The 115343-nt window shown below is 58.0% G+C and carries 88 protein-coding genes and 2 tRNA genes (1 of these 90 cut by a window edge); 54 read left to right on the forward strand and 36 right to left on the reverse strand.

Annotation, left to right across the window (positions count from 1 at the left end):
* On the forward strand, window positions 1-5020 hold the 3' portion of the coding sequence (locus tag G3M56_RS08150) for a cadherin domain-containing protein (RefSeq protein ID WP_164361907.1). The gene continues 3875 nt to the left of window position 1, outside the view; 5020 of the gene's 8895 nt are visible here — the last part of the coding sequence; its start codon lies beyond the left edge, outside the window; it ends in the stop codon at window positions 5018-5020.
* Between the two features lie 468 nt (window positions 5021-5488).
* Window positions 5489-5674, forward strand: a complete 186-nt coding sequence (locus tag G3M56_RS08155; RefSeq protein ID WP_235203323.1) for a hypothetical protein — start codon at window positions 5489-5491, stop codon at window positions 5672-5674.
* A gap of 282 nt (window positions 5675-5956) precedes the next feature.
* On the opposite strand, the gene G3M56_RS14295 is transcribed toward G3M56_RS08155, so the two are convergent.
* The gene (locus G3M56_RS14295) at window positions 5957-6784 is read right to left on the reverse strand and encodes an HNH endonuclease (RefSeq protein ID WP_425508193.1); all 828 of its coding nucleotides are present in this window, start codon (window positions 6782-6784) and stop codon (window positions 5957-5959) included.
* A 176-nt stretch (window positions 6785-6960) separates the two neighbouring features.
* Entirely contained in the window at window positions 6961-7494 is a 534-nt protein-coding gene (locus G3M56_RS08160) for a hypothetical protein (RefSeq protein WP_164361911.1), read from the reverse strand.
* A 598-nt stretch (window positions 7495-8092) separates the two neighbouring features.
* Here G3M56_RS08160 and proB point away from each other — a divergent pair.
* Together proB and G3M56_RS08170 are read left to right on the forward strand one after the other, a co-directional pair.
* A complete protein-coding gene (proB, locus tag G3M56_RS08165; protein ID WP_268840027.1) occupies window positions 8093-8893 on the forward strand; it encodes a glutamate 5-kinase in 801 nt (266 codons plus the stop codon).
* Window positions 8894-8923: 30 nt separating this feature from the next.
* Window positions 8924-10186: a glutamate-5-semialdehyde dehydrogenase gene (locus tag G3M56_RS08170; RefSeq protein WP_164361916.1), complete on the forward strand. Its 1263-nt coding sequence runs from the start codon at window positions 8924-8926 to the stop codon at window positions 10184-10186.
* Between the two features lie 91 nt (window positions 10187-10277).
* Here G3M56_RS08170 and G3M56_RS08175 read toward each other — a convergent pair whose 3' ends face one another.
* Entirely contained in the window at window positions 10278-11612 is a 1335-nt protein-coding gene (locus G3M56_RS08175; protein ID WP_164361919.1) for a dicarboxylate/amino acid:cation symporter, read from the reverse strand.
* Window positions 11613-11980: 368 nt separating this feature from the next.
* On the opposite strand from G3M56_RS08175, the gene atpB reads away from it, so the two are divergent.
* From atpB to atpC, 8 genes are all read left to right on the forward strand, one after another.
* Window positions 11981-12850, forward strand: coding sequence for a F0F1 ATP synthase subunit A (atpB, locus tag G3M56_RS08180; RefSeq protein ID WP_164361921.1), 870 nt, complete (start codon window positions 11981-11983; stop codon window positions 12848-12850).
* Between the two features lie 106 nt (window positions 12851-12956).
* Window positions 12957-13226, forward strand: coding sequence for an ATP synthase F0 subunit C (locus G3M56_RS08185; RefSeq protein ID WP_235203325.1), 270 nt, complete (start codon window positions 12957-12959; stop codon window positions 13224-13226).
* 178 nt (window positions 13227-13404) lie between these two features.
* Window positions 13405-13950 (forward strand): F0F1 ATP synthase subunit B, encoded by a 546-nt coding sequence (atpF, locus tag G3M56_RS08190; RefSeq protein ID WP_164361924.1) that lies wholly within the window; start codon window positions 13405-13407, stop codon window positions 13948-13950.
* A gap of 48 nt (window positions 13951-13998) precedes the next feature.
* Entirely contained in the window at window positions 13999-14397 is a 399-nt protein-coding gene (gene atpH, locus G3M56_RS08195; RefSeq protein WP_164361926.1) for an ATP synthase F1 subunit delta, read from the forward strand.
* Window positions 14398-14460: 63 nt separating this feature from the next.
* Window positions 14461-15996, forward strand: a complete 1536-nt coding sequence (gene atpA / locus G3M56_RS08200) for a F0F1 ATP synthase subunit alpha (RefSeq protein WP_164361929.1) — start codon at window positions 14461-14463, stop codon at window positions 15994-15996.
* 92 nt (window positions 15997-16088) lie between these two features.
* Window positions 16089-16955 (forward strand): ATP synthase F1 subunit gamma, encoded by an 867-nt coding sequence (gene atpG, locus G3M56_RS08205; RefSeq protein WP_164361931.1) that lies wholly within the window; start codon window positions 16089-16091, stop codon window positions 16953-16955.
* 90 nt (window positions 16956-17045) lie between these two features.
* A complete protein-coding gene (gene atpD / locus G3M56_RS08210; RefSeq protein ID WP_164361933.1) occupies window positions 17046-18515 on the forward strand; it encodes a F0F1 ATP synthase subunit beta in 1470 nt (489 codons plus the stop codon).
* A 40-nt stretch (window positions 18516-18555) separates the two neighbouring features.
* Window positions 18556-18969, forward strand: a complete 414-nt coding sequence (gene atpC, locus G3M56_RS08215) for an ATP synthase F1 subunit epsilon (RefSeq protein ID WP_164361935.1) — start codon at window positions 18556-18558, stop codon at window positions 18967-18969.
* A 176-nt stretch (window positions 18970-19145) separates the two neighbouring features.
* Here atpC and dapF read toward each other — a convergent pair whose 3' ends face one another.
* Together dapF and trpA are read right to left on the reverse strand one after the other, a co-directional pair.
* The gene (gene dapF, locus G3M56_RS08220; RefSeq protein ID WP_235203326.1) at window positions 19146-20015 is read right to left on the reverse strand and encodes a diaminopimelate epimerase; all 870 of its coding nucleotides are present in this window, start codon (window positions 20013-20015) and stop codon (window positions 19146-19148) included.
* Window positions 20016-20213: 198 nt separating this feature from the next.
* Window positions 20214-21047 (reverse strand): tryptophan synthase subunit alpha, encoded by an 834-nt coding sequence (gene trpA, locus G3M56_RS08225; RefSeq protein WP_164361937.1) that lies wholly within the window; start codon window positions 21045-21047, stop codon window positions 20214-20216.
* Window positions 21048-21246: 199 nt separating this feature from the next.
* On the opposite strand from trpA, the gene G3M56_RS08230 reads away from it, so the two are divergent.
* Window positions 21247-21672: a GxxExxY protein gene (locus G3M56_RS08230; RefSeq protein ID WP_164361939.1), complete on the forward strand. Its 426-nt coding sequence runs from the start codon at window positions 21247-21249 to the stop codon at window positions 21670-21672.
* Between the two features lie 545 nt (window positions 21673-22217).
* Here G3M56_RS08230 and G3M56_RS08235 read toward each other — a convergent pair.
* Window positions 22218-24794: a DNA translocase FtsK gene (locus G3M56_RS08235; RefSeq protein ID WP_164361941.1), complete on the reverse strand. Its 2577-nt coding sequence runs from the start codon at window positions 24792-24794 to the stop codon at window positions 22218-22220.
* Window positions 24795-25023: 229 nt separating this feature from the next.
* Between G3M56_RS08235 and G3M56_RS08240 the strand changes: the two genes are divergently transcribed.
* The 5 genes from G3M56_RS08240 to G3M56_RS08260 all read left to right on the forward strand — a co-directional run bounded on the left by G3M56_RS08240 (window position 25024) and on the right by G3M56_RS08260 (window position 30398).
* A complete protein-coding gene (locus G3M56_RS08240) occupies window positions 25024-25752 on the forward strand; it encodes an RNA polymerase sigma factor (protein ID WP_164361943.1) in 729 nt (242 codons plus the stop codon).
* 63 nt (window positions 25753-25815) lie between these two features.
* Window positions 25816-26481, forward strand: coding sequence for an anti-sigma factor family protein (locus G3M56_RS08245; RefSeq protein WP_164361945.1), 666 nt, complete (start codon window positions 25816-25818; stop codon window positions 26479-26481).
* A 26-nt stretch (window positions 26482-26507) separates the two neighbouring features.
* A complete protein-coding gene (locus G3M56_RS08250) occupies window positions 26508-27050 on the forward strand; it encodes a hypothetical protein (RefSeq protein ID WP_164361947.1) in 543 nt (180 codons plus the stop codon).
* 94 nt (window positions 27051-27144) lie between these two features.
* Window positions 27145-28428, forward strand: coding sequence for an argininosuccinate synthase (locus tag G3M56_RS08255; RefSeq protein WP_164361949.1), 1284 nt, complete (start codon window positions 27145-27147; stop codon window positions 28426-28428).
* 284 nt (window positions 28429-28712) lie between these two features.
* Entirely contained in the window at window positions 28713-30398 is a 1686-nt protein-coding gene (locus tag G3M56_RS08260) for a sialidase family protein (RefSeq protein ID WP_164361951.1), read from the forward strand.
* Window positions 30399-30893: 495 nt separating this feature from the next.
* Here G3M56_RS08260 and G3M56_RS08265 read toward each other — a convergent pair whose 3' ends face one another.
* Window positions 30894-32273 carry a sigma-54-dependent transcriptional regulator gene (locus G3M56_RS08265; RefSeq protein WP_164361953.1) on the reverse strand — a complete coding sequence of 460 codons (1380 nt, stop codon included), beginning with the start codon at window positions 32271-32273 and terminating at the stop codon, window positions 30894-30896.
* A 55-nt stretch (window positions 32274-32328) separates the two neighbouring features.
* Window positions 32329-33141: a pyrroline-5-carboxylate reductase gene (gene proC / locus G3M56_RS08270; protein ID WP_164361956.1), complete on the reverse strand. Its 813-nt coding sequence runs from the start codon at window positions 33139-33141 to the stop codon at window positions 32329-32331.
* A 495-nt stretch (window positions 33142-33636) separates the two neighbouring features.
* Here proC and G3M56_RS08275 point away from each other — a divergent pair, with 495 nt between their 5' ends.
* Window positions 33637-33945: a hypothetical protein gene (locus G3M56_RS08275; protein ID WP_164361958.1), complete on the forward strand. Its 309-nt coding sequence runs from the start codon at window positions 33637-33639 to the stop codon at window positions 33943-33945.
* A gap of 210 nt (window positions 33946-34155) precedes the next feature.
* On the opposite strand, the gene G3M56_RS08280 is transcribed toward G3M56_RS08275, so the two are convergent.
* From G3M56_RS08280 to G3M56_RS08290, 3 genes are all read right to left on the reverse strand, one after another.
* A complete protein-coding gene (locus tag G3M56_RS08280) occupies window positions 34156-36117 on the reverse strand; it encodes a hypothetical protein (protein ID WP_164361960.1) in 1962 nt (653 codons plus the stop codon).
* 19 nt (window positions 36118-36136) lie between these two features.
* Window positions 36137-36556, reverse strand: a complete 420-nt coding sequence (locus G3M56_RS08285; RefSeq protein WP_164361962.1) for a hypothetical protein — start codon at window positions 36554-36556, stop codon at window positions 36137-36139.
* A 69-nt stretch (window positions 36557-36625) separates the two neighbouring features.
* Window positions 36626-38578, reverse strand: coding sequence for an ATP-binding cassette domain-containing protein (locus G3M56_RS08290; RefSeq protein ID WP_164361963.1), 1953 nt, complete (start codon window positions 38576-38578; stop codon window positions 36626-36628).
* A 355-nt stretch (window positions 38579-38933) separates the two neighbouring features.
* Between G3M56_RS08290 and G3M56_RS08295 the strand changes: the two genes are divergently transcribed.
* The 4 genes from G3M56_RS08295 (at window position 38934) to G3M56_RS08310 (ending at window position 42102) form a co-directional block, all read left to right on the forward strand.
* Entirely contained in the window at window positions 38934-40634 is a 1701-nt protein-coding gene (locus G3M56_RS08295) for a hypothetical protein (protein ID WP_164361965.1), read from the forward strand.
* A gap of 408 nt (window positions 40635-41042) precedes the next feature.
* Window positions 41043-41411, forward strand: coding sequence for a hypothetical protein (locus G3M56_RS08300; protein WP_164361967.1), 369 nt, complete (start codon window positions 41043-41045; stop codon window positions 41409-41411).
* Between the two features lie 22 nt (window positions 41412-41433).
* Window positions 41434-41823 (forward strand): zinc-ribbon domain containing protein, encoded by a 390-nt coding sequence (locus G3M56_RS08305; protein ID WP_164361969.1) that lies wholly within the window; start codon window positions 41434-41436, stop codon window positions 41821-41823.
* 102 nt (window positions 41824-41925) lie between these two features.
* Window positions 41926-42102, forward strand: coding sequence for a hypothetical protein (locus G3M56_RS08310; RefSeq protein WP_164361971.1), 177 nt, complete (start codon window positions 41926-41928; stop codon window positions 42100-42102).
* A gap of 524 nt (window positions 42103-42626) precedes the next feature.
* Here G3M56_RS08310 and G3M56_RS08315 read toward each other — a convergent pair.
* Both G3M56_RS08315 and G3M56_RS08320 read right to left on the reverse strand, forming a co-directional pair.
* Window positions 42627-43034 carry a PPC domain-containing DNA-binding protein gene (locus G3M56_RS08315; RefSeq protein ID WP_164361973.1) on the reverse strand — a complete coding sequence of 136 codons (408 nt, stop codon included), beginning with the start codon at window positions 43032-43034 and terminating at the stop codon, window positions 42627-42629.
* A gap of 11 nt (window positions 43035-43045) precedes the next feature.
* Window positions 43046-44608 carry a S10 family peptidase gene (locus G3M56_RS08320; RefSeq protein WP_164361975.1) on the reverse strand — a complete coding sequence of 521 codons (1563 nt, stop codon included), beginning with the start codon at window positions 44606-44608 and terminating at the stop codon, window positions 43046-43048.
* A 57-nt stretch (window positions 44609-44665) separates the two neighbouring features.
* Between G3M56_RS08320 and G3M56_RS08325 the strand changes: the two genes are divergently transcribed.
* The 5 genes from G3M56_RS08325 to G3M56_RS08345 all read left to right on the forward strand — a co-directional run bounded on the left by G3M56_RS08325 (window position 44666) and on the right by G3M56_RS08345 (window position 51998).
* Entirely contained in the window at window positions 44666-45100 is a 435-nt protein-coding gene (locus G3M56_RS08325; RefSeq protein ID WP_164361976.1) for a YlbF/YmcA family competence regulator, read from the forward strand.
* A gap of 226 nt (window positions 45101-45326) precedes the next feature.
* Window positions 45327-45998: a TetR/AcrR family transcriptional regulator gene (locus G3M56_RS08330; RefSeq protein WP_164361978.1), complete on the forward strand. Its 672-nt coding sequence runs from the start codon at window positions 45327-45329 to the stop codon at window positions 45996-45998.
* Between the two features lie 54 nt (window positions 45999-46052).
* The gene (locus G3M56_RS08335; protein ID WP_164361980.1) at window positions 46053-47489 is read left to right on the forward strand and encodes an efflux transporter outer membrane subunit; all 1437 of its coding nucleotides are present in this window, start codon (window positions 46053-46055) and stop codon (window positions 47487-47489) included.
* 46 nt (window positions 47490-47535) lie between these two features.
* Entirely contained in the window at window positions 47536-48699 is a 1164-nt protein-coding gene (locus G3M56_RS08340; protein ID WP_164361982.1) for an efflux RND transporter periplasmic adaptor subunit, read from the forward strand.
* Between the two features lie 56 nt (window positions 48700-48755).
* Complete coding sequence (locus tag G3M56_RS08345) at window positions 48756-51998, forward strand: efflux RND transporter permease subunit (protein WP_164361984.1); 3243 nt, start codon at window positions 48756-48758, stop codon at window positions 51996-51998.
* Window positions 51999-52773: 775 nt separating this feature from the next.
* Here G3M56_RS08345 and G3M56_RS08350 read toward each other — a convergent pair.
* From G3M56_RS08350 to G3M56_RS08370, 5 genes are all read right to left on the reverse strand, one after another.
* Window positions 52774-53616: a hypothetical protein gene (locus tag G3M56_RS08350; RefSeq protein ID WP_164361986.1), complete on the reverse strand. Its 843-nt coding sequence runs from the start codon at window positions 53614-53616 to the stop codon at window positions 52774-52776.
* Between the two features lie 338 nt (window positions 53617-53954).
* Entirely contained in the window at window positions 53955-55319 is a 1365-nt protein-coding gene (locus tag G3M56_RS08355; protein WP_164361988.1) for an FAD-binding oxidoreductase, read from the reverse strand.
* 30 nt (window positions 55320-55349) lie between these two features.
* A complete protein-coding gene (locus tag G3M56_RS08360) occupies window positions 55350-56333 on the reverse strand; it encodes an AAA family ATPase (protein ID WP_164361990.1) in 984 nt (327 codons plus the stop codon).
* Window positions 56334-56384: 51 nt separating this feature from the next.
* Window positions 56385-58709, reverse strand: a complete 2325-nt coding sequence (locus G3M56_RS08365; RefSeq protein ID WP_164361991.1) for a hypothetical protein — start codon at window positions 58707-58709, stop codon at window positions 56385-56387.
* Window positions 58710-58785: 76 nt separating this feature from the next.
* Window positions 58786-59163, reverse strand: a complete 378-nt coding sequence (locus G3M56_RS08370) for a YkgJ family cysteine cluster protein (RefSeq protein ID WP_164361993.1) — start codon at window positions 59161-59163, stop codon at window positions 58786-58788.
* A gap of 179 nt (window positions 59164-59342) precedes the next feature.
* Between G3M56_RS08370 and G3M56_RS08375 the strand changes: the two genes are divergently transcribed.
* A complete protein-coding gene (locus tag G3M56_RS08375) occupies window positions 59343-60329 on the forward strand; it encodes a malate dehydrogenase (RefSeq protein WP_164361995.1) in 987 nt (328 codons plus the stop codon).
* A gap of 567 nt (window positions 60330-60896) precedes the next feature.
* Here G3M56_RS08375 and G3M56_RS08380 read toward each other — a convergent pair.
* Window positions 60897-62105 carry an IS256 family transposase gene (locus tag G3M56_RS08380; protein WP_235203327.1) on the reverse strand — a complete coding sequence of 403 codons (1209 nt, stop codon included), beginning with the start codon at window positions 62103-62105 and terminating at the stop codon, window positions 60897-60899.
* A gap of 204 nt (window positions 62106-62309) precedes the next feature.
* Here G3M56_RS08380 and G3M56_RS08385 point away from each other — a divergent pair, with 204 nt between their 5' ends.
* The 8 genes from G3M56_RS08385 (at window position 62310) to G3M56_RS08420 (ending at window position 74059) form a co-directional block, all read left to right on the forward strand.
* Complete coding sequence (locus G3M56_RS08385) at window positions 62310-63839, forward strand: sulfatase family protein (RefSeq protein ID WP_164363592.1); 1530 nt, start codon at window positions 62310-62312, stop codon at window positions 63837-63839.
* A 105-nt stretch (window positions 63840-63944) separates the two neighbouring features.
* The gene (locus tag G3M56_RS08390) at window positions 63945-64265 is read left to right on the forward strand and encodes an ArsR/SmtB family transcription factor (protein WP_164363590.1); all 321 of its coding nucleotides are present in this window, start codon (window positions 63945-63947) and stop codon (window positions 64263-64265) included.
* Window positions 64266-64300: 35 nt separating this feature from the next.
* On the forward strand, window positions 64301-65296 hold the full coding sequence (locus tag G3M56_RS08395; RefSeq protein ID WP_235203328.1) for an ArsJ-associated glyceraldehyde-3-phosphate dehydrogenase: 996 nt from the start codon (window positions 64301-64303) through the stop codon (window positions 65294-65296).
* A gap of 143 nt (window positions 65297-65439) precedes the next feature.
* Window positions 65440-66621: an organoarsenical effux MFS transporter ArsJ gene (arsJ, locus tag G3M56_RS08400; RefSeq protein WP_164363587.1), complete on the forward strand. Its 1182-nt coding sequence runs from the start codon at window positions 65440-65442 to the stop codon at window positions 66619-66621.
* A 298-nt stretch (window positions 66622-66919) separates the two neighbouring features.
* Window positions 66920-68176 (forward strand): phosphoribosylamine--glycine ligase, encoded by a 1257-nt coding sequence (gene purD, locus G3M56_RS08405; protein WP_164363585.1) that lies wholly within the window; start codon window positions 66920-66922, stop codon window positions 68174-68176.
* Window positions 68177-68357: 181 nt separating this feature from the next.
* On the forward strand, window positions 68358-69377 hold the full coding sequence (locus G3M56_RS08410; RefSeq protein ID WP_235203329.1) for a dihydroneopterin aldolase: 1020 nt from the start codon (window positions 68358-68360) through the stop codon (window positions 69375-69377).
* A 620-nt stretch (window positions 69378-69997) separates the two neighbouring features.
* Window positions 69998-73573, forward strand: a complete 3576-nt coding sequence (locus tag G3M56_RS08415) for a DEAD/DEAH box helicase (RefSeq protein ID WP_164363581.1) — start codon at window positions 69998-70000, stop codon at window positions 73571-73573.
* 87 nt (window positions 73574-73660) lie between these two features.
* Entirely contained in the window at window positions 73661-74059 is a 399-nt protein-coding gene (locus G3M56_RS08420) for a Minf_1886 family protein (RefSeq protein ID WP_164363579.1), read from the forward strand.
* A gap of 158 nt (window positions 74060-74217) precedes the next feature.
* On the opposite strand, the gene pheA is transcribed toward G3M56_RS08420, so the two are convergent.
* From pheA to G3M56_RS08435, 3 genes are read right to left on the reverse strand one after another with little or no spacing between them, the layout of a single operon-like run.
* A complete protein-coding gene (gene pheA / locus G3M56_RS08425) occupies window positions 74218-75297 on the reverse strand; it encodes a prephenate dehydratase (protein ID WP_164363577.1) in 1080 nt (359 codons plus the stop codon).
* 60 nt (window positions 75298-75357) lie between these two features.
* Window positions 75358-76086 carry an SMC-Scp complex subunit ScpB gene (scpB, locus tag G3M56_RS08430; RefSeq protein WP_164363575.1) on the reverse strand — a complete coding sequence of 243 codons (729 nt, stop codon included), beginning with the start codon at window positions 76084-76086 and terminating at the stop codon, window positions 75358-75360.
* 54 nt (window positions 76087-76140) lie between these two features.
* Window positions 76141-76881, reverse strand: a complete 741-nt coding sequence (locus tag G3M56_RS08435) for a segregation and condensation protein A (RefSeq protein WP_164363573.1) — start codon at window positions 76879-76881, stop codon at window positions 76141-76143.
* Between the two features lie 105 nt (window positions 76882-76986).
* On the opposite strand from G3M56_RS08435, the gene G3M56_RS08440 reads away from it, so the two are divergent.
* The 3 genes from G3M56_RS08440 (at window position 76987) to obgE (ending at window position 80848) form a co-directional block, all read left to right on the forward strand.
* Entirely contained in the window at window positions 76987-77916 is a 930-nt protein-coding gene (locus G3M56_RS08440; protein ID WP_164363571.1) for a phosphoinositide-specific phospholipase C-related protein, read from the forward strand.
* A 64-nt stretch (window positions 77917-77980) separates the two neighbouring features.
* Window positions 77981-78871 carry a bifunctional methylenetetrahydrofolate dehydrogenase/methenyltetrahydrofolate cyclohydrolase FolD gene (gene folD, locus G3M56_RS08445; RefSeq protein ID WP_164363569.1) on the forward strand — a complete coding sequence of 297 codons (891 nt, stop codon included), beginning with the start codon at window positions 77981-77983 and terminating at the stop codon, window positions 78869-78871.
* A 924-nt stretch (window positions 78872-79795) separates the two neighbouring features.
* The gene (obgE, locus tag G3M56_RS08450) at window positions 79796-80848 is read left to right on the forward strand and encodes a GTPase ObgE (RefSeq protein ID WP_164363567.1); all 1053 of its coding nucleotides are present in this window, start codon (window positions 79796-79798) and stop codon (window positions 80846-80848) included.
* Window positions 80849-81369: 521 nt separating this feature from the next.
* On the opposite strand, the gene G3M56_RS08455 is transcribed toward obgE, so the two are convergent.
* The 14 genes from G3M56_RS08455 to floA form a co-directional block, all read right to left on the reverse strand.
* On the reverse strand, window positions 81370-82074 hold the full coding sequence (locus tag G3M56_RS08455) for an endonuclease/exonuclease/phosphatase family protein (RefSeq protein WP_164363566.1): 705 nt from the start codon (window positions 82072-82074) through the stop codon (window positions 81370-81372).
* A gap of 25 nt (window positions 82075-82099) precedes the next feature.
* Entirely contained in the window at window positions 82100-85060 is a 2961-nt protein-coding gene (locus G3M56_RS08460) for a type I restriction endonuclease subunit R (protein ID WP_164363563.1), read from the reverse strand.
* A 13-nt stretch (window positions 85061-85073) separates the two neighbouring features.
* On the reverse strand, window positions 85074-87725 hold the full coding sequence (locus tag G3M56_RS08465; protein WP_164363561.1) for a P-loop NTPase fold protein: 2652 nt from the start codon (window positions 87723-87725) through the stop codon (window positions 85074-85076).
* Window positions 87722-88960 (reverse strand): restriction endonuclease subunit S, encoded by a 1239-nt coding sequence (locus tag G3M56_RS08470; protein WP_164363558.1) that lies wholly within the window; start codon window positions 88958-88960, stop codon window positions 87722-87724. Before G3M56_RS08470 ends, G3M56_RS08465 begins: the two co-directional genes overlap by 4 nt.
* Before the next feature lies 1 nt (window position 88961).
* The gene (locus G3M56_RS08475) at window positions 88962-90527 is read right to left on the reverse strand and encodes a type I restriction-modification system subunit M (protein ID WP_164363557.1); all 1566 of its coding nucleotides are present in this window, start codon (window positions 90525-90527) and stop codon (window positions 88962-88964) included.
* Window positions 90528-90651: 124 nt separating this feature from the next.
* Window positions 90652-91998: a phospholipase D-like domain-containing protein gene (locus G3M56_RS08480; protein ID WP_164363555.1), complete on the reverse strand. Its 1347-nt coding sequence runs from the start codon at window positions 91996-91998 to the stop codon at window positions 90652-90654.
* 594 nt (window positions 91999-92592) lie between these two features.
* Window positions 92593-93669: a hypothetical protein gene (locus G3M56_RS08485; protein WP_164363553.1), complete on the reverse strand. Its 1077-nt coding sequence runs from the start codon at window positions 93667-93669 to the stop codon at window positions 92593-92595.
* A 1291-nt stretch (window positions 93670-94960) separates the two neighbouring features.
* Window positions 94961-95045 (reverse strand) — tRNA-Tyr (locus G3M56_RS08490).
* A 198-nt stretch (window positions 95046-95243) separates the two neighbouring features.
* Window positions 95244-96125, reverse strand: coding sequence for a peptidylprolyl isomerase (locus G3M56_RS08495; protein WP_235203330.1), 882 nt, complete (start codon window positions 96123-96125; stop codon window positions 95244-95246).
* Window positions 96126-96254: 129 nt separating this feature from the next.
* Entirely contained in the window at window positions 96255-97133 is an 879-nt protein-coding gene (gene ygfZ, locus G3M56_RS08500; RefSeq protein ID WP_164363551.1) for a CAF17-like 4Fe-4S cluster assembly/insertion protein YgfZ, read from the reverse strand.
* 5 nt (window positions 97134-97138) lie between these two features.
* On the reverse strand, window positions 97139-97810 hold the full coding sequence (gene lipB / locus G3M56_RS08505) for a lipoyl(octanoyl) transferase LipB (protein ID WP_164363549.1): 672 nt from the start codon (window positions 97808-97810) through the stop codon (window positions 97139-97141).
* Window positions 97811-97883: 73 nt separating this feature from the next.
* A tRNA-Leu gene (locus G3M56_RS08510) sits at window positions 97884-97966 on the reverse strand.
* A gap of 131 nt (window positions 97967-98097) precedes the next feature.
* Window positions 98098-98613: a hypothetical protein gene (locus G3M56_RS08515; RefSeq protein ID WP_164363548.1), complete on the reverse strand. Its 516-nt coding sequence runs from the start codon at window positions 98611-98613 to the stop codon at window positions 98098-98100.
* 61 nt (window positions 98614-98674) lie between these two features.
* Window positions 98675-99724: a flotillin-like protein FloA gene (floA, locus tag G3M56_RS08520; protein WP_164363546.1), complete on the reverse strand. Its 1050-nt coding sequence runs from the start codon at window positions 99722-99724 to the stop codon at window positions 98675-98677.
* Window positions 99725-100248: 524 nt separating this feature from the next.
* Here floA and G3M56_RS08525 point away from each other — a divergent pair.
* The 14 genes from G3M56_RS08525 (at window position 100249) to glgA (ending at window position 114866) form a co-directional block, all read left to right on the forward strand.
* Window positions 100249-101052 (forward strand): MotA/TolQ/ExbB proton channel family protein, encoded by an 804-nt coding sequence (locus tag G3M56_RS08525; protein ID WP_164363544.1) that lies wholly within the window; start codon window positions 100249-100251, stop codon window positions 101050-101052.
* Window positions 101053-101194: 142 nt separating this feature from the next.
* The gene (locus G3M56_RS08530; protein WP_164363541.1) at window positions 101195-101674 is read left to right on the forward strand and encodes an ExbD/TolR family protein; all 480 of its coding nucleotides are present in this window, start codon (window positions 101195-101197) and stop codon (window positions 101672-101674) included.
* A gap of 50 nt (window positions 101675-101724) precedes the next feature.
* Complete coding sequence (locus tag G3M56_RS08535) at window positions 101725-102192, forward strand: ExbD/TolR family protein (RefSeq protein WP_164363539.1); 468 nt, start codon at window positions 101725-101727, stop codon at window positions 102190-102192.
* Window positions 102193-102372: 180 nt separating this feature from the next.
* Window positions 102373-102693: a biopolymer transporter ExbD gene (locus G3M56_RS14300; RefSeq protein ID WP_425508194.1), complete on the forward strand. Its 321-nt coding sequence runs from the start codon at window positions 102373-102375 to the stop codon at window positions 102691-102693.
* Window positions 102576-102836 carry a hypothetical protein gene (locus tag G3M56_RS08540; protein WP_235203331.1) on the forward strand — a complete coding sequence of 87 codons (261 nt, stop codon included), beginning with the start codon at window positions 102576-102578 and terminating at the stop codon, window positions 102834-102836. The genes G3M56_RS14300 and G3M56_RS08540 overlap by 118 nt, the downstream gene beginning before the upstream one ends.
* Window positions 102837-102984: 148 nt before the next feature.
* On the forward strand, window positions 102985-104496 hold the full coding sequence (locus G3M56_RS08545; protein WP_235203332.1) for a sulfatase-like hydrolase/transferase: 1512 nt from the start codon (window positions 102985-102987) through the stop codon (window positions 104494-104496).
* Window positions 104497-104657: 161 nt separating this feature from the next.
* Window positions 104658-104912, forward strand: coding sequence for a hypothetical protein (locus G3M56_RS08550; protein ID WP_164363340.1), 255 nt, complete (start codon window positions 104658-104660; stop codon window positions 104910-104912).
* 66 nt (window positions 104913-104978) lie between these two features.
* The gene (locus G3M56_RS08555; protein WP_164363530.1) at window positions 104979-105458 is read left to right on the forward strand and encodes an NYN domain-containing protein; all 480 of its coding nucleotides are present in this window, start codon (window positions 104979-104981) and stop codon (window positions 105456-105458) included.
* A gap of 174 nt (window positions 105459-105632) precedes the next feature.
* On the forward strand, window positions 105633-107549 hold the full coding sequence (locus G3M56_RS08560; protein WP_164363528.1) for a glycosyltransferase family 39 protein: 1917 nt from the start codon (window positions 105633-105635) through the stop codon (window positions 107547-107549).
* Between the two features lie 116 nt (window positions 107550-107665).
* Window positions 107666-110125 carry an Amuc_1098 family type IV pilus outer membrane protein gene (locus G3M56_RS08565; protein WP_164363527.1) on the forward strand — a complete coding sequence of 820 codons (2460 nt, stop codon included), beginning with the start codon at window positions 107666-107668 and terminating at the stop codon, window positions 110123-110125.
* A gap of 29 nt (window positions 110126-110154) precedes the next feature.
* Window positions 110155-111711, forward strand: coding sequence for a hypothetical protein (locus tag G3M56_RS08570; protein WP_164363525.1), 1557 nt, complete (start codon window positions 110155-110157; stop codon window positions 111709-111711).
* A gap of 14 nt (window positions 111712-111725) precedes the next feature.
* Window positions 111726-112064 carry a heavy-metal-associated domain-containing protein gene (locus G3M56_RS08575; protein WP_164363523.1) on the forward strand — a complete coding sequence of 113 codons (339 nt, stop codon included), beginning with the start codon at window positions 111726-111728 and terminating at the stop codon, window positions 112062-112064.
* A gap of 80 nt (window positions 112065-112144) precedes the next feature.
* The gene (locus tag G3M56_RS08580; protein ID WP_164363521.1) at window positions 112145-113563 is read left to right on the forward strand and encodes an MBL fold metallo-hydrolase; all 1419 of its coding nucleotides are present in this window, start codon (window positions 112145-112147) and stop codon (window positions 113561-113563) included.
* 97 nt (window positions 113564-113660) lie between these two features.
* Window positions 113661-114866, forward strand: a complete 1206-nt coding sequence (glgA, locus tag G3M56_RS08585; RefSeq protein ID WP_164363519.1) for a glycogen synthase — start codon at window positions 113661-113663, stop codon at window positions 114864-114866.
* Window positions 114867-115343: the final 477 nt, after the last annotated feature.

Here is a 115343-nt window from a genome sequence, read left to right on the forward strand (position 1 = left end):
AACGCTGGGTGATACGGGCATGCGCAACGACGCGGAGCCGGGGATTCTCGGATTTGCCGCTTATAACAGCGCACTCGATGCTACAGAAATTCAAGCCCACTATGATGATTGGCGCGGCGATGTGCCTAATGCGGCTCCGGTTGCTGACGACGCGACCTTCGCGCTCGATGAACAGCAAGTCGCCGGAACCGTGGTCGGCACAGTGACCGCCAGCGATACCAACGCGGGCGATGCGTTGACCTTTGCCATCACCTCGGGCGACCCTGCTGGTGACTTCGTGATCGATGCCGTTACCGGTGAGATCACGACTGCCGCGGAGTTGAACTACGACCTGGCAACCCAGTACGTGCTGGGTGTGACGGTGACTGATATCAACGGGCTCAGCGATATCGCGACCGTGACGGTGAACGTCAACAACCTGCCTGGCGGGGTTTCCGACTGGGAACTTGCGGTGGATGCCGGAGCAACAGTGCTGCACAAGCGCACGGCTTCGGTTCCTGGCAACTCGACAGTGAATGTGGACCTCTCCGCAATCTCCGGTGACGCGACCTATGAGTTTGTCGTGGATTCGGTGAACTATGGTCAGGTCTGGGGTAATTTGTTGGCCGCCAATGGTTGGCAGTTGCGCAACGAACAGTGGAATAACACCAACGAGCTCGGTGCTACCTTGAGTGGCAACGCCGACTGGAGGCTGACGGCCGAGACCGGTCAGTCTGTGGCAACCCCATACGGACGCGTTGCACACATCACCTATGTGGTGGACACCACGGCCGGCGAGTTGCGCGCATACGTCGATGGTGTGTTGGTTGGTCGATTGAGCCAGCAGCCTAACTTGAGCAATGCAGCTGCAGTGCTTGGATCCGCCAATGTGCGTAACGATAGCGAGCCGGGTATCCTGGTCTTTGCTGCTTACAACAGTGCCTTGGATGCTGCGGAAATCGCCGCTCACTCCGACGCTTGGTTTGGTAATGAGCCTGCCAACGCGGCTCCAACTGCGAATGATGGCTCGTTCTCGGTTGCTGAAAACCAGCCTGCTGGTACTGCGGTGGGAACGGTGAGTGCCACCGACCCGAATGCGGGCGATGTGCTTAGCTATGCGATCACCGCAGGTAACGCGGGGGGCGAATTCGCCATCGATGCCGCCACCGGAGCGATCACGACTACCGCAGCATTGGATTACGAGGCTGCGAGTGTCTACGCATTGACCGTGACTGTGACCGATAGCGGTGCGCTTAGCGACACGGCTGCGATCACCGTGACCGTGACCGATGAGAACGAAGCGCCGGTGGCAACTGGTGGATCGAGCTCGTTGCCGGAGAACGTGATTGCTGGATCGGCTGTCGCGACCGTCGCCGTGAGCGACGTGGATGCTGGCGACAGCGCGAGCTTCGCCATCACCAGTGGCAACACCGGTGGTGCGTTCGCAGTCGATGCAGCTGGTAACATCACCACAGCGACAGCTCTCGATTACGAAACCACCAGCAGCTACGCATTGGTCGTGACCGTCACCGATAACGGTGGCCTGACCGATACGGCAGCGCTGAACGTCAATGTGACCAACGTGAACGAGGCACCGGTTGCGACCGATGGCTCGGGTAGCCTGGCGGAAGACGCAACCGTGGGATCGGCCGTGGCGACCGTCGCGGTGAGCGATCCGGATGCCGGCGACAGCGCAAGCTTCGCCATCACCAGTGGTAACACCGGCGGTGCATTTGCCATCGATACGGCTGGTAATATCACCACCGCAACAGCGCTCGATTACGAAACCACCAGCAGCTACGCGTTGGTAGTGACCGTCACCGACGGTGGTGGCCTGACCGACACGGCGGCTGTGAACGTCAGCGTGACCAACGTCAACGAAGCGCCAGTGGCCAGCGATGGCTCGGGCAGCGTGGCGGAAGACGCGACTGTGGGAACCGCAGTGGCTACCGTCGCGGTGAGTGATCCGGATGCGGGCGACAGCGCAAGCTTCGCCATCACCAGCGGTAACACCGGCGGTGCATTCGCAATCGATGCTGTAACCGGTGCCATCACCACGGCTGCTGCATTGGACTACGAAACCACCAACAGCTACACGCTCGGTGTGAGCGTGACCGATGGCGGTGGATTGACCGACACAGCAACAGTCAATGTGTCAGTGACCAACGCCAATGAGTCGCCGGTCTTCGCCAGTGATCCAATCGTGGCGGCGGACGGAACAGCGTTGGTTGCTTATACCGGCACCCTGGCTGGCAGCGCGAGCGACCCGGATGCCGGCGACACGCTGAGCTTCAGCAAGGTCTCGGGGCCAGCCTGGCTCTCGGTTGCTACTGATGGTGCGCTCTCGGGAACACCGGCTGTCAGTGATGCATGGCTCAACTCGTTCACCGTCGAGGTGAGCGATGGCAACGGCGGCACGGCTCAGGCAACCCTTCAGATCACCGTGGCGGCTACCAGCGTGGTGCTCTTCGACGACTTCGAAGGATATGACGTGGAGAACCCATCGGACTTCTCGGTTGGCGGCACGCCGACAGGAAACTGGACGGCAAGCAACACGGCGTCGAACGCGACCCGTATCTTCGACACCCCGAACTACGGCGGCACCCGCTTGTGGATCAGCAACGTCGATGGCAGCAGCATCACCAGCTCTGGTGCGACGGTTGCGGAAAACACACACTACAGCTTGTCTGCGGTGCTGTTGACCGAGACGGCAACAGCCGGGCGCACGCTGAATGCAACCTACGACGTGCTCGTCGGTCAGGATGCGGCATCGGCCACCAGTATCATTGGCGGACCACAGGCTGTGGTGACCAATGGAGATGACTGGCAGACGCCGGATTCGAAAGATGACCATGTGTTCACCCAGAGCTTCCAGACCGGAGCGCTCAACCCGGGAGACCAGTTGTTCGTGCGCTTCACTCGCGTGGGCACTGCGGTGACTGGTGGTTGGTTTGGTGTGGACGACGTGATGGTCGACACCGTGGGCGCCAACAGCGCACCAGTAGCAAATGACGCCACCTTCGCTGTGGCTGAAAACGAAGCGGCTGGCGCGGCTGTGGGAACCGTGACCGCAACTGATGCGGATACGGCCGATACGCTCAGCTATGCCATCACCGCGGGTAACGACGGTGGTGAATTCGCCATCGACAGTGCGACCGGTGAGATCACCACGACCGCTGTGTTCGATTACGAAACCGCTGCCAGTTATGCACTGACCGTGACGGTCACCGATGGCAGTGCCGCAACCGACACCGCGGCTGTGACCGTCAACGTGACCGACGTCAATGAAGCGCCGGTTGCTGAAGATAACAGCGGCAGCCTGGCGGAAGATGCGACAGTTGGTGCTGCGGTGGCAACCGTGGCGGCCAGCGACGTCGATGCCGGATCCGTGCTCAGCTACGCGATCACCGCGGGTAACGAGTCGGGTGCATTTGCAATCGATGCCGGAACTGGTGCGATCACCACGGCTGCGGCTCTCGATTTCGAGACCACTCCAAGCTACGCGTTGACCGTCACCGTGACGGATAACGGAACACCAGCACTCAGCGACACCGCTGCGGTGGCTGTGACCGTGACCAACGTCAACGAGGCACCGGTTGCCAACGATGGCAGCGGCAGCGTTGATGAAAACGTCAGCGTCGGCACCGTGGTGGCAACCGCTACCTCATCGGATGTCGATGCCGGTGACACGCTCAGCTATGCGATTACCGCTGGTAACACCGGTGGTGCGTTCGCAATCGACAGCAACAGCGGTGTGATTACCACGGCCGGAGCGATCGATTACGAAGCGGTGAGCAGTTATGCGCTGACCGTGACGGTGACAGATGCCGGTGGCTTGAGCGACACCGCTGTGGTGAACGTGAGCGTGAACGACATCAACGAAGTGACCGCGCCAGTGGTTGCGACGGGAGTTGCCAGCGCGGTGACCCAGACATCGGCCGATGTGGCCTACACCATCAGTGATGATGGAGGCGACGCACCGGCAGTGACTGTCTACTACGGTGAGACCGACGGCGGCCAAGTGGCTGGCAACTGGAGCAACAGCATCGCCCAGGGCAACCAGGCGGCAGGAAGCTACAACGCCGCGCTTACTGGGTTGACCGCAGGCACCACCTACTACTTCACCGTCCAGGCCAGCAACAGTGCCGGCACCGTGTGGGGCAGCAGTGGATCATTCACTACTGAAGCAGATACCTCGCCGAAGTTGGTGCGCACCACCGTCAGTGCGGTGAGCAGCAGCACGTGGACGACCGTGGATCTCGGTCAGAGCTACAACTCGGCAGTGATCGTGGCGACTCCGATCTATCCAAACATTAGCACGCCACCAGTGGTGACCCGCATCCGCAATGTTAGCGGCAGCAGCTTCGATCTCAAGATCGACCGCGCCGACGGGCTGACCGGTGAGGTGACCATTGATGTGTCGGTGATCGCTGTGGAGGAAGGGGTCTACACCCAGGCCACCGACGGCGTGACCATGGAAGCGGTGAAGTACACCTCGACCGTGACTGCGGAGAACAACAGCTGGGTGGCGGAAGCCCGCGCGTACCAGAACAGCTACACCAATCCGGTGGTCGTTGGTCAGGTGATGAGCGCGAACGACGCCAACTGGTCCGTGTTCTGGAGCATGGGGAGCTCGCGTCAGAACCCAGTGGATGCCTCGAACTTGAACGTAGGCAAGCACGTGGGTGAAGATCCGAATGCGACCCGCGCTGATGAGACCATTGGTTACATCGTGATCGAGTCCGGCAACGGAACGATCAACGGAGTGGCCTACGAGGCCGGGTTGGGTGCGGATAACGTGCGCGGCTTCGATAACAGTTCGGCTCCATACACCTATGACCTGAGCGGAACGCTGGGCAGCGCGAGTGCCGCCGCCCTGAGTATCTCGGGTATGGACGGTGGTGACGGTGCATGGGCGGTGCTCTCGGGTGCGAATCCGATCACGCCGACAGTGCTTGGCCTGCACGCCCTCGAAGATCAGATGGGCGACAGCGATCAGAGGCACACCACTACGCAAGTAGGATACCTCGTGTTCGAGTAATCCATTACGCTAGCAGCGAAACCTTAATCACCCGTCACTGGAGCGATCCAGTGGCGGGTGATTGTTTATGAGCGGGGCGACTGGTGGTGGCTTTTTGGGAACCGCAGATGGCGCTGATTTGCGCGGAAGGGGGATGACGGTGTTTCGAGTGGAGTGACGGTGTCCTCAACGTCGGGTGAAGTGCGCGGTTAGCGATAGGGGGGGGAGAGGTCGCTGCGCTCCGGCCTGGATGTCGACGAGGACGTCGAGCCTCCAAAAATGTGACGGACTGCGACTGGCGTGACGGTGTCCCCACCGTCGGCAGTGGGTGGCGAGCGTCGAGCGCTTTGGCGGGACGTGGCATTTGGTTGCCGCGAAGTTGAGTCTGCTGGCCAAAGCGGCTGGAAAGGTTGGGCGCAAATGGTTCTGCGGCCACCGTCCTTCGGTGTTGATGTGCTTCAGCGATGGTTAGAAATCGCTGAGCCGTGAGTGAAACGACGAGCCCGCGTGGTCGCTGAAGCCGTGCGGGATTTGTTGTGCCCAGAAGGTGTGGTGATCCGGGCGAAACCGCGTGGAATCGGTCCATTTGAGGGAGAATCTGCGGGAATTGGCGGAGGCGGAGTGAAATGGCTTGCCGATGAGCTGCCGGGTGCGCAGAGTATCGCGGATGGTTAGAAATGATGCGTGTCCCGGTTTTACAAGCAGATGAGCTGTCGGGTGTGCAGGGTGTCGCAGATGGTTAGAAATGATGCATGTCCCGGTTTTACAAGCAGATGAGCTGTCGGGTGTGCAGGGTGTTGCAGATGGTTAGAAATTATGCGTGTCTCGGTTTTAAACGTGCTGCATAAAGCCTGCGGGATGCCCGATCTTCATTATCTCTGGCTCAAAATGCGTCAGATCTCACTGCAGAGATGACGGAGATCCAAAACATTTTGGTTGAAAACGCGGCTCCCCGGACTACTCAACTATTTTCACTCGTTCCATCCTCTTGATTGCAAATACTCGATCAGCCCGCCTGAGGTAGCAATACCCTTCCACACACAGAGAGTACCCCACCTGCTTTAGGCCAGTCGGCTTAATCGAGCGCTTACTCCTCGTCCCATCGCGTTTGGAGTAACTAAAAGCAATTACTAAGCTCTCAGATACAGCGTATGTAATGAGCTCCAACCGATCAGAAAAAGCCGGCCTATTTACAGGGGGAATGTATTTACCACCAGTTGACACATCTCTCCCACCGTGTGCCTGACTATGGCACCTCACACATAAATATTCTAGGTTGTCGAGTCGATGACTCCCCCCACGAGACACGGGAACAGTGTGATGAACATGTTTCTCAACGTTCACCTTCATGCACTTTTGGCAAAAATTTCCTAACTGATCGACCAATAAACGTTTCCTATCCTCCCAATCAGGAGGAGTCTCAGGCCAATAATCATATAAATACTCTATAAGGTCCCGGAAAGACTGAGCTTCACGGTTAAGGACCTTTATCTGCCAAGGTATATCATTTAATCTGCCTCTATAGAAACTCTCATCTAGCCCCCCCCAACCCCAAAGAACCTTCAGCTTATATTTAAAGGTGCTTATCTCTGCAATCTTTGCTTCTGCTTCACGCTTCTCCGCACTTAGTGCTGCAATCTGCCTCGACGCTTCAGATAGAGACCACAACAAACGATTGAAGCATTCAATATGATATTGGACTCCATTTGTCAGGACTTTGCTACCACAACTGGAGCACCCGTCCCTACAAATTACACATATTTGATCACCCAACAGGTCAGTCATATTTTACTTAGATGTGAAGTGCCCCCGCTGAGGGGGGGGAGGGGGGGATGCGCGAAGTTCGGAGAGATCATTACTCTCACCTTCGTGATCTCCCGGGTTGCTGCGGGGGCGTTAACCGTGCTCGAAAGTGTTGAAGCCTCCACCGAAGCCAGCGGAGGTGCATTACGCTTAAAGATTTACCGTGGGAGTTTGATTTCCGAGGAAATCTTTTGAGCAAAATGTGGCTGACGGAATCTTGGGCACACCACAGTAACCTCTATGCAGATTCCCTCAAGGGCGCGCATGGCAACAGTGACGTACCGCCCCGGCTTGGTTTTTGGTAAGTAGAAGCTCTTGATGGTGTTGAAGCCCGACATTTGGACGGTTCTCTTATGTGTCTTTATCGAGCCCTTCGTGTACCCTCCCCTGCCGAGCTTGTGCTCAAGCATCAAGTCGTGCAGCTTACTAGCGTCCTCCGGCTTCTCGTTGATTGCAGGTCCGTTGAACACCTTGATAGCCACGAACTTGTCCCATTTCCCGTCACCGGTCCAGTATGTTGCAGTCTCAAGTACCGCGCCGCCTTTAGTTTCAGTGCTTACCCTAGTCGGGGTGGGCGATTGAAGCTCAATGCCTGACACGGGGAATTTGATGGTATGCTCACCGGCAAAGGCTGAGACGATGCCCCCAAGAGTGAGAACGATAGCGATGGCGACGGGGAGTACTATTTTCATGGGCTGCCAGACTACGCCGAAGGACCACACAAGGCAAGGTTAACGATACCACGTGTGGGATGCATGGTAAATATGGCTGAGCAAGAGCCAAACTCCGTTTAATCTAATAGCAATCGCAACATTACTGTACATAGCCCTACCCACAGCACCTACCCAGCGTTTTGCACTTTTTCGCCAGCAAACACACCAATCCCTTTACCTCGACGGGTGTAGAAGCCACGTAAACCGCCCCTACGGCTAGACAAACGAAGAAACCGATACAGGCATTTTCGGGGATCAGTAGCGTGGGTTGTGCTTGTTTGTTAGCATCGGTGTGCCAGTGGGTTGTGAACGTTTTGCAGGGGTGCTGTTGGCCGTCTGGAATCGGGATTTTGGTGTTTGTTTTGTGTTAGGTTGATTTTGGGGGGGCGTGAGTTGCATTCTTTTTGTCTGGCATAAACTAACATCTGATAAATTCTGGACAGGATTCCGATCCTCCTCATAATCAAAGGCCTCGAAACCCAAAAAAAGAGTTATCGATAATCTAAATACTGAATCGAATCAGGCGAGCCAACAAGATTGGCCGATCGAAAAAACCGTTCACGCCGACCGGATTGTCATCAAGATTGGCACCGGCGTGCTTACAGGTGATGATAGCGTGGTTCTGGATGAGCCCGCGTTTCTTGAAATCGCCCGGGCGGTTGCTCAACTTAAGAGCTTTGGCTTCAAGGTCATTCTGGTTTCCAGTGGTGCGGTTGGAGCGGGGGTCACTGAGTTTGGTTTGAAGAAGCGGCCGGACACGGTGGCCGAGACCCAGGCATTTGCTGCAATTGGTCAGTCCAATCTGTTGTCTCTCTACCGTCAGCACCTCAGTACGTGGGATCTTCACGTGGGGCAGATGTTGCTAACTTACTCGGATTTGAAGTCCGAGAAACGCAGGGCCCGTGTGATGCGCACGTTGGAAGCGTTGCTTGAGATGGACTCTGTGATTCCTATCATCAACGAGAACGACACGGTGGCTCCTGAGCATGAGAAGTTTGATGGTAATGACATTGTGGCTGCAAACATGGCGGCGCTTTGTGGTGCCAGCCGCTTGCTAATGCTGACGACTGTCGACGGATTGCTTGCGCGTAACGACGATGGCAGTCAGAAGCTGGTACGTGAGGTACACGACGTGGAGGAGGCCCTGGCATTGGTGGAGGAGTCCAAGGGGACGCTCTCGGTGGGGGGGATGGCGAGTAAGCTGGACGCGGTACAATTTGCGCTCAATCACGGGGTTGAGACGTTTATTGCCAATGGCAAGCATGCGAGCCAGATCCCGGCTTTGATCGCGGGGGACTATACCAAGCGGACGCGTTTCCAGCCGGACTTCGAGCCGGAAATGACCTCCGAAGAGCCGGCTATCACTGCATTGCCATAACAAGGACAATCGAACCAGCGAAAGAATACGATGAGTATCGAAACACAAATCACGGAAATGGCGCAGGCGGGGAAGCGTGCGTCGCGCCGGGTGGCCGCATTGGACACCGCGGAGAAGAACCAGATCCTCGAAGCGATTGCCGATGGGCTAGAGCGCTCCACGGCTGAGATTATTGAAGCGAATGCCAAGGATTTGGCGGCTGCCGAAGAGAATGGTCTGAGCTCGGCGATGATCGACCGGTTGACGCTCGATGACGGGCGGGTCAAAGCGATTGCCGACGCCGTGCGGCAGATTGTGAAGCTGGATGATCCGGTGGGTGCAGTGATCGACGAGTTTACTGGTGCGCAAGGGATTGAGATCCGCAAAGTGCGCTCACCAATTGGCGTGATCGGGATCATCTTTGAGAGTCGACCTAACGTGACGGTGGATGCTGCCGTGTTGTGCTTGAAGTCGGGCAATGCGACCATTCTTCGTGGTGGTCGGGAGGCGATTCATTCCAACACGGCACTGGCCAAGGTGATCAACGAGAGTGGATGCGCGGCAGGGTTGCCGGAGAATGCGATCCAGCTCATTCCTTTCACCGACCGTGCGGCGGTGCCTGCGTTGTGTCAGGCGGATGAGTCGGTTGATCTGATCATCCCCCGGGGAGGCCGCGGTTTGATCGAAGCGGTTATTTCCTGCTCGCGGGTGCCGGTGATCAAGCATTTGGACGGCATCTGTCACGTTTATGTGGCGGCGAGCGCGGATCCTGAGATGGCGAAGTCGATCGCATTGAATGCGAAAGTCCAGCGCCCAGGTGTATGCAACGCAATGGAGACTTTGTTGGTGGACCGCGGATCCGCTGATCAATTGCCGGGGATCGCGGCGGCATTGCACGCCGCGGGTGTGGAGTTGCGTGTGGATCCTGAGGCAGCTGATGCCATTGGTGATGCGGCTCCAACGGTTGCCGCGACTGAGGATGACTGGCACACCGAGTACCTGGATCTGGTGCTGAGTGTGAAGGTGGTCGACGGTGTGGATGCGGCGATTGACCACATCAACCACTACGGATCTGGTCACAGCGATGGTATCGTCAGCGGGGATGCAGGCGAGGTGAAGCTCTTCCTTGCTGGAGTGGATTCATCGACTGTTTATCACAATGCGTCGACCCGTTTCACGGATGGGGAGATGTTTGGCTTCGGGGCGGAGATCGGGATTTCCACCGATAAGCTGCACGCCCGTGGTCCGATGGCGCTGCCTGAACTGACGACATATAAATACGAGGTGCACGGCACCGGCCAGGTGCGCGGCTAGCTGCCATCCACTTGAGCTAAAAGCGAAGCAGCCGCATTCCCGATCTGGGAGTGCGGCTGCTCTTCTTTAATGGGGGGACAAAGGGGAGGAATTAAAGAGCGGACTCGTCTTTGAGGATCTGAGATTCGCCCTCGCTTTTACCAATGATCACTGCGGCGCAGGAGTCGCCGAAGACGTTGACGGCAGTGCGTGACATGTCGAGCAATCGGTCGACAGAGAACAGCACGGCAATGGCGGCTTCCGCGCCTTTGATATCCACGCTTTGCATGATTACCACGATGGCGACCAGTGATGCGGATGGTACACCCGCCACGCCGATCGAGGTGAGCAGGGCGAGCAGTACAATGCTGAACTGAGTGGCCAACGTGAAGTCGTAGCCGAGCACTTGGGCGATGAACATTACCGCCACACACTCATAAAGCGCGGTGCCGTCCATGTTGACGGTGGCACCGAGGGGGAGGGTAAAGGACGAGACGCGCTGGGAGACTTTGGCGTTTTCCTGGACGCATTCCATGGTGACGGGCAGCGTGGCGGATGACGATGCTGTGGAGAATGCGGTCAGCAAGGCGTCGCGCATCGCGCGGAAGTGGCGAACCGGGTCGACGCGTGCAAGCAGGAGGAGTAAAAGCGGCATGGCAACCAGGAAGTGGGTGGCGAGAGCCGCCAAAACGGTCACAAAGTAGCGGCCAAGCGCGTAGAAGATCTCACCGCCTGCAGCGGCAATGGTTGGTGTCACCAATCCGAACACACCGATCGGGGCGGCGAGCATCACCCAGTGGGTGAGGGTGATCATGATATCGTTGACCCCTTGGATCACGTGCTGCATCGTTTGCCCCATCGATCCGTCGAGGCGGGTCATCGCGATGCCGAAGAGGATGGAGAACACGATCAGTCCGAGCATCTGCCCCTGGCTGGCGGCGAGGATGATGTTCGGTGGGAACATGCGTTTGAAGATATCAGCAATCGGTGCGAACCCGTCCTTCTTGGCCTGCTCCACCCGCTCCAGTTTCTCCTTCGAGGCTCCTGCGTCCTCCAGATTGGCGGCTTCCTGTTCAATAGCTGCCTTGATCGTGGTGTTTGGCTTTCCGTCCTCCAGACCTGGCTTGAGGGTGTTCACCGCAGTGAGGCCGATGCAGACCGCGATGAGCGAGCTGAGTGTGTAGAGGAGCAGGGTCTTGCCGCCAAGTCGGGCGAATCCTTCTACTTTGCCCACGCCGCCGATCCCACTGATGATGGACGACACCACCAGGGGGACGATGATCATCTTGAGGGCGTTCATGAAGATGTCGCCGACAAACTTGGATCCGGTGATGAAACCTTGGTGGACTGCGGATTCGGTTGGCACTGTGCGTAGCCATGCCCCGGCGATGACTGCGGCAATGAGTGCGATGAGGATCTGCCAGTGAGGTTTCTTAAGGTGTTTCATTACAGGAAGATATGCGCGGATCTGCGCCGAAATCGGCTATGTCTGCGAGAGGTTGGTTGATTGAGTGTCCATGAAACCGCCTCCGGATCAAGCGTTCAGCAGGCGGTTGTGCTTGAAATTTCAGAAAAGTTTTTCCGTGTATCGGAGGCGTCACTTTCGGGGGAGTTGATTAAGTTTTGTTAATCGGTGTAACTGCTTGGTGGTGAGTGTTTCCGGTTAGCTTGTGAAAAATTTCACAAATACTTCTTGCGGATGCGTGGCGATGCTGAAAAAGTGCGCGGTCTTCGGGTGGAGAGAGTTCCGGTTGTGCCGGATTTTTTCCACCCGCCCAAATTTCGATCAACGCCAGATTCGACCCGTTATCCACCATGCTCACAGGCATCGCGAACTCCATCAGCTTGCTCCCACTTGCGGCCGTAGACCGTAAGGCAGTTTCCGCATTCCCTCACATCGACGGCTTGTCGTGGATCACCAACTCGATGGTGGTCAGCGTGCTGGTGATGGTCTTTATTTTGGTTCTTGCTCGATTGGTGAGCAAAGATCTGAAGAAGGTTCCAACCGGTGCCCAGAACCTGGCCGAGGCGTTCATTGAGACGCTCTACAATTTCATCGAGAGTATCGTGGGTAAGAGCATCGCTCCGCGTGCGTTCCCTCTGCTTGCGACTTTCTTCTTCTTCTTCCTTTTCGCTAACTGGTTCGGTTTGCTTCCAGGTGTCGGCACCGTGGGCGTTTACCACGCGAACGAGGCTGGTGTGATGGAATTCAACCCATTGCTCCGTCCGACCGCTGCTGACTTGAACGCGGGCATCGGTATTGCTCTGGTTTTCTTCGTGCTGTGGCTTGTGATCTCCATCCAGGAGACTGGCGTGAAGGGGTTCTTCGCTCACTTGTTCGCTCCAAAGGGTAAGTCCGCGAACAAGTTCATGATGGGCTTCCTTGCTTTGATCTTCCTTTTCGTTGGCTGCTTGGAAGTGATCTCGATCTCGATCCGCCAGGTGTCCCTCCCACTGCGAATTTACGGTAACGTGTTCGCCGGTGAGAACCTGCTGCACGAGATGAGTGCTCTCGGTTACAAGATGGGCCTCAATGATATGGTGGCCTGGGCGATGGCCGCAGTCGTTCCGATTCCATTCTTCTTCCTTGAGATCCTCGTCGGCTTCCTGCAGGCGGTCGTGTTCACCCTCCTTTGCGCGGTGTACATCCAGCTCTCGACCACCCACGACGAAGAACATCATTGATCCTTTTCGTAAAACGAAACCAATTTCCTTGTCGGGACCATGTGTAATAAAAGTGTGGGCGGCAGGGAATACACCTGAAACACAACCAACTAACTGATTAATTATTATGATCGAAATGCTCCCTATCCTCGCTGAGGCAGGTGCTGAGGCTGCAGACGCAGCTGCTAAGGCTACCGACCCTGCAATCGCTAAGTACGCAATGGCTGCTGCAGGTTCCGCTGCTGCACTTGCGATTGGTTTCATCGGCGGCAAGGCTGCTGAAGCTACCGGCCGCAACCCAGGTGCTGCTGGTCCTGTTCTTACCATCGCGGTTCTCGGCATGGCACTTGCTGAGGCTATTGCGATTTACGCTCTCGTGCTTGCTTTCGTTAAGTAGTAACGAGCGTTGCGCGACGAGGCTCCGCCTCTGAGCGCGATCCCAATTTTCCGGGTGCCGGTGCATCGGTGCCGGTACCCGGATCCTCCTTCTCTTAAACATCTAACCACAACGGACCGCGCGACTTTGATAGGTGTCCGTTCGACGACTTTCCCAGAATCACCGCAAATCCACTGATATGACTCTTTTCACCACCAGCATTCTCGCAGCCGCGCCGGCAGCCAACGAAGGTATCGCCGAGGGCTTTGGAATTAATGGGCCGGCCATTCTGGCTCAGGTGATTCTTTTCCTCATCGTTTACCTGATCCTCAAGAAGTTCGCATTCGGTCCAATCGGGGCGATGCTCGAGGAGCGCCGCAAGACCATTGAGGCAGCTCAGTTGAACGCAGAGAAGATCCGTAAGGACCTCCAGGCTACCGAGAGCAAGATCGAGGAAATGCTCCAGAGCGCCAACTCGGACTCCGAGCGCCTGATCAACGAGGCCAAGGAAAGCGCCGAGAAGCTTGGCGACCAGCGCAAGCAGCAGGCTGTGGCAGAAGCACAGGCAATCATCGAGAAGGCCAACAAGGCATCGGAAGCCGAGCGCGCCGCGATGATGAACGAGCTCAAGGCCGACTTCGGTAAGCTCGTCGTTGCAGCCACCTCCAAGGTTGCAGGCAAAGAGCTTAGCGCCGCCGACCAGGAGCGCATCTCCCGCGAAACCGCTGCCGACCTCGCTCAGTAACCGACTCGCGATCATCGCAACCCATTCTCAACCGACCCACCGCCTGATATGAAAGTTTCCAAGGAAGCACGCCGCACCGCCCGCCAGCTCTACACACTGGCATTCGAGAACGGCCGTTTGAGCGACGACCGCGTGCGCACGATTCTCGGCAAGCTTCGCTCGAACCCACCACGCAACTATGCAGGCGTGTTGATGGCCTTCGAGCGTCTTGTGCGCTTGGAGAAAGAGCGTCATCACGCGGTGGTCGAGAGCTCGACCGATTTGAGTGATTCCCTTCGCGCGGAGATCACCGAAAGCTTGGTCAAGAAGTACGGTGACCAGGTCACCTTCGAATACAAAGTGAACCCGGATCTGATCGGCGGCGTCCGCGTCAAGCTGGGTAGCAACGTTTGGGACGGCAGTGTCAAAGCTCGTCTCGACTCCCTCGCAAAGTCCTTCGGTGTCTAATTGGTGCCGACCAGATTCTCAGATCACTTACTCCAAATTTTTACTCTCTAACGAACAAAAGCCATGAGCAATATCCTTCAGGAACTCGAAGCGGAAATCAATGGACTCAAGTCCAATGTGACCCAAAGCAATGTCGGTATCGTCCGCGAAATCGGTGACGGTGTCGCCAAGGTGGAAGGTCTCAGCGACGTTCAGTTGAACGAGATGATCGAATTCCCAGGTGGAATCACCGGTCTTGCGATGAACCTCGAGGAAAGCGAAGTGGGTGTCATTCTTTTGGGTGACTACAAGACACTTGCTGAAGGCGACGAGTGTAAGACCACCGGCAAGCTTCTTTCGGCTCCTGTGGGTGAGGCTCTCCTCGGTCGCGTGGTCGACGGTCTCGGCGCTCCGATCGACGGCAAGGGCGCGATTGAGGCCTCCGCTTACTACCCGGTTGAGAAGATTGCTCCTGGTATCATTAAGCGTAAGTCGGTTTCGGTTCCTGTGCAGACCGGTATCATGTCGATCGACGCGATGATCCCAGTGGGTCGTGGTCAGCGTGAGTTGATCATTGGTGACCGTTCGACCGGTAAGACCACCATCGCGGTGGACACCATCATTTCCCAGGCAAACCAGAACCGCGCAGCGGAAGAAGGTCGCCTCAAGGACCACAAGCCAATGTACTGCATCTACGTGGCAGTTGGTCAGAAGCTCGCCAACGTGGCACGTACCGTGAAGACCCTCGAAGACGCGGGCGCCATGGAGTACACCACCGTGGTTTCGGCATCGGCTTCGGACCCTGCAACCATGCAGTACCTCGCTCCATACACCGGTTGCGCAATCGCCGAGTACCTGATGGATCAGGGCAAGGACTGCTTGATCGTGTTCGATGACCTTTCCAAGCACGCTGTGGCTTACCGCCAGGTTTCCCTCATTCTTGGCCGTCCATCCGGTCGTGAGGCATACCCAGGTGACGTGTTCTACCTTCACTCACGCCTTCTCGAGCGTTCCGCACGTCTTTCGGAAGCTGCAGGTGGTGGCTCGCTTACCGCACTTCCTATCATTGAGACCCAGGCTGGTGACGTTTCCGCTTACATTCCAACCAACGTGATTTCGATCACCGACGGTCAGATCTACCTTGAGTCGGACCTCTTCAACCAGGGTATCCGTCCGGCGATCTCGGTTGGTCTTTCGGTTTCCCGTGTGGGATCCGCTGCTCAGACCAAAGCGATCAAAAAAGTGGCTGGTACCACCAAGCTCGACCTCGCTCAGTTCCGCGAACTCCAGGCCTTCGCTCAGTTCGGATCGGACCTCGACGCAGGCACCAAGGCCAAGCTCGACCGCGGTCAGCGCATCGTGGAACTCTTCAAGCAGGACCAGTACTCGCCAAAGAGCATGGAGATGGAAGTTGCAGTGCTCTTCGCCATGCAGAACGGCTACTTCGACGATGTCGCCGTGGACAAAGTGCGCGACTGCCAGGCCAAGATGGAAGAATTCCTCACCAACCGTAAGAGCGACCTTCTTGAGCTCATCGGTAACGAGAAAGCTCTCACCGACGACGTGAAGAGCGGACTCGAGGCAGCGCTCAAAGACTTCAAGAGCGGCTACAAGGCCTAATTCCTTATCGAGCGGGGAGGGTGGTAACGAAAGCCACCCTCCCTGGTCAATTCCACCCCTTTCAGAAACCACTGCAATCAATTAGCTGATCCATGGCAAACATGCGAGACATCCGCCGACGCATCAAGTCGGTGAAAAACACCGCGCAGATCACCCGCGCAATGGAGCTGGTGGCCGCTTCGAAAATGAAGAAGGCCCAGGACCAAGCGGTTGCGGGCCGATCCTATGCCGGGATGCTCAACAACGTACTGGCAAGTCTCACCGAGCAATCCGAGGAGATCACCAGCCCGTTGATGGAAAAGCGCGAGGGGGGCAAGACGCTCGTCGTGCTCGTCAGCACCGACAAGGGACTCTGCGGTGGCCTCAACACCAACCTCTTCAAGAAGGTCCTCGACGAGGCCAACGTGCCTGCCGACGCTCAGTTCGTGAGCGTGGGTAAAAAGGGCCGCCGCTTGATCGCCAAGCTGCAGAAGGAGCTCGTGGCTGACTTCGAAGTGAAGGACCCGGTTCCTTTCGGTGAGACCAAGTTGCTCGCCCGCTTCCTTACCAAGCAGTTCCTCGAAGGGAAAGTGGACCGCGTGCTCGTGGCCTACAACCACTTCGTCAACACACTGAGCCAGAAGCCGACCATCGTGCCTCTGCTTCCGCTGTGCCCGGAGAACCTGCAGGAAGTCACCTCCGAGGGGGCGACTGCTACCGATCAGGAATACATCTTCGAGCCAAGCCAGGACGACGTGTTCGAGCACTTGCTGCCTCTGTTCGTGAACTTCACCACCTACCAGTTGGTGGTCGAGGCTCGCGCATCGGAACACTCCGCACGGATGGTTGCGATGAAGTCGGCTACCGACAACGCCAAGGGAATGATCAAGGATCTGACCCTGGAGTACAACAAGCTGCGCCAAGCTGCCATTACCGCGGAGCTCCTCGAAATCTCCGCCGCAGCCAAGGCAATGGAATAATCCAAGAGAGAATCCTCGCCGCTATCAGATCATCTGAAAACCATCCAATCATTCTTCAACTTTTACGCTTCAACTTCTACTAACAAATCTATGAGCCAGGGAACCATCGTCCAAGTCATCGGCGCGGTTGTCGACGCCGACTTCTCGAAGGCGGACAAACTGCCGGCAATTTACAGCGCACTTGAGGTCAGCTACGACTTCAACGGCCAGCCAACCACACTCGTTCTCGAAGTGCAGCAGCACCTCGGTGACGGCTGGGTGCGCGCCGTGGCCATGAGCACCTCCGACGGTCTCAAGCGCGGCATGACCGTGACTGACACCGGTGCTCCGATCGCGGTGCCAGTGGGTAGCCAGGTTCTCGGTCGTATCTTCAACGTGACCGGTGAGCCAGTGGACGGCCAAGGTCCTGTTGCCGACACCACCAAGACCAACCCAATTCACCGTGCCGCTCCTACCTTCACCGAGCAGTCTGCTTCGGCTGAGGTGCTTGTGACCGGTATCAAGGTGATCGACCTTGTCTGCCCGTTCATCAAGGGTGGTAAGGTGGGTGCCTTCGGTGGTGCTGGTGTGGGTAAGACCGTGGTGATCATGGAGCTCATCAACAACATCGCCAAGAACCACGGTGGTTACTCCGTGTTCGCCGGTGTGGGTGAGCGTACCCGTGAAGGTAACGACCTTTACTGGGAGATGATCGAGTCCAACGTTATCGCGACTGAGAAGGACGAAAACGGTCACGTGAAGCTCGACGAGAATGGCAACCCTGTCCTCACCGACGGATCGAAGGTGGCTCTGGTTTACGGTCAGATGAACGAGCCTCCGGGTGCACGTCTCCGCGTGGCACTTTCCGCTCTCGCCATGGCAGAGTACTTCCGTGACGAAGAGAACCAGGACGTGCTTTTGTTCGTCGACAACATCTTCCGATTCTCGCAGGCAGGTTCCGAGGTGTCCGCACTTCTTGGGCGTACGCCATCGGCAGTGGGTTACCAGCCAACGCTCTCCGAAGAGATGGCCGGTCTTCAGGAGCGAATCACATCGACCAACAAGGGATCGATCACCTCGCTTCAGGCGGTTTACGTCCCAGCGGACGACTTGACCGACCCAGCTCCAGCCAACACCTTCGCCCACCTCGACGCAAACGTGGTGCTTGAGCGTGCTCTTGCTGAGCAGGCTCTCTTCCCAGCAGTGGACCCACTCGCATCGAACTCGAAGGCACTTGCTCCTGAGATCGTCGGTGAAGAGCACTACCGCGTGGCCCGTGGTGTCCAGATGGTGCTTCAGCGCTACAAGGACCTGCAGGACATCATCGCGATTCTCGGTATGGACGAACTGTCTGACGAAGACAAGTTGACCGTTGCCCGTGCTCGTAAGATCCAGCGTTTCCTCACCCAGCCATTCCACGTGGCAGAGGTGTTCACCAACGTTCCAGGTGAGCTGGTGCAGGTGGAAGACACCGTCAAGGGCTTCGCAGAGATCCTCGAAGGTAAGTACGACAACGTGCCTGAGCAGAACTTCTACATGAAGGGAAGCATCGACACCGTCGACACCTCCGCTGCCAAGTAATCCAGCGGGTTGAATTCAACGACCAACGTAGTCTGAAGAAATGAGCATGCTTCTTAAGATCGTCACCCCGGAGAGCACATTCTTCTCCGGTGAAGTGGAGGGCGCGGTTGTCCCCGGTATCGTTGGGCAGCTCGGTCTTCTTCCAAACCACGCTCCGATGGTGACCACCATGGAGCCTGGTGAGTTGACCTACACCCAAAACGGCGAGAGCAAGACGATCGCCGTGGGTGAGGGCTTCATCGAAGTCACTCAGGACCATGTGTCGATCCTCACTGACCTTGCGGTCACCCATGCGGACATCGACCTGGCTGCTGAGGAAGACGCGATCGCTCGCGCCAAGCGTGCGCTGGAGAACGCAGATCACACCCCAGAGGAAGTGGCTGCAGTCCGTGCATCGCTTGCCAAGTCGCTGGTGAAGGTTGGCCTCAAGCGCCGCCAGAACCGCAGCATCTAGCGCCGGTTGTAACTCAAACAAAACGCCCGCCTTCGGATCTTCCGGAGGCGGGCGTTTTTCGTATGAGTTGCGCTACGCGCGGGAACAAGTTTTGCCAAGGCCATGCTTGGCGATCCAGATGCACGCCTTTGCTTATTTGCGAAGACGCGCTCTGGTGCCTGGCGGATCGGCAGCGATTAAATGGAGATCGTGCCGTCGAAGACGAAGTCGGCCGGGCCGATCAGCTTCACGTTGCGGTAGTTGCCATCGGCGTCTTTCTCGAACTCCACCTTGAGGGTGTCTCCGCCTTGGACGTCTACGGCGATTGGAGAGGCGGCTCCGGTGAGTTGGTGGTGTACCAATGCGTTGGCTACGACACCGGTTCCGCAGGCGAGGGTTTCACCTTCTACTCCGCGCTCGTACGTGCGGAGGCGGATGTGGCCGTTTTCGATCACGTGGTGGATGTTCGCGTTGGTGCCGGCAGGAGCGAAGTGCTCATGGAATCGGAGTTCGCGTCCGACAGCTACGATGTCGACTGCAGTCACGTCAGCGACCGGCAGTACGACGTGAGGCACTCCTGTGTTCATGAAGTGAACGGTTTGCGGTGTGCCGGAGAGAGAGAGTTCGATATCGGATTCGATGTCGAATGGGTCAGACATGTCGATACAGACATCCTCGCCGGGGAAGGTGGCAACCAACGGTCCTGCGATGGTGTCGAAGCTGATTTCATCTTCGAACTCGGTGGTGAGGTTGCGGGCGAAGCGTGCGAAACAGCGTGCACCGTTACCGCACATTTCCGCTTCACCACCGTCCGCGTTGTAATAGCGGAAGCGGTATTGGCTGGACGAACCTTCGACCGGCTGTTCGATGGCGAGCATGCCGTCGGCGCCAACGCCGCGGTGGCGGTCACAAAGGCGTTCGATTTGCTCCTTGGTGAGGTCGTCGTAGATGCCCGATCGGTTGTCGATGACGACGAAGTCGTTGCCGGCTCCGTTCATCTTGGTGAAATGGATCTCCATGGCGTTGTCGGATGGGTTGGGGGATTTAGCGTTCGAAAAGTGGGTCATTGTCTCAACTGTTGCGTTTGGATGCAATGATTTGCGTCAAATCTCGGAAGGATTGGGTTTGGGACAGAGCCGAGGATGGCGCACAGGCAATTCACCTCATTGATGTGGGTTTCCTGTAGGGCCTGCCACGGTGGATGCTTGATTGATCGCGAAGCGGTCCAATCATGTGCATCTTGTTAACCCTGTCTAAAAAGCAGATTACGCTCGCGCGGACTTGGCAGCGTCGATGAGTGGTTTGGCGAAGTCGTGGACAATCTGAGCCAGGTTGTCGGCGTCGGCGTTGTCGATGACGGTGCGCACGATTGCGGATCCTACGACCACGCCATCGGCGGACTTGGCGACCTGGGCCGCTTGTTCTGGTTTGGAGATACCAAAGCCGACGCAAACAGGGACGTCGGTGTGCTTTTTCAACACGGCGACCTGTTCGTCGAGCCCTTCGGCAAGAGACTCCTGCACCCCGGTGACGCCCTCGCGTGAGACGTAATAGATGAAGCCGTCTGCGGTGGCGCAGACCTCTTCGAAGCGTTCTTCAGGCGTGGTTGGAGCGATCAAGCGGATAGGCGACAAGCCTTTGCTCTGCGCGAGTTCCACGTTTTTCGCCGCTTCGTCTGGTGGCAGGTCGAGACAAAGGATCCCGTCCGCTCCTGCCGCTGCGGCATCGCGATGGAAGTCTTCAAAGCCGTAGGTGTAGACCGGGTTGAGGTAGGTGAAAAGCACCAGTGGGATCTCGGACTTCTCGCGGATGGCGCGGATCATGTCGAGTACGCCGCGGGTCGTGGTGCCAGCTGCCAGTGCTTTCTCGGCCGCGATCTGGTTGACCACGCCGTCGGCGAGAGGGTCGGAGAAAGGAATGCCCAGCTCGATCACGTCGGCACCGGCTTCTTCCAGCGCGAGCACGATCTCGACGGTCTTTTCGGCATTCGGGTGACCTGCCGCCAGGTAGGCTACAAACGCCGCTTCGTTGGCGTCAGACAACTTGGTGAATGTATCGCGCAGACGCGATGAGGTGATGGAATCTGGTGCGGATGGCATGGCGCAAATCTAGCAGTGTTGCCGCCAGCATCAACCGCAGATCACCACGTGCAGCGAGGGTATTTTTTCTGCGGTCGATGCGATATTTGTGTGTCCGCAGATGGACAGAATGAGGGGGATGATGAGGGAGCTTCCGCAGATGTGTGGGATTGGGGAGATTTTTCTGTTTTTGTGTAATGTGGTTTGTTAGTTGGTTTTTATGACTGGAGTTTTGAAGGGGAGTCGGTCGGCGGGTGGCGATCCTGAAACGTATGCGATTATTGGTGCGGCAATGGCGGTGCACAGTGAGCTGGGGAGGGGCTTTCTGGAACAGGTGTACCAGCAGGCATTGGAGCAAGAGTTCTTGGCTCGTGGGATTCCGTTTTTAAGGGAGGTTGAGATTCCCATTAACTACCGAGGAAGGCCTCTTGGGGTGAGTTACAGAGCGGACTTCTTGTGCTACGAATCCGTGATCGTTGAGACCAAGGCTCTGGTAGAGCTTCAGGGGGTGCATGATTCGCAGGTGATCAATTACCTCAAAGCGACCGGACTGAACCGGGGACTGCTGCTGAACTTCGGGACACCGGCACTGCAGTACCGAAGGCTAGTCTATGAACTGAAGGAGCCACCTGCGCCACAAAAATGATTTGCGAACCGGGTACTTGGGTTGGTCCGCAGACGGGCGAGACGGATCAGGATGCAGAGTAGAGTCCGCAGATGAGTAGGATGGGAAAGATATAGGATGTCAGTCCTTGATGTTAGGAAGGGGGGGTATTGAATCCAAATCCCTACCATCTTGGCTATCTGCGGACAGTAACTAAAATCTTGCATATCGGGAACATCTGCGGACCCGACAGTTGGGTTGGTCCGCAGATGAGCAGAATGTGAAAGATGTGGGATGTTGGCCCTTGATGTTTGGGGGGGGGGCATTGAATCCAAATCCCTAGCATCTTGCTTATCTGCGGATAGTAACGAAAATCTTGCTCATCGTGAACATCTGCGGACCCGACACTTGGGTTGGTCCGCAGATGAGCAGGATGGAGAAGATAGGGGAAGTCCTTTTCAGGTCTGTGGGGAGCAAGCCCTTGGGACCATAATCCTCATCATCCTGTCTATCTGCGGAGAGTTATGGAAATCCTTGCTCATCCTGAGCATCTGCGGACTCCTCTTCTCGGGCATGCGCTGATCGCGCTACGCGTAGCGGCTGAGGTCTACGAGGATTTCGCGGGGTTTGGCGCCTTCGCTTGGGCCTAGGACTCCGCGTTGTTCGAGGATATCCATCATGCGTGCGGCGCGGTTGTAGCCGATGCCGAGGCGGCGCTGGATGTGCGAGGTGGAGGCCCGCTTGTCCGAGGCGATGATCTGTAATGTGCGTTCGATCAACTCCTCGTCTTCGTCACTGACGCTTTCCTCGCTCGCATCCGGGTTGTCGATGGCTTCCTGAATGGTCTCCTCGAACTTTTGCTCACCCTGTGATGCGCAGTGGGCCACGAGTGCGCGTACTTCCTCGTCGTCGAGGAATGCGCCCTGGGAACGAACGAGTTTCGCCGAGCCCGGTGGCAGGAAGAGCATGTCCCCTTTGCCCACGAGTTTGTCGGCGCCAGAGGTATCGAGAATCACCCGCGAGTCGATCTTGGACGACACTTGGAATGCGATACGGGTTGGAATGTTAGCCTTGATGATGCCGGTCACGACGTCGGCGCGCGGGGTCTGGGTGGCGACGATGAGGTGGATGCCTGCGGCACGGGCTTTCTGCGCGATACGGGCGATCGCCTGTTCGACCTCTGCGGGTGCGGTCTGCATCAGGTCGGCAAGCTCGTCGATGATGACAACGATGTAAGGGATCCGATCTGGGATCGGGGCGTCTTCGTTGAAGAGGTCGTCTTCTTCCGGATCGGGTGGGGTGATATCACCTTCTTCCAGTGCGCGGGCGAGATCTTCGATGGCGTCCTCGTCGACTTCTTCGCTTTCTGGTTCTTCGATTTCGAATTCGTTGGCGGGAACGTCCTTTTTGACCGGCTCGCGTTTGTTGAACGTCTCAAAGTTACGCACCCCGACCTTGGCGAACATTTGGTAGCGGCGCTCCATTTCGTTCACCACCCAGCGCAGCGCGAGCAGTGTCTTCTTCGGGTCGTTGACCACAGGCACCACGAGGTGGGGGAGGACATTGTAGTCCGCCATTTCCACGACCTTGGGGTCGATCATGATGAAGCGCAGGTCGTCCGGTGAGAACTTGTAGAGGATCGATGTGATGATCGAGTTGATACAGACCGACTTACCTGCACCGGTGGCACCAGCCACCAGCAAGTGAGGCATGGCGGCCAAGTCGCCGATCACGGCATTGCCGTAGACGTCTTTGCCAAGGGCCAATGGGATCCGCTTCTTCGGGTCGGAGAACTTTTCGTCCTCGAGCAGCTCGCGCAACTGGACCAGAGTCTTGTCGTCGTTGGCGATCTCGATGCCAACGGTGTCCTTGCCCGGGATTGGGGCGATGATGTTGATGCGCTCGGCGCGGGTGGCGCGGGCCAGGTCCGCTTCGAGTGCGGTGATTCGGTTCACGCGCAAGCCACGGCCTGGGTAGATTTCGTAGCGGGTAATGGTCGGGCCGCGGGTGATGTCGCCAGGCGTGACTTCGATACCGAAGGTCGAGAGTGTGTCGACGATGATGTCCTGAGTTTCGGTCAGTTGGCTGGTGTCGGCAGGAGATGCTGCGGCGTCTTCGTCGTAACTCAGCAACGAGAGCGGTGGCAGTTCGTAGTTGGGGAACTCTGCGCTCTCGAGTCCTGCGGCAGGGCGGTTGGTGAACTCAAGTTTTCCTGTTTGGGAGACGCCGTTGTTCGACCGGCGGGTCGAGGCGTCGATGATCTTGCGTTTCGGTGCGTACTTGAGAGGCAGCTCTTCGGTTGGTGCGTCGTCGTCCTCGTCGTCGGCGAATGAATCGTCTTCGGGGATCGGCTCGGGTTCAGGCTGCTTCTTTTTGCGCGGGGCGCGCTTTCGCTTAGGTTTTGGAGGCTCTACGATATCGGCATCTTCCTCTTCTTCTTGCAACGCTTGGCGGATGCGCTCGCGGCGGTCTGCACGACGTTCCGAGCGCTCGGCAAGGGTTGTGTTAATCCACGCCAGTCCGCTGCGGATCGCGCCGCCAAGTTGGTGCATGAAGGTCAACGGATGAAATCCGGTGAGCAAGATCAGGCACACCATGTAAAGCATGGCGAGTACTAATGATGCGCCAATTGTGCCCAAAAGCGCTTGCAGGATGGTGCCGCCAATGAGCTCGCCAAACATCCCTCCCGGAGTGGCGGTGAGCTTGTGGAAGACTGTGTTCTTCTCCTGTAGGAAGTAGGGTTGCAGGTGCAATAGAGCGCAGCTGCACAGGATGAGTCCCGCCGCCCCGGTCAACATGCGCGGTCCGATGCGGATGTGAGCGATCAGTTTGGCAGCGCCAAACCAGACCATCACCGCGGGAATCAAAAATGCCGACGCTCCAAAGAGCAGGTAAAGCGCGAGTCCCGCCAAGGCCCCGACCGGGCCAACGAAGTTCTCCGCAGGGGAGACGGGTTCCGAGTACTTGTTGAGCTTGGTCCATGCCGGAAGGTCTCCGGTGTCGAAGGACACGAGTCCGAGGAAAAGCAGAAGCGCGACTCCGATCATCAGAACCGCCACCGCATCGTTCTTGGCTGCGGAGGAACCATGCTCTTCGGTGCTCTTGGGAGGGCGCCCGGGGCTGGTTTTTCGCGTCGTGCGTTTTTTGCTGGTTCTTGCCGCCATGGAGGATTGGTGTTGGAGCCGGATGGGGAATGAGTGCGTATCATTGTCCGATCCGCGGCCCATTTCTAGTCAAGGATCGGATTATTTGGAAAGGTAAAGTTTTCGCGGGGTATGGTGGGCTGTTGAGGTGCGGAGGGATTTCAGCGCCGGTGAGATGAGGAATTTCCGACCCGGGCTAGACAGTTGGAGCGATGTCTGATTATAAGAGCCGGACTCCCGTCGCCTCGTCATGACCTCTTTGATTTCATTTGCCCGCCACCTTGTGCTTCAATCTCCGATGGATGCGCAATCCAATGGTGGGGGCACTGTGGGCGATGATGGGTTTGACGAAGCCGAGCGCTGGCTGGACGCCGCGCGGTCCGGGGATCGCCAGGCATTTCACCACTTGGTCGAGCATTCCAGGGCGCGGGTGTACGGGGTGATCGTGAACATGGTGCGCAACGAGGCGGATGCGTTGGATCTTACCCAGGAGACGTTCGTCAAGGTTTGGCGAGGGTTGCCCGGGTTCGAGGGGCGTTCGCGTTACTCGACGTGGCTCTACCGCATCGCTCACAATGTGACCTACGATTTCCTGCGTGCGCGCAAGAGCCGGGGTGGCCCCGGGGGGGGGGATGAGTTGGACGAATCTTTGTTGAGGCCGGACCGAATGGAAGCTTCCGCACCGACCGCTCCAAGGGCATCCGATTCTCCGGATGAATTGGCCGATCGTGGGGATTTGCGTGCGTTGATCGCATCATTGATGCAGCAGTTGAGCGATGACCACCGCCAGGCCTTGCTTTTGCGCGAGGTGCAGGGATTGAAGTACGAAGAAATCGCCGGTGTCATGGACTGCACCACCGGTACAGTGATGTCGCGGTTGTTCTACGCACGAAAGAAAATGCGTCAACTGCTCGAACCTTACCGTGACCTGCTAGCCGATAGCGGACTCTCGATGCCCACAGGCACGCCAGAAAAGTGAACTCCTTTTGAATAATTCCGGAATCCGATCCGACATACCTTCGCATCCCACCTCACCTGATCAATGAAGCCTACCGAACAACAGCTAGCCGAATGGATTGACGGCACCTTGCCGCCCGATGAACTGCGTCAGCTGGAAGCCTGGTTGGATGAGAACCCGGCGGAGCGCGATGAACTTGAGGCGATGCGGGCTGCCGGGCGCGCGGTGGGCGCGACACAGGGTGTGCCAGACGAGATTCCGGCGGCCGAGTTCTTTATGCATCAGTTGGAACGACGGATCGATGCAGAATCAAGCGGCCAGCCGATTGGTCCTGCTGATTCGCAGGCTCCGGCGGCAACGGTTACCAAACTGCCTTGGATGCGGTTGGTGATTCCTCCGATTGCTGCGGCAGCGGTTGCTGTGACTGCGGCGGTACTTACGATCCGCTATCAGAACGACCAACAGCAGAGCAGAGAGGGGCAGGCCGTGGCGCCGGTCATGGCAAGTGTGGATGAGAAGCCCCGGGTCTACGCGCCACGGGACGAAGTGGTGGTAAATTCCTATTATGAGTCCGGTGCGGACGCGCAGGTGGTTGTTCTCGAAGGGCTGCCGGAGGTGGATGCTTCGATGCAGATTTCCGGCTTTGGCCGTGATTCGCTCGACCGCGGCATGTGGGCCGAGTTGAGGAAGTCTGGCGAGACGGAGGTCACAGGAACGGATGAACCAGAGGAGGGCGGGAAACCGAACTAAGCATGGCGCGACTTTTTGCGAAAACGATGAGTACGGGACGAAAGCTTGTTTTCACAGCATTGGCCGCGGTGTCGATGTGGAGCCCTGCAGCTCTGGCGGACCCAGTGGCGGATGATGGCGCGGGTGCCCAGCCGCTGGCCGAAGCCCGGATGGAGACCGACGCGGTGGTTTGGTCGGGGTTGTTTTTTGCCGGTAGCGCGGCCGACGCTCAGCAGAAGGGGGAAGTGCCGACAGAACTGGCAGCGGAGTTGGTCGCTACCATGAAGCAAGTCGAGGCTCTGCACGCGGAAGATTATCGATTGCTCGGAGCTGCCACTCAGGATGTGCTGCGTGAGTACGATTCGTGGGTGCTGCCCTCGGATGTCTTCTTCATCAAGCTCGACTCTCTCGGCCGTGCCGAGGATGGTGCGCTCAAGGCAATGCTACAGGTTTGGCAGCAAAAGGACGTGCTGATGAAAGCGTCCGTATCGCTGCGTCCGGGCCGTCCGTTCTTTGTTCGTGGTCCAAAGTGGGGAGATGGGCATATTGTACTCGCTCTTCTGTTGCAGGATGACAGGGATGCGCAATGATAGGCAGTGGACTGACGGGTTGAGGCCCGGCGGTTGAATCACAGGCGCCCGTTGCCGGGCGCGCAGGAATCCATTCCCAACCCACTACCATCACATGAAAATTGTTGTCGCTTATTCGGGTGGTCTCGACACATCGGTGCTCGTGACCTGGCTCAAGGAACATTACAACGCTGAGATCTACGCTTACTGCGCCAACGTGGGCCAGGAAGAAGAGCTCGAAGGCCTCGAAGAAAAGGCGATCAAAACCGGCGCGACCGAGTGCTTGATCGACGACCTTTGCGAGGAGTTCGCAGCGGATTACATTTACCCAATGTTCCAGGCAGGTGCGATCTACGAAGGCCGCTACCTTCTTGGAACCAGCATCGCCCGTCCATGCATCGCCAAGGGCATGGTCGAATACGCACGCAAAGTGGGTGCCACCGCGATCGCTCACGGTGCAACCGGCAAAGGCAACGACCAGGTGCGTTTCGAGCTTTCCGTCGCCGCGCTCGCTCCGGACATCGAAATCATCGCCCCATGGCGCATGCAGGTCTTCCGCGACAAGTTCCCAGGCCGTGCGCAGATGATCGCATACGCAGCCGAGCACAACATTCCAGTGCAGGCCACCGCGAAGAAGTCCTACTCGATGGACCGCAACCTGCTTCACATTTCCTACGAGAGCGGCGTGCTTGAAGATCCATGGTACGACGGTTCGACTCCTGCCGACCGCGACATGTACCTGCTCACCACCTCTCCAGAGGAAGCTCCGGATCAGGCCGAGTACCTTCAGTTGCTCTTTGAAAAAGGCAACATCGTCGGCCTTCAGGTGGATGGTATTGCTGACTACGCAGCCAAGGTCGGCGTGAGCTCGACCGGTGAAAAGGACGGCTACACGCTCTTCACTCCATACGGTGTGATGAAGATTTTGAACTTCCTCGCCGGTAAGCACGGTGTGGGTCGTGTCGACATCGTCGAGAACCGCTTCGTCGGCATGAAGAGCCGCGGTATCTACGAGACCCCAGCGGGTACCATCATGTTCGAAGCTCACCGTGATCTCGAGACCCTCGTGGTCGACCGTGAAGCGATGCTCGTTCGCGATGAGTTGATTCCTCGTTACTCGCAGATGGTGTACAACGGTTTCTGGTTCGCTCCTGAGCGCGAAGCCCTGCAGGCTCTCGTCACCGAGACTCAGAAGTCCGTCACCGGTGAAGTGCGCGTGAAGCTCTACAAGGGCAACGTGATCTGCGCTGGTCGTCGCTCGCCTAACAGCCTCTACAGCGAAGATATCGCAACCATGGAGGAAGATCCAACACAGGCATACAACCAGGACGACGCTACCGGCTTCATCCACTTGAACGCTCTCCGTCTCAAGCTCCAGGGCTTGTCGAAGAACGTCTAAGTCAGGCGCTCGCTAGACCTGACTAGTTTATCACCCGCCCATCGGTCGCATGTCGACCGGTGGGCGTTTTTTTTGTAGAGAAATCCAACGTGCCACAGCTGATCGGACGGGTGGTAGTTTTCTGGTCTGAAGATAAGACCAGGTGAGGTGGCTGGATCAGTGGAGAGAATCTCTGGTTTCCAACGTAGCTGGGCCGTTATAACTCGGGCGGGTGCGTGTGATTGCAGCTTTGGCAACGGTGCCATTGGCGCTGTCGCGCTACTTGCTGGATTGATTGATAAGTTATGAAAGATCGTTCGTTTATTACCAAGTGCCTAACGGGCTGTGCGACCTTGGGTGTGGTTTCGTTGATGGCATTGAGTGCGTCGCCGTTGCAGGCGGAGATTGAAGAAATCGATGTGCGGGAGGTGACCATTCCTGTGATGATCCGCAAAGACTTCAACCCAGTGCTCGGGATGAATGTGAAGCTGGATCAGGCGGAGACGGAGATTTCCTTCGCGATGAAGGTGGGGGGAGTGAATCCCCAGTTCATCGAAGAGATTGCCGTTTACAAAGCGGTGATCGATGACAAGAGCGGCGCGGTGCGGGACAATGTGGATCCGAAGCCGGAAGCGCTTCTTGGGGCAATCGCTGGCAGTGACGTGCGCAAAGGACGCGCCATGATCAAGTGTGAGGAGGTTGATCTTCAGGAAGGAGACAACCATTTGTGGGTGAGCGTAAAGCTGAAGCCAGAGGCTCCGATCGAGCGATTTGTCGAGTTAGAGGTGACCGATGCAAAGACTCCAACAACGAAGCGCTTCCGCCTGGACGATGCGGCGAGCAAGCAGCGGATTGGTGTGGCAATTACCTATCCGAGTTTCCCTGTGAAGGTGCAGAAGACGGAATCTCGAAAAGTGCTCGAGGAGCGCGTCTCCAAGTTCTCGCGGATTCCAGGGATGGTGGTGACGAAAAAGGGGACGATCGTCGCGACCTTTGACAACCGCTACCACCACAATGGCGATCTCCCGGCGGACATCGATGTGGCGGTGAGTACGTCGCGCGATGGCGGTCAGACGTGGTCGGACGTGATCACCTGCATTAATGCACGCGATCTACCTGGCATCGGTCATGGCGTGGGGGATCCTGCGATTCTGCTCGATGAATCCAACAACCGCATCTGGATTGCGGGACTCGCGGCTCCGAAGACCGGTCACCCGATTTGGAAGAGCGAGCTGGGTTCGGCTGATCCGTCGAACTGTGGACAGTTCGTTCTTACCTACAGCGACGACGAAGGTGTGACGTGGTCGGATCCGATCAACATTACCGCAGATGTGAAGCGTCTCGATGACCCGGACACCAAGGAGTGGGGATGTTTGTTCCAAGGCCCTGGCAACGGGATCTGCATGCGTGACGGCACCTTGGTGTTTCCTGGCCAGATCTGGGGTGCCAAGCACATGGGCGTGCTGGTTTACTCGAAAGACAACGGCAAGACCTGGACGAGCTCCAAAGCGATGGAGTTCGGTGGCTCGGAGTCCACGGTGGCTGAGTTGTCCAATGGCGATCTGATGCTCAACACGCGTGAAGGCGCTGGGGGACTGCGTCAGGTGGGCGTGACCGACGACCTTGGCGAAACGTGGGAGAAGCACGACAGCGTGAAGTCGAAGAAGGGGCAGCTGCGTCAGCCGGTGTGTCAGGCGATTATGGTGTCGTTGTTCAACGAAGCTGGAAAGTACAACCTGGGCACGAGTGCCCGTCACGTGATGTTCTTCTCCAACCCGAATGCGGGCAACCGGAGCAAGATGACGCTCAAGTACTCGCGCGATAATGGCGACTCTTGGTCGGACGGGCTGCTTTATGACCAGAGGGGCTGCATGGGGTATTCGGCGATCTACCCGATCGATAAAAACTACCTCGGCGTTTTCTACGAAGGGCAGCACGGGTACCTGTACTTTATCAAAGTACCGTACCGCGAGATCATCGAGGCCAGGTAGGCCGTTGGTTGATGCTCGTATGATTTCAAGGGAGCCATTGCGTGATGCGGTGGCTCCCTTTTTGTGGAGCTCGTGAAATGTCTCGTCGGGACAGGGGGGAGGGCACTGATTTAGAGTGCATCGTCGTGTCGGGATCGGCCGGCGGGTGGGTGATGCGCTTCGGCGGTGTCTCAGGCTTGGCCTCGACTGCGTGGGCGCGGGATATCCCAGGGTGTGGTCGCCGGAGGCTCCCGTCGCCCTGGGCTGGTTTGCGTCTCCCTTGCAGGGAGAAGTTGACGACGATGAGGCTTAAGTTAGTGCCCTTTAGGGCCGGGGCGAGTGGCACTAATACCATATGACCGTTCAAAAGGTATGAGAGGTGCGTTCCGCACCATGGAGTGTTGCAGAGTGCGCCAAATCTATTGGAGCGCTCACTGCCTCCCGCAGCGATGGGGCTGGAGTATGTTCCGTATCGAGTGCGGCGGCTCGCTCGCTGGAGGTGGAGCGTGCGTCGGGCTATTCGCCCAGATGTTTGGCTGCGGATTCCGCGTCCGGCGTGAGGTCGGCTACGGCCGGGGTGATGAGCTTGCGCAGGGTTTCGATCAGCGGGGTATCCGGGTTGCTGCTGAGTTGCTCCTCAATGAGCTGGCGCAATGGGGTGTCGAGCGAGGCGGCGGGAGCTGCGGCTGGTGTGGCGTCGCCGTCTTTGATCGGCAAGTCACGGGGCATGATGATATTGCCCGTGGCGAGCACGGCGGCGCGCTGCACGACGTTTTCGAGTTCGCGCACGTTGCCTGGCCAGTTGTAGTTCTGCAGCATGTGCATGGCGCCGAGCGAGAAGCGCAATGTGGGACCTTTGCGGGTGGCTGAGATCCGATGGAGGAAGTGCTCGGCCAAGGGCTTGATGTCGTCAGTCCGCTCACGCAGTGGCGGGATGTGGATGCGCACCACGTTGAGTCGGTAGTAGAGGTCCTCGCGGAATGTACCGGCGGCGATTGCGCCTTCTGGATCCCTGTTGGTGGCGGCCACCACGCGGACATTCGCCTTCAGGGTCTGATTGCCGCCAACGCGGGAGAACTCGGCTTCCTGGAGGACACGCAGTAGTTTGCTTTGGACGAGGATGGGCATTTCGCCGATCTCGTCGAGGAAGAGCGTGCCGCCATTGCCTTGTTCGAAGCGGCCGATGCGTTGCTGCATTGCGCCGGTAAAGGCACCTTTCTCGTGGCCGAAGAGCTCGCTCTCCAGGAGGGTCTCCGGGATGGCCGCGCAGTTGATGGCAACGAATGGCTTGGCCGCGCGGGTGGAAAACTGATGTACCGCTTTGGCGACGACTTCCTTGCCGCAGCCGGATTCCCCGGTGATGAGGACGGGGGCGTCGGATCGCGACACGCGACCGATCATCTTGAGCACGTTTTGGATCGCCGGAGACTCGCCGATGATCACATTGCCGAGTGCTTCCTGGGGGTCGACGGCTTTTTGCCTCTTTGCTGCCGGCTCCGCTGCCATTTCCTCAATGGTTTGCAGGGCCGATTCGACCGTGGGCCGTAGTTCGTATGGGAGGGCGGACTTGCGCAGGAAGTCGTAGCCACCAAGTCGCATCGTCTCGATCACCGCGGAGTTCGGCGGGATTCCTGTGGTGAGGATGACGAGTGTCTTCGGCGTTTGCAGGCGCAGCTTTTTGAGCAACTCCACTCCGTTGAACGGCTGGAGCGCATATTCGGCAATCACCAGCGACGGTGGGTCCTTCTTGCACGAGGCAAGCGCCTCTTCAGTGCGCTGGAACGTGTCGATCCGAAGGTCCGGAGCCTGCAGGTGTTTGCCCGCCCAGAGGAGAAACTCTTCCTCGGGGTCGATCAGGACGATGCGGTGTTGTGCTGTGTTGGTAGCTGTTGGCATCGGGGGATTGGGCTGGTGCGGCTCAGGAGCGCGTCGCTGGTGATTTAGTGCGAACTTAATTCGATGGTCGAGACATTTCGCGCGAGCGATTGGCGGCAGCGGCTGCGGCGTCAATCACTGCGGCGCGCAGGCCGGATTGCTCGAGGCTGTGGATGGCGGCAATTGTCGTGCCACCCGGGCTTGCGACAGCGTCGCGCAGCACCGCTGGGTGGTCGCCGGATTCCTGGACCATACGTGCGGCGCCGAGAACGGTTTGGGCGGCGAGCTTGAGAGAGTCAGCACGCGAGAGCCCTTGTACCACACCGCCGTCTGCGAGTGCCTCGATGAAGGTGTAGACGTAGGCGGGGGCGCTTCCGCTCACGCCAATGACGGCGTGAATCTTGTCTTCTGGGACGGTGACGCAGATGCCGACCGACGAGAAGAGCTTCTCGACAAAAGCGAGGTCGTCCTCGGTTGCGTTCGGGCCTGCTGTGATGCTTGAGGCTCCCGCTCCGATCAACGATGGCGTGTTAGGCATTACGCGGACGATGCGGTGGTTCGCTCCGGCTGACGCGGAAAGTGTGTCACACGTGACGCCGGCAGCGACAGAGATGACGAGTTTTGATTCGGTGACGCCGTCGAGAGCGGCGCTGAGCGCCTCGTGCATTTGGTATGGCTTGACCGCAGCGAGCAAGGCGGACGAGGAGTTGACCAGCTCGGCCAGTGAGGCCACCGCAGTGCAGCCGGTGGTGGCGGCGTAGTCTTGCGCTTTCTCTTCGGTACGGGTGAATACAGCGAGTTGTGGCGGGGTGAGCGCTCCATTGGCGAGGAATCCGTCAGTGAGTGCCCGACCCATGTTGCCGAGTCCAATGAGACCTAGATCATGCATAGAGTCAGTACCATAGCGAGACTGCTGCATTCGACAATGGGGAATCCGGGTTCGTTGGGGGATGCGTCCGGACGAGCAGATGTGTGCCTTGCTTATGCGCAGTAAGATGCGTTTGATCGGCTGCCGTGCGATTTTTTTTGCAGGGAGCCCTGTAGCGCACGTTCCCGAGCCGATGCGCTCCCTGTGTGAGCCCGTGGTGTGGGATTGGTACGTGAGTGTGTCAGTGAAGACGGACGGGCGGGGTCCGCCGGGATCCGCAGATTTTGAACCCGAATAGAGTTGAAGGTCAACGGGTCGTGCGGTGCGCCTCTTGATGAAAACTGCGAGTTTTTCCTGCCATTGTCAGGGCTCGCTGACGGCGGGCATTGGGGAACAATGTTTGGACTGAATAGGTCAAAGTCAGGTACAGCCTTCCATCATTGCCGAGGAAGAATCGTTGGGACAAGCAAAAAACTCATCGCCAATTCTCTAGTTTGTGCTAATGTCCAAACACTTATGGCAACCGCAAGAAAGAAGAGATTCTCCCGTCGTGTTCCTGATCATGTTACGGACGAACTCGTAGTAGTGCTCTCTGAGGAAACCGAATTCCTTCACTTTAACGACCTTTTCCAGAAGGTCTACGACAACTTGAAGAAGAAAAACGCAGTGAGCGGCGGCGAAGAAATGCTTCGTTTGCGTGCGTATGAGAAGCTCCAGAACCTCGTCTCCCGCGGGATGGTCGAGAAAGAAGGTCGCCAGTATCTTGGTCTCGATGGCATTGAGCGTGCCTCCTCCAAGTGGCAGGCCGAAGGAGAGAAGGCGTAAGCCTCAGAGATTCCATTACCTCTAAGTAAAGTTTATCCCCGTCGGATCCTGAACCGGCGGGGATTTTTTGTGTCTAGACTACCGCTCCGGCGAAGCGGTGGCGCCTGAAGGGGAGGCGGGTGATAAAAAGAACGCCCCGCGGTCAGGGACCGGCGGGGCGATTGGAAATGAGCTGTGACTCATGGGACCGAATGAACGGTCAGCTTGGTATTAGAACGGATCGACAGGTGCAGACGAATTGTTGTCCGCTGGGACGTAGGTGTCGGTGTTTGAGCCTTGCTGCATGACTTGATCGATCATGCGCTCCACGCCGTCACGGGCGATCTTGCTGTCGGGATAGGCCTGGCGGGCTTTCATATAATGAGCAAGAGCAGAGCCACGGCGCCCGCGTTGTTCATGGAACTTGGCCTGGCGCAAGGTGTCTGCGAAGACCGCGACGCGCTGTGTCAGTTCTTCCGAGCGCAAGGCGAGCTTGCTGTCGGTTGGGAAGCGCTTGCGCAGGATCTGGATCTCCTCCCAGGCGGCGAACTCGGCGAATGGCGACGAGCTGGACTCGGCGCGCTTTGAAAGTTCGATTGCCTGACGGATCTCGCTGGCGTTGGTGGCGACTTCGTTGATCTCCTTGAGCTTGGCTTCGTCGTTGCGGAACGCGGCGAGGTATTGGCCGATGTCCTGCACGATCATGTCGTAGTTGCCTTCCGCTTTGAGGCGCTCGTAGTCGTTGCGCAACTTTGCTTCGCCGAGTTGGTCGCTGGTCTGGTCGATGAACTCGTCGAGGTTCGGATTGCTCGGCCAGATCTCGACCGCGGTTTTGACCTGCTGCTCCGCATCCTCGGTTTTGTTCTGGAAGAACAAGTTCTGAGCTTTCTTGAGAGCCATGTTGGAAGCCAGCATCTGCGACTTGATCCAGGATTCCTCCTTCGCGCCGTCAAAGTCTGGAGCGGCCTCGTAGAGCTCTTTCAAAAGCTCCTCGGCGCTGCCGTAGTCTTTTGCGCTCATGGCGTTGAGGAGGCGGTAGCGCTTTTGGGCGAACTTGTGCAGCTTGCGCTTTTTGCCCAAGTCATAAAGGCGCACGGGCTCGAGGTACTCGCCAATGATGAACGCTTCCTGCAAACGCTTGTAGGCGCTCCACAGTTCGTTTTGCGAAACGAGGTAGTCCACCGCACGCATCTTCGACTTCACTTCGCCGATCGACTCATTGGCCATGCCGTCGAGCGTGCTGACGGTCGGGCTCCCGCCGAGCGTGTCGGAGAACAACTTGCCCACATCCGAGTTCTTCTTGAGCTTCAGCGTGGCTTCGCCGTCGTTGAAGATGTGGTTGTAGAAGCGGCCGGCGATCACGCAGTGCTCGAAGCGACGCTGCAGGAACAGCTGCGCCATGAACACGTGGTACTCCGTCTTGGCTTTGATCTCGGCGGTCTTCTGCTGAGCTTGGAGGAGCTTCTTGCGCGCCACGTTTTCGCTGCGCTCAAGGATGATGTCCTGGTAGAGCAGTGACTGTGTGCCAACGCCGGCCGGAGGGCCGCCTCCGCCTTGCTTGTCATTGCCGCTGCCGTTTTGCTGGCCGGTGAGCGGGAGCTCGGTGGCCTTCATGTCGCCGCGCCATTGCAGGTCTTTTTGGGCCTTGTCGATCTGGGCCAGTTCGCGTTGCATGCTGGAGATGTCGCGGTTGACCAGCCAGATCTGGAAGACGTGGTTGTAGAGAGTCGAGCTGATCCCATTGTCGATCGTCTTGTACTCCGATGCCTTTTTGAGCAGTGCCAGGGCTTTCGGGTAGTTGGCCTTGCGCTCGCTGATGCCGCCGTGGGTGAGCAGGGCTGGAATGGCGCCCAGCGTTTCGTAGTACTCTTTGGCCAGATCGATCTCGACCGGTGGCGTGTTGAGATAGCTTTCGATGCGGGCGGCGAACACGCGCTGGTCGTTTACGTTCCACGTGTTGCCGTTGAACATGACGTTCTCCGTAGAGGCGTCGAACACAGGAATTTCGTTGCCGAATGGCGTTGCCGGACCGCTCTGGGGCTGTTGTTGGTTGACGATGGTCGTGTTGCCATTGCCTCCCTGTGGTTGCGAGGCAGGTGCCGTCGGGGCGGGGAAGACCTGGGCGTGAAGAGAGCCGGCAGCCAGAAGGGCGGCGGTGCCCAGAGTCGCGGAAGTTTTGAGTGGGTTCATCATGAGGACCTGGGGATGGGAATTAAAGTTCGAGGATCTTGGTCGCCTGAGGGATGCCTTCAGCATTGACCTCGACGATCATGTTGAGAACGAAGCCCGGTTCGATGTTGGTGGCACCGATGTCGCCAGGGATGATCACAGGCATTGGGCGCTCTTCTGATGGGGTTTGTACCATCAGTGTAATCAACTGGGAATCTCCGGTGATGCGGTCGCGGTGCTTCACGGTGCCTTGCAGCGAGTAGACGTTGCCGCGCAGGTTTTCCGAGTTGTTGTAATAATCGAGCACCGGCAGTGGTGTCTGGCGGTCCGGGGTGTCGCCACTCAACGAGCGGGATGCAATCATCGCAATTCCGCCGACGAGAATCAATCCGGTTGCGCCGATGATGAGGCCCTTGGCGGGCGAGGAGTTGGTTTGTCTTTTGCGACGTCGTTGTTGTGCCATGAGAGAGGGGGAATATAGAGATTGAAGGGATCGGAGCGATCGATGGATCGGGGGAAGTCGTGCGAAGGGTTAATGCTGCCACAGGTTCTTACGCAACCCCAAAATCCCCATGGTCAAACCGGCGGCAATGTGGATGCCAAGGAAAATGAGGCACAATGTGTGCGGCGAGAGCTCGGTCTCCGACACGGTTTGCACTGCCTGACGGTAGCCGTCATTGAGGGACATCACGGATCCCGACCAGCTCCAGTAGGCGGAAATGAACGGACGCACCAGAGGCTCAAGGAAGCCCGGCAGGGCAAGGATGGCGCCCGAGAGCGGCAACTGGAAGCCCACCAGGTAGATGCTCAGCAGGTTGGCCTGGTCCGCGGACTTCATCATCGATGAAATGCCCAGGCAGACGGCGGTCATCGCGCCATTGACCATTAGCAACATCAACAAGTGCGACAAGAAGTTGCCCGGAATCGGCCAAAAGTATTCTACAAATACTCCCATCCAGGTCGACTGCGCGACGACAAGCAGTGTGAGGAAGACGAGCTTTGATGCGAGATAGCTGAATGGACGCAGCCCGCCGAGCTTTTCTTTTTCGAAAATGTCCCGTTCTCCGGCTACTTCGCGGGCGGAGTTGTTGGCCCCCATCAGACTGAGCAGCACGACTTGGAACATGATCAAGCCTGAGACAAAGCTGCCGGATTGGAGGCTGCTTTCGCGCACCTCGATTTCGGCCTGCATTTGCTCAAATCCAGTGGCCGCGGTGGACTCGCCGTACTTCTTGATCGGCTCGACGCCCTCAATCGTGAAGAGCGCTACCAGCAACGGGAAGCCGATGAGGATCGCCGCGTGCAGGATGAGTGTCGTGCGGTCGCGGAAGAAGATCTTGAAGCGCCGCGTCAGAACCAGCAGGAACTGGGCGAGAATGCCGGGCAGTTTGGCAATCTTCTCCGACTCTTCGTCGCTTTCGGGGGCTTCATCCAAGCAGGTCAGAGCTTGGGTGTCGGACAAGGCTGCCTCGGTGTCGGATTCTTCGGACGGGGCGGATTCCTGCTTTTCCTGCGCGAGTTCTTGAGTGTCGGGTTTCTCGGCACCTTCGTCTGTGGCTGTTGGCTTTTGGTCAGTGGCCTCAAGCGCGGTGGTGTCGTCGCCTTCTTCGAGAAGGGGGGCTGTATCGGTCTGTTCGCCGCTGGCTTCGAGGTGATCGGTGTCGAGCGCAGGGGACAACGGCAGCGGCAGGTCGAGTTTGTCGTAGTAGAACCGTCGGTGCTTTTTCCACGATGCGTGCCATTGGGCCGGCTCGCGTTTGGCCAGCGCGGGGTAGACGTCTTCCGCGTGATCGACGCTGAAGTAATGGGGCATCGCCGATGGTGGGCCGTGGTAGGCCAGGCATCCGGCGTAAAGCACGATGATGGAATCGTAGAGCTGCAGGTTGGCCAGGCTGTGGGTCACGCTAATGACCGTACGGTTTTGCTCGTGGGCCAGATCGGCGAGCCGGTGGACAATTTCGTCCTCGGAGCGAGGGTCGAGCCCCGAGGTGACTTCGTCCGCGAGAAGCAATGGCGGGTTGGCGACCAACTCCATCGCCAGTCCCAGTCTGCGCTTTTGGCCGCCGGAAAGCACCGAGACACGGCGGTCCGCGATGTCGGTCATGCCGGTTTGTTCGAGAGCTCGGTCGATGATCTCGTCGCGTGCATCGCGTCCCCACGCCCGAACGCGCAGGCGGCTGGCGCATTCGATGCTTTCTTCCACGGTCAGCTGGTCGTAGGCGATCGAGAACTGGGGAACATAGCCGAACTCGTTGGGCATCAGGTCGCCGTGCTCGAACGAATTGCGGCCCATCCAGTGGATTTCGCCTGCTGATTCAATGTTGAGTCCGGCGATTGTCTTGAGCAGCGTCGTCTTGCCGCAGCCTGAGGGACCGACGATGGCGGTGAAGTGCCCGCGTGGCAGGTTGAGGCAGATGTCGTGGACGAGATCGATGAGGTCGCCATCTTTTTCGATGGTGAACGAAAGGTTGCGGAGCTCGAGCATAGGGGGATGGGCGGACGGAATGAAATGAATGTGAGACTTGTTGACCAGTGATGGGTTCTGTCCTTGGCTAACGTGGGCAGATTGTGGTCTGCTCAGCGCGCCAAGTTTGTAGTGGCCTGTCCACAAACGCACGAGTGGACTGGTTTCCCTCGCAAATTTGAAGACGAAAATCGAAAAATCACCGATGAGCGAACCAATCCGACGGCCTGCGACTTCTGCCTCAACCCGAAAACGAGCGAATCGTCGCGGGAAATCTTCACAATCTTCCCGCCGACCGAGAAAGTCCGGAGTGGATACGGTGGACCCAACGCAGGCCCGTGGGGGGCGGCGGCGGCGCAGAGACCGTGGCTTGAGCATGCGCCAGTGGCTATGGCTCGGCCTGACGGTGCTCTTCCTGCTTTTGGTCGGTGGGTCAGTGATTGGTTATGTCGCTGTACGCAAGTACCTGCACAGTGACGACTTCCGCCACTTGGTGGAGGGGCAATTGGCCACCGTGCTGAAGGCGGAGAGTGTGGAGATGGACGCGTTCGCTTGGTCCGGGTTGTCGATGACCAGTGACGGTATGTTGGCCGACGGGGGGAGTGCCGGAAAGTTTGACGGGATCGAACTGAAGACATTGGAAACGGAAGTGACGCTCGACGGCTTGGACCGTGGGGTGTGGGAAATTCCCCAGGTGACCGTCGCATATGCCAAACTCGATTTGATGCCACCAACAGCTTCCTCGCCAAGTGACGTCGTGGCTGCCGGAGATCCACCTACAGTGGCGCAAGACGGCATGGCTGCCACAGAACCTGGCAAGCCCGGTTGGCTGGAGTCACGGGTTCCGCGCAAGGTGGAAGTCGGGCGCGTGCAGGTGCGCGATGGCAATGTGCGCTTTCCTCTGGGAGCCGGCCGCGAGGCGCGCGTGCTCGGCGCCGCACTCGATGCCACCCGTTTGCCGGATGGCGAGGGCTATAAGGTCGAGCTCCAGGGCGGGCGGGTTTCGTTTCTTCCGTTTTTCGGCCAATCCGGGAACGCCGGGGCGATGGCGGTCGATCGGGGTGCCATCGAGATGCGGGGCAAGAACTTTGCCGTTCAGCAGATTATGTTGAGCGGCATCGGCCACACGGCACGAGCCACGGTCGATGGACAAGTTGCTCTGGACGACGGTGTGAGCGAGATGCGGATCGATACCACGGTGAACGACCTTCCGGTTGCCGAGTTGCTTGGAGTCAAATGGGCGGATCGATTGGTCGGGCGGTTCAATGGAGAGATTGTGACTGAAAAACGACCGGGCGATAGTGCGGTGATGACCCATGGTCGCGTCTGGTTGAAAGAGGCGCGGCTCAACACACCAAGCGATCAGGAAAATCAGGGAGTCATCGCCCAGGTCGATCGACTGGCGGCTGCTACTGGGCTGTCGGATTTGTTTGGCGGTGTCGTGCCTATGTTGGGGGCTTACACGGAAAGCCGTGAGCGCTTTAGTAGTATCTTCTTTAACAAAGCTGAGTTTCGTTTTGTGCGGCGTGGCGAGGATTTGCAATTGCGTGAAATCGAACTGCGCAGCAATCGGTTCATCGCAGTGGAAGGCGATGTGAACATCTACGGAGAGACGATTGATGGACTGCTTGATGTCGGCGTGGATCCGTCGGTACTGACAAAAATCCCAGGAGCCGAGACCAAGGTGTTTACCCGAAGCGAAGGTGGCATGCGTTGGACCCGTGTGCGCCTGAGCGGCACGCTGAACGAGCCGAAAGAAGATCTGACAGATCGACTGATCGCAGCAGCAGGCGCGCGCGTGCTGGAAATCATTCCCGAATCCGGGCAGGCCGTGATCAAAGGCACCCGACGCGTGATCGAGGATGTGACACCCCAGGTGCTTGAGTCCGGTGCCGGATTGTTGCGCGAAGGTGCCGGGCTTTTGGAAGAAGGGCAGTCCTCGTTGTTCCAATTCCTCGATCGCGAGGAAAAGCGCCCCGAGCCTGAAGAGGAGGCTGAAGAGCAAGACTCCTCCGGTGACACCCCATTCGGCAAAGAGAAACCAGGCCGTGGATCGCTGCTGCCATTTCGATTGTAGAGGCTGGGTGTGTTAATTTTTAGGTTGTTACGTTTTAGGGAGAGTTGTCGCTGCGCTCCTTTGGTTTGGTTGCCGGGTACAATCCGGCGGTCCGCTGCGCTCCGTGTGGTGGATGTCGACAGGAATGTCGACCGCCCAGCGGTCGGCGGTATGCGGAGACGGTGGAGATGGGCGCGAATATCACGAAAAGCCACGACCTCTTGTGCGGGATGCTTTCGGTCTCCTATAAACAAAAACAAACATCTGCGGAAATCGGCGTTATCTGCGGTTTCTTAAAACGGACCTAGGTTGATCGTGTTTCATGGGGGGAGAGTCGTTGCTGCGATTTGGAAGGTTGATTTGGTCGGTGGGTTTTGTCATCCCTTTGGTTAGTGACGGCGTATGTGAGAGCGACGGATTCGATTGATTATGAGAGTTTTTTCAATGTTAGTGGCATTTCTGGCGGCGCTGGTGGGGGCGTGGTGTGTGACGATGGTGTCGCGGTTTCGGGGGATCTACGGTGAGATGTTTGCGGATGGGGCGGATGTGTTGCCAGCTGCGACGGTTTGGCTTATGGGGACGAATGGATGGGTGCCTGGTGGGGTGTTTTTGTTTTGTACGTTGGCGTTAGTGGTTTTGTTGATTGGGAAGCGGGACCAGCTGGCGGTCGTGGTGTCGCTCTTGACGCTTTTGGTAATGCTTGCCACTGCGGTGGTCTTGCCTGCATTGTTGTTGGAACCGATGGGCGAGATCATGGCGGGATTGGAGGTGTCGCCGGTGACGCCGAAGAAATTGTAGCAATTTGACGGGATAGTTAGAGATGGCGAGTGCACGTAAGAAGCGGGAGAAGGCCGAGCGTAGGGAGGAGAAGCGTCGGCGTGAGGTAGAGGGGCTGTTGCGCGAGGGGAAATTACTTCCTGTGGATGATCGCAAGGTGGTGTCCCGCAGTGTGCTGCCGCGGATCCCCGAGTATTATCGGGACGTGGAGTTTGTGTGTCGCGATTGTGGCAAAGACGAGGTGTGGACGGCCCGGCGTCAGAAAGTCTATTACGAGGAGCTGGGCGGGGAGATCGAAGGACGGCCGGTTCGATGTGCGCTGTGTCGGAAGCTAGAACGTGAGCGCAAGGCGGAAGTCACCCGGTCTATGCGCGAGGGGATGCGGCAAATGAGGGGCGAAGCGGGCGGCGATGGCGTTGGCGGGACGCTGTGATTTGGGATGCTCCCGCTGATTAGTACAGAAGTGCCGCAGTGCTGGGATTTGTGATTTTCATTGGTTGATGACGCGCTATGGTGCGGCGTGAAAAATCGACAAATGCTAGGTTTAGCCGCAGGCGGGGCTGCGATTGTGCTGATGGTGGCCGGCTGCCGAACGGTGGATGAGAAGTATTCGATCAACGGTGAGCGGCACCGCGAGGGGAAGACGCGGACGTCGTGGATGGACGAGTATTGGGCGGAGGACCGTAGTGCCGGGTATGGCGGTGGTCGTTGATTTTGCGGTTGGCGAATTTTGGTGTGGCGGCGCGTGACGTGCGGCCGGCGGGTACGCGTTGAGGTTTGGTCAAACCGTCCGCTTGGCCAGGTTGGGTTCGGGGGCGTTTCCCAGGGTGAGGTCGCCGGAGGCTCTCTTCACCCTGGGCTGGTTTGCCATTCCCCTGCGGGGAAGAGAGGCGCTGTGAGTCGGGCGCTCGTCGATGTGGCTGTCTCAATCGGTGTCGAGCACGAGAAGGTTGTGCTGCACTTGTGCCGTGCGGCCGGCGGGCGGGCGATGGGGTCTGGCCAAATCGCCCGCTTGGCCGGTTTGGTTCCGGGGGCGTTTCCCAGGGTGAGGTCGCCGGAGGCTCCCTTCACCCTGGGCTGGTTTGCATATCCCCTTCGGGGAACAGAGGTTTGTTGTTAGAGGGGGGGGGCTCGGTCCTGCAGCCCGTATCGTCGATCGCTATCGCTATCTCTATCTCTATCTCTATCGCCATAGGTATCGCTATCGATTCCTGCCTGCTTCGGGAGGAGGGGCTGTTAGTCAGCAGGGTCGATAATCAGTTCGCGGAAGCCGGTTGATTCGTCGAGTTGGCGGCGGAACCTTGTTCCGGCGACTTCGATGATGACGATCTCGGCGGTGGTGTGAACGAGTGATTCGTTGAGCAGGTGGCCGCCGATGGTTTTGCCGTCGCCGTCGGCCATGGTGATGTGTGCGTGGCAGCCGTCGTTGGAGAGTGTGCCGGAGAGGGCGAGGATCTCCATCTTTTGCTCAAAGCAGGTGCCGGTTTTGCGTCCTGCGAGGCGGATGCTGGTGCGTTGGAGTGAGCCGACGCAGGTGAGGATGGCAGCGGCGGCGATATTGCGTTCGCGGGTGAACGAATCGAGAGCTTTGTAGAGGTCGTCGCCTGGGTTGAGTCTGAGAGCGTGCAGTGGTGACGTGTTCATGATGGAGTCGGTTACGGCTGGGCGAGGGATTCGGTGACGAATTTGCGCAACGATTTGCCGAGTTTTTCCAACGCTTGTGGGTTGGAGTACATCATGTGTCCGCCTTCGTAGAGGGCGTGGGTGATGGTTGAGTCGTTCGGGGCGCGGAGCCGACGCAGTGAGTGTTCGATGCCTTCGTATGGGGTGGCGAGGTCATAATTGCCGGCGGCGACGAAGATGCGCATTTTCGGGTTGGTCTGGAGGGTCGAGTTGAGTGAGTCGATCACCTCGGTGAAGCGGTTTTCGTAGGGGGCGTAGCTCCACGGGTGAACTTTTGAGGTGAGCGTGCGGTAGTGCTGGTGGTCATTCGGCTCGAAGCCGAGGGTGACGGTGAGGTACTGGTGGATGAGTGTGGAGTAGGCGTCGCTGAGCACATCGAACGAGGGGTCGCCGGAGGCGTAGGGGCTGATCGGATCCGGTGACGGTGCGGTGACCCTGCCGTCGAAGCGGCCGATCTGCTGGCGCTTTTCGCGGAGAAGAAGGCCGCGGAAGACCGATGGATCGATGCGCAGGTCGGCGCGATCGATCCAGTCGACAGGGAGACCGGTGAAGCGAGCTAGTTCGGCAGTGATGTGTTGGCGGGTGGCTGGATCGATGGATCGTCCGGCATGCAGCGCCTGAACGTACTCGGATTCGGCGAATCGGCGGGCCTGTTCGACGAGGGTTTCCGGGTTTTCAGGTTTGAGCACACCGTGGTAGATGGCAGTGCGGGCGTAGGTGGGGAGGAAGGTGGCGTATGGCAGGTCGTTGGTAGCAGTGGAGCGCAGCGTTTGGAAGTCGAGCAGGCCGGAAACCAGGATCAGTCCGTTGGTACGCAGGCCGTACTCATTGCTGAGTTTTCCGGCCAGAGCGCTGACGCGGATGACGCCGTAGCTTTCGCCGAGGAGGAAGATGGGGCGGTTCCAGAGTTTGTGGTGGGCGATGAAGCGGCGGATGAAGGCGGCGTTGCCCGAGATGTCTTGTCTAAACCCGTGGAAACCTGCAGCGGATTTTTTGTCGGTTCCACGGCTGAAGCCGGTGGAGACTGGGTCGACGAAGACGAGGTCGGCGGTGCGCAGGAGGGTGTGTGGGTTGGCGACTAGTTCAAATGGCGCAGCGGACGTGCCGGTGCCGAGGTCGGGTGTGTTGGCTCGGAATGGGCCGATGCCTCCGAGGTGGAGCCAGACTGATGACGCGCCGGGGCCGCCATTGAAGCAAAAGACGAGTGGACGGGCGGCGTTGTCCTCTGTCTTGGCGTGGTAGTAGGTGTGGAAGATACGTGCGAGCTCCTTTCCGGTGTCGTCGGTCATGGGCATCATCGCAGACTCGACCGTGTAGCTGAGTGGTGGCGAGCCGGCTGCGAGTTGGATGGTGTTCTGGGATGTGGCTCGTTGTTCGATTTCTGCGGCAACTGGAGTGATTTCGTCAATTTTGGCAGAGTCCTTTTCCGCAGGGCGGGTGGGGGCATCGGCAGGACGAGCAGAATCCGCTTCTTGTGCCGTGGCAAATGGGGAAAGACAGAGTGAGAAACCCAGGATGAGGAGAGATCGGAGCATGGTATGGAAATTCTGAGGTGAGCTTGCGTTGTCGGAGAACCGTGGTTAACTACGGGCATGAATACAACGACGGATTCCCCCGCTATCATCTCGAAAATCAAAGAGCTTTGCCGTGAGCTGGTCAACGACGACGCCGTGCAGAAGCACAGCTCGCAGATCGACGCGTTCCTCGGTAACGACGAAGCCAAGGCTGCTTACGAAGAAGTGAGCGCACTCGGTGGTCAGCTTCAGGCGCTTCAGCAGAGCGGTCAGGAGCTCAAGGAAGAAGAGATCAAGTCCTTCGAGGAGAAGCGCGAGGCGTTGTTCCAGAACGAGGTCGTGACCGCGTTCCTTGAGAGCCAGAAGGCATTGCAGGACATCCACGCTACCGTTGGCACCTGGGTTGGCAAGACCCTCGAGCTCGGTGAAGTTCCATCCGAAGCTGACATCGCTGAAGCACAGGGCGGTGGTTGCTGCGGTGGCAACGACGGTGGTGGCTGCGGCTGCGCCTAACGAACTCTGACCGGAGCCTTGGCATCCGGTAGATACAATTTCAGCGGCACCTCGTGACGGGAGACTCTCGTCCGGGGTGCCGTTTTTTTGTGCGCGGATCGGAGGTGCGTGGGCGCTTTTGGGGCGCATAGGAGGACAATTTGTGTCCTCTTTTCTAAAACAGAGTTTATTTTTGTTGAACAAACGTTTTAATAGGGTTCGTTGAAAGGAACCTGACTATCAAGATATGAGCCCGACCGCCCCATCTGAAAGCCCTGATGCACGTAACCGCATTCTGCAAGTTGCCGAGGAAGCCTTTGCCGCTCACGGATTCGACCGTCCGTCGCTGCGTGACATCACTTCGAAGGCGAAGGTGAATCTGGCATCGGTGAGTTATTACTTTGGTTCGCGCGATGGTTTGGTGGACGCGGTGATTCTGCGTGCGATCCGCCGCTGGAACGAGCGCCGGGTGGAGTTGTTGGAAGACGCTGAAAAGGCAGCCGAGAAGGAGCAGCGCAAATTGACGTTGCACGAGATTGTTGCGGCGTTGGTTGATCCGTTGTTGGAGACTGGTAATGATCGGGAGCCGAGTACGGAGTTTCTGGGGAGTGTGTTGAGTCGTTCGTTTGGTAGTGGGGACCGGGATTTTCCGGCTGAGATGCGTCCGGCGTACGACGAAGTGTCCGAGCGGTTTGCCAAGGCGCTGGGTGAGACGGTGCCGCATCTGGCGGAGCGCGAGATTTTCTGGCGTGTGTTTTTTGGCATTGGCGGTTTGTTTCGAATTTTCTCTCACGGTCAGTTGTTCACCGATGCGTTCGGTGATCGCAGTGGTGGGATGGAGAAAGATCTGGTACGCAGGCAGTTGATCGCGTTCATTGTCGGGGGGATGCAGGCCCCAAGCGTTGAAGCTCAAGATTGAGGCAAGGCGGTGTGAGCGGCACCGGAATCCACGACCCAGCGATCCGAGGAGGCAATGAACGTACGTTTGTATAATAGCAATGCACTGCGGGTGATCGCGCTGGTGGTGGCAGGTTGGAGTCTCACCGGCTGTGTGGGGACGGCTCCGGATTCGCGGATGGACGAAGTGGCCGTCGATGTGCCCAAGGCGTGGAGTGAGTCGCGTGAGGCGCAGCGCGGGGTGGATCAAGATTGGATCGCCCGGTTCGGGGACAAGCAGCTTCAGGCGCTGGTCAAAGATGCGGAGAGAGCCAACCCCGACCTACGAGCGGCTGCGGCACGTGTGATGGTGGCTGAGAAGCAGGCGGTAGCCGCGGGAGCGGGACGTCGGCCCTTGGCTAACTTGACTGTGGATGGCAACCGGGCGAAGCGGAACTTTATTGGCTTTCCAATTGGTGGCCCGGGGGCAGGAGTGGCGACTCAGACAAGCAATGTGTTTGGATTGTCATTTGATGTGCAGTGGGAATTGGATGTGTGGGGGCGGATCCGCGCCGGAGAGAGTGCGGCCGTAGCGCGCGCTGAAGCGGCGGCGGCGGATTACCAGGCGGCGCGTGTGTCGTTGGCGGCGCAGGTGGCCAAGACGTATTTCGGGATTTTGGAGGCGCGGATGCAAGTGCGTACGTCGCGCGAGGCGCTGGAGATATTGAAAGACACCGAGGAGGTGGTGCGCCAGCGGTTCCGCTCGGGTCAGGGGGATCCGGGCAACGTGGGCGGGCAGTTGCGCCTGGCGATGTCTGATGTGGAGGCTGCGAAGGCGGATCTAGCGGAGAGCGAGCAGCGGTTGGAAGTGCTGTCGCGCCAGCTTGAGTCGTTGTTGGGGAACTATCCGAACAAGCGGGTGCTGGGAGACCGGGATCTGCCCGAGTTGAAAGCCGTGCCCCCAGCAGGTTTGCCGTCGGAGTTGTTGCAGCGGCGGCCGGATGTGTTGGCGGCCGAGCGACGGTTTGCGGCATCGGGGAAGTCGGTGAGCGAGGCGAAGCGCGCCATTTTCCCACAGATCCGGCTGACAGGTGCAGGCGGAACCTCGACGGATGTTTTGAATCAGTTGCTCAACAGCGACTTTGGCGTGTGGAACCTGGCGGGGGGGATTGTTCAGCCGATTTTGGCCGGTGGGCAGATCCGTGCGGCGTACGACGAACGTTTGGCTCGCGAGCAGGAGGCGTTGGCCGGGTTGCAGCGGACGGTGCTGGATGCCTTTTTGGAGGTGGAGAATGCGCTGGCTAACGAGCGCTGGTTGAGGCGACGGGAAGAGGCGACGACGCGTGCCTTTGAGTTGGCTTACGAGGCTGATCAGGAAGCGCGGCGTGCGTTTCGTGACGGGGTCGGAAGTATTTTGGCTGTGTTTGAGAGTCAGCGTCGGATGATCGGCGAACGACGGAGGCAGACAGCCGTGCGGTTGTTACGACTGCAGAACCGGATCGACCTGCATTTGGCGCTGGGCGGGGATTACTAACTGGTTCTGTAAAATCATATATTCACATTATCAGGCGGAGAAATTTATGAATAGGAATGCGAAGTACGCTTTGATTGCGGTCTTGATTCTAGGTTTGGGTTTTGGGGGCTCAGAGTTGCTGGTATTACTCAAGCGGGAGCCGAAAAAAGAGGAAGCGGCCGAGCACAAGCGGTCGGTGGTGGTTCAGGTAGCGAAGCCGGAGATGGTGAAGTTGTCGGTTCCTAGCCAGGGAATGGTGCAGCCTGTGACGCGGACGCGTTTGACCTCCGAGGTGGCGGGGCGCGTGATTGAAGTTTCGCCGAAGTTGAAAGCGGGCGTGGAGGTGACTGAGGGGGAGGTTTTGATGGTGGTGGATCCGATCAATTACCAATCGGCGTTGGCTCAGGCGAAGGCTGCCTTGGCGGATGCTCGGATGGCATTGGTCAACGAGGAAGCGCGTGCCGAACAGTCTCTGCGCGATTGGGAGCGGTTGGGGGAAGGGGGCGAGCCCAATCCGTTGGTTCTGCGCCAGCCTCAACTTGCGAGCGCCGAGGCGCGTGTGGCCTCAGCGGCGGCGGCAGTCGATAAGGCGGAGGCGGATCTTGAGCGGACACGCGTGGTGGCTCCATACGACGGGGTGATTGAGGCGCGGATGGTGGATGTCGGTGCATTTGTGACGATGGGCACGCCGATTGCGGATTTGTATGCCTCTGGAACGTTTGAGGTACGGTTGCCGTTGTCGGTTAGGGAGGCGCGCTTTGTGGCGCCGATTGGGAAGGGTAAGCCTGTGATGGCAGCGTTGCGTCCGGCACGTGCGGAGGGCGCGGCGGAATGGCAGGCAGAGGTGGTGCGCACCGAAGGGCAGGTGGATCCGGTGACGCGCTCGATTTTTCTGGTAGCGGAGATTTCCGGATCGCAGGCGTCGGCAGAGGGTGTGCGGGTTTTGCCTAATTTGTTTGTTTCTGCGGAGATCGAAGGGCGGGAGTTTACCAATGTGTTTCGCGTGCCGCGGCGGTCGATCTACGGTGACAACGAGGTGCTGTTGGTGAATAGCGACGGTCAGCTTGAGTTGCGCGAGGTGAATGTGCTGTGGGAGGATCCGATGGATGTGGTGGTGGATAGTGGGCTGCAGGCCGGCGAGCAAATTTGTGTGACGACGTTTAGTGACGTGATTGAAGGGACACCGGTGCGGGTGGTTGCAGATTCCCCGGCCGCTGTAGATGCCGAGTAACAACCGCTGACCGGCACCTCGGTGCGATCGGCATAGAACCCAAGCAGAAGGAGATTATGGAGAAGACGATCCGCTGGTTTTCCAAGAACCACGTCGCTGCGAACCTATTGATGGTGATCGTGTTGATTGCCGGGTTCTCGACCTGGTTCACGTTGCGCAAAGAGATCTTTCCAGAGACCTCCGTCGACATCGTGTTGGTGACGGTCCCGTATCCGAACGCGACGCCTGAGGAGGTTGAGAATGGCGTGGTGGTGCCGATCGAGGAGGCGATTGCGGACATTCAGGGGATCAAAGAGATCAATTCGACGGCCGCGCAGAGTCAGGCCGCAATTCGGATCGAAGTCGCCAACGGCTACAAAGTGCGTGAGGTGATGGCGGATGTGAAGTCCCGCGTGGACAGCGTGCAGAACCTGGCGGAGGAGGCCGAGGAGCCCATCATCGACGAGCTATTGTTGAAGACGCAGGTGCTGAGCATCGCGGTATCCGCCAATAGTAGCGAGAAAGTGCTGCGACGGATCGCAGAAGAGGTGCGCGAGGATTTGCTCGTGCACGAGGCATTTCAACCCGAGGGGGCGGGCGATCAGGTCTCACGCGCGATGCGTGGTGAGCCGACGATCACGCAAGTGGAGTTGGCAGCGGTGCGTCCGCATGAGATCTCGATCGAGGTTTCCGAGGTGGCATTGCGTCGTTATGGCTTGAGTCTCGGTCAGGTGGCGGACGCCGTCGGGCGATCGTCGCTGGACCTGCCGGGTGGATCGGTGCGTACCGAGGGCGGCGAGGTGTTGATCCGCGCGGTGGGCAAGGGTTATACCGCGGACGCATTTCGGGCGATTGAGGTGGTGAGCCTGGCCGACGGGCGGCGGTTGACGGTTGGGGACATCGCCACGGTGATTGATGGGTTTGAGGACATCGACATCAGCAGCCGATTCGATGGTGAGCAGGCGATTATGATCAATGTGTTCCGCGTGGGGGAAGAGGATACGCTCGACCTCGTGCGGATGGTTGAGGATTACCTCGAGCAAAAGCGGGCGGAGCTGCCGCCGGGCGTGAAATTACAGATTTGGAATGACCAGTCGGTTTACTTGGAAGGGCGACTCAACTTGTTGGCAAAGAATGGTCTGACCGGTTTGATTCTCGTGTTCATCGCGCTGGCGTTGTTCCTGCGTCCGAGCCTGGCGTTCCTGGTGGCGTTGGGTATTCCGGTGTCCTTTGCCGGTGCGATTTGGATGATGCCGAACTTCGATGTCTCCATCAACATGATCTCGCTGTTCGGGTTCATCCTGGTGCTGGGGATTGTGGTGGACGACGCGATTGTGGTCGGGGAGAACGTGTACACGCGCATGAAGCGTGGCGAGCACCCGCGTACGGCGTCTTGGAAGGGAACGCACGAAGTGGGAGTGGTGGTGACCTTCGGGGTGCTGACGACGATGGTGGCGTTCACGCCGATGCTCGGGCTGAGTGGGGTGAGCGGGAAGATTTGGCCGAACATTCCATTGATCGTGATCCCGACATTGGCGTTTTCGTTGATTCAGTCGAAGCTGGTTTTGCCGTCGCATTTGGCATTGCTCAAGCCGTCGTCGCCGCAGCGCAAAGTGGGGCCGCTGGGGAGGCTGCAACATCGGATCTCCGATGGGCTCGAGCGGTTTGTGGAAGCTGTGTACCATCCGGTGCTGCGGCGTGCGCTGCACGGGCGCTATGTCGTGCTGTGTTTGTTTGTGTCGGTGCTGGCGTTGATCGGTGGGGCTCTCAAGGGCGGGTGGATCAAAACCACGTTCTTCCCGGATGTGGAGGCGGATGTGTTGAATGCGCAGATCACGATGCCGAGTGGCACCGCATTTGAGGAGACGGCGGCGGCGATCCGGAAGATGGAAGCGGCCGCGGCGCAGTTGAATGATGAGTTTGCCTCAGAGCTGGGCGGCAAGGTGGTAAAGCACATTCTGGCGAGTGCCGGGGTGCAGCCCTTGCCGACGGGCTTTCCTGTGGGTGGGCCTCCTACGGCGAGCAATATTGGCGAGGTGACGCTGGAGCTGTTGCCGGCGGCGGAGCGCGGTGCGGTGACGTCTGATCAGTTGATCTCGCGTTGGCGTGAACTGACCGGTCCGATTGCCGGTGCGGAGGAGTTGACGTTTTCGACGATCGGCGCGACATCGGCCCCAGCGATTGAGCTGGAAATCGCCGGCGATGATTTGGACGAATTGCGGGCGGCTGCGGAGTATATCAAGCAGGAGCTTGCCGGGTACAGCGGTGTGATCGATATCGCCGACAACAACCGACTCGGAAAACGTGAGCTCAAGCTTGCCGAACTGACTCCGGTGGGGAAAGGGCTGGGCCTTACGCTGCAGGACGTGATTTTCCAGATGCGCGGTGCGTTCTACGGTCATGAGGTTCAGCGCCTGCAGCGAGGGCGCGACGAGGTGAAGGTGATGGTGCGTTACCCTGAGGATGAGCGCCGCTCGCTCTACAACGTGCGCTCGATGAAGATCCGCACGCCAAGTGGTGCCGAGGTGCCGTATGAGGAAGTGGTGGAGCCCGAGTTTGGGCGCGGATGGGCGAGCATCATGCGCACCGACCGCCGCCGCGCGATCAAGATCACCGCGGATGTGGACAAGCAGGCCGAGGATGCCAACGCCAACGAGATCGTGGCGAAGCTGGAAGAGCAGGTGCTGAACGGGCTGCAGGAGAAGTTTCCCGGTGTGGATTGGGCGTTCAAGGGCGAGCAGAAGGACCAGCGTCAGAGCGTGAAAGAGATTGGTACCAAGTTCCTCTTTGCCTTGCTGTTGATGTACGTGTTGATGGCCATCCCTCTGAAATCGTATCTGCAGCCATTGGTGGTGATGTCGGCGATCCCGTTTGGGATGGTGGGCGCGGTGGTTGGTCACGTGCTGCTCGGGCTCGAGCTGAGTATTATGTCGATGGTTGGTATCGTGGCGTTGGCGGGCGTGGTTGTGAACGATTCGTTGGTGTTGGTTGATTATGTGAACCGTCACCGATCTGACGGGCACGGGGTGCGCGAGGCGGCCGAGCGCTCAGGTGTTGCGCGATTCCGTGCCGTGTTGTTGACGTCGTTGACGACTTTCCTCGGACTGACGCCAATGTTGCTGGAGACGGATATTCAGGCGCGTTTCCTGATTCCGATGGCGGTGTCGCTGGGGTTTGGGATACTTTTCGCCACGGTGATTACCCTGTTCCTCGTGCCGAGCATTTATTTGATCATCGAGGACCTGAAGGGGCTGGTGATGAAGAAAGAATGGATCGAAGCGTGGGAGCGTCGGGAGGCGGAGTTGCACGCGGAGGATTGAGCGTTGTCCTTAAGATGTCGCATTTCAGCCCACTTTCAGCGGGCGGATTGTGGGGATGACCATGGGCCACAGGGCTGAAGCCCTGTGCTTTGTTCCAGGCTCCTTTCAGGAGCGGGTGGAGCGCTGCGTGAGAAACCGCACCTTCGGAGCGACTGTTGGTGGTGCCCACGACCTGCGGATGAATCCGCAGGCTAACCGGTAAATGATCGCTTTGCGATCGGGTGGAGCGGGGAGTTCGGGCCAACGCACCCGCCTGTGAGTCTGGCCGGAGAGCCTATTCGATGCGGAGGTCAAGCTTGCCCTCGGGAGTGGGCCTTTCAGGAGCGGGATGAGGTGGATTGGAGGGGGGGCGTGATAGGCCGTACCTTCGGCGCGAGTGTTGATGGTGACTATGACCTGCGGATGAATCCGCAGGCTAACCGGTAAATGATCGCTTCGCGATCGGGAGGGGGGACAGGCTTCCGGCCTGTGAATCCGCCCGGAGCGCTGTTTGAAGCGGAGGTTGAACTTGTCCTGGCGAGTGGGCCACTCCTTGTGAGTGAATGGCCTCGCGGTGCGTCGCGGAGCGACGGGGTACTGGTTAGCCGGAGGTTTTAACCTCCGGTGGGGATGTTGAATGAGAGTCGTCCAGAAGGGACGGTTTACCAGATCGCTTAGCTGTCGGACTTCGAGGCTGCGGTACTTCGCGTCGCAACTGGCGGTGGCTCGTTGGGAATGAGGCGAAAAACTGGGGAGCAGCCGGTGTGGCTGCTCCCCTGGGAAATGATTCGTCTGCTTAGCTGTCGCTGCGGAGGACTGGCTTTTCGCTGGCCCAGGCATCGGTGCTGCCGTTGCGGAAGCGGGCGACGCGCTTGGACATCTCCTTGGCTTCCATTTCGCGAAGCTTTACGAAGTGGTTGTTGCGGCCCCAGCGGCGCCACGGTCCGTTAGGAACTTCGGAAACCTCGACGAAGCGCCAGTCGACGTAGTCATTGCCATCGAGCTTGAGGTAGTCGCGGCAGGCTGGCGAGAGGTCGATACCGGCGCCACCGTTGCCCTTGGTTTTCGGGCGGGCGTTGCCGAAGACGTACTGCCAGTCATCGGTGGTGAATGGTCCGCAGTCTTCCCACTGGGCGTAGACGGTCTTGGTCTTGTAGCGGATGGCTACCCAGCGGCCCTTCAAGACGCTGCGTCCTTGGCCGCGGAACTCGCGGTGATACCATGGGATCACGCGGCGGGCCTCCGGCTTGTGGGAGTACCAGGTCTTGATGTCGTTGTAGGGAAGGGCGATGTAAAATGGATTGAGCTGTGGGGTGAAGCCCTTTGGGAGATAGCCGTTGCGGGCTTTTGGGTCCGGGTTGTCGTATCCACCGTAGTTGCGGGCCCAGTTCATGTCCCACGAGCTGGCGCAGTTTGGGGTCGGGTTGTTAGGGGTTGGCTTTTCGCCGACCCAGAAGACCGTCGCCATGATATTGCGCTTCCATGGGTAGATTGGGGTTTCCGACATGCTGCGGGTTGGAGTGAACACACGCGGCATATTCTTGTCCGGGATCTTGTGGGGATCCTTGCCTGCATCAGCAAAAGTCGCCAGACCCGCGAGGGTGGCAATTACGAGGAGGGGGAAACGAAGAGTGGACATAATAAATTCTCGCTCCACACCATGGGAGCGAGTCGAGGGCTACTCTAGGGGGATGGGCTGAGAATGCAAGCTAGATTCGGCTTTCTGCAGTTGGAACTCTCAAATCCTCAGTCACTTGTGCGTTAGGACACTGTGAGTCCTTCAGGTTAATCTAATCCGGTAATCACGGGGGCGGCGGGCTGTCTGTAGGCGCTGGGCTGGGGCGGTTTGCTGTGATTTGCGGGATCCGGACGTCGGATTGCCGGGTGGCGAATCGGAGCGGCCGGTGGGCACAAAATTGCCCCGGCTCCTGCGTGATCGCGGTGCAGGCCGGGGCGATTCGAAGATTGGAGGGACGGCTAGAGCACTTTGTCCGGATTGAGGATGCCGTTGGGGTCGAGCGCGGCCTTGAGTTGCTTGTGCACGGCGTAGGAGGTCTCTCCGACCGCATCGGCAAACCATTGGCGTTTGGCGATCCCGACGCCGTGCTCACCGGTGATTGCACCGCCGTTGGCGATCACCCAGCGGAACAGTTGATCGACCGCAGCATCGGCTTTCACCTTTTCCTCGGGATCGTCATAGTTGTCGACCATCAGGTTGGTGTGAATGTTGCCATCTCCGGCGTGGCCGAAGCAGGCGACGGCGATGCCGGTGTCGGCTTCGATTTCGCGGGCGAAAGCGACGAGTTCGACGAGCTTCGAGCGAGGGACGACGATGTCTTCGTTGAGCTTGGTCAGCCCGGTGGCGCGCAGCGAGTATGAGAAGCCGCGGCGCAACTGCCAGACTGCTTCACATTCTTCATCGCTCTGGGCGATATTGAGTCCGACGGCACCGAGCTCGCGGACGCGGTCGGCGAGTTGCTGGATCTCGCGGGCGACGGATTCGACCTGGCCGTCGAGTTCGACGATGAGGTGGGCGTCTCCGGCTGGTAGGGCGTCGCGTCCGAGATAGTTGCGTGCGGCTTCCAGAGTGAAGCCGTCGGTGATTTCCAATGCGCTTGGAAGGATGCCTCCGCCGAGGATTTCCTGCACGGCGCGTGCGGCATCGGCGAACGTGTCAAAGGTTGCGCTCACCATCGAACGGGTGGGTGGGTGCGGGATAATGCGCAGAGTAGCCTCGGTGACTACGCCGAGCAGGCCTTCGCTGCCGGTCATCAATCCAACCAGATCGAAGCCGGTTTTGTTTTTGTGGTTACGGCCACCGGTGCGCATGACGCGGCCGTCGGCGAGCACGACTTCGAGTCCGAGCACGTAGCTGCGGGTGACGCCGTATTTGAGGCAACGCGGACCTCCCGCATTGGTGGCGATATTGCCGCCGATGCTGCATTCCTTGAGGCTGGCCGGATCCGGTGGGTAATACCAGCCGATCTCGCGCGCGGCGGCTTGGAGTTCTCCGGTGATCACGCCTGGCTGCACAACGGCGACACCGTCCATTGGAGCCAGGTCGAGGATTTTGTTCATCCGCATGACGCTCAGCGCGATCCCACCACGGGTAGGAACGCATCCGCCCACATATCCGACACCGGCACCACGGGTGGTGACTGGGATATTGTGTTCGTTCGCGTATTGGAGCGTCTTGGCGACGTCCTCCGTCGATTCTGCAAAAACCACCGCCTCAGGAAGGTTGGAGGCGTGCCATTTGTCGATCGAGTGGGTTTCCAGAATGTCCTGAGCGGTGGAGACCTTTTCAGGACCGAGTAGTGAGATAAGGGCGTCGGCGAGCATGATGAGGTGAGAATCTGAAATCGGGGTGCGCTACTGCGGTGCGGCCACGCTGTCAAGGATGCGGTCGATCACGGATGTGCCGGTGGTGCCGCTGAAGGTGGCGGCGGGATCGAGGACCAGGCGGTGGGCGATGGCATCGACAGCGATGTCTTTAATGTCTTCCGGGACGACGTAGTCGCGGTGGTCGAGCAGAGCGAGCGCCGAGGCGAGGCGGATCACCGCCAGCGAGGCACGTGGACTGGCGGCGAGTTGGACGTCGGGTTGTTTGCGGGTTTCCGCCACGATAGTGACGGCGTAGCGCTTGATTGCTTCCGAGACGTGGATGTGATGGGTGAGGAAATAGTGAACGTCCTCGAGATCGCCGAGTGAGATGCACGGGGCGACGGCGTTGGCTGGGTTGCCGTTGTGGTTGAGGTTGAGAATGTTGATCTCGTCCTCAATCGGCACGTAGCCGAGGCGCGTGAGGATGGCAAAGCGGTCCATCTGGGCTTCGGGAAGCGGGTAGGTGCCGCGGAACTCGACCGGGTTCTGGGTGGCGATCACGAAGAAACTGTCGGCAAGTGGGTGGCGCGTGCCGTCGATGGTTGCCTGGGACTCGGCCATTGCTTCGAGCAGTGAGCTCTGGGTGCGCGGGGAGGCGCGGTTGATCTCGTCGGCTAGCAGCAGATTGGTAAAGATCGGGCCGCGGTGGAATTGGAACTCGTTGGACTTCGGGTTGAAAACCGTGGTGCCCAACACATCGGAAGGAAGGAGGTCCGGAGTGAACTGTACGCGCTGGTAGGTCGCGTCCTTGATCGAGCGTGCCAGGGCTTTGGCGAGCGTGGTTTTGCCGGTGCCGGGGTAATCTTCGAGCAACACGTGGCCCCGCGTGGCAAAGGCGGCGACGATCTTGCGCACCGGCTCGTGTTGGCCGACCAGCACCGAGTTCAAGTTGTCGCTGAGCCTTTCAAGCGTGGTTGCCGCTTGATCGAGCGAGATGGCCGGACGTTGGGTCGGGGATGCTGAGGTGGACATAGGTGCCGGGGATTTCGGGGATTGGGAGTGGGGATGTGCAGGCTGATGCGGTTAGTCGATCGTTGTATCCACAGCGGTGTCCACATCGGTGTCGTTGAGTTGCTTGATGAAGGCATCGAAAACCGCAGCCTCGTCACGCCCGATCGCCAAGCTGGCGGCCTTGACGGCCTGTTTGTTGATCCACTTCATGCCCACGTTTTCTTCCTTGATGAAGCTGGCACCCAGCACGGGAACCCATTGGTCATCGATGGATACGAAGAGGCGCAGGGAGAGCGTGTCCTTGGTCGACGGGCTTTCCAGTTCTTCCTTGCGCTCGAGGATGGAGGCGTCGCGGATGATTGCGCCAAGCCAGCGGCCCTCGTGGAGGACGCGGACGAGCTCCAACTGCTCGCCCATGTTCTTGAACAACTGGCGGTCGTTACCGATGTCGGTGAGGAAGCGGAAGCGTACTTTGTTGCTCTGGGTTTCGAACACCGCACCCGATTCAAGGATATCGAAAAGCGGTGCGGCGCTGGTGCGGCGTGCGGTGTCCCCGACCAGTGACTGTGCGGTGGCGAAATCCGGAGCGGCGGGCTCTGGTGCGCCATCGGCGAGTTTGCCAATGATCCGCGGTGTGTTCATCAACAAATCAAAGTACTCGTTGATCTTGTCTTCGCGTTCGGCGGTGCGGTGCTTGTCGATCTTTGCCAGAGCCGCGTTGTGTTCCGCGTCGATCTGAACCACACGCTTGGGCATACCCGGGAAATTGTCCTCATTCAGAGGGGCTACCGAGTGGATGTCGGGAAGCACGCCCCAGCGGTCGTTATGCAACTCGGTGATCACCGGCGACATGCTGAGGTTTTCCGGATTTTTGGTCTCGATCGTAGCCAGCCAAGTGATGGCTACGCGGTCATCGATGACATCGGTCGGTGAGTCTGGTGTTGAGAAGAGCTCGAAGTTTTCAGGATCAAGCGAGTCGAAGCTGTCCTTCATCGCCTTAGTGGCGCGGGTCATGCTTGTGCCGTATTCGCCGATGTAGTCGGAGAAGAACGAAAGGGCGAGCATCACGTCGTGCTTGATGGCAGCGTCCAGATACTTGCGGGCGACGTCTGTGTTGGTCCACTCGGGATCCACCGGGTGGGCTTCCTGGACGCGCTTCCATATGCTTGCAGCAAATGTATCAAGTGTCTCACCAGCGCGAGTCATCGCCCAGCGAGTCAGTTGGCGGTCGGGTTGTGTGAATGCGGTGGCGGCGTGCGGTTGGCGGTGGATGGCGCTACCGCTGAGGAATTGCAGGTGCCAGCCGTCCTCCTTTTTGACCATGTAGACCGGCGTCGAAGTGAAGCGCCCCGCGTACTCCGAGTCGAACATTCCGACGGCGAAAGCGATTTCGTCTCCGGAATCGGTGGCCTTTTCGGCGACAATCTCGACAATTGGATCGAGCGTGGACCCCATGGCTCGGCGGACGTCCTGCGGAGCGAGGAAGTAGGTCGATCCGTAGGCTTGGTGCGGGCGCTCGTTGAGCAGTTCCGGCATCCATGGGACGATGGTAGGTGGTTCGGCTTCATCCTCCTGCGCCTGGTTGATCCGTTCGATCGGACGGGCATTCTGGCTGCAGAGAATATTAACTCGCCTTGCCGCTTCGAGGCTTGCCCGTAGTTCAACAATCGTAGCCTCGTCATCCAGAGCAAAGAGTGCCAGCCGCTCGTAGTCGGTGAGTTCTTTCTTTGGGTAGAGCGCGGTCATCAGGACTTCGCGGGCGCTGCTCTTGTCTAGCTCGAGTGCTTTGCGCGCCTCGCGGATCTTGGTGAGGATTGTGTCGAGTTCCTGGGCGTCCTGGTTTGCCCGCACCTCGCGCTCGGTGGTCATCATGGCGGTCAGCACCTTGCGTGAGTTTTCAAGTGCTTCGGGGCTGAGAGTGGTGCCGGTGTTGTTGAAGTGACGCACGCCGATAGCGACCTTCCAAGGTTGGTCGGCAGTGGTTCGGGCCAAGGCGAATCCAGTGATGATGACGTCGTCGATCGAGTCCTCCGGGGTGAGGGTGAGCACGACGTAAGCGAAGTTGCCGATGGTTTGGCTTTTGGTAAGGGCTGGTTCGACCTTGGCGCCTTTGAGTTGCGAGCGCATTTCATTGATGCTCGTACGGTAGCGTACTTGTTTCTCTGCGGGGCAGAACTCGGAAACCAGGATCAGCCCGCTCTCGACCATTTGTTTGGCGGTCGATTGTTCCTGGGCCAAGCTGGTGACAAACCGGGTGGCAACATCAACCGGTGAGCCAGCGGTCTGTGCGGCTGCCGGAGGAGCCGGCTGGGCCTCAGGTTCTGCTGCAATTGCGGTGTGGAAACCAAGCGCACAGACGAGTGGCGCGACAGAGATGAGTGATCGAAGGGGGAGCATGCGGCATTAGATGACCACGATGTCTCCGACGATGCAAGCCACGAGCCAGTGCCTGCGGCTGAATTCCCAGTAGTCTCTAAGGGCGGGGATTCACCGGTTGTCCGTCCTTTTTGAACACAGCAATCGCTTCGCAGTCGTTGCGCCAGCCGATATAATTCCACGTGTTGGGGAAGCCAGCGCATTGGATCGGCTTCACCGGGTTGATCACGCAGCCACCGTCTTCGAAGAAGATGCATTCGTCGTTGGGCTTCTCGATCAACGACAAGCCTTGGCGGTCGCTGCGCAGGCGGACGTACTCGTTCATGAAGTCGTTGACGTCCATGTCGAGGAATGCGGCGATTTTGGCAATCTCTTCATCGTCAACGCGCACGTCACCCGGCCACTTGCAGCAATTGCCGCAGCGTTGGCATTGCCATCGTTGGTCATTGGGAAGGATAGTGGATGGGTCGAGCATCTGGGAAAGCGTGATTGGCGAAGTGATGCGGCGGATTTCGGGCCGCGTCAAGCGGATCGATTTCGAGCTGGTGGCAGCCACTAGTTGGGATTCTGCCTTGGGTGTGGGAAATTGGTCAGTTCTCCAAGCATTGGCGGTTTTGGGTTGCTGGATACCTAATGTTCTCTTAATTGGTCGGCATGAAGAAACCAATTCGTGTTGCAGTGACCGGTGCCGCCGGTCAAATCGGTTATTCGCTTCTTTTCCGTATCGCTAACGGCGATCTGTTCGGGCCTGACCAGCCGGTTGCGCTCAACCTGATCGAGATCGAGCCAGGTCTCGAGCCGCTCAAGGGAGTGGTGATGGAGCTTGAAGATTGCGCCTTCCCATTGCTCAAGGACATCGTCCAGACCTCGGACCTCGATGTCGGGTTCAAGGATGTCGACTGGGCATTGCTCGTCGGTTCCGTGCCACGCAAAGCGGGCATGGAGCGCAAAGACCTGCTCGATATCAACGGTAAGATTTTCACCGGCCAGGGCCAGGCAATCGACCGCAACGCATCGCCTAACTGCCGTACGCTCGTCGTCGGCAACCCATGCAACACCAACTGCCTCATCGCTATGAGCCAGGCCAAGCGCATCCCGAAAGAGAACTGGTTCGCTATGACCCGTCTCGACGAAAACCGCGCCAAGAGCCAGCTCGCCGACAAGGCAGGTGTGCATAACAGCGATGTGACCAACCTCGCAATCTGGGGCAACCACTCGGCCACCCAGTACCCTGACTTCACCAACGCCAAGATCAACGGCGCTGCCGTCACTGACAAGATCGCGGATCAAGAGTGGCTCCAGGGTGAGTTCATCTCGACCGTCCAGCAGCGTGGTGCCGCCATCATCAAGGCACGTGGCGCATCGTCGGCCGCATCGGCAGCCAACGCGGCGATCGACACAGTGCGCTCGCTGGTGACCCCAACCGCAGAAGGCGACTGGCACAGCGTGGGCGTTTGCTCCGACGGATCGTACGGTATTCCAGAGGGTCTCATCTACTCGTTCCCAATCCGCACCGTTGAAGACGGCAAGTGGGAAGTGGTGCAGGGCCTCGAGATCGATGCTTTCTCGAAAGGTAAGATCGACGCCACCACCGCCGAGCTCGAAGAAGAGCGCGACGCAGTGAGCGGCCTGCTCGGATAATTCCGAACCAAGTAACTGTCTGAATCAAAGGCGGCGCGGGAGCTTCTCCCGCGCCGCTTTTTTTGGTGGGACATGGAGCAAGGCGGGGCATGTGGTCGTGGTCAGGGACAGGAGTGTCCCTGCTCCATCGGTCAAGGTGCGGTGGATGGGGAATGGTGGATGCGGGAATCGATGGAGCTACGACAGTCTTGTCGTTGGCGGGGTGGGGATTGTTTTTGGCGATTAAGCTCGCGGCGGTGGCATGCGGTCGTGGTCAGGGACAGGAGTGTCCCTGCTCCATCGGTCAAGGTGCGGTGGATGGGGAATGGTGGATGTGGGAATCGATGGAGCTACGACAATCTTGTCGTTGGCGGGGTGGGGATTGTTTTTGGCGATCAAGATCGCGGTGGTGGCATGCGGTCGTGGTCAGGGACAGGAGTGTCCCTGCTCCATCGGTCAAGGTGCGGTGGATGGGGAATCGATGGAGCTACGACAGTCTTGTCGTAGAGATGGTAGGGGGAGGTGAAGTGGCGAAGTGAGGTTGGTTATGTACGTCAAGTTCTGCAAAAAGGGTTTGATGGATGATGATCAGGCTGCGGACGTTTGATTTGAAGTAAGGCTGAGCTTTTGGGCTTCTTTGAGGTGATCCATGTTCAGGTAGCGGTGTTGATCGATCCACTGCTCATGGACTTGATGCGTGACAGCCCGGATTAAACGTTGGGCTGCAGCCTGGTTGGGGAAGGTTCGGATAATGTGCGTACGACGCTTAATCTCCTCATTGAGTCGCTCGAGCATATTCGTGCTTTTGAGATGCTTGTGATGCTCTCTGGGAAGTCGATAAAAGGTGAGCGTTTCTTCGATCTCACTTTCGACCCAGTCACAGAGCTTGTGGTATTTGCCTCCCCACTTCGCCAACCATGCCCGCAGATCCTGACGCGCTTCATTGATGTCTCGACGGTCATAGATCCAGCGCAGCTCGGTGCAGCAGTCGTCGTCATGCTTGCGAGGTAGATGATCAAGAGCGTTGCGAAGGAAGTGGACGTAGCAGCGTTGCCACAGCGCCTCGGGAAGCACTTCGCTGATAGCTCGTCGCAGGCCGGCATGGTTATCAGTCACGCAGAACTCAACACCCGTCAGTCCGCGTTGCTTGAGTTGAAGTAGGAAGTTCTTCCAGCTGCTTCCGCTTTCCCTTTGATCGAGCTCGGTAGCAAGGACCTCCCGTCGGCCATCCCAACTGATGCCAATGGCGATCAACACAGCCTGGCTGCGCACCACGCCGTTCTCTCGAACCTTTTCGTAGCGGGCATCCAGGATGAGGTAAGGATAAGCGTGGTTGAGCTTGCGTCGGGCAAAGTTCTCAAGCTCTTCGTCCAACGTTTTGTTCAGCCTGCTTACCACACTGGCGCTGACCCGGTGACCGCAGAGCTCCTCGGTGATCTGCGCGACTTTACGTGTCGAGACGCCCTGCACGTACATTTCGATCAGGGTGCTTACCAAAGCCTTCTCGCTGCGTTGATAGCGATCGAAGATCTCGGTGCTGAAGAGTCCGTCGCGATCTTGAGGGACGCGCAGCTCGATCCTTCCTACCCGTGTCAGGAGACTGCGTTGATAACTGCCGCTGCGATAACCTCGGCGTCTGTCGCTGCGTTCTGATTTTACCGCCTGGAGTGTCTCGTTCATTTCTTCTTCGAGCATCTCCTGCATCAATTTCTGAACCAAGGGCCTCAGAAAATCTTCCTGCTCGGCAAGAATACTTTTCAACTGCGGCGTTGTGGTCTTATCTGGTCGTGGGGTCATGGTGTGACGATTAGGGGTTCTTGTTTTGTTAAAAACCTAATCAATCATCATGACCCTTTTTGCAGAAGCTTTGGCACACTACCGTGAGGTTTCATTGGGCAAGGTGTTGAGGTGGGTGATTGATTATCTGGCGGGGCGTACTCTCTTCTAAGATGAAGAGCGATTGGGCTGTTAGTCTGCTGCCTGTTCGATAAGTTGATTGCTATGAAATTGGTAACCGTCATCGCTGCTGCGGCCGGATTGCTTTCCTCGGTAGTGGCAAACGATCATCCTAATATTGTCTTAATCCTTGCCGACGATATGGGAGTCGGTGATGTCTCTCATGATGGCGGGGTGGCTCCCACTCCGCATCTCGATCGTTTGGCAGATGAAGGGATGCGCTTTACCGATGCGCACACCACGTCGTCGGTCTGCACCCCATCGCGATACGGACTGCTCACCGGGCGCTACAACTGGCGCACCCGCTTGCAGCGATCAGTTTTCTTCGACGTCAGGGACAAGCCGTTGATCAAAGATGATGAGTCCACGATCGGCAGCTTGCTGAAGGAGGCGGGATACAGCACGGCGATCATCGGGAAATGGCATCTCGGGTTTGAGTGGCAGTTTAAAAAGAGCTTATGGCGTGAGCATCATCTGACGGGAAAGGGCTGGGATGTCGATTATAGCAAGCCCTTGATCACTGCGCCGACCGCCAATGGATTCGATTACTTCTACGGAATCATGGCATCTCTCGACATGGCGCCATATGTTTACGTTGAAAATAACCAGGCGGTGGGTGTTCCGGACGTGACCAAGGCGTTCCATCGTCCGGGCGCCGCGACCTCGGATTTCGAAGCAAACGAATGTCTGCAGGTGTTTGCAGAGAAATCGGTCGAGTTCATCAACGCCAAAGCAAAGGAGGGGCAGCCCTTCTTTCTGTATCTGCCGTTGACCTCACCTCACACGCCGATTGTTCCAAGCGAGCGGTGGTTGGGGAAATCGGGGATTGGAAAATACGGAGACTTCCTGATGGAGACCGATTGGGTGGTGGGGCAGGTGCTGGCAGCTCTTGAGAAAAATGGAGTCGGGGAGAATACGCTGGTGCTTTTTACCGCCGACAACGGATGCTCGCCTGCTGCGGGGATCGACGAGCTGGTAGCTCACGGACATCTGCCAAATGGCAAGCTGCGTGGAGCGAAAGCGGATTTGTATGAAGGTGGGCATCGCGTTCCAACCGTGGTGCGTTGGCCCGGTGTGGTGCCTGCGGGATCCGTAACCGACCGATTGACTTCACTGGTCGATGTGTACGCAACATTTGCCGACATCGTGGGGGCGACGCCTGATGCCAGCGATGGGGTGGATTCCATCTCCTTTTACGAGACTTTGCGGAACCCTGAGAAAGGTGAACGTGGCGTGGCGATCGTGATGCATTCGTTCTTCGGTAAGTTCGCGATCCGGCATGAAAACTGGAAGCTGCTCTTCAGCGCTGGGTCCGGAGGGTGGAGTCGTCCGCAACATGGCAATGAGGGCGATCCCATGTGGCAGCTCTACGACTTGGATGCGGATTTGCAGGAGAGCACGAACCTCTTACACGAGCATCCTAATAAGGTTAAAGAGCTGCATGCCATGATGATTGAGTTCATCAGAAGGGGGCGGAGCACTCCCGGTGCAAAGCAAGCGAACGACGTGGAGGTCGCGGTTCCGAAAGTTGATGACGACTCCAAGAAGCTGCCTCCGGTGAGGATGGGGATCTAGTGTTCGTGCCCTTGCTGGAGTGGTCGCGTTTGAGGTGAGGAAATTCCGCGCTGGTGACCATCTCGTCACTTGCGGAGTGCTCTATTCTTTGATAATTCCAAAACCATGGAAATGAATGCAGCAGTCGACGCGCTTTCCGCGCTGGCCCAACCATCGAGGTTGGAGGTGTTTCGGCTGCTTGCACGGCACGGCGAGGACGGCCTGTGTGCCGGTGATATCTCGGACCAGCTGCGTATTCCCAAAGCCACGTTGTCGTTTCATTTGAAGGAACTCAGCGGGGCGGGGCTGGTCAGTTCGGAGCGAAATGGGCGGTCGATTATCTATCGACTTCACGTCAAGGGGATGCAGCAACTCATGAGCTTCTTGTCAGAGGATTGCTGTCAGGGGCGGCCCGAGCTTTGCCAGCCTGGTGCTTGCGACTGCTAGTTTATCAATTTCAATCAACTCACACCTACATCACTATGAATATCGCAATTAATGGATTCGGCCGTATGGGCCGCCTTGGGTTCCGTGCCGGCTGGGATTGTCCGGATTATCAGATCACCCGCGTCAATGAACTGCATGGCACCGCGGAAACTGCTGCGCACTTGTTGGAGTTCGATACCGTTCACGGGCGCTGGGACCGCGGCATTGGCCACACAACTGACAGTCTGATTGTGGAGGGCAAGAGCATTGCCTTTAGCAATGCGCCGACACCTGCGGAGATGGATCTCACCGACGTCGACATCGTGATCGACGCTACCGGTGCCTACCGCACGCCGGAGTTGCTTCAGCCTTACTTCGACGCCGGCGTGAAGAAGGTGATTGTCGCCTGCCCGGTCAAAGAGGGAGCTCTCAACGTCGTGATGGGCTGTAACGACCACTTGTACGATCCTGCTGAACACCATCTGCTCACTGCGGCGTCCTGCACGACCAACTGCATCGCGCCTGTGATCAAGGTGATCTTTGAAAAGCTGGGCATCGTCCACGGCATGATCACGACCATGCACGATGTGACCAACACACAGACCGTGGTGGACGCGCCGCACAAGGACCTGCGCCGCGCCCGTTCGTGCCTGAACTCGTTGATCCCAACCTCGACCGGATCAGCGACGGCGATCACGATGATTTACCCGGAGCTCAAAGGGAAGCTCGACGGCGTGGCGGTGCGTATCCCATTGCTCAACGCATCGCTCACCGACATCGTGCTTGAGTTGCCAAACCCTACGACGGTGGAAGAAGTCAACGGTTTGCTCAAGGAAGCTGCCGATGGGGAGCTCAAGGGAATCCTGGGCTTTGAAGAGAAGCCGCTGGTCTCGACTGACTTCACCAACGACGTGCGATCGGGGATTGTCGATGGTCCGTCGACGATGGTGACCGACGGCACCCAGCTCAAGTTGCTTGTCTGGTACGACAACGAAGTCGGCTACGCCACACGCATGATGGAATTGGCGGCGAAGGTGGCTCGCTCGATCTAGCACGCCTGTGCAGCTGCCTTTTTTGGACAGGATTCACATGATTGGAATGATCGCGCGATGCGCGGGAAGGGCGACCTTCCCGCCGTCTGTCGGCCAAGTCAGAGCAATGCGACTTCGTTCCTAACCATTCAAGAACCTACCGAATGAACCTCCGTAGTTACGGCATTGTTACTGCATCGTACTGGGGCTTTACGCTGACTGACGGAGCGTTGCGCATGTTGGTGCTGTTGCACTTTCATGCGCTGGGCTACTCGCCGGTGCAGTTGGCGTTTTTGTTTCTGCTGTACGAGTTCTGCGGCGTGCTTACCAACTTGCTGGGTGGGTGGATCGGGTCGCGCACCGGGCTCAACGCAACGCTTTACGCCGGGCTTGCGTTGCAGGTGGTGGCGCTGGTGATGCTGTCGTTGGTCGACCCGAACTGGGCGGCGTTGTTGTCGGTGAGCTACGTGATGACGTCGCAGGCGCTGTCCGGGATTGCCAAGGACCTCACCAAGATGAGCTCCAAGAGCGCGGTGAAATTGCTCACTCCGGACACGGATGGGGCGTTGTTCAAATGGGTCGCCATCCTGACTGGCTCGAAGAATGCCCTGAAAGGCGTGGGCTTCTTCCTCGGCGGAGTGCTGCTCACCTGGCTGGGGTTTGTGCATGCCTTGTGGTTCATGGCCGGGGCCTTGGCGCTCGTGTTGATAGGTGCGTTGGCATTCCTGCGTGAGGACATGGGCAAGAGCAAACGCAAGGTGAAGTTCACCCAGTTGTTCTCCAAGAGCCGTGAGATCAACTGGCTCTCCGCCGCGCGGATGTTTTTGTTCGCTTCGCGCGACGTGTGGTTTGTCGTGGCGCTGCCCGTGTTCTTGAAATCGACTCTCGGCTGGAGCTTCAACCAAGTCGGGGCGTTCATGGCAGCGTGGGTGATTGGCTATGGCTTCATCCAGGCGGCGGCGCCCAAGCTGGTGCGTCGCGGCGACGTGCGCAGTGCGGCTGCGGTTTGGGTTGGATTGCTGACTCTGGTCACCGCGGGGCTGGCGCTTGGGGTGCAGTTCGAGTTCCATCCTGTGGCGTCGATTCTGGTGGGGCTTGGGTTGTTTGGTTTGGTGTTCGCGGTGAACTCATCGGTCCACTCGTATTTGATCCTCGCGTTCACCGATCACGATCAGGTAGCGGTGAATGTCGGGTTTTACTACATGGCAAACGCGTGCGGCCGGTTGTTGGGAACCTTGCTCTCCGGCGTGATGTTTTTGGTCGGCGGGCTACCGGCGTGCCTCTGGACCAGCGCGGGATTGTTGGTCACCGCGTTGATCTTCACGCTGCCGTTGAGGAGAGGCTGAGCGGTACGTAGGGAAGGGCAGGCTGGCTGACGGTCGGCTACTCTCACATAAAGCTGGCCTTCAGCCAGCGGTGTGGTTTTGGCGTTCTACCTAGGGACTGCGTCCCTAGGCTATTATGAGTGTCGCTTTCAGCGACGGATGGTTGGTCTGGGCTCAGACGACGGATGGTTGGTCTGGGCTGAGGCAAGGGATGAACGGTCGGATCCGAGAGGCCGAGTTGCCACCGACGACGTGTCGTCATCCTCAAGGCCCTATCCTGTTGCGGTCACGGCTGGCTGCTGCTAGGGGTAATACATCTATGAGCAAGGTTCTTGTTGTTGGAAAAGGCGGGCGCGAACACGCGCTGATTCGTGCATGTGTTGAGTCGACGAGCGAGACGGAGGTTTTCGCGTGGCCGGGCAGCGATGCGATTTTTGATCTGGCGAAGCCAACGCCTGTGACCGATTTCGACAGCTTGGTCGAATGGATCGGCGGCGGAAATGTTGATTTGGTGGTTGCCGGCGAGGAAGCTTGGCTCGTTTACGGTGAAGGTCTCGCCAATGCCTGCGAGCGCCTTGGGGTTCCTTGCTGGGGGCCGAAGAAGGAAGCCGCTCAGCTCGAGGCGAGCAAAGAGTTCGCCAAAGAGTTCATGGTGCGTCACAACATTCCAACCGGTGGCTACGTGACCGTCGATAACATCGCCGACGCCCGTGCTGCGATTGGTGACAGCTATCCGTGTGTACTCAAGTTCGACGGACTCGCCGCAGGCAAGGGGGTGGCAGTCTGCCCTGACTCGGTGGCTGCCGAAGAGTTCCTCGATGAAGTGTTTACCACACGTCGTTTCGGTGAAGGTCGCCTAGTGGTCGAGGAATTCCTGACCGGACCTGAGGTTTCGATCTTCGTTTCCGTGGTCGATGGCGAATACCAGATCCTGACACCAGCACGCGACTACAAGCGCCTGGCCGACGGCGATCTCGGGCCAAACACAGGTGGCATGGGCGCGGTTGCCGGACGCTCGTTGCTCGACGCGGAGACCTTGGCGATCATCGAAGAAACCGCTGTGAAGCGTACGGTTGAGGGATTGCAAAAGGACGGTCTTCAGTACCGCGGCTTCCTCTACTTCGGCTTCATGCTCACGCCGGAAGGGCCAAAGCTTCTCGAATACAACTGCCGCTTCGGCGATCCTGAATGCCAGGCGGTGATGCCTCTGGTGAGCGGTGATTTCACTAGCTACGTGATGTCGGGAGCCAAGGGCAAGCTCGACACCTCGCTGATCGACTTCTCGTCCGATTGGAGTGTCTGTCTTGTGGCAGCGTCCGCTGGTTATCCTGCCTCGTCGCGCAATGGGGATGTGATCCGTGGTCTCGATGAGGTCACCGGCGCACGCGTCTACCATGCGGGTACCAAGAAGAACGAAGCGGGTGAGTTCGCGACCAATGGAGGTCGTGTGCTGGCCGTGGTCGCGCAGGGCGCAACTCGTCAGGACGCCGTGGCTGCAGCTTACGAGCAGTTCAACAAAGTCGACTTCGACGGATCCCAGCGCCGCACCGATATCGGTACGGCTAACTTCGACTAACGAAGCGATTAGCTGATTTTACAAAGGCGCGCGGCTTCTTGGTCGCGCGCCTTTTGTGCTGTCGGGGGCGCTGCAAAATAGGTTTCATGGGGCCTATAGGGCTTATGAGGCCAGCTCCGTACTTCGTTCCGCTTCCCGTTGACTCGCGGCTCAATCGCAGGTTTGCTGGGCTCTGCTGCCCATGATGATCAAACACTTTATCTTCGACTGGTCGGGAACCCTCGCCGACGACTTGCCTCCGGTGCTCGATGCGACCAATAAGTTGCTGGAGAACCACGGCAAGCCGACCTTTTCTCGTGATGCTTTCCGCGAGGCGTTCCAGCTTCCGTTCAAGGGGTTTTATGATCGCGTGCTGCCCGGGGTCTCGCTCGACGACCTGGAGGTGGAGTTCGGCGAGTATTTCTCCAACTCTGATGAACCTGTGACGCTGCTGCCGTATGCGGCGGAGTTTCTCGACTTCTGTAAAAAGCGTGGCGGCAAGATTTTCATCCTTTCGAGTGCTCGCGATGAGTTCCTCCGCCAACAGGCGACCGAACTCGGCGTGATCGATCGCTTCGACCACATCTACGCCAGTGTTTTGGACAAGCGCGAGATGATCTGGAAGATCCTCGAAACCCATGGACTGAATGCCGACGAGACGGCTTTCCTAGGGGATATGATCCACGACGTGGAAACCGCGCAGCACGCCGGGGTGCATTCGATTGCACTGCTCACCGGGTACGACAGCGTGGCCAAGCTCAGTGCGGTGAATCCGGACCTGATCGCCACGAATCTGCGCCAGCTTAGTCGGATGATGGCAATGCCCGTCGACGGACGGAGCGAGGGGATTCAGCTTTCCGGCGGCGTGGTGCGGGTCGAGCGCTTGGAGATTCCTTGCTTCATCGGCGTGCCGGACGAGGAACGCGCCGACGAACAGATGCTGTGGGTGGACATTGATGCGCACGTTTCCACCGCCTGCTTTGCTGGCGATGACGCGATCGACGCGACGGTGGACTACCATGCGCTGTGTCTGGCGGTGCGTGAGCTGGCGGCGGCGCGTCCGCGGCAGTTGGTCGAGACGCTGGCACGCGAGATCATTGAATGCGTGCTCACTGGTTTTGCGGTGGACAAAGTAGACGTCCGGATCCGCAAGAAGATCCTCGATTTCACCGATACGGTGGGTGTCTCGCTGAGTGGTGAGCGCAGCGGGATGGTGCGCTGAGTGGGATGGTGCTTGAAGGAGGATTCTCACGCAAAGACCCGAAGAACCCAAAGTTTCTTTAGTAGAAAGAGTGGGCGGTGCCGTGGCTGCGGAGCCGTGCTTGCTTGCTTGCTTGCGTTGGCCTGAATGAGAGTGGGTGAGGGTGTCGTGTTGAGTCGAGAACGGCCATCGGGAGGGAGCAGCGCTTTGGCGGAGTCGAACGCTCGGCCGGGAATGGGATTGCGGAGTGACCTGGGGTGGCGCTCGCCTGAGGCTCGCTAACCCCAGGCTGTTATGAGTCTCGCTTTCAGCGAGGGATCAGCAGGGACTGCGCTGATGATGCGGAGTTATTGTTGGGGCTTTGGGATCTTTGGGTCTTTGCGTGAGTCTACCTCGATGGGGGGGGCATGTTGGTGGTTCGCCCGATCTTTGTTCTTCGGGCGATGCGGGGTTTGATCGGTGTTCTTGTTGAGACTTAGGGGGTTGTCTCGCGGTGGCGTGGGGTGTCGGATGCGGATGGCTCAGTTTGTTGAATTGTCCGTTGGATGCCACCCGATGTGGTGTGCTATAGTGCGCGATTCCAGCCGGCGCATGTGCGCCGGTTCTCGTTTGTCACGTTTGTTCTGATTGATCGACCTACTATGACTCCAGACCGCACCATCATTAACTTCCTGAACTCGTTCCGCGATGAAGATAGAAAGGAGGGGGAGTTGGTCTTCAAGGACCAGGCGGTGACTCAAATTTTTGGCACTGAGCGCTTTGTTCAGGCTCGTGTTGAGATCGACCGCGCGTACCGCGTGGCGCTTACCAAGCAGGAAGACGGCAAGTGGGAAGGCGAGTGCGTGCCGTGGGATCACCACAGCAAGTCGGCAATGGTGGCCGCGATGCTTGCCCGCATCGAGCGCGGGGACAAATTGCCGGCATCACCTAATGAGCTGGGTCAGAAATCGTTCGGTGAGATCCTGGAGGAGAAACTGGAGCGTCCGCTCAAGCGCTTCGAGGAGGCTTACATCGAAAAGCTCGAGAAACGCTACCAGCGCTACGAGACCAAGCAGGAGATTCTCGATACCGACCTGATCCGCCTCAACCCGAAATGGGAAGTCACCAGCTACGATCCGCTGGAACTGTGGTCGACCCCTCCGACTAACATTAACGAGTTTTGGAACTACATCGCCTATGCCTTCGAGAAGAAGGGCGTGGGCTACCCTCCATTCATGAAGGTGGTCACCAACACGGACCAGACCGCCGACGACATGGAGCAATTTGAAACCGCCAAGGAACGAGAGATCTGGCAGAACCGCTTGAGCAATGCATTGCAAGGAGCGGGGCGTCGTCGTCGCGAGCCGGCCACGCTGAGCGTGCGTCTGGTGGTGAGCTATTCGGATGCGCGTCTTTTTGCCTCGGTGACCGAGCCGGGCGGTGAGGCGGCTGAGTTTGCCGAATGGCCGACGGTTGCCGAGTTCCGCACGGCGTTGGAGAAGCTGGACAAAAACGAGTGGGCTGCCTCTGCGGACGTGGCATTGCTGGTACGTTATTTGTACGATTTCCTGAATGCTGAGGACACGGATCTGATCGACCTCGAATCCGAGGCCGCTTGCCGATTGCTCAACAAATTGTTCAGCGACGAGGCAATGCGCCAGCATCTCTACACGCTGGACGACCATTTGTTCCGTCTGTCCGATGTGCGCTTTGGCTGGGAAGCCCGCGACCGCGACGAGGATCCCGACCACTACGCCATTCAGTTGGTCACTGACGAGGGCAAGGACGTGCCGCACACGGTGCGTGTGTTGCCAGGCACCGAGGACCTCTATCTCTCCGACGAGACGCTTTTCCGCGGGCCGGACTGGTGGCTGGAGAGCACGTCGATCGAGCCTGAATACGTGATCGAGAAATCGTTCATCGAGAACCCTGAAGGGGTCGAGTTTCTGGCTCGTATTGGCGCCAAGTTGCCAAAATCGCTGCAGGACCGCGTGGTCGAGCAAGATCTCCACGTCGCGTTGAACTTGCGCATGGTTTCCGCACTGACCACCGCCGACAGCGAGCACCTGGTGGCGGAGATCACCGCGAGCTCGGATGATGAATCACGCATCGAGCGCCTCATCCGCGACGGCTGGGTGATCGAGAAGCCGAAGGACGGTGAGACCAGCGCCGATGGCAAGAGCAACATCATCCGCTACCGCCGTGACGACCTGATGCTGATGGAAGAGAGCCTCGAAGATGTCGGGCTTTCCTACGACGCCGCATTGGGCGCGCACCGGGCCCGGGTGACCAAGGTTTTCCCTGAGCGTTTTGCCGAGTGGGCGGAGTCGCTTCCGGAGTCGATCAAAGTGACCGGCGATGATGTGGTCAACAGCTTGCTCTCCGATCCGGTGAGCGCGACGGTTCAGTTCGAAGTGAACCAGACGTCGATCGATTGGTTCGACCTCAAGATTGTCGTCAACGTCGATGGCGTGGATCTTTCGCAAGAGCAGATCCGCCAGCTGGTGGCGGCGCGCGGTGGCTTCGTGCGCATGCGCAATGGTCACTGGATGCGCATTGAGATCGAAATGGACGAAGAGCAGAAAGCTGCGGTGACGCGTCTTGGTTTGGATCCATTCGACCTTTCGGGTGAAGAGCATCGCATGCACGTGTTGCAGCTCGCCGACCCTGGCGTTGCCGAGGTGTTCGACAAGAAGGTGTGGCAGAAGATTGAAAACCGCGCCGAAGAGCTCAACACCGAAGTGAAGCCGGACGTACCGGAGAGCTTGCAGGCAACATTGCGTCCATATCAGCTCGAGGGCTTCCAGTTCCTCAGCTACCTGAGCAGCAACCGCTTCGGTGGTGTGTTGGCGGATGACATGGGTCTCGGTAAAACGATCCAAAGTTTGACCTGGTTGTTGTGGGTTTACGAGAACACACCGGAAAAGGACCGCGTGCCTGCGCTGGTCGTGTGTCCGAAGTCGGTCTTGGACGTCTGGTCGTCTGAGATTGAGAAGTTCGCTCCGAAGTTGCGGGTGAAAGTGATCCGTGCGGGCGACGACCTCGACATGCCGTGGATTCAGGAGAACGTCGATGTGCTGGTGCTCAACTACTCTCAGCTGCGCTTGAGCGAGAAGCTCCTCGACATCGAATGGCAAGCCGTGGTGCTCGACGAGGGCCAACAGATCAAGAACCCGGACAGCAAAGCAGCCAAGGCTGCGCGCAAACTCAATGCACGCAACCGTCTGGTGCTCACCGGTACGCCGATTGAAAACCGCTTGCTCGACCTGTGGAGCTTGATGGCATTCGCGATGCCGGGCGTGCTCGGCAACCGTGCCTACTTCCGTTCTCGCTTCGACCGCCGCAAGGACACCAAAGCCCAGGAGCGTCTGTCGGCGCGTCTGCGTCCGTTCCTGCTGCGCCGAACCAAGAGCCAGGTCGCGATCGACCTGCCGCCACGTACCGAAGAAGATTACTTCTGCGAAATGGAAGGCGTGCAGAAGCGCCTCTACGAAGACGAGCTCAAGCGCATCCAGCGACTGCTGCTCGGCATGGAGACCGATGCGGACTTGAAGAAGAACTCGTTCGCCGTGCTGCAGGGGCTGACGCGATTGCGCCAGATTTGCTGTCACCCTGGCCTGATCGACGAGGAGTACCTCGAGGAAGAGAGCGCCAAGATGAACTCGCTCTTCTACCTGCTCGACCAGCTGCGTGAGGAAGGGCACAAGGTGCTCGTGTTCTCGCAGTTCGTCAGCATGCTCGACATCATCAAGTCGCGCCTCGAGAAGGAGAAGCGTCCGTACTCGTACCTGACCGGCCAGACCAAGGACCGCCGTGAGGTGATCGATCAGTTCCAGAAGACCGACGATCCGAACGTCTTCCTGCTCTCGCTCAAAGCGGGTGGTAGTGGTCTGAACCTGACCTCGGCGTCGTACGTCATTCTGTACGATCCATGGTGGAACCCGGCAGTGGAAGCGCAGGCAATTGACCGAACCCACCGTATCGGTCAGACCCAGAAGGTGATTGCCTATCGTCTGTTGATGCGTGATTCGGTCGAACAAAAGATCCGCGTGCTGCAGCAGCAGAAGTCGCAGTTGTTCACCGACGTGCTCGGCACCGAGAGCTTCACCAAGACGCTCGATGTGGACGATCTCCACTACATCTTCTCGTCGGTCGCTGCGGATGACCGCGAGGAAGAAGAGAAAGAGCGACTCAAGGAAGAGAAGCGCAAGCGCCGCAGCCGTCGCTCGGACGACTAATTCGGCGATCGATTGGCGCGGCTGTGGCCACAGTGCTTGCAGCCGCGCGCGATTTGCTTCTTAGTGAGCCGAACGTAATCTCCCATCATGCAACGACGAGGATTTGAAGAGGCGGTGGATCTCGTGGTGTCCAAGGACCCACGCTACGACCGCGATGCATACACCTTTTTGCGCGAGTCACTTGAGTTCACTTTGAAGAATTCGAGCTCGCGCAGTGGTAGCGACGACCGTCATGTCTCCGGTCAGGAGTTGATGGAAGGGTTCCGCGATTTTGCGCTGCAGGAGTTCGGTCCGATGGCGGTGACCGTTTTCGACGAGTGGGGGATCCGCACCACCCAGGATATCGGGTCGATGGTTTTTAATCTGGTTGAGGTCGGTGCCTTCGGCAAGACCGAGGACGACAAGCTTGAAGACTTCCAAGCCGGCTACGACTTCCACGAGACCTTCGAGAAGCCGTTCCTGCCCAAGTCCTGGGCGACCAAGTAGGGGATTTGTATGGGAGTGCGGTGAGCATCACCGCTTTCGATGGAAGGCGCAGCCGTCTAGCGGAGTCCGTTCTCATCACCAATCACTCGCGAGACATAAAAAATCGGTCCTATGAGACTCATAGGACCGATTGAATGTTCTCAGATGTAACCTTGCGCTTATTCAGGCCGCATCGTATCCGGGTAGGATCCCAGAATCTTGATGAACGAGCAGTGCTCCGAGAGCTCTTCAAGCGCGGTGACGAGCTTTGGATCGGTGCAGTGGCCTTTGATGTCGACGAAGAAGAAGTACTCCCAGTTGCGCTTTTTCGACGGCCGCGATTCAATCTTCGACATGTTGATGTTGAACTCGTTGAAAGGCTTGAGCGCGTCGTAGAGCGAGCCTGGACGGTCCTTCACCGCGAACATGATCGACGTGCGGTCGTTGCCGGTGGCCGGGCAGGTCTTGCGGCCGAGCACCAGGAAGCGCGTCGTGTTGGTGGTAGAATCCTGGATCGACGACTCGACGATGCTGAGGCCGTAGAGTTCCGCTGCCAGTGCGCCAGCCAGTGCGGCACCGTGTGGGTCGGCTGCGGCGAGCTCGGCGGCGCGGGTGGTCGATGACACTTCGACCAGGTCTGCTGCCGGGAAGTTGCGGTGGATCCACTCGCGGCACTGGCCGAAGACCTGTGGGTGCGAGTAGAGCTTGGTGATCTGGTCGCGCTCGATGTTGGCGATCAGGTTGTTCTCAATGGTGAGCATCACCTGGGCGCAGATCTTGAGCGGGCTGTCGGCAAACAAATCGAGCGTGTGCGAAACCGCGCCTTCAGTGGAGTTCTCGATTGGCACTACACCGTAGAGCGCCTTGCCGCGGGCAACCGCGTCGAACACATCGGCGAAGTTGGTCTGTGGCAGGTAATCCACCGAGTTACCGAACTTACTGATGGCTGCCTGATGGGTCCACGTTCCGGCTGGCCCGAGGTAGGCGATTTTGAAATCGGTCTCCAGCGCCAGAGCGGCGGACATGATTTCGCGGTAAATGGCACGCACCGACTGCTCGGGCAGCTTGCCGCCCATTTGTTCGTTGCGCTCGGCGAGCTTGGTCAAAAGCGACTCTTCGCGCTCCGGAGCGTAAAACTCCAATCCGTTGGCTTTTTTGATTTCGCCAACTTCGTGAACCATTTCCGCGCGCTCGTTGAGCAGGCGGAGTAGTTCGGTGTCGATGGTGTCGATGCGGTTACGGACGTCGTCGAGTGCCATGGGATGCGTTGAGAGTGAGTCTGATGATGGAGTGAGAATGGTCTGGCGGCGGTGAGGCCGTCATGGCTTGCTGCCCTGGGAGGCATCCGCTGGAGTATCGGATGCCGATCCCCCGGCCGGGTCCTGTTTTGGAGCGTGGACCTCTTCGGCAGAAGGGAAGGGAGCTCGGCGAAGTTCGGCGGCATTGGGCAGCTCGTCCACCGATTTTACGTTGAAGTGTTCGAGGAATTTCTCGGTGCTGATGTAAAGCAGTGGTCGGCCGGGAAGTTCTGCACGACCTCCGATCTTGATCAACTCCAAATCGAGCAGCTTTTGCACCATGCCGTCGACCGACACCCCGCGCACCGCTTCGATCTCCGCCTTGGTCACCGGCTGGCGGTAGGCAATGATCGCCATCGTCTCCAGCGCCGGCCCGCTGAGCCGCGACGGCTTGTGCTCGGGGAAGAGTCCGTGGACGAATTCGGCAAACTCAGGCCGCGTCATCACCTGCCAGCCCCGTGGGCGCTCGCGGATCACCATCGACCGCCCGGCTTCCTGGTATTCCTTGTTCAGGGTGTCCACGGCATCGATCACTTGTACGATGGTCAGTTTCTGCAGCTGCTGGAATAGCTCAGGCAACGCGGCGGGCTCCGCATTGTCATCACCGCTCTGGTCGGCGAGCGCCTCGAGGTGCGACTGCTTCAGCGCCACGGCATGTTGCGCCGCATCGATCAGCGCCTCACTGCTCAGCGGCGATTCGCTGGCGAGGATCAGAGCCTCGATCACATGGTGGAGAGATGGTTCAGTCATTGGGAAATTCGGGGGAACGGCAGCGGGCTGGTGCGCGGGGCTTGTGGGCTCTGCTTAGTCGATCTTGCGGCGGGTGACCACAATGTCACCGAGCAACTCGGGCTGGCTGATGCGGAATTGGTTCATCTTCATCAGCTCAAGCACCGCGAGAAAGGTAACGATCACCTCGCTGCGACTGGCGGCTTGGGAGAACAGCTCGACGAACGGGGTCGACTCACCCTCGGCCATGATGTCTAGCAGGTAGTCGATTTTGTCACCGACGGTGAAGGGTTCGTCGTGGATCTCGCCGAGCGTGTGTTCTTCTTCGAAGCGCCTCAGTACCTTTTTGAACGCACGGATGAGGTCGAAAATATTCACCTCGACCTGCTGGTCGTGCGGGTCTGCGGGTGTCGGGTTCTTGGCGGGCTCGGGGTAGGCGGCGAAGTACTGGGACTGCTCGAGTTCCTTGATCGAGAGGAAGCCCGCGGCGTCTTTGAACTTCTTGTACTCCACCAATTGGCGGATGAGCTCCCAGCGTGGGTCTTCCTCTTCGCCATCTTCCTCCGGCGGCTGCACCGCCTTGGGCAAAAGCGTGCGGCTTTTGATATACATCAAGTTGGCAGCCATCAGCATGAACTCCGAGGCCAGATCGATGTCGAGCATCTTGAACGCCTGCATGTAGTCGAGGTACTGGTGCGTGATGTGCTCGATGGGGATGTCGTAGATGTCCACTTCGTCCCGCTTGATCAGATAGAGCAGCAGATCAAGCGGGCCTTCGAAGATGTCGAGTTTGACTTTGTAGGACGGTTCTTCCACGTGGGCAGAGAGTATGCGTCCGGCGGGCCATCGTGCCAGAGCTTTTTTGCCGTAGCGGTCATCAGGCTTCGTTGCGGGTGGGGTGGGTGATATCCTGCGGCGGCTATGATGAATTTTCGATCCAAGGTTGTGCGGCTGCTGGCGTGTCTCGCTGTTTTGGTGTGCCCGGTTGCCGTGGCGCGGGCAATTGGCGACGACGCGCGCCGCTACGACGATTGGTGCTGGTTGTGCACGCACAATGCGATGTCGGTGGAAAAGGAGGGCTGGAAGCTGGCGAACCAAAGCGAGCCCGTCCGCCAGCAACTCGACGATGGGGTCCGTGCTTTGATGTTGGATTTGTGGCTGCAAGACGGGAAGGTCGTCGTGCGCCATGGCTCCGGTGTGGGGCGCATGCTGGGAGAAAAACCGGTCGCCCACGTGCTCGATCCGGTAGCCGCGTTCCTCAAAGACGAGCCTGACGCGGTGGTAACGCTGATCTTCGAGTGCTACGTACCGTCCCGCGATGTGGTAACTGCAATCCGTGACGCAGGGCTGGAGCCGTATTGCGTAGCGTTGGAGGAAAACGGGCAATGGCCGACGCTCGGTGCGATGCGCAAGTCGGGGAAACGCTTGGTGGTGATGTCCGATCGCGTTGATCCGGATCCGGAGCTTCCCGCGTGGTTGATGAAGGTGTGGGATCATGCCTGGGAGACGGACTGGCAGGCGTCGTCGGTGGATGCGTTGCGCACGCGGATGCCAAGGCGGGGTGATCAGGAGAACGAGCTTTTTATCCTAAACCACTTCGTCACCACGGTGCTCGGGGCGTCGAAGGCTGCGGCGAAGCGGGCCAACGATGCAGTGTTCGTCCGGCAACGCGCTGCGGCAGCATGGCAGAGCTTCGGTCAGCGCCCGAACTTTCTGGTGGTCGACTTCTATGATGCCGGCGATCCGGGACGAGCGGTTGCGGCGATCAACCGGGCCAAGGATGCACAGCAGTTCGCTGCGGCGGCTTTAGACGGGGCGGGGGAGGATCGTCAAACGAAAGACGGGAATTGAGCGCATTTTCCCAGCGGCTTCTGCGTTGACGATCAGATCGACCGACCGTATCCATTGAACACTCATGAGTGCACCCACATTGATCGACGGAAAAAAGACGGCGGAATCAGTTCTCGCCGAATGCGAAGCAGAAATTGCAGACCTTAAATCCAAGGGCGTGACCCCTGGCTTGGCGGTCGTCTTGGTGGGTGCCGATCCGGCATCGACATTCTACGTCCGCTCGAAGAGCAAAATGTGCGAAAAGCTCGGCATCCACTCGGTGAAGCTCGAGCTCCCGGCCGAGACCACTCAGGATGAGTTGCTCAAGGTCATCGACGACCTCAATAACGACCCAGCGGTGCATGGAATCCTTGTCCAGTCGCCTCCACCGGCACACATCGATGAAGCGGCAATCATCGCGGAAATCGATCCAGCCAAGGACGTCGATGGCTTCCACCCGGTGAACGTGGCCAAGCTCGCGTTGGAAGATGCGTCTGGCTTTGTGCCGTGCACGCCTGCTGGATGCCAGCGCTTGCTCACCGAATACGGGATCGAGACCGAAGGTGCGAATGTGGTCGTGCTCGGCCGCAGCATGATCGTCGGCAAGCCTATGGCATTGTTGATGATGGCGAAAGGCAAGGGCGCGAACTCGACGGTGACCGTCGCTCACTCGCGCACCAAGGACCTCGAGGCCGTGACCCGTGAAGCAGACATTTTGATCGCCGCGATCGGTAAGCCTGAGTTCGTCAAAGCTGGCGGTGTGAAGGACGGCGCGGTCGTCATCGACGTCGGCATCAACCGCGTCGACGATGCATCGCAGAAGAAGGGCTACCGCATCGTCGGTGATGTCGCGTTCGACGAGGTCGCGCCGAAGTGCAAAGCGATCACCCCAGTGCCAGGCGGCGTCGGCCCGATGACGATCGCCATGCTCATGGCCAACACGGTCAAAGCCTGCAAGCAGATCACCGGCAACTAACCGCCAATAGATCCGCAGAATTTTTCAACGCGGCGTGATGGGGCATCCCCCGTCACGTCGCGTTTCGTTTTGAGCCGGGGGAGGTGAGTCCGCAGATAGGCAGAATGAGCAAAGATAGAAGAGTCCGCAGATGTTCATGATGCGGAGGATTTGTATGGGAGTGCTGCGAGAACCGCTGCTTTCGATCTAAGGCGCAGCCGTCTAGCGCGTCCCGCTCCACCTCCACACCGTCTGCACACCGAACACCGCTGGTGCGACGGCATTCCTGCCGTCAGAGCGGCTCCGTCCCACCTCACCGCGCCCGCCATCCCTTCAGCGCTGGAGCAACCTCACTCCTGAGGTTGGCGCAGCGCCCCGCAGCGCTCACCGATGGAAGCTAAAGTCGTCGAGCGGTGCTCATCAGCATCCCAGCACCGCCGGTAGGAAGAACTAGAGACCGCTGATGGACAGAATGAGCAAGGATACAAGAGTCCGCAGATGCTCATGATGGGGAGGATTCATTTGGGAGTGCTGCGAGAATCGCTGCTTTCGATCGAAGGCGCACCCGTCCAGCGCGTCCCGCTCCACCTCCTCACCATAGCCGCAAACCACGCACCGCTGGTGCGACCGCATTCCTGCCGTCAGTGCGACTCCGTAACACCTCACCGCGCCCGCCATCCCTTCACCGATGGAGCAACCTCACTCTTGAGGTTGTCGCAGCGCCCCGCAGCGCTCACCAATCCCGCCTCAACTGGAACACCGATCACTAGGTCGGCAATCCGTCCCACCCGGCGCAGCCGCACTCTCCCACGCCCCCGTAAAACTTAACCACGTAAATCCTAAAACCACACCTCCCATCCGCTCCCCAATCCCAGTCGCATTTCCCCCAGCACCCCCACATATAATCAGTGGAACCGCCGCGAATGCGCGTTACTATGAGCGACCATGTTTGTCGACCACATCAGAGTTCACGCGCGCGCCGGAAACGGCGGCAATGGCAGCGTCCACTTCTTCCGCGGAAAGTTCAACCCAAAGGGTGGACCAGACGGCGGTGACGGCGGCGATGGCGGTGACGTCATCCTCGAAGTGAGCCCGCACGTCGACAACTTGAAGACGTTTTTCTACGACCCGAAATGCTTCGCCGCCGACGGCAAGCCGGGCGAAGGCTACCAGCGCAGCGGCAAGGCCGGCGAGGACAAGACCTTCCGCGTGCCACCGGGTACGCTTGTGTTCAAATGCAATGCCGAGACCCTGGCCGACGCGCACCGTATGTTCAAAGAGGAGGATCCGGACCTCGTGCTTGAGCAGATCGCCGACCTTCGCGAGATCGGCGAAACTTTCGTCTTGGCTAAAGGCGGACGCGGCGGCAAGGGCAACTACCGCTACAAGTCGGCCACCAACCAGGCTCCCGAAGAAGCCCAGGACGGCACGCCGGGAGAGGAGGGGATCTTCTTCCTCGAGATGCGCATGATCGCGGACATCGGTCTCGTAGGGTTCCCGAATGCCGGGAAGTCGACCCTCGTCTCGCAGGTCTCCGCCGCCCAGCCGAAGATCGGTGCCTACCCATTCACCACACTACAGCCGATGATCGGCGTGATCGAATACCCAGGCTATGCCCGCGCCACCATCGCGGATATTCCGGGGCTGATCGAAGGCGCCCACGAGAACATCGGCCTCGGTCACGAGTTCCTGCGCCACATCACCCGTTGTGGCATCCTTTTGTTCGTCGTCGATGCCGCAGCCACCGAAGGTCGCGATCCAATCGAAGATCTGCAGAAGTTGCGCACCGAGGTGAAACTCTACAGCGAAGACCTGGCCGAGCGCCCATGGATGATCGTCGCCAACAAAGTCGACCTCGAAGAGTCGGAAGAGCACATCGCCAACATCCGCGCCCGCTTCCCGAAAAAGGAAGTCTTCGCCATCTCAGCCAGAGACAACGAAGGCATCGACGCCCTGAAAAAGCGCCTCGGTGAACTCGTCGCCCACCACGCGAAGTAGGCTCGCCCGCTCGCCGCGCTAGGGGGACGTGAATAGCGTGCCTCGGGGAAGGTGTTTTTTTCCGCAGATGTGCAGGATGGAAAGGATTCTGCGCAAGCGTGCTTCGGTGGCATTTGGGAGTGCAGTGAGAATCACTGCTTTCGATTCCAGGCGGAGCCGTTAGTGATGGCCACAAAGAGGACAAAAACCCACGAAAAGGGAGACGGCTCGCTGCGCTCGGGGGACGTGAATGGCGTGCCTCGGTGAAGGAGTTTTTTTCCACAGATGTACAGAATGGAAATGATTTGAGCGCAAGCGGCTGCGGCGCTCGATCTTCTAACCTCCGCCTCTTCCAGCCTCTCGCCCTCCATCCGCGAAAATCAGCGTCATCTGCGGTTCCCAAAAAAGCGAACACGAGCGGCGATAGAACCGACTACAGCTCCGCATAGAAGTTACTTTGGGATCTTCGGGTCTTTGCGTGAGACATGAGAACTCCCCGCGTCGTGGCGTGAGCGCTCATCCCAGTAAATGGCCGACCGTGATCAATTCACAAAGCACAGCGGCCCGACGTGGCCGTTGTGATCACTGAGCCTTGTTTCTTCGAAGGTCATCGGCAGCAGGCGGTCAATGGCATAGCTCAGGTGCCCGGACGTGGCGACGTGGTCGATTAAGAGCTTGTCCTCAGGGCAGCGGTGGTGGGCGGTGTGGATGGTGAGCGGCGAGAAAACATCGAGCAAGCGATCGAGTACCTGCTGCGGCTGGCGGCCCTTCGGCACACGTTGGTTGAAATCGCCAACCACGCACAGAGGCTCGGATTGGTATTGTTGGATCATCCGCTCCAGCCCATTGAGGTAGCGCATGTGTTCTTCCCAACGCTTGGCATCCTTGCGACCGGTGCTCACATGTGCGTCTGCCCAAGGAATACAGACTCCCAGCACTCTGACCCCATGGGTGATGCCAGAAACAAAACGCCCTGGCGGCATTCCTTCAGGACCTTCGTTTGCCACGTCCTCCCACGGGTCGCTACTGGTGAGTACCACCTTGCGGCGTTGCGGATATTTGTCCCCGTAACCGTAATCTGCACCAGATGAAATTACGTGAGCCTCCACCGGCAGGCAGTCGAGGTTGGCCTCGGTAAAACAAACAATGTCCGGTGCGGTTTCGGACACCATTTGATGGATGATAGGAGACCTCTTTTGACGTGCGGTCGCCCATTCGAGATTCCATGTGGCAAGGGTGAGAGGCATGAGGAGATGGCTGTAGTGAGTGACTTTACGCCGCGATCCCTTTGATGAACGTGGTGACGTAGTCGATCACCTTGGACAGCACGCGTTCGCGGGTGGGTTTGCGGTCCTTCAGCTTGGGCTTGACGGTGAGCAGCTCGACGATGTCCGGGTCGGGGAGGGGCGCCTTGCCGGTGTAGACGTACTTCTGGATGACCTTCTCCAGCCCCTCGGGGTCGAGGTGTTCTTCTTTGACCAGTTGGTCGAAGGCCTTGCGGCGTTGTTGCTCCCAGAACTCCTCAAAGCAATCCGGGATCGCGGCGGACTCCGTGATCTCCGGCAGGTTTTGATCGATGAACTGTTGGATCAACTGCGCCTTGCTGCGTAGTTCCGGTGTGCCTGATACCGAATCGAGCAGCCGCTTTCTGAGCTTGGGGTGCTCGGCTTCCCCGGCATCGTAGAGCTGGGCCAGCAGCTGCAGGATGTACTGCACGTTGATGATGTCGCGATGGATGAGCTCGAGCTCAAAGTCCACATCATCGAGGATCGATACCTTCTCCTTCTGCGTGTCCGACTTCACCTTGTCGTAGAGGTCCAGATAGGCGCTGCGGAAGTCGGCAAAGCGTTGCTCGCTGAGGGAGAGATCGTCGTGATCAAACTCGGCGTAGGTTTCCAGGACGTTGAGCAAGCGCATCAGCTCACGGAAGATTTTGATAAACAGCAGCTCGGCCTCTTCGTCTGGCAGATCCTTCACCGCGGACGGCTTCGGACACAGCTGCCGCAGCTTCTCCGCCATCTCATTGAATGCATCGACATATTGGTCGTAGGGCTGGATGAAGACCGTCTCTTTCGCATCGGTGTTGGAGAAAAGTGCCAACGCCTCATCCGTGCGCTTCTTCAGATTGCGGAAAACCACCACGTTGCCCTGCGACTTCACCTCATTGAGGATGCGGTTGGTGCGCGAGTACGCTTGGATCAGTCCGTGGTAGCGCAGGTTCTTGTCGACGTAGAGTGTGTTCAGTGTCTTCGAGTCGAAGCCGGTGAGGAACATATTGACCACCAGCAGGATGTCGACTTTGCGCTCTTTGACCTTCTTGGCGATGTCTTGATAGTAGCCGTAGAACGATTTGGTGTCCTTCGTGGAGAAGTTGGTGCCGAACATCGCATTGTAGTCGGCAATGAAGGCATCGAGATGCTCCCGGCTGTGTTTGTTCCCCACGTCGCCGCCCACGATCTCGCCCGCTTCATCGAGCAATCCGTCGGCGTCCTTGTCGTCTTCGTTGGCGGTGTAGCTGAAAATGGTGGCCACCTTCAGCTTGTGCTCACCCGCTTCCTTCTTCTTGGCAAAGAGCTGGTAGTACTGGATCAGCGTGTCGATCGAGCTCACGCAGAACATGGCAGTGAACTGCGGGTGCTTGGTCTTCGCCTTGTGGTGGGCCAAAATGTAGTCGGTGATCTTTTCCAGCCGCGTCGGCGACTCCATCAACTCCTTGGTGTCGATCCCTTCCACCTCGATGTCGATCTCATTGGGCGAGCTCGATTTGCGTTTGTAACGGCCGACGTACTCCACTGCGAACTTCAACACGTTCTCGTCTTTGATCGCATCGGTGATGACGTAGGAGTGGAGCTTCTTGTGGAAGAGATCCTTGGTCGTGCGCTTCGGACCGCTGACTGGTGTGCTGGTCCCGTAGGAGCCCGGGTACTCGGCGGCGAGACTGGTTTCTCCGGCCCCGGCTTCGTTCACCACGGCCGTTGCCCGCAGGGCCTGTGACGAGCCGTTCGCCTTGGCGGCATTCTCGGCAAAGATCGGCGTGCCGGTGAAGCCGAACATCTGGTGGTCGTGGAAGAACGCGCAGATCCGCTGGTGCGTGTCGCCAAACTGTGAGCGGTGGCACTCGTCGAAGATGAAAATGATCTTCTCCTTCCGCAGTGGCTCCATCTTGCTCAGGAAGTGCGCTTTGCTGATCGCCGTGTTGAGCTTCTGCAGCGTGGTGACGATCAACTTGGTGTCGTCGGTGAACTGCTCGACCAACTTCTTCGTGTTGTCGGTGCTGTCGACACTGCCTTTGGAGAACCCGTTGAACTCTCTGATCGTGTGGTAGTCGAGATCCTTGCGGTCGACGCAGAACACGACCTTATGCACCTCCGGCAGACCGGTGAGGATCTGCGATGCCTTGAACGACGTCAGTGTTTTACCCGAGCCGGTGGTGTGCCAGATGTAACCATTGCGCTCGGTGGCGGGTGGGTTCTGCACCCGGTCGATCACCGCCTCAGTGGCGTAGACCTGGTAGGGGCGCATCACCATCAGGATCTTATCCGTCTCATTGAGCACAATGTAGTGGCTCAGCATCTTGGCGAGATGCAAGGGCTGGAGGAAGCTGTCGGCGAACGCATCGAGCTCGCGGATGCTTTGGTTGTTCTCGTGCGCCCAGTAGAACGTCTGCTTGAAGCTCTGCTTGCGGTTGTTGGCGTAGTACTTCGTGTTCACCCCATTCGAGATCACAAAGACCTGGATGAAGTTGAACAATCCGGACCCCGCCCAATAGCTGTGGCGCTGGTAGCGGTTGGTTTGGTTGAATGCTTCTTTCAACTCCAGCCCGCGACGCTTGAGCTCGATCTGCACCAACGGCAAGCCATTGACCAGAATCGTCACGTCGTAGCGGTTCTTGTAGCTACCCTCAATCGTGACCTGTTGAGTGACTTGGAAGCGGTTGCGGGCCAAGTCGCTGGCGTCGAGAAAGTCGATGTAATCAGTGCTCCCGTCCTCTCGCTCCAGCGGAAACTTGTCGCGCAGCACCTTCGCCTTCTCAAAGACCGAACTCGATCGGGTCAGGTGGTTGAGCACCTGGGTGAACTCGGCGTCGGTGAAGGTCGTGCTGTTGAACGCTTCAAGCTGCTCCTTGAGGTTGGCGAGCAAGGCTTGCTCGTCAGGGATCTCAGCATACGCGTACCCAAGCCCGCCCAACTGGGCAACGAGCAGGTCTTCGAGTTGTTGTTCGGACTGGGACATTTTGGGGGCGTGGTTACGTTAGCTTTAAGATTTTCGAAACTTTGTTGCCGAGGAGATTCTCACGGACCCATTGCCGGAGATCGTCATCTTTAATAAGCTTGTAGCTCTCTTTGATCTTCTTTTGATGGCGATTAACGATTTCGATTGGAATGCTTTCAGCCGCCGACATTGCTAGGAATGAAAAATAGCCTTCTCTATTTTTCCTTAGTCGAATATTTCCTTCAAAATCACTATGGAGTATTTCCGGGTCAAACAAGGCGTATAGGCAAGTGTCAAGGAAGCTATTTGAGAAAGAACCATCGCCTATGTGCTCTGCAATAGCGTCTCTCGAAGCTAGTAGAGGAGCGTCATTAGAAAAAAACATGTAAAAATCACGGTTCGCGTAGACTTGTCGGTACGCTCTTGGGAAATCCTCTTCCAAACTGAGCTCTGCTATCTGGGCTGAAAAACTGTTACGTAGGGTATGCTCGATCTTTTGTTTCCAAGGTGGGGTGTCAGCTTCAGCGATGCCAGCGCGTATCCCGTATTGGAACTCCCACCCCTCCGTTGTTGTTCGGATTAGCAAACCCCGAAGTTCGGGGAGAGGAAACTTGAGTGACCAGGCTTCGAGCAATCTGATCATCGCTGCCTGAACCTGATGTTTAATGTCCTTATCGGTGAGGGTTTGTAATACTCCGAAGTTCTCCAAGAAACTCTGATGGCGATTCTCAAGGTACTGAGGTAGGTGATCCTGATGATCAATATGGCTAGCAAGTGCCTCGAGGTTTCTTGATATCGTGCTGGCTTGGGATGGAGTGGTGCGGACGGACTTGATTCGGTCTGCTACTTGCTCGCTTAGGAAATACGAGAAGAACTGATCTGCCGTAGCCTCAGGGTCAGCCTGTGAGCTGTCTTTGTGAGCTGCTTCTATAATTTTTTCAATGGGTGATGACGGATTTTCGAGGAGCTGAGCTTGGATTTCAGATCTATATTTCAGTGTCAGTCCGGCGATCATAGTGTACTCGGAGCACGCCCATGCAAATGAGAATCGGGCGTTGCCTGGGTCGGTTTCTATTAACTTGATGAGTGTTTCATATAACATTCCTAACCTTCTTTTTCTGCCGTCTATTGAATACTCAAAAAATAGATCTTCAGGGGATGGCTGGCTATCCTTACTGTCGTTAGACGGGGAGGAGGGTTCTCCCCTGAAGTAGTTCATCACCCAGGCGTCATAGGCGTTTCTCTTATTCTTTTCCGTGAGAGAGTCTAGCTCTTCGCTGCGCAGAAAGAACTCAAAGCCAGGGAATTCGTACTCGATGAGTTCCTTAAGGAAAAAGGCGGGGAAGTTCTTCTCGTCGTACTCGTAGTTTCCCTTGAAGAACATTTCTTCTTTTGCCTGGCAGATTGCGAGCCATTGTTTCAGCGCTCTTGGTGTCCTAGGGAACACAAGTTCAAGATTTTGAATCGATCGATGCAGGAACGGATGTTGAGCGGATCGTACTTCGGACCGAGCTAGCTTGATGATCTCCCTTTTCTCTGGAGCAGGTAGAGATAGGTGGTAGTCAAAAGTCTTGTTGATGTATCCTTTTGCTTCTTCGTTTGAGGTGAACGCGTTTTGAAGGCGGTCTGTATCAATCGCGAAAACAAAGCAACAGTACTCGAGCTTTTTGATTTGATTGAGGGCGGGAAAAATTTTTTTGATCTGCTCTTCGTTGACGCGCTCCATGTCGTCGATGAACACGATGACTCGTTTGCGCGAGTGTTTGAGAAGGTGATCGATCTGCCTTAGCTTAAGGTCGTTTAACAGCACATTAGAGCTCTTTAGAATGTCTGATATCCTGGATGCTGGCGATTTTATCCCCACTAGGCCGAGAAGAGTGTGAACAAGTTTGGCGATGTGGGGGCGGCTCGGAGATCGGATGCCGAGCGCTTTGTCTATCCCTCTGATGATCTCTTCATGCGCTTCAGTATGTGTCTTCGCCTGCCAGGGACAGAGTACATGTGTGCAGTAACGGAGTCGCGAGCTTTGTGAAGAATTGAGTTCGTTGAGTTTGCTGACAACTCGTAAAATGAAGTCGGTCTTTCCAGTGCCCCATGTTGCACTAATAGCGATTCTGCTGAATTGGATAGATGAGTTGGACAGGTTCTGTGCTAAAAAATCAGCGAACTTATCTACGTACATTTGCCGCTCCAATTTGTCGCTCTGTACCTTAGGTTCATTCTGTTGGAGTTTCTCCGATATTGGACCAATCAGAGAGAGGGGCCACGCGGTAATCAGTATTGCCGCTAGTGCTCCAATGCTGTTGACGTGCTCATGAGATTCGAAGATCCGATATGCGATGAATGGTAGGAGAAGTACGAATAGTATATTCCAGACCCAATGCCAATAAACTACAAGGTAGCTAAGAGCTCTGGATCGGATCTCGGTGCAGAATCCAAAAAATGAAAGGCTCGCAATCACGGTCGACCAGATAATGGCATGAGCATTTTGGGTAATGGAGTTCCAAGCGATGTTGAATACTTGGATGTCAAGGTGCGAGCAGCACACCCCAATCAAAATGAGTGCGATGCATAAGGATAGATGCCTAAAATGGTGCGTTCTAATTGATTCCGAAAATGCGGTTTGAAGTTCGACGGGAATGCGACTGAGGAAACGGGGAGGAGATTCTGCTTTTTCAGTGGTCATACAAACATCTGCTGAAGGAGGCCTTTTTTGAAAGTGTGGGTGTGAGTGATCTGAGCGTCGGCTTGTTCGATTTTGCGGTCGAGCTCCGTGAGGAAGCTGGCGATTTTGATTTGCTCGGAAATCGATGGGAGTTGAATGGGCATGTGTTTCATTTCATCGGTATCGAGTTTTCCAGCGCCGATCCCAGTTCCCACGACTTTGTGAAGCAAGATGTTCTCCGACGCGATGAACCACTGGAGAAGAAAGGCGGGCGACAGGTCGCTGGCCGGAGTGAGTGCCTTGACGTCTTGGTTGTATGCCACCTCCCTCATGGTGATGCCGACGGGAATCCGGTTCCAAAGCATGCTGCCACGAACGAGCAGGAGTAGAGATCCTTTGGAGGCTATCTTAGACCCTGATTTCACTCCTTCTGCGGTTAGTCTTAGCTTGGAGTCAGAATAATATCTGCCATGCATCGAGATGGCACTCATCCAAGGGATTTCTCCATTCCAATAGGAATCGTTGTCTTTTGATGGGGTTCCGCCAGATGACCATTTTGTAACTTCCCCCAGCTTCTTCTCCTCCCAATCAGGGAATGGGTTTCCTTGGTCGTCTTTGAAGCGGAGTTCTTGGGAGAAGAGTTTCTGCATGACGCCCTTTTTGTAGTCCAGGAGGAGGGACTTCTTGCGCTTGAGCTGGTCGATGCGGGCGTCCACCGCGCTCAAGAAGGCGGCGATCTTCTTTTGCTCGGGAAGGGAGGGAAGGTGGATGGCTATGCGAGCGATATCTTCAATGTTGATTCTCTTTACTGTGGAGCCAATCTCGTAACGGTAAATCTGACGCTCGCCTGCTGGGGACAGGATGTAGTATAGCAAGTACCCGTGATCGAGTTGATTGTCGTGACTTCTCAAGAGAACCATGCGTTGCCCCATGCAGAGTTTGAAGTCTTTTGGTACTAAGCATGTTTCGCCAGCCGGAGCTTCCCTTGTGAACAGCAAGTCTCCAGGGATTGGTATAGTTCGTCTAGTCCACTCTCGGTACCCTTCCTTTGAGGTGAACTTCATGTCGTCGTGAACAATCGTTCCGTTTCGGATGTTGCTCGTTCGAACGACGGCGTACTCAGAATGACTAACGTAAGGAGCTGTCTTGTGCTCACAGTCGACGATTTTGCACAGCTGAGATATCGTGCCTGTCTGCGAAGAGGGAGGGAATTCTTGAAACCTAAGATTCGGCACCAATGTCGTTTCCTCGCTCATCTCAGAATGGTGTCTTGAGGTTGAGTTCCTTGCAGAATGCGGCGATTTCCTCGTTGGTCGCCCTCATCTCGCTTTCCAGCGCGACGAGTTCGTCGCTCACCGCATCGAGGTCGACCGGTTCTTCCTCTTCGAAGGTATCGACGTAGCGGGGGATGTTGAGGTTGAAGTCGTTCTCGGTGATCTCGCTGAGCGGGGCGACGTAGGAGAACTTGTCGCTGGTTTCGCGCTTCTGGTAGGTGGCGACGATGCGGTCGATGTCCTCGGCGCGCAGTTGGTTTTGGTTGCCGACTTTCTCGAAGTGAGCCGACGCGTCGACGAACAAAATGTCGTCGGCATGTTGGCGGTTCTTTTTGAAGACGAGGATGGCGGTGGGGATGCCGGTGCCGAAGAAGATGTTGGCGGGTAGGCCGATGACGGTATCGAGGCAGTTGAGTTCGTCGATGAGGTGTTTGCGGATGACGCCTTCGGCCGCGCCACGGAAGAGCACCCCGTGGGGGAGCACGACCGCCATCGTGCCGTCCTCATCCAGATGGTGGATCATGTGTTGGACGAAGGCGAAGTCGGCCTTGGTCTTGGGGGCGAGCTTGCCGTAAGCGGAGAAGCGTTCGTCGATTTCGAGCACGGTGCTGGCCGACCACTTGGCCGAGAAGGGCGGGTTGGCGACAATGGCATCGAAGCGTAAGTCGGCGTGCTGTGGTGCCGGGTGTTCGAGTGTGTCCTCGTTGCGCAGGTCGAAGCGCGAGTAGTGCACCCCGTGCAGGATCATGTTCATCCGCGCCAGGTTGTAGGTGGTCGGGTTCATCTCCTGGCCGTAGAACATGGCCACGTCATCGACCTCTTTGGCCACGCGCAACAGGAGCGAGCCGGACCCGCAGGTGGGGTCGTAGACGCTGCGCAGCACCGACTTGTCCGCCGTGACGATGCGCGCGAGGATGGTCGAGACCTGCTGTGGCGTGTAGAACTCGCCGGCCTTCTTGCCCGCGCCGCTGGCGAACTGACCGATGAGATATTCGTAGGCATCACCGAGGACGTCGGAGTCGGCTTCTTCGAGCTTGAAGTCGATCGCATCGAGGTGGGTGAGCACTTTCGCAATCAGCTCGTTGCGTGCTTTCACCGTCTTGCCCAGCTTCGACGAGTCGAGCTGGATCTCATCGAAGAGCGACTCGAAGTCCTCCTCCGAGTCGGTTCCCTGGGTGGAGTTTTCGATGTGTTTGAGCACCAGGTTGAGTTCCTCCAGGATGAACCCACCCGAGCGCCCCTTGGCGGCGATAGCGGAAAAGAGCTCGGTCGGTGCGAGGTAGTAGCCCAGCCCTTCGAGTGCCTCGTCGTGGATGGCATCGAGCAGGTCACGCCCCAGCTCGGAGTCGGCATTGAGTTCGGTGAACTCAGTGATGTCCTCGCGGACGAGCAGCCCGTTGGCGTAGAGGTGCATCTTCTCCGACAGATACTTGTAGAAGATGAAGCCGAGGATGTAGTCGCGGAACTCATCGGCCCCCATTTTCCCTCTGAGGGTATTGGCGATATTCCAGAGCTGGGATTCGAGCTGTTTCTTTTGGTCTTCGGACATGGGGCGGGGCTGGGTAGCGGAAAAGGGGTAGGAGACGAATAAAGAACCGGAACTGGCTATGGATGCAAGTCTTGGTAGCAATGGATTTGCACCGTTTGGCGGGATTAGGATGTCGGCGCTTGCTTCATACAGGTGTTGCCGACAATACAATCCCGTCACCGACCCTATGCGCTTGAACCGTCCACAGGCGGTTCAAGTCGCCCCCGAGAAACTCGTCCGGTTGAAAGCCGTAGAGGTTATGTTCGAACTTGAATGGTGTGAGGACCCTCTTTTCGATGGTATTCTCGAGGGAAGATAAAGCCTTGATGGTCCACTTGAAATACAGGCAGTCTTCTGGGTCGGAGCTGGCATCCTTGGTCCTTTCCAGTTCGACCATAGAAAGCTCCTCGAATGTGTACAGAAACCGAGCAACAGCGACCGTAGTCTTTGTGTCGCTGAATCGACGTTGCGCCTGGATTTTTACTGTGCCAGTGCGGGAAAGCAGAGCGTCGGCATCCTGATCGAACGTCATTGTTAACTGGTACTCTCTGTGGTCGATTAGCAATCTGTCGGCGAGAACCACGCCTGGGGCGAAGTAACTGATACGAGTGCCAGCCAAGCGGGCGAATGCGAAGTTGCCTCGCTCTATGTTGACCATGGGGTAGCGGAACAGGTGCTGGGGGGCGATGCCTATGGACTCAATCAGTCCGATGAAGCTGTCGCGTCTATCTGCAGGGGTGAGCGAGCAACTAAGAGCGCCGTTGGAGTGAAATTTCAGACGAGCCGTGATCTGCTTTGAGGCTTGCCACGTCTTCTCATTGAGCGCCTTTTTTAGTCTGGTTCTCCATTGTTCTCTGCGGCGGCGCTCGCGAGCCTGGTTGACGCGCTCTTGGAGTGCTTTCTTACGTTGCGCTCGCGCGGCCTCACGCTGGCGCTTGAGCTCCTCTAGCTGTTGGTCGATGGCCAAGGATTCCTGCTTCAGTTGTTCGAAATCCTGTTGAAGGGGCGCGACCAGAGCTTCCATTTTCAGAATCTCATCAAGGTCCACCTTCGTTGACTTCGCCTGGATTTCCTCGACGTATTCAACGACGCGAGCTGTCGGAGTGCTAAATCCTGAGATCACATTCGCCTCAATGTTCTTCCGGCCTCGGTGGGTGAGGTTCTGACTCCCGATAGCAAACGATGTGTCATCGATGAGGATTATTTTGGCGTGTAGATCCTCGCAGTGAAAAACTTGCACGCCAGACTGCACCAACATTTTCAGCGCTGCGATGTCTGAGGCTTTGGTGATGAAGTTGATTGCCTTGAACTGAGTGATGAGAATGCGGCTGGTCGCATCCGAAGTCAGAAGTACTCGCGGGTCGGTGACATAGGGTGAGCAGATCTTGAGCTCGTTTGCTGATTCGGCAAGATCTCTGACGCTCTTGGGCAGGATGTTTCTGGCAGCAAATCGTGCACTCCCTTTTGAGGTAGGTGGCGCTGAGAGGGGCATTTCTACGGTTTCTGGTTGAGAGTGTGTTCGGGGGGGGAGTTTGGCAAACTTGCTACACCTGATATGCAGCTCTCTGAATCTTTGTTCGCGCTTTTCGCCTGCTTGGCTTTCTATTAACAAACATTGATTCTGGCAATAGGTTTCGCGAGGCCGCCAGCTGTTCGTGGGCTTGTTTATCGCTAGTGAATGCGGAGCAGTGTCTAGCAGCTTAATGCTTTATCCGTAAAAATCAGCGACTAGCGGATCCAAACAATCGAATGCGTGCGGCGTCCGCGGTACGAGTGGTGCCCCATCTCGGTATTTCTCCGAGATCTTTCGGGCTCAGCGTGAGCTCTGGAAAGAGTGGAGATTAGAAATGGGAAACCAGAAATGAAGTCAGCGGCTGCGCCGGAGGGGGCGGCTTGCCGACCTGAAGATCAGCGTTCCAGGGGCTGCGCGGGTTGCGGAGATTTCCTAGTGCTGCGGTGGTCTTTGGGAAGGAACCTCATGATTCGAATCTGCGTAATCGGCGCAATCTGCGGATCCCTAAAAACAAATCAGAGTGGTATCGACTACGTGATTAGCTCCGTGAGGCTACGCAGCAGGAAATAGGGGCTAGTTGGATGGGTAGACGAGGTGCCGATCCGCTACCTTGAGACGAAGATGCTCGGCCCTCACGACCTCCTCCCACGTGTGGTGCGGTTGGGGCGGGAGGTAGGCGTGGGTGATGTCGCAGTATTCGCCTTCGATGCCGGTGAGGGCATGCATGGCGTTGGTGGCGGCGGATTTGACGCCGTCGTCGGTGCAGCGGGAGCCGCCGAAGAAGTCGTTGCCAGGCCATGAGACGTGGTCCCAGGCGACCATGGAGAAGAGCTCGCAGCGTGAGAAATCGTCGCCGGGCTCTTGATAGGTCGTGGGTGGGCAGAGTTGTGGTTTGTGTTGGTTGCCCTGCGTGAGCGGCCGGGTGAGGAAGGCGATGTGATCGATCTCGCGGCGGGCGTTGGAGCACTCCGCATAGGGATCGAAGTAGACAGCGCGGAGGTGGGGGAGGTCGGCGGCGTGGCGTTCAAGGATGGAAACCAGTGCCTGTTCGAGATGGGCTCCGAGTTGGCCGCGGAATGGGCCGGCAAACTGACCGCAGCCGAGGCCGGGGATGGTGATCAAGGCGTCGTTTCCATTTGCTGCGGAGGATTGGCTAGCGTGATGAAAGAGCGGGAGCAATCGACGCTCGTAAAGCGCGGTGAAAGCGGATTGGTCGATCTTGCCATCGCGGACGACTTCGTCCCAATCTGCGGGCGTCCCGTAGCTGCTACGCAAGAGCGCACCGGGAGTGAAGAGCAAAGTTCCTGTGATTGGCGGGGTGTGAACATCCGGACCGCTATGGCGTCCGTCGTCGAAGATCGTGACCGGGATGCTGATGTTGATGTCGCCGAGCAGAGACAGTTCCTCTTGTGTCCAATCCGAGCCGTCGCCGTGTACCGCGGACTCCGCGAAGATCACGGGAAGCTTCGACTGCACGAGAGCCTCGAGAAACTCGATTGTCGTGAGATCGGCCACCGTGCGCGTGGCTAGGACGTCGCCGACGCGAGCGCCCAGCGCATCTGTGCCGGCTTGCACGCTGGTGAGGAGTCGCTGTGCTTTCTCAAGCACCTGCGGGTGGATGACGACTTGGTAGGCTGGGGTGTTTAGCAAGGTTGGATCTGGGGTGGATGGGCTTTTTAGTAACAATGGTTACATTCGGCAATAGGAATCGTGGGGGGGGCTCGGGGTATGCAGAGTGGAAGAGCTCGCTGCGCTCGGGGGTGGTGAATGGTGTGCCTCGGTGAACGAGGTTTTTTCCACAGATGTACAGGATGGAAGGGATTTGGGCGTAAGCGGCTGCGGTGCGCGATCTTTTAACCGCGTTCTCTTCCAGCTTCCCATCATCTGCGAAAATCAGTGTCATCTGCGGCTCCCTCCAAAACGAACACGAGTGGTGTTAGAGCTGACTGCAGCTCCGAATAGAACTCACTTTGGGATCTTCGGGGCTTTGCGTGAGCAATCGTATTCAGGGATGGCCACAAAGAGGACAAAGAGACACGAAAAGGGCTGGGGGCTCGCTGCGCTCGGGGGAGGTGAATGGTGTGCCTCGGTGAAGGATGTTTTTTCAGACAGGATTTACATGATGGACATGATTCTGCGCAAACGGCTGCGGTGCGCGATCTTCTAACCGCGTTCTCTACCAGCTTTCCATCATCTGCGAAAATCGGCGTCATCTGCGGCTCCCTTAAAACGAAAGCGAGTGGTGTTAGAGCTGACTGGAGCTCCGCATGGAAGTCACTTTGGGATCTTCGGGGCTTTGCGTGAGCAATCGTATTCAGGGATGGCCACAAAGAGGACAAAGAGACACGAAAAAGGCTGGGGGCTCGCTGCGCTCGGGGGATGTGAATGGTGTGCCTCGTTGAAGGCGGTTTTTTAGACAGGATTTACATGATGGTCATGATTCTGCGCAAGCGGCTGCGGTGCGCGATCTTCTAACCGCGTTCTCTACCAGCTTTCCATCATCTGCGAAAATCGGCGTCATCTGCGGCTCCCTTAAAACGAAAGCGAGTGGTGTTAGAGCTGACTGGAGCTCCGCATGGAAGTCACTTTGGGATCTTCGGGGCTTTGCGTGAGCAATCGTATTCAGGGATGGCCACAAAGAGGACAAAGAGACACGAAAAAGGCTGGGGGCTCGCTGCGCTCGGGGGATGTGAATGGTGTGCCTCGTTGAAGGCGGTTTTTTAGACAGGATTTACATGATGGTCATGATTCTGCGCAAGCGGCTGCGGTGCGCGATCTTCTAACCGCGTTCTCTTCCAGACTCTCTCCCATCATCTGCGGAATCGGCGCAATCTGCGGATCTCTAAACACGACCACGAGTGGCGTCCTCCTTTGGGGGCGGGGCGCGTGAAAAGGGCGCAAAAAAAACGAGTTACGATCGCTCGTAACTCGTTTTTAAAAATGGTGGGCAGGAGAGGATTCGAACCTCTGAAGGCATAGCCAGCAGATTTACAGTCTGCCCCGTTTGACCGCTCCGGAACCTACCCAGAAATTGTTGTGTTTATCGCGCCGGGTGATGCGGAACACCCGGTGTTGCTTGCGATGTGGTGAAAGTAGGGAGATCAGCGCTTTGTTCAACCGATTTTTCGCAAAAGTTGACGATATTTTCCGGCTGGTTGGTGGTGTGCGGCGGGTGATCTCCTGAGCCTTAGTTGCTTACGCTGATGCGCGCCGGGCGAATATTTTTACCATGGCCAAATCGCATTCCACGTGCGCTTCCAGAGCGGTTGGCGAGTCGGGCTTGCTTGCTGGTTTTCTGATGCGGCGGCTGCGTTGTCAGCTGGGGCGGGTGAGGAGGCTGCTGCTGCGACGCTCTCTGAGTCCGTTGTGTTGCCGGCCACCAATGTGGTGCTGACGATCTTGATTGGTGTCAACGGGACGTCGTTGGAATCGGTAGGGACGCGTGAGATGTGGTCGATGGTGTCGAGCCCGGAGACGACTTTGCCGAACACTGTGTAGCGGCCGTCGAGGGACGGTGTGCGGTTTTTCAGGCTGATGTAGAACTGTGAGCCATTCGAGGCGCGCAGTGGGTTCACCTTATCGCCGAGGCGTGCCATGGCGACGGATCCGCGCTCGTGCTTGAGGTTGATCTCGGCGGGCAGTGTGTAGCCTGGGCCACCGACGCCCCAGATTTCCTTGGCGGATTCGTGGGCGGTACGTGGGTCGCCGGTTTGCACGAGGAAGCCTGGCAGTGCGCGGTGAATGACGAGTCCGTCGTAGAAACCGTCGTTGATGAGTTGTTTGAAGTTGGAGACGTGGTTGGGGGCGGCGTCGGGCAGCAGGGCGATGTCGATGGTTCGCTTGGTGCCGTCCACATCGAGCACGATGCGTGCGGTGTTGTGGCGGTAGGCGTCGTCGCGTTTGACGAGGTCGACCGCGCTCTGGCTGAGGGCGGCGGCGCCGGAGCTGACGCTGGAGACCGCGCTTTGGCTCAGGCTGGCGGCACTTTGTCCGAGTGACGATGCACCGTTGCTAACGCTGGTGGCGGCGCGTTTCATGGTCGAGCACGACGTGGCGGCGAGCACGGCGCAGGCTGCGAGGCAGAGGGTTGTGGAGGTTCTTGGCATGGCGTTGATCGGTGGTATCTGTTTGAGGAAATGTTAGGAGATTGGGCTGGGCACAGTGGTGCCGGCTGTGAAAGCTGGGCGCGCGGAACCGGAGTGCTCCGCGTTTCCTGGGGGGGGCAATTGGGGGCGCTAGACCAGCGACGTGAGTGAGCTGATCTTGGCGCAGTTCGTTGCGAGCGCGATAGCGTCCGGCGACTCAAGCGCGGCGCGCTTTACCAGAGCCAGAGCGGTGGTGCCGGCGGAGTCGACGCTGGTGATGGTGCCGCATGGCTTGTCCGATCCCTCGACGATGAGCTCCATGCCTGTGGTGACCGGATCGGACGTAGTCAATTTGCAGAGCGCCTGACGGACTTTGCCGGCGGTCTTCATGCGCGAGATGGTTTCCTGACCGATGTAGCAGCCTTTGGTGAAGCTGACGTGGGTTGGCTCGAGGCCTACTTCCTTTGGCAGGGTGTCAGGGGTGAGCTCGGCGCCCCAGCGTGGTGCTCCATTTGCTATGCGCAGGTCTTCGAGTTCCTGCGCGTCGAGCGTGATGGTGGCAATGGGTGCCAGAGCGTCCGCAGCGGCGGATTGTTGGGCGATTGGCCCGATCACATCAACACCAAGTGCGCCAAAGCGGGCCTGCGAGATTGCTACCACGCCGTCGAGTGACGCGACCAGCGGGGCAATGATATCGGCGGTGGTGTCAGTGATGTGGATTTGGAAGGTGGAATCGGTGAGGTCGCTCCATTCTGCGTCGTCGGCGATGAGGTAGCGTTCCAATCGCAGTGGCAGGGTGTCCTCCAGCTCGGCTGGGAAGTCGACGATGAAATGGTCTGGCTCAGAGCCTGGGGAGACGTGGACGATGCCGTCGAGTTTTCCTTTGGCGTTGCAGACGCAGGCGGCGATGCCGGTGGTTTCGGTGCATCGGTGGACGTCGTTGGAGATTTGGCCGTTGAGGTAACGGGCGGCGTCCGGGCCGGCGAGTTGCCAGCGATGATGGCTTGAGGTGAGCGGGATCGAGGACATGGGGGTTATGCGCTGGTTTCTTGCTTTCGTTGTGCAGTGACCAAGGTGTCGAAGTGGCGGGCGAATGCGTTGCCGACTTCTTCGACGCTGAGGTCGCGTCCGGCTTCCACTTCGAGGCAGGTCATGCTGACCCCGTCGAGGCCGCACGGAACGATAGAGAGGAATGGCGGGAGTGATTCGCGCGTGACGTTGAGCGCGATGCCGTGCATCGAGACCCACTTGCGCACGCCGACCCCGATGGATGCCATCTTTCGGTTCTCGATCCAGATGCCGGTGAGTCCGTCGCGGCGGTGGGCGTTTACGCCAAACTCCTGGCAGGTGAGGATGAGCACTTCTTCCAGGAAGCGGAGGTAGACGTGGAGATCTTTGCCGAGAGGTACCAGATCGAGGATGGCGTAGGCGGTCAACTGACCGGGGCCGTGGTAGGTGGCCTTGCCGCCGCGGTTGATTTCAAAGACCGGGTGGGGCAGAAGCTGGGCTTCCTGAAGGCTCGATTTGTCGCTGGTGCGGCCGATGGTGTAAACCGCGGCGTGCTCGAGGAGGAGGAGAGTGTCGTTGATCGAGCCTTCCTGGCGGTCGATCACCAGCTGCTCCTGCAACTGCAAGCCCTCGGCAAATGTGATCCCGGATTCGAGCCAACGGGTGGAAACTGCGCGAGTGTGGGCTGGTTGGTTCATCGCTTACGGTGAAACCGAAGTGGGAGCGCGGGGTCGGACGGTGACCTCCGGATAGGCTCCAAGTAAAAGAAAATACGGGCGGAGGGACTCGAACCCTCACGATGTCACCATCATCGGATTTTGAATCCGACGCGTCTACCATTCCGCCACGCCCGCGTGTTGGAGCTGCATTAATTCATCATGCTGCCGATGATTGCAACCAATTAGAGTGATCAATTTTTCACTGTAACGTCAATCCGCTAAGAATCAGATGGTTGCGCTTTCGTAAAAATACGGGTCGCGAAAGTTTATCCGCGTGATTCCGGCCAATCGTCGCGTTGCGAGAGTGGTGGGCCGAGTACTTCGCGGGCGATGATGGCGCGGCGAAGGGATTCCTTGCTCTGCAGCCAGCCGAGTTTTTGATCCGTGTGGCGGCTGTGCGAGGCATAGTGTGCGTCGCGTGACTTGGCGGCGGCTTGCTGGCGTTGTTTTTGAGCTTCGGCTTTCCGGCGTTTTGCCGCTTCGATCTGAGCAAGCAGCGCGCTTGGTGTCGCGGGAGCTTCTGTGGATTGGTTCAGCGGTGGGGGCTGGGGCACTGACCGGACGTGGCCGGTCCGAGTCGGGCGGGGGATCTCCTGCGGCGGTGGAGGCGGGGTGGTGCGGCGTTCCTCTTCGGGCTCCGGCCGCGCCCAATCCGGCAGCTCGAACTCCTCCGCACCTTCGGCATCGCCCTCTTTCTTATCGAGGAGCTTCTTCCCAATGGTTTGCAGCAACGCCATCAGGATGATGGCGATGGGGACGATGTTGTCGAGGAGGACGTCCATTGGGATGTATAAGAGAGGAGAGTGCGGGCGGAGGATGTGCCCCCGCCCGCGACGAGCCTAATTAGATTTCCTTCGAGTTGTCCGACTGGTCGTTTTTACCGGCGATGTGATCGCGCATGTCGGTATCGGCCACGAGGTTTTTGTAGCGGGTGTAATCCATGATCCCGAGGTTGCCGGAGCGGAATGCTTCGGCGATGGCGAGTGGGATTTCGGCTTCGGCCTCGACCACGCGGGCGCGTTGCTCCTGCGTGCGGGCGGCCATTTCCTGCTCGGTGGCGACAGCTGCTGCGCGGCGAGCTTCGGCTTTTGCCTGAGCGACGAGTTTGTCGGCTTCGGCCTGCTCTGCCTGGAGCTTGGCGCCGATGTTGTCTCCGACATCGACGTCAGCGATATCGATCGAAAGGATCTCGTAGGCGGTTCCCGAGTCGAGGCCGCGGGCCAGAACGTGGTGCGAGATGTTGTCCGGGTTCTCGAGCACGTCTTTATAGGACTTGGCCGAGCCGATCGAGGTGACGATGCCTTCGCCGACACGGGCGATGATGGTTTCATCCGTAGCACCACCGACGAAGCGGTCGAGGTTGGTGCGCACGGTGACGCGGGCCGACGCGCGGACCGCGATGCCGTCACGGGCTACGGCGTCGATCTTGCGGCCTTGGCCCGGGCAATCGATGACCATTGGGTTGATCGACGTGCGCACGGCTTCCAAGACGGTCTTGGCGGTGCCTTTCACGGCGAGGTCGATGGCGCAGGCGCGGTCGAATGTCAGTCCGAGGCCGGCTTTGTCTGCGGCGATCAGTGCGAGCACCACACTGTTGACGTCACCTCCGGAGAGGAAGTGTGCTTCGAGTTCATCAGTGGTGCGGGAGAGTCCGGCTTTGGCGGCGGTAATGCGGGCGTCGACAATCAGTGATGGCGGAACCTTCCGTAGCGTCATGGCGACGAGGTTGAGCATGCTGACCGGAGCTCCGGCAATGCGGGCGCGCAGCCAGATCATGCCGAACTTGAGCAGCAGGATAATGACGACGAATAGGAAAAGCCCGACGACTGCAATGCCGATGAGTTTCGGAAGTTCCGAGGCGGCGAGCACGGGGTGGAGGAGTGAGGTGATCATGGTTCTCAAGCGGTGATGGACAAATCAGAGGTGGGGGCGGTTGCCACCACGCACAGGTTAGTTTTGGCCTTTTTTATGTGTGGGTGGCAACGGGAATCTGTTGTGAATTGGCGGCGTGGGTACGTGCGACCTGTGGAAATTTTTCGAGATCTTTCTAAGTCGTGAGAATTGTGGGGCGTCTTGAGTGGGCAATCCACCAATGGGTGGATTGTTTGGTGATGTGATGTATCTTTTCCGCTTTGGCGGTGGATCTTACACACCGTCAAATGGTTATTCGTGCTGATCGTCAGGTTGGTGTGGATCGTGTGATGTGAGGATTTGATTCAAATGGCAGCTATTTCCGCTCAGCTGGGGGGAAATAGCCGGCCAATCTAAATTCTGGCTTTACACGTAATCGACTCCACCGATGATGTAGCCTGCTTCTGATCCGCGGAGGTTTCGGTCTATCCGAGGCGCTGCGGCCGTTGCAGGACAACGAAGATCCCTCTCTTAAAAATACCCAAAATTAAAGAAACCCAGTCTCCATGAAGAGTATTCTTAATTCCGGCAAGTCGTCGCTCGGTTACGCATCATCCGCCATCACTTTTGCTGTGTTGAGTGCCACCCAGGTGCTTGCCCAAGACGAGGAAGGTGCGGAAGCTGCCGCCGAGGAACTTTCGATGTTCGACAACATCGTCCAGAACGGTGGTCCATTCATCTGGGTGCTTGCAGCGCTCTCCCTTTGCTTGATTGGTTTGGCTGTGTTCAACGCAATGGCCCTTCGTGCGCAAAACTTCACCCCTGCTGATCTGCGCGTGGTGATGCTTGACCATATGGCCAACTGCCGTGTGCGTTCCGCTATTGAAGTTGCCAACTCGAGCCCGAGCTTCTTCGGCCGTATGATGGCTCACGCTCTGCCACACGTCGACGCGACCCGTCCTGAAGATCTCGGCAACGAGGCTGTGGAAGATGCAATGGCTGAGTTCACCATCGATGAGACCCGTGCGCCAATGACCTGGGTCAACTACTTCAACGTGATCACCCAGGCCGCACCGATGCTCGGTCTCCTTGGTACCGTTTCCGGTATGGTGAGCGCATTCGCCAAGCTGGGTAAAGAAGCTGACCCATCGATGCTGGCAGGTAACATTTCCGAGGCTCTCTTCACCACCATGGGTGGTCTGATCATCGCGATCCCAAGTCTTTTCTGCTTCTACTTCTTCCGCAACCGTTTGCAGAAGCTTGTGGCTGAGTCGCATCAGGCAGGCCGCGAGATGATGGAAGCTTCCATCCAGGCTGTGAACGCAGACCAGCAGATGGCCAAGGTGCCAGAAGGTCTTCACGCCGAGTAATCACTGATGCGTCCCGAGTTTCCGGTGGTCGGTTTTCCGATCGGCGGTGCGGGACGGACGGGTAGGGCTGAGTTCCCTGCCAAAACCCCTCGAAGGCTCCCGGAGTTTGCGCTCCGGGGGGAATGAATCAGGAAACAAATTTATGGCATCTCAGAAGCTACAAGCCTCGGCTAGCAATCAGCTCGATGACATGCAAATGGACATGTCGCCGATGATCGACATGGTGTTCCTGCTGCTGATTTTCTTCATGGTGGCATCCACCATGATCACCCAGCGGAAAGACCCCGATGTGGTGGTTCCGATCGCACCAAAGGGTCAGGACGTGAAGACAGCGCAGGGGCGGATCACGATCAACGTGTATTCCGATGCGGTCATGAAGAAGAAAGGGCGCAACACGCCGTACGCCGACGTCAACAGTGTCGAGTTGACCCGTGAGGGGATCACTCGCCTGGTCGAGAAAGAGCGTTTGGCCAACGAGCAGGTCGGAACCAAGAGCATTCTCTATGTGCGTGGTGACCAGGCTGCTATTGTCCAGCACGTCAAGACCGTCATTGCCGCCGCGGCAAAGGGTGGTGTGAACGATGTGATCTTCTCGGGTTACAGCCGCAAAGTCGGCCAGTAAGGCAACAAATCAATCAGGGTGGATTTCACCCGCTATCCCCAGAATAGTTTATGGCTCGCAAAGTAAAGTACAAACCAGCGAACGATCCGGAACCGGGGCTCGATATCTCGTCGTTGATCGACGTGAGCTTCCTTCTCTTGATCTACTTCCTGGTGACCACGACCCTCAAACCCAAAGAGGTGGACGTGGGGATCCGTCTTCCTTCGGCGATCTCCGGAGGTACTCCTCCCGAGTTGCCACCACTGTCATTGGCATTGGAAGAAGACGGAACCGTGATCGCCAACCCGGACCAGTCCGCAGAGGCTCTCGGGCGCATGGATGACAAGTTCCGCAATAAGAAGTTGTTCCAGCGCTTGAGCGATTACAAAGAAACCGCGGATCGTGCGGGGCAGACTGCGCGCATTATGTTGCGTGCGTCGAACGCCGCCGAGAACCAGAAGTTGATTACTGTATTCAACGAGATCAGCGCGGTGGGGATTGAGGATGTGACCTTGGATGGATTCCTTGGTGACGAGTAAGTCCCAATTCCAGATAGTTTAAGAAGTGCGGCCCGATGTGATTCATCGGGCCGCATTTTTTTATTCTCAGATCGGGCATGCGGTAGTAGCGTATCCGTTGCTAGCAATTCTCATGAACTTCGTGTCGATTCGCGGGTGTGCGGGATCTTGTTGGCGAGTTCGATTCGTATTTGATTCATTATGAGAGAGCGCAAGTCCCCAAAGTTGGCCACGGCTCAGGAGCCGGGATTGGATATTTCGTCGTTGATTGATGTCAGCTTCCTGTTGCTCATCTACTTTCTGGTAACGACGACGCTGAAGCCGAAGGAAGTCGACCTTGGGTTCCGCTTGCCGGGTGAGGGGGGGGGGGGGGAGCGCCGCTTTTACCGCCAATTGCGCTGTCCTTGGAGGCGGATGGATCGGTGGTGGTTAATCCGGAGGGATCTGCGGAGAACCTTGGTGCGGCCGGAGCGGATTATCGCAATCACAAACTGCATCAGCGACTGTTGGACTACAAGGTGACTGCGGATCGTGCCGGACAGGACGCGCGGATTAGTCTGCGCGCGGCGAATGAGGCTGCCGGTCAGGATTTGATGGCGGTCTTCAATGAGATCAATGCAGTCGGCATCGAGGATGTGGCTCTCGACGGGTTTGCCGGGCTTTGATTTTGAAGGTTTTGATGAGTGTTGCGGCATGGCTTCGGTCATGCCGCTTTTTTTGCGGATGTTTTGAGGGATAGATTGGTGCTGGATGATGCGTTAGGGCGGTTTCTTTGAGAGTTAACGCCCGGTGAGGCGCGATTTGAGTGATTTGATGATGAAGCGATTGATTTTGAGCTGTGTTGGGTTGGTGTTTGCGTTGGCGAGTGTGAGTGCTGAGGTCGAACGACCGAATCTCTTGGTCTTTCTGGTGGATGACATGGGGGTGATGGACACCTCGCTGCCGTTTCTGGCGGATAAGGACGGTCAGCCGAAGCGTTATCCATTGAACGAGCGGTATCGCACGCCGTCGATGGAGCGCATGGGCGAGCAATCGTTGAGGTTTTCGCGCTTTTATGCGCACAGCGTGTGTTCGCCATCGCGGATTTCATTGATCACAGGCCAAGGATCCGCACGGCATCGGACGACCACATGGGTGAACCCATTCCAGGACAACGGGGAGTTGCCAGGTTGGAATTGGGTGGGGCCGGATGAACAGTCAGTGACGCTACCGCGGTTATTGCAATCTGCCGGGTACCGGACAATTCATTGCGGCAAGGCGCATTTTGGTCCGGTCGGGAAGCCTGGCGAGGATCCGTTGGTTGTTGGGTTTGATGTGAATATTGCGGGGTGTTCGTGGGGTCAGCCCGGGAGCTATTACGGTGAGCGGAATTATGGCGAGGGGCGGAGGCACGCCGTGCCGGGCTTGGATGCGTATCACGGCAGCGACACGTTTTTGACGGAGGCTCTGACCTTGGAAATGAAGTCGGCAATTGCGGCCTCGGTTAGGGATGGTAAGCCGTTCTTTGCGCACATGAGCCATTATGCTTTGCATGCGCCGTTCGAGTCGGACCCTCGATTCGCGGCAAATTACGCGTCCTTGGGGGGGAGTGCTCATGCCAAGGCGTTTGCGACATTGGTTGAAGGGATGGACAAGTCGCTCGGCGACCTGATTGATCATTTGGAGCAGTTGGGCGTGGCGGAGGAGACGCTGATTGTGTTCCTCGGGGACAATGGAACCGACGCACCGATTGGCGGGCTAGAAGAGGTGGCTTGTGCGGCTCCGCTGCGCGGGAAGAAAGGGACAAGGTTCGAGGGCGGGACGCGGGCTCCGTTGATGATCGGCTGGGCGAAGCTGGATGCCGACCATCCGGTGCAGCGCAAGTTTCCAGTGAGAGTCGGGCTGGAGTCGAATACCTTCGCTACGATCAATGATCTGTTTCCAACCTTGCTGGAGGTGGCTGGTGTGAAGTCACCGGATGGGCATGTGGTCGACGGCGAGAGTTTGGCGGATCTGTTGGCGGGTAATGTGGTTAAACGAAGTGCTCCGAAAGAGTTTCTGATGCACTTTCCGCACCGGCACAACAGCAGCTGGTTTACCTCGCTGCATCAGGGGGAGTGGAAGTTAATCTACAACTACCGCAAGCCTGCGGCCCAGCGATACGAGCTGTACCATCTCGCGGAGGATCCCTCCGAGAGTCGGAATTTGGCGGCTCAGCAGCCGGAGAAGTTGAAATTGCTCGTCGAGCGGATGGTGGTGTTGCTCAATGAGAGTGATGCCGTGTTGGCGCGGGATGCGAACTCAGGTGAGGCGGTGTTGCCGGTTGTGCCTGGGGGCGGGGATTGATCCGCGGGGGGAGAGTGGCGATTCCTTCACCTTTGCACTTGATTCGGCGGTGATTCACGACGTAGCTTGCCGTTCCCGCCATCATTATCGGTTGCGGCAGTCGCAGAGCGCGGTAGTTTTCCGCAGAAACCCTCTGCATCAGACGACTTCATCACAGCATCATGGGAAAACAATACAATAAACTCGAGAAGCGTAAGCGCCGGAAGAATGCACTGAAGCGTAAGGCGGAACGTGCCAAGCAGTCCGCAGCAGCAGCCAAGGCGTCGAAGCCAAAGGCAGCAAAGAAGCCAGCGACCAAGAAGACCGCCGCTAAGAAAACCGCTGCCAAGAAGACCGCAGCCAAGAAAGCTCCGGCTAAGAAGACTGCAGCTAAGAAAGCTGCCGCCAAGAAGGCTCCGAAGACTACCGAGGAGTAAGAATCGGCGGATGATTATTTATCCCTAAACGGGTACCAGCAAGCAGATTGCCGGTGCCCGTTTTTTTTGTTTTCAGGGATTGAGTTGGCAGATGTGATGGAGCGTAGGTTGTTGTTGGTGGACGGGCACAGTGCGATTCATGCGTGGCCTGAGATGAAGTCGGTGATCCGGCGTGGTGGTGGCGATGCGACCGAGCCAGCGCGGCGGATGTTGGTGCAGGCGTTGGCGGCGATTGCCGATGCGACGGAGGTCGAGGTGGCGGTGGTTTTTGATGGCAAAGGTGGGCGTCACGAGCAGGTGGACGAGTCGACGACCGGAATCCGAGTGGTCTTTAGTGGAGGCAAGCGCTCGGCGGACGGAATGATCGAGCGGGTGGTGGCAAAGCACGGGGCTGAGATTGCGATTACGGTGGCGTCCAATGATCGGTTGGTGCTTGATGCGGCGATGGCTGGTGGCGCGGATGCCATGAGTATCCGGGGATTACAGCAGTGGGTGGACTCGTGCGACCGAGACTTCCGCGATCGTTACGGGCGCTATCTGCGCTGAGGTCGGGAGGAAGGATGAGACTGATTGACGGTGACGTTGATTTCGTGGTGATCCGAGTCAATGCTCACGGCAGTCATGACTATGAGCACCTCTTCTCAAAATCGATCGGAAACAACGGCGGCCTGGCAGCGATGGCTTGGTTTCGGGCGTGGCCGCAATCATTTTTGGTTCGGCGTGGCACTGCTCCTCCTGATGGTCGGGTGTGTCGTGTTTGCGCAGTCGACCGGGAGCGACTGGCGTGAGGCGTGGAGTGTGGGGATTGAGAAAGTGGAGGCTGGCAGCCGGAGCAAGGTGAAGGCTGCGGAGATCGCTCAAACTTGTGCCTTTTGGGGGGCGGTGATCAGCGCGGTGCTCAGCGGTGTGCTTTTGGTGACGCGGCGCTGGTGGTGCGGTGCGGATGCTCCCGAGGGCTTTGGTGCGCTCGCGGAGGAGGAAGATCCGGCGCGGCGGGGTTTGGAGCGTGCGGTGTTCTGGGGGATGCTGGTGACGGCTGTGGCGGTTGGTTTGCTTCTGCGCCTGCCACGCATGGAATTGAGTTTCTACAACGACGAAGCGCATACGTACACGCGTCTCGTGGCCGGGGAGTGGAAGAAGGCGCCGATCGGTGAACAGGGGGCGAAATTTGATGCACCGCGCTGGGGTGAGACCGCCTTTTCCAACAAGACGGGCAACAACAGCTTCCTCTATTCCATTTTGGCGCGCGCTGCGTTCGACCAGTGGAAGGCGAGCACCGGGGCCGCGGATGGCGAGGTGTGCGAGTGGATTGTGCGTTTGCCGGTGCTGATTGCCGGGATGTTGACGATTGTGGTGGTCGGATTGGGGGCACGGCGTGTGGCTGGTCCGTGGGCTGGTGTGGCGGCGATGTGGTTACTGACATTGCACCCGTGGCACTTGAGGTTCAGCACAGAGGCGAGGTCATACGGGTTGGTGATGTTGTTTGTGGCTCTAGGTGTGTGGTTGTTGGCGGGGGCGTGGCAGACCAACCGTTGGCGCTGGTGGCTGCCGTACGGGCTGGTGCAGTTTCTGATCGTTTACAGCTATCCGGGTGCGGCGTTTTTGGTGCTTTTTGCCAATGTGGTGTTGGCGGTGCTGTTGGCAGTGCGGGCTTTTACCAAATGCTGTGGTGGTGCGGGTGTGACCGCGTTGGTTCGCTTGACGGTTTCCGCGTTGTTCGCGGCTATTCCTGCGTTGTTTGTGATGGGGGCACCGGTGGTGAACACACTGGAGGCATTGGAGAATAGCAAGTCGCTGGCAGGGAGTGTGCCTGACACTTGGTGGGCTGATGTGTTGGCGTCGTTGGCAGGTGGTTTCGGATGGCACAATGCCACACCGGGGAGTCCGTTGAGTTTGTCGGTCGAGCACGCGCTGGAGAATGGAGCGTGGTTGCAATTGCTGGCGCCAATCATTTTTGCCGTGCTGGTCTTGCTGGGGCTGATTGCCGGGTTGGTTCGGAATCAGACGCGGCCTCTGGTTCTGGTGTGCTTTGCGGGCGTGGTTTCTATTGGGGCGCTTTACCTCAATAGCGTGAACTCGGGCAATGTGTTGATGGTCTGGTACGTCGTGCCGGTGCTGCCGTTGCTTGCGGTGATGGGCGGCTTGGGTGTAGCGATGTTGACGTCTCGCGTGGCCCGCGGGCCGATGGTCACAGCGGCCCCAGCGATGATCCTCGGGCTCGTAGTGGTGTGGGGGATCTGCCTCGCGCGTCCGATCTCGATTTATCGGTTCAACGGGAAAGCGGATCCGCGTCAGGTGGTGCGTGATGCGCGTGGCGGGGATTTTCCAGAATATTCCGAGCGTCCGATCACCTTTACTTTGTGGTTCGATGGGGATTTCTACGATCCGCACTTGCGGAAGTTTGTGAGCAGCGATGAGGAGTCGCTGGCGATGTTGGATGCTGCGATCGAGGAAGCGCATGAAGAGCGGCGTCCTTTGTATGTCTACGTGGCGCAGACGGGGAATGCCACGGCATCGCATCCCAAGGTGATGGAGCGCTTGACCATGTCTGGCGAGTTCACGCGCGGGACGTATCGCTACAGCTTTGAGTCGGCTGTGTTTGAGAATTACTCGTTCAAACTGCGGGCGAAGCCGTGAAATCAGCAATTATCAGGAAGAATCCTCATTTTTTGCTTACATGAGCGGAGGCTCCTGTATACATGTCTCGGGTTATCCCTAAAGTCGCATCGTTAAGCGACGTTAAATTTTTGCTTATGCGTTTTCCTGCTTGGATCTCAGACTCAAATTGGACCTCGGTCCGGCGCGCGGTGCGGCCGGTGATGAGGGTTGCGCCCGCAGTGGCCTGTGCTGCCTTGGTGGCGGGATCTCCACACGCCGCGATTGCCCAGGATGCGGCGTCAGTGGAAGTGGATCAACGCGCGTTGAGGACTGCTGAGGCGCGTGCGTTTGCTGAAGAGGGTGACTATTTGATGAAGCAGGGCGACTACGCCGAGGCTTCCACTCGTTATCGTGAGGCGGTTGAGTTTTTGCCAACTGCTCCGATCACGGCAGACCTGCGCAAAGCAATGGTGAGTCGCTATGCACGCGCTGCTACATTGCATGCCAAGCAACTGACCAAAGAGGCACGCTATGCTGAGGCGAAGGCGTTGCTTGAGTCTGTGTTGAGCGATGGGATGGCTCCGAACTACGGGCCGGCTAAAAGTTTGCAGGAGAAGCTCAGCGACGGCGACGCCGTGAACTTGGCGGATTCTCCTGAGCGGCAGGATAAAGCTGCCAGTGTGCTCACGCTGCTCAAGGAGGCTGAGTTCCTCGAATTGGCCGATGATTACGATGCTGCAAAAGGTCGCTACGAAGATGTGCTGCGCCTCGATAAGTACAACAAAGCGGCACAGGCAGGAATCGAACGCGTCGAGCGTGAGAAGATGAACTACGCTGCAGTTGCCCGGACGCGCACGCGTGCCGAACTGGTGAGTGAGGTGGATGCCGGATGGGAGACTCCGAAAGTGGAGATCCTTGCTCGTGACGGAGAGATCTCCGGCCGCAGCTTTACCCCTGAAGAAGCCGCAGGTCGCGATGCGATCCTCAAGGCGCGCCGCAATCTCGGCAAGATGGTGGTGGACCGTGTGTCCTTTGACGAGGCGACTGTTTCAGATGTTTTGCGCTTTTTGACGAGCAAGACCCGTTCACTCGATCCAAAGGGTGAGGGGATCAACTTCGTGCTCAAGGATGCGATGGATGCCGAGGGCAACATGAGCAACGCGGGCGAGAAGATGATCTCCCTCGACTTGCGTAATGTCCCGGTGATGGAAGTCGTGCGTTACACCGCGCGTCTGGCTGGACTCAATTACCGCATCGAGCCGTATGCCGTGGTTCTTTCGGCCTCCGATCTTGATAGCGATCTGCTCGTGGTTCGATCGTACCGCGTGCGTCCTGACTTTATCAGCAGCGCGCCGACAAATGCGCCTGCCGACGATGATCCATTTGGCAATACCAATATGGGGAACACGTCAGTGGTGGTGAAGCGCCTCAGCGCGAAGGAGTTCCTCGAGCGCTCCGGGATTCCTTTCGATGAGGGGTCTACCGCTCGTTTTGATGCGGCCACCAGTACGCTTACCATGCGTAACACGGCAGCGGCTCACCAGCGCCTTGAGACCTTGGTTGAGATGTCCCGCACCGACGTTGGACGCTTGGTGGAGATCCGCGTGAAGATGGTCGAGGTCAACCAGACCAACCTGACCGAACTCGGCTTCGACTGGCTTTTGGGTGGCTCCGATCTGGGTAATGGCGTGGTGGTAACCGGCGGCACGGGTGATATTGGTGAGGTGCCTCTCACCGACCCTACCACCGGTGGTCAGTTGGGTGAGAACCCTGTGACAGCATCGCTGCGCTCAGGCGATACCGCGATTACCGAGGCCTCCATCAGCAGCTTGGTAGCCACAGGTTCGCCGGCATCTCTCGGTGCGCAAGGTGACAGGGCTCCTGGTGTTTTTGGTGTGTCTGGTGTGTTGACCCAGCCGCAGTTCCAGATGGTGATGCGCGGATTGAACCAAAAGAAGGGCGTCGACATGCTCAACGCGCCCCATGTGGTGACCCGTAGTGGACAGGTGGCGCGCGTGGAGGTGATGCGTGAATTCATTTACCCAACCGAGTACGATCCGCCAGAGTTGCCGAACGCGGTGCGAGGCGATCGTGACCTTGGTTCATTCCCTGTTACGCCAGCCACCCCGACGGCCTTCGATATGAAGCCGCTTGGTACCATTATGGAGGTGGATCCGGTGGTGAACAAAGAGGGCACGCTGGTGGAGCTCAATGTGGATCTCGTGATGCGTGAGTTCATCGGTTTTGTGAACTATGGTTCGCCAATTACCACACCGCCGATTGGTGGTGATCTTTTTGCCGCGCCGCAGGTGATCACTGAGAACCGCATTCTCCAGCCTGTGTTTGAAACTCGTACTGAGAAGACCAGTGTCAGTGTCTATGACGGGCAGTCGTTGGTGATTGGCGGCTTGCTCAACAGCCAAGTTGAAACCGTGAACGACAGCGTGCCGTTCTTCGGAGATATTCCGGTGTTCGGGCGTTTCTTCAAGACGCGGGCTGAGAAGACTACCAAGCAGGCTTTGTTGATCTTCGTGGAAGTAAACGTACTTGATCCATCAGGCCGTCCATTGCGTGATTATGCTGCCGACTCGGCGGTTGGTGCGCCTGGTGTGTAATTTTCTTCTAGCGGATCGACGACGCAGTTATGCCTTCATCTGACCAGCGACCAGATCCCAGTGCCTCGCGTTCGGTACCTGCGGATGAGATGATGGAACGGCTGAAGAGCCGCGGGTCATCCTCATCCCCGGGCCGCAGTGAGACGGTGGAGCGGAAGTATGATCCGGAAACCGGCGAAGTGCGCGTGAAGCGTCGCCGGCGGGTGAAAAAGAAGGCCGACCCAAGAGCACAGGCGCGCAAGCGTCGACAGCGCTTGTTTTGGATCTTCTTCGCCATGGTCGGCTTGGTTACCGCAGTGTTGACTGCTGGTTATTACATGGTGTGGGGTGGCGTGCGCACCGATGCGTTCCGCAGTGGTGCCGAGCAGGTGATAGCGACTACGCTTGATCAAGCGGATGTCGAGGCGCAGCACTTCCAGCTTGAGGGTACATCGCTCAAGAGTGCGCGACTTCGCACCGTGGGCAAGCCGGGGGCGATGATTCAACGGGCCGAGTTGGCGTCTGCAGTGCTGGAGCTGGATCGCGATTCCTTCTCCGGTGGCGATTGGCTGGTGAAGCGCATTTCCGGATCAAAGCTCAAGTTGATGGTGTGCCCGCGTGGCACGGCTGAGCTCCCGGTTGATGGCAAGGTCGGTGAGGGGGCGCAACCCGGCGGGTTTATGCTCAACCGCAACCCGGATGCGATGGACGTGAAGACGTACTCGTTCTGGGACACCGACGTGGTTTTCGGGCTGGACGAGCGGCGGGTGAAGTCGTCGATTACCGACGCCAGCGTGACCATGAGCAGAGCCGGTGATGAGGGCTTTGCCGGCAGCGTCTCGAGCGGGCGGGTTGTGTTTGACGGGTGGCCGGTTTTTGATATCGATCAAATCAACTTCGTAGTCGCTGAGGATGTGGTGTCGGTGAAGGCAGGGGCACTCGACGTGCCAAGCGGCTCGCTCACGTTCATTGGTGACTTTCCTCTCAGCGATGGTGAGATCGACGCGTCGTTGATCGTACAGGACGTCAATTTGGAGCAGCTAGTCGTCGGGGATTGGAAGCCGTTGTTTGACGGGCTGATGGAGGACGGTGAGTTCGACCTGACATTGGATCCGGGGGATCCGTCATCGCTGGAGATTCGCGGTGACTTCAAGTTGTCGTTGTTGCGGTTGCGTCAGGTGCGTCTTTTGCAAACCCTTGCCACGATGCTGGGGGGCAGCGACCACGACATTGGGATGTTTTCGGGTGTGAGCGGATCCTTGGTGGTGCGTGACGAGGAAATTGTGATCGACCAGATGCAGATGGAGACGTCTCAGGGCGTGCTGTTGCGTGGTGGTGTGCGGGTGGCTGATGGTGGTGTGCTGTCAGGGATTGTTCGCATCGGTGTGCCGGTGGAGCGGTTTGGAGGTGATGTTCCGAAGCTTTTCAAGCCGGGTGAGGATGGTATGTTGTGGGCGACGGTTTCGCTCAGCGGGCGCCGAGGATCTATTGGCGACGATTTGATCGAGCGGATCGAGAAAGCCGAGCGTGCCGGGCAGAGTGTGGAGGAAGGTTCTAATAGGCCGACCGCCGACACTTTGTTTGAGGCGCTGACTCCAGAGAATTGATCAATCGAGTGACTATGAATTTGAATCGCAAATTGTGGATGGTGGGAGCCTTGGCTGGCTTGATGGCAGTGGGAGCGTGCTCCGAACAGGAAGTGAAGGTAGGGTATGCGCCAGAGGTGGCCGAGCAGGCCGTGGCGCGTGAGGTGGAGCTGTCTGTGCCGAGCATTTCGTGTGCGTCGTGTTTGGCGAAGATCCGCAAGGAAGTGATTCAAGTTCCCGGGGTCGTGAGCATGGGCGGCGACCCACGGACGAAGAAGGTGGTGGTGCGCCTGAGTGCCGACGCTGCCGAAGGGGACGCCGCGATCCGTGAGGCGATTGCCAAGGCCGGGTTTGAGGTCGCTGGAGGTGAGTAGCTTCTGAGCTACAACCATTTGCGGCTTCCACGCGAGGCCGCGATGTGCCTACTCTGGCGGACGTCTAACCTCGTTTCGCCATGCATATCAAATTCTGCGGTGCGGCAGGCACCACCACCGGGTCCCAGCACCTGATCACGGTCAATGGGCACAAGATCCTTCTCGATTGCGGCCTTTATCAAGGGCACCGGCAGGAGAGCTTTCACCGCAACAAGGAGTTTGATCACTTTGATCCTGCCGAGTTGAACGCGGTGGTCCTTTCTCACGCGCACATCGACCACAGTGGGAACCTGCCGAACCTGGTGAAGCAGGGGTTCACGGGGAATGTCTACTCGACTCATGCCACCCACGACCTGTGTCAGGTGATGCTGCGGGATTGCGCCAAGATCCAGGCGTACGATGTGGAGTACTTGAACCGCCGCTACGCCAAAAGAGGCGAGAACAAGCGGGTGGAGGTCACTTATGACCAAATGGACGCGGAGCAGGCGATGCGTCAGTTCGTCAATATTGGTTACAATCGGAAGATTCCAATCGCCGATGGTGTGATGATGCATTTCCGCGATGCGGGGCACATCTTGGGCAGTGCGCAGGTTGTGTTGGATATCGACGACCGCGAGGACGGGGCGAAAGGCCGACTTCTTTTCAGTGGTGATGTCGGGCGGGGTAACAACGAATTGCTGAATGATCCAATCGCGGTGGATGGGGTGGATTGGATGATTATGGAAAGCACCTATGGAGGGCGCGAGCACGAGATGCCTGCCTCCGCGCGTGAGGAGCTCAGCGAGGTGCTGAAGGATGCGGTGGCCAAGGGCGGGAAGGTGATTATTCCGGCTTTCGCGGTCGAGCGAACGCAGCAGTTGTTGTTCGTGCTGCATGACATGATTGAGAACAAGGAGATCCCGAGGATTCCTGTCTTTGTCGACAGTCCGCTGGCGGTAAGTGCGACGGAGATTTTCCGGCTTCATCCGGAGTGTTTCAACGAGGAGGTCTATGATCGTTTGTTTGGGCGCAACAATCCCTTTGGTTTTGAAGAGCTAACATTGATCCGCTCGGTGCAGGGGTCGAAGGCGCTGAACAAGTCGCACGAGGCGGCAATTATCATCTCTGCCTCCGGGATGTGCGAGGCCGGTAGGATTCTACACCACTTGCGCAATGGGATCGGCAATCCGAACAACACTGTCTTGTTCGTTGGGTATTGTGCTGAGAACACATTGGGTCGCAAGATCCGCGACGGAGAGTCTCCGGTAAACATCTTCGGTGAGCCCGTCGACGTGCATGCCGAGGTGGTGGCGGTGGATTCGTTCTCGGGGCACGCGGATCACAGTGAGTTGATGGAGTATTTCACCAAGACCGGCGGGCCGAAGAAGCAGGTGTGGCTGGTGCATGGCGAACGTTCGCGTTCCGAAGCGATGCGCGACGCGTTGGCAGCCGCACATCCGGACAGTGAGTTTCAAGTCGCCGAACTGGGAATGGAAGTAACGGTGAAAGGGGATCTGTAGCAGGAGCCTGACGGTTGTTGTACCTGTGGCTGGAGAATGCGAATTCAGCGGATTTGATACTTGCGGAAAATGCGCTGCTCGTTTCATCTCCACGGGTATGAAATCGCTTCTTCTAACCAACGAGTTCCCGCCCTACATCTACGGCGGTGCGGGTGTGCATGTCGATTACCTCAGCCGCGAGTTGTCGCGTCTGATCGAGGTGGATGTGCGTTGCTACGGCGATCAGGATCGCCAGGACGGAAACCTCGGGGTTAAGGGCGTCGGGCTGGACAAGTCGGGATGGACGGCTCCCGAAGCATTGCAGTCGGTCTTCGGTGCGGTGCAGCGGGATTTGGATTTCAACACGCGCAATGTCGATGCGGATGTGGTGCACCTGCACACGTGGTACACGCACTTCGGCGGAATTCTGGCAAAGCTCAACTACGGCATCCCGATGGTGCTGACCGTGCACTCGCTCGAGCCGTTGCGCCCGTGGAAGCGTGAACAACTCGGTGGCGGCTACGATTTCTCGTGCTGGGTGGAAAAGACCGCAATCGAGATGGCAGACGCGGTGGTCGCGGTTTCCAAAGAGACCAAGGAAGATATCCTGCGTTTGTTTGATGTGGATGAGAGCAAAGTGCACATTATTTACAACGGGATCGATCCGGACGAGTACCAGAAGGTTGAGAAGCCGGAGGTGTTGGAGAAGTACGGGGTGGATCCGAACCAACCGATGGTGCTTTTTGTGGGGCGGATCACGCGCCAGAAGGGGATCATTCATTTGGTGAACGCGATCCGGTCGATGGACCCTGGCTTCCAGGTGGTTTTGTTGGCGGGGGCGCCGGACACTCCGGAGATTGCCAAGGAGATGCAGGACGCGGTGGCCGAGGTGCAGAAGGAGCGCGATGGCGTGATCTGGATTGAGGAGATGCTTGAGACTCCGGAGAAGATTGCGATGTATTCGCATGCCGATGTGTTCTGCTGTCCGTCGATTTACGAGCCGTTCGGGATTATCAACCTCGAGGCGATGGCTTGTGAGACCGCAGTGGTCGCCAGCGCGGTGGGCGGTATCAAGGAAGTGGTTGTGCCGGAGGAAACCGGGTTGCTGGTTCCTGTCGAACAACAGCAAGTCAGCCCATTTGAGCCGACCGATCCGGAGGCGTTTGCCAAGGATCTGGCAGCGGGTGTGAATCGATTGATGGCGGATCCTGAGTTGCGCGAAAAAATGGGCGTCGCCGGCCGTAAGCGTGCTGTGGATGTCTTCAGCTGGCGCGCGATCGCCGAGGAGACTGTCGATCTCTACAAGTCGCTGACTGATAAGTAGAGTTCGGGATTGCTCGCTCCGCTCGAAGGAGTGGAGGTGGATCCGCAGATTTCGCAGATTGATCAGATTTTTGCGCAAGCGTTGTGCCGACTGATTGATCTGCTGAGATGGAGCTCACGCAAAGCCCCCAAGGTCCCAAAGAATAGATTTTTCTTTGGGACCTTGGGGAGTTGCGTGAGTTTTTTTTATGCGCCGGTTCGCCGATCTACTTTGCTCTAAGTAAGCGCATCGCTGCCCATCGAAGGGATCTATTTGAGAAATGAGACTATCTGCGAAATCGGCGTAATCTGCGGATCACCCAAAACAATCATGTGGGATGTGCTGTGCGCAGATTGCTTTGGGTTCAATAGCGAGCGGCTGCGCCGGGTGGGTTTGGTTTGCCGACGCGATGGTCGGCGTTCCAGGCACCGGTTGCGTGAGAGCGTGAGCTGAAGCTCAAAGAAACGCATCTGTGGGAATCTGCGTCATCTGCGGATC

Origin of the sequence: Sulfuriroseicoccus oceanibius (assembly GCF_010681825.2) — a bacterium.
Lineage (GTDB): Bacteria > Verrucomicrobiota > Verrucomicrobiia > Verrucomicrobiales > SLCJ01 > Sulfuriroseicoccus > Sulfuriroseicoccus oceanibius.

Excerpts from the sequence above, each read along its gene's own strand:
- G3M56_RS08455 (WP_164363566.1), bottom strand. The coding sequence starts at position 82,074 with ATGCCTCTCACCCTTGCCACATGGAATCTCGAATGGGCGACCGCACGT.
- G3M56_RS08240 (WP_164361943.1), top strand. The coding sequence starts at position 25,024 with ATGACCTCTTTGATTTCATTTGCCCGCCACCTTGTGCTTCAATCTCCG.
- arsJ (WP_164363587.1), top strand. The coding sequence starts at position 65,440 with ATGAACCTCCGTAGTTACGGCATTGTTACTGCATCGTACTGGGGCTTT.
- G3M56_RS08575 (WP_164363523.1), top strand. The coding sequence starts at position 111,726 with ATGAATTTGAATCGCAAATTGTGGATGGTGGGAGCCTTGGCTGGCTTG.
- folD (WP_164363569.1), top strand. The coding sequence starts at position 77,981 with ATGAGTGCACCCACATTGATCGACGGAAAAAAGACGGCGGAATCAGTT.
- G3M56_RS08350 (WP_164361986.1), bottom strand. The coding sequence starts at position 53,616 with ATGTCCACTCTTCGTTTCCCCCTCCTCGTAATTGCCACCCTCGCGGGT.
- G3M56_RS08160 (WP_164361911.1), bottom strand. The coding sequence starts at position 7,494 with ATGAAAATAGTACTCCCCGTCGCCATCGCTATCGTTCTCACTCTTGGG.
- G3M56_RS08310 (WP_164361971.1), top strand. The coding sequence starts at position 41,926 with ATGCTAGGTTTAGCCGCAGGCGGGGCTGCGATTGTGCTGATGGTGGCC.
- atpH (WP_164361926.1), top strand. The coding sequence starts at position 13,999 with ATGAAAGTTTCCAAGGAAGCACGCCGCACCGCCCGCCAGCTCTACACA.
- proC (WP_164361956.1), bottom strand. The coding sequence starts at position 33,141 with ATGCATGATCTAGGTCTCATTGGACTCGGCAACATGGGTCGGGCACTC.
- G3M56_RS08300 (WP_164361967.1), top strand. The coding sequence starts at position 41,043 with ATGAGAGTTTTTTCAATGTTAGTGGCATTTCTGGCGGCGCTGGTGGGG.
- G3M56_RS08330 (WP_164361978.1), top strand. The coding sequence starts at position 45,327 with ATGAGCCCGACCGCCCCATCTGAAAGCCCTGATGCACGTAACCGCATT.
- G3M56_RS08280 (WP_164361960.1), bottom strand. The coding sequence starts at position 36,117 with ATGATGAACCCACTCAAAACTTCCGCGACTCTGGGCACCGCCGCCCTT.
- G3M56_RS08385 (WP_164363592.1), top strand. The coding sequence starts at position 62,310 with ATGAAATTGGTAACCGTCATCGCTGCTGCGGCCGGATTGCTTTCCTCG.
- G3M56_RS08440 (WP_164363571.1), top strand. The coding sequence starts at position 76,987 with ATGATGAATTTTCGATCCAAGGTTGTGCGGCTGCTGGCGTGTCTCGCT.
- G3M56_RS08460 (WP_164363563.1), bottom strand. The coding sequence starts at position 85,060 with ATGTCCCAGTCCGAACAACAACTCGAAGACCTGCTCGTTGCCCAGTTG.
- purD (WP_164363585.1), top strand. The coding sequence starts at position 66,920 with ATGAGCAAGGTTCTTGTTGTTGGAAAAGGCGGGCGCGAACACGCGCTG.
- G3M56_RS08525 (WP_164363544.1), top strand. The coding sequence starts at position 100,249 with ATGAAGAGTATTCTTAATTCCGGCAAGTCGTCGCTCGGTTACGCATCA.
- G3M56_RS08475 (WP_164363557.1), bottom strand. The coding sequence starts at position 90,527 with ATGTCCGAAGACCAAAAGAAACAGCTCGAATCCCAGCTCTGGAATATC.
- G3M56_RS08185 (WP_235203325.1), top strand. The coding sequence starts at position 12,957 with ATGATCGAAATGCTCCCTATCCTCGCTGAGGCAGGTGCTGAGGCTGCA.
- G3M56_RS08395 (WP_235203328.1), top strand. The coding sequence starts at position 64,301 with ATGAATATCGCAATTAATGGATTCGGCCGTATGGGCCGCCTTGGGTTC.
- G3M56_RS08265 (WP_164361953.1), bottom strand. The coding sequence starts at position 32,273 with ATGCCAACAGCTACCAACACAGCACAACACCGCATCGTCCTGATCGAC.
- G3M56_RS08420 (WP_164363579.1), top strand. The coding sequence starts at position 73,661 with ATGCAACGACGAGGATTTGAAGAGGCGGTGGATCTCGTGGTGTCCAAG.
- ygfZ (WP_164363551.1), bottom strand. The coding sequence starts at position 97,133 with ATGTCCTCGATCCCGCTCACCTCAAGCCATCATCGCTGGCAACTCGCC.
- G3M56_RS08275 (WP_164361958.1), top strand. The coding sequence starts at position 33,637 with ATGGCAACCGCAAGAAAGAAGAGATTCTCCCGTCGTGTTCCTGATCAT.
- G3M56_RS08580 (WP_164363521.1), top strand. The coding sequence starts at position 112,145 with ATGCATATCAAATTCTGCGGTGCGGCAGGCACCACCACCGGGTCCCAG.
- atpF (WP_164361924.1), top strand. The coding sequence starts at position 13,405 with ATGACTCTTTTCACCACCAGCATTCTCGCAGCCGCGCCGGCAGCCAAC.
- G3M56_RS08245 (WP_164361945.1), top strand. The coding sequence starts at position 25,816 with ATGAAGCCTACCGAACAACAGCTAGCCGAATGGATTGACGGCACCTTG.
- G3M56_RS08230 (WP_164361939.1), top strand. The coding sequence starts at position 21,247 with ATGACTGGAGTTTTGAAGGGGAGTCGGTCGGCGGGTGGCGATCCTGAA.
- dapF (WP_235203326.1), bottom strand. The coding sequence starts at position 20,015 with ATGACCCACTTTTCGAACGCTAAATCCCCCAACCCATCCGACAACGCC.
- G3M56_RS08345 (WP_164361984.1), top strand. The coding sequence starts at position 48,756 with ATGGAGAAGACGATCCGCTGGTTTTCCAAGAACCACGTCGCTGCGAAC.
- G3M56_RS08410 (WP_235203329.1), top strand. The coding sequence starts at position 68,358 with ATGATGATCAAACACTTTATCTTCGACTGGTCGGGAACCCTCGCCGAC.
- lipB (WP_164363549.1), bottom strand. The coding sequence starts at position 97,810 with ATGAACCAACCAGCCCACACTCGCGCAGTTTCCACCCGTTGGCTCGAA.
- atpB (WP_164361921.1), top strand. The coding sequence starts at position 11,981 with ATGCTCACAGGCATCGCGAACTCCATCAGCTTGCTCCCACTTGCGGCC.
- G3M56_RS08480 (WP_164363555.1), bottom strand. The coding sequence starts at position 91,998 with ATGCCCCTCTCAGCGCCACCTACCTCAAAAGGGAGTGCACGATTTGCT.
- G3M56_RS08320 (WP_164361975.1), bottom strand. The coding sequence starts at position 44,608 with ATGCTCCGATCTCTCCTCATCCTGGGTTTCTCACTCTGTCTTTCCCCA.
- floA (WP_164363546.1), bottom strand. The coding sequence starts at position 99,724 with ATGATCACCTCACTCCTCCACCCCGTGCTCGCCGCCTCGGAACTTCCG.
- G3M56_RS08340 (WP_164361982.1), top strand. The coding sequence starts at position 47,536 with ATGAATAGGAATGCGAAGTACGCTTTGATTGCGGTCTTGATTCTAGGT.
- G3M56_RS08260 (WP_164361951.1), top strand. The coding sequence starts at position 28,713 with ATGAAAGATCGTTCGTTTATTACCAAGTGCCTAACGGGCTGTGCGACC.
- G3M56_RS14300 (WP_425508194.1), top strand. The coding sequence starts at position 102,373 with ATGAGAGAGCGCAAGTCCCCAAAGTTGGCCACGGCTCAGGAGCCGGGA.
- G3M56_RS08255 (WP_164361949.1), top strand. The coding sequence starts at position 27,145 with ATGAAAATTGTTGTCGCTTATTCGGGTGGTCTCGACACATCGGTGCTC.
- G3M56_RS08515 (WP_164363548.1), bottom strand. The coding sequence starts at position 98,613 with ATGGACGTCCTCCTCGACAACATCGTCCCCATCGCCATCATCCTGATG.
- G3M56_RS08335 (WP_164361980.1), top strand. The coding sequence starts at position 46,053 with ATGAACGTACGTTTGTATAATAGCAATGCACTGCGGGTGATCGCGCTG.
- atpD (WP_164361933.1), top strand. The coding sequence starts at position 17,046 with ATGAGCCAGGGAACCATCGTCCAAGTCATCGGCGCGGTTGTCGACGCC.
- G3M56_RS08290 (WP_164361963.1), bottom strand. The coding sequence starts at position 38,578 with ATGCTCGAGCTCCGCAACCTTTCGTTCACCATCGAAAAAGATGGCGAC.
- G3M56_RS08355 (WP_164361988.1), bottom strand. The coding sequence starts at position 55,319 with ATGCTCGCCGACGCCCTTATCTCACTACTCGGTCCTGAAAAGGTCTCC.
- G3M56_RS08305 (WP_164361969.1), top strand. The coding sequence starts at position 41,434 with ATGGCGAGTGCACGTAAGAAGCGGGAGAAGGCCGAGCGTAGGGAGGAG.
- G3M56_RS08370 (WP_164361993.1), bottom strand. The coding sequence starts at position 59,163 with ATGCTCGACCCATCCACTATCCTTCCCAATGACCAACGATGGCAATGC.
- G3M56_RS08325 (WP_164361976.1), top strand. The coding sequence starts at position 44,666 with ATGAATACAACGACGGATTCCCCCGCTATCATCTCGAAAATCAAAGAG.
- pheA (WP_164363577.1), bottom strand. The coding sequence starts at position 75,297 with ATGGCACTCGACGACGTCCGTAACCGCATCGACACCATCGACACCGAA.
- G3M56_RS08465 (WP_164363561.1), bottom strand. The coding sequence starts at position 87,725 with ATGACCACTGAAAAAGCAGAATCTCCTCCCCGTTTCCTCAGTCGCATT.
- G3M56_RS08235 (WP_164361941.1), bottom strand. The coding sequence starts at position 24,794 with ATGGCGGCAAGAACCAGCAAAAAACGCACGACGCGAAAAACCAGCCCC.
- G3M56_RS08550 (WP_164363340.1), top strand. The coding sequence starts at position 104,658 with ATGGGAAAACAATACAATAAACTCGAGAAGCGTAAGCGCCGGAAGAAT.
- G3M56_RS08175 (WP_164361919.1), bottom strand. The coding sequence starts at position 11,612 with ATGAAACACCTTAAGAAACCTCACTGGCAGATCCTCATCGCACTCATT.
- G3M56_RS08565 (WP_164363527.1), top strand. The coding sequence starts at position 107,666 with ATGCGTTTTCCTGCTTGGATCTCAGACTCAAATTGGACCTCGGTCCGG.
- atpC (WP_164361935.1), top strand. The coding sequence starts at position 18,556 with ATGAGCATGCTTCTTAAGATCGTCACCCCGGAGAGCACATTCTTCTCC.
- G3M56_RS08535 (WP_164363539.1), top strand. The coding sequence starts at position 101,725 with ATGGCTCGCAAAGTAAAGTACAAACCAGCGAACGATCCGGAACCGGGG.
- G3M56_RS08570 (WP_164363525.1), top strand. The coding sequence starts at position 110,155 with ATGCCTTCATCTGACCAGCGACCAGATCCCAGTGCCTCGCGTTCGGTA.
- trpA (WP_164361937.1), bottom strand. The coding sequence starts at position 21,047 with ATGCCATCCGCACCAGATTCCATCACCTCATCGCGTCTGCGCGATACA.
- G3M56_RS08375 (WP_164361995.1), top strand. The coding sequence starts at position 59,343 with ATGAAGAAACCAATTCGTGTTGCAGTGACCGGTGCCGCCGGTCAAATC.
- glgA (WP_164363519.1), top strand. The coding sequence starts at position 113,661 with ATGAAATCGCTTCTTCTAACCAACGAGTTCCCGCCCTACATCTACGGC.
- G3M56_RS08250 (WP_164361947.1), top strand. The coding sequence starts at position 26,508 with ATGAGTACGGGACGAAAGCTTGTTTTCACAGCATTGGCCGCGGTGTCG.
- G3M56_RS08415 (WP_164363581.1), top strand. The coding sequence starts at position 69,998 with ATGACTCCAGACCGCACCATCATTAACTTCCTGAACTCGTTCCGCGAT.
- G3M56_RS08315 (WP_164361973.1), bottom strand. The coding sequence starts at position 43,034 with ATGAACACGTCACCACTGCACGCTCTCAGACTCAACCCAGGCGACGAC.
- G3M56_RS08530 (WP_164363541.1), top strand. The coding sequence starts at position 101,195 with ATGGCATCTCAGAAGCTACAAGCCTCGGCTAGCAATCAGCTCGATGAC.
- G3M56_RS08170 (WP_164361916.1), top strand. The coding sequence starts at position 8,924 with ATGAGTATCGAAACACAAATCACGGAAATGGCGCAGGCGGGGAAGCGT.
- scpB (WP_164363575.1), bottom strand. The coding sequence starts at position 76,086 with ATGACTGAACCATCTCTCCACCATGTGATCGAGGCTCTGATCCTCGCC.
- G3M56_RS08295 (WP_164361965.1), top strand. The coding sequence starts at position 38,934 with ATGCGCCAGTGGCTATGGCTCGGCCTGACGGTGCTCTTCCTGCTTTTG.
- G3M56_RS08360 (WP_164361990.1), bottom strand. The coding sequence starts at position 56,333 with ATGTCCACCTCAGCATCCCCGACCCAACGTCCGGCCATCTCGCTCGAT.
- atpG (WP_164361931.1), top strand. The coding sequence starts at position 16,089 with ATGGCAAACATGCGAGACATCCGCCGACGCATCAAGTCGGTGAAAAAC.
- G3M56_RS08390 (WP_164363590.1), top strand. The coding sequence starts at position 63,945 with ATGGAAATGAATGCAGCAGTCGACGCGCTTTCCGCGCTGGCCCAACCA.
- G3M56_RS08380 (WP_235203327.1), bottom strand. The coding sequence starts at position 62,105 with ATGACCCCACGACCAGATAAGACCACAACGCCGCAGTTGAAAAGTATT.
- G3M56_RS08495 (WP_235203330.1), bottom strand. The coding sequence starts at position 96,125 with ATGCCAAGAACCTCCACAACCCTCTGCCTCGCAGCCTGCGCCGTGCTC.
- obgE (WP_164363567.1), top strand. The coding sequence starts at position 79,796 with ATGTTTGTCGACCACATCAGAGTTCACGCGCGCGCCGGAAACGGCGGC.
- G3M56_RS14295 (WP_425508193.1), bottom strand. The coding sequence starts at position 6,784 with ATGACTGACCTGTTGGGTGATCAAATATGTGTAATTTGTAGGGACGGG.
- G3M56_RS08470 (WP_164363558.1), bottom strand. The coding sequence starts at position 88,960 with ATGAGCGAGGAAACGACATTGGTGCCGAATCTTAGGTTTCAAGAATTC.
- G3M56_RS08365 (WP_164361991.1), bottom strand. The coding sequence starts at position 58,709 with ATGCTCCCCCTTCGATCACTCATCTCTGTCGCGCCACTCGTCTGTGCG.
- G3M56_RS08545 (WP_235203332.1), top strand. The coding sequence starts at position 102,985 with ATGATGAAGCGATTGATTTTGAGCTGTGTTGGGTTGGTGTTTGCGTTG.
- atpA (WP_164361929.1), top strand. The coding sequence starts at position 14,461 with ATGAGCAATATCCTTCAGGAACTCGAAGCGGAAATCAATGGACTCAAG.
- G3M56_RS08285 (WP_164361962.1), bottom strand. The coding sequence starts at position 36,556 with ATGGCACAACAACGACGTCGCAAAAGACAAACCAACTCCTCGCCCGCC.